The 113,370-nt window shown below is 59.8% G+C and carries 101 protein-coding genes, 2 tRNA genes, 3 rRNA genes and 1 pseudogene (2 of these 107 only partly in view); 39 read left to right on the forward strand and 68 right to left on the reverse strand.

What is annotated here, in order from left to right:
* The 8 genes from ACTG19_RS11650 to yqhD form a co-directional block, all read right to left on the reverse strand.
* Positions 1-345, reverse strand: partial view of a CoA-disulfide reductase gene (locus tag ACTG19_RS11650; protein ID WP_439989096.1) — the start only. Its footprint begins 984 nt before the window's first position; only the first 345 of its 1,329 coding nucleotides appear in the window; its start codon is at positions 343-345; the stop codon falls past the left edge of the window.
* 97 nt (positions 346-442) lie between these two features.
* Complete coding sequence (locus tag ACTG19_RS11655) at positions 443-1,843, reverse strand: L-cystine transporter (RefSeq protein WP_088870353.1); 1,401 nt, start codon at positions 1,841-1,843, stop codon at positions 443-445.
* Between the two features lie 133 nt (positions 1,844-1,976).
* A complete protein-coding gene (locus tag ACTG19_RS11660; RefSeq protein ID WP_040070060.1) occupies positions 1,977-3,278 on the reverse strand; it encodes an L-cysteine desulfidase family protein in 1,302 nt (433 codons plus the stop codon).
* Between the two features lie 21 nt (positions 3,279-3,299).
* The gene (locus ACTG19_RS11665) at positions 3,300-3,968 is read right to left on the reverse strand and encodes a helix-turn-helix transcriptional regulator (protein WP_042082913.1); all 669 of its coding nucleotides are present in this window, start codon (positions 3,966-3,968) and stop codon (positions 3,300-3,302) included.
* A 147-nt stretch (positions 3,969-4,115) separates the two neighbouring features.
* Positions 4,116-4,895 carry a substrate-binding periplasmic protein gene (locus tag ACTG19_RS11670; protein ID WP_201990920.1) on the reverse strand — a complete coding sequence of 260 codons (780 nt, stop codon included), beginning with the start codon at positions 4,893-4,895 and terminating at the stop codon, positions 4,116-4,118.
* A 98-nt stretch (positions 4,896-4,993) separates the two neighbouring features.
* Complete coding sequence (gene pntB, locus ACTG19_RS11675; RefSeq protein WP_005339759.1) at positions 4,994-6,478, reverse strand: Re/Si-specific NAD(P)(+) transhydrogenase subunit beta; 1,485 nt, start codon at positions 6,476-6,478, stop codon at positions 4,994-4,996.
* 11 nt (positions 6,479-6,489) lie between these two features.
* Positions 6,490-8,016 carry a Re/Si-specific NAD(P)(+) transhydrogenase subunit alpha gene (gene pntA / locus ACTG19_RS11680; RefSeq protein WP_040070064.1) on the reverse strand — a complete coding sequence of 509 codons (1,527 nt, stop codon included), beginning with the start codon at positions 8,014-8,016 and terminating at the stop codon, positions 6,490-6,492.
* 507 nt (positions 8,017-8,523) lie between these two features.
* Positions 8,524-9,687: an alcohol dehydrogenase gene (yqhD, locus tag ACTG19_RS11685; RefSeq protein ID WP_005356302.1), complete on the reverse strand. Its 1,164-nt coding sequence runs from the start codon at positions 9,685-9,687 to the stop codon at positions 8,524-8,526.
* Positions 9,688-9,844: 157 nt separating this feature from the next.
* Between yqhD and ACTG19_RS11690 the strand changes: the two genes are divergently transcribed.
* Both ACTG19_RS11690 and ACTG19_RS11695 read left to right on the forward strand, forming a co-directional pair.
* A complete protein-coding gene (locus tag ACTG19_RS11690; RefSeq protein ID WP_429186398.1) occupies positions 9,845-10,747 on the forward strand; it encodes an AraC family transcriptional regulator in 903 nt (300 codons plus the stop codon).
* Positions 10,748-10,764: 17 nt separating this feature from the next.
* A complete protein-coding gene (locus ACTG19_RS11695) occupies positions 10,765-11,277 on the forward strand; it encodes a lipocalin family protein (protein WP_429186399.1) in 513 nt (170 codons plus the stop codon).
* A gap of 66 nt (positions 11,278-11,343) precedes the next feature.
* On the opposite strand, the gene ACTG19_RS11700 is transcribed toward ACTG19_RS11695, so the two are convergent.
* Together ACTG19_RS11700 and ACTG19_RS11705 are read right to left on the reverse strand one after the other, a co-directional pair.
* Positions 11,344-13,236: a methyl-accepting chemotaxis protein gene (locus ACTG19_RS11700; protein WP_201990917.1), complete on the reverse strand. Its 1,893-nt coding sequence runs from the start codon at positions 13,234-13,236 to the stop codon at positions 11,344-11,346.
* Between the two features lie 207 nt (positions 13,237-13,443).
* A complete protein-coding gene (locus ACTG19_RS11705; protein ID WP_201990916.1) occupies positions 13,444-13,941 on the reverse strand; it encodes a lactoylglutathione lyase family protein in 498 nt (165 codons plus the stop codon).
* A gap of 100 nt (positions 13,942-14,041) precedes the next feature.
* On the opposite strand from ACTG19_RS11705, the gene ACTG19_RS11710 reads away from it, so the two are divergent.
* Positions 14,042-14,914 (forward strand): LysR family transcriptional regulator, encoded by an 873-nt coding sequence (locus tag ACTG19_RS11710; RefSeq protein WP_201990915.1) that lies wholly within the window; start codon positions 14,042-14,044, stop codon positions 14,912-14,914.
* A gap of 143 nt (positions 14,915-15,057) precedes the next feature.
* Here the strand turns inward: ACTG19_RS11710 and ACTG19_RS11715 are convergent.
* Positions 15,058-15,134: transfer RNA gene (locus ACTG19_RS11715), tRNA-Trp, on the reverse strand.
* A gap of 201 nt (positions 15,135-15,335) precedes the next feature.
* Between ACTG19_RS11715 and ACTG19_RS11720 the strand changes: the two genes are divergently transcribed.
* The 5 genes from ACTG19_RS11720 (at position 15,336) to ACTG19_RS11740 (ending at position 18,245) form a co-directional block, all read left to right on the forward strand.
* Complete coding sequence (locus ACTG19_RS11720) at positions 15,336-15,878, forward strand: hypothetical protein (protein WP_439989097.1); 543 nt, start codon at positions 15,336-15,338, stop codon at positions 15,876-15,878.
* 99 nt (positions 15,879-15,977) lie between these two features.
* Positions 15,978-16,172 (forward strand): hypothetical protein, encoded by a 195-nt coding sequence (locus ACTG19_RS11725; protein ID WP_013724188.1) that lies wholly within the window; start codon positions 15,978-15,980, stop codon positions 16,170-16,172.
* Entirely contained in the window at positions 16,153-17,073 is a 921-nt protein-coding gene (gene pyrB, locus ACTG19_RS11730; protein WP_005339735.1) for an aspartate carbamoyltransferase, read from the forward strand. The genes ACTG19_RS11725 and pyrB overlap by 20 nt, the downstream gene beginning before the upstream one ends.
* Positions 17,074-17,088: 15 nt before the next feature.
* The gene (gene pyrI / locus ACTG19_RS11735; RefSeq protein WP_005339730.1) at positions 17,089-17,553 is read left to right on the forward strand and encodes an aspartate carbamoyltransferase regulatory subunit; all 465 of its coding nucleotides are present in this window, start codon (positions 17,089-17,091) and stop codon (positions 17,551-17,553) included.
* Positions 17,554-17,753: 200 nt separating this feature from the next.
* On the forward strand, positions 17,754-18,245 hold the full coding sequence (locus ACTG19_RS11740) for an arginine repressor (RefSeq protein WP_005339728.1): 492 nt from the start codon (positions 17,754-17,756) through the stop codon (positions 18,243-18,245).
* Between the two features lie 133 nt (positions 18,246-18,378).
* Here the strand turns inward: ACTG19_RS11740 and ACTG19_RS11745 are convergent, their stop codons facing one another.
* The 4 genes from ACTG19_RS11745 to arcA form a co-directional block, all read right to left on the reverse strand.
* Positions 18,379-19,785 carry a YfcC family protein gene (locus ACTG19_RS11745; RefSeq protein ID WP_005339725.1) on the reverse strand — a complete coding sequence of 469 codons (1,407 nt, stop codon included), beginning with the start codon at positions 19,783-19,785 and terminating at the stop codon, positions 18,379-18,381.
* Positions 19,786-19,908: 123 nt separating this feature from the next.
* Positions 19,909-20,913, reverse strand: a complete 1,005-nt coding sequence (argF, locus tag ACTG19_RS11750) for an ornithine carbamoyltransferase (RefSeq protein ID WP_005339721.1) — start codon at positions 20,911-20,913, stop codon at positions 19,909-19,911.
* 79 nt (positions 20,914-20,992) lie between these two features.
* A complete protein-coding gene (gene arcC / locus ACTG19_RS11755; protein ID WP_005339719.1) occupies positions 20,993-21,919 on the reverse strand; it encodes a carbamate kinase in 927 nt (308 codons plus the stop codon).
* Between the two features lie 62 nt (positions 21,920-21,981).
* Positions 21,982-23,202, reverse strand: coding sequence for an arginine deiminase (gene arcA / locus ACTG19_RS11760; protein ID WP_005339718.1), 1,221 nt, complete (start codon positions 23,200-23,202; stop codon positions 21,982-21,984).
* A 747-nt stretch (positions 23,203-23,949) separates the two neighbouring features.
* Between arcA and ACTG19_RS11765 the strand changes: the two genes are divergently transcribed.
* The 3 genes from ACTG19_RS11765 to ACTG19_RS11775 all read left to right on the forward strand — a co-directional run bounded on the left by ACTG19_RS11765 (position 23,950) and on the right by ACTG19_RS11775 (position 25,241).
* Positions 23,950-24,126: a hypothetical protein gene (locus tag ACTG19_RS11765; protein ID WP_005339717.1), complete on the forward strand. Its 177-nt coding sequence runs from the start codon at positions 23,950-23,952 to the stop codon at positions 24,124-24,126.
* A 97-nt stretch (positions 24,127-24,223) separates the two neighbouring features.
* On the forward strand, positions 24,224-24,871 hold the full coding sequence (locus tag ACTG19_RS11770; protein WP_005339716.1) for an AAA family ATPase: 648 nt from the start codon (positions 24,224-24,226) through the stop codon (positions 24,869-24,871).
* 1 nt (position 24,872) lies between these two features.
* Complete coding sequence (locus tag ACTG19_RS11775) at positions 24,873-25,241, forward strand: hypothetical protein (protein ID WP_005339715.1); 369 nt, start codon at positions 24,873-24,875, stop codon at positions 25,239-25,241.
* Positions 25,242-25,978: 737 nt separating this feature from the next.
* Here the strand turns inward: ACTG19_RS11775 and hemN are convergent.
* The 4 genes from hemN to ACTG19_RS11795 all read right to left on the reverse strand — a co-directional run bounded on the left by hemN (position 25,979) and on the right by ACTG19_RS11795 (position 29,879).
* Positions 25,979-27,352 (reverse strand): oxygen-independent coproporphyrinogen III oxidase, encoded by a 1,374-nt coding sequence (gene hemN / locus ACTG19_RS11780; protein ID WP_113740325.1) that lies wholly within the window; start codon positions 27,350-27,352, stop codon positions 25,979-25,981.
* A 31-nt stretch (positions 27,353-27,383) separates the two neighbouring features.
* Positions 27,384-27,824, reverse strand: coding sequence for a DUF2489 domain-containing protein (locus ACTG19_RS11785; protein WP_005339712.1), 441 nt, complete (start codon positions 27,822-27,824; stop codon positions 27,384-27,386).
* A gap of 11 nt (positions 27,825-27,835) precedes the next feature.
* The gene (gene yihI / locus ACTG19_RS11790; protein ID WP_101530323.1) at positions 27,836-28,423 is read right to left on the reverse strand and encodes a Der GTPase-activating protein YihI; all 588 of its coding nucleotides are present in this window, start codon (positions 28,421-28,423) and stop codon (positions 27,836-27,838) included.
* Between the two features lie 838 nt (positions 28,424-29,261).
* On the reverse strand, positions 29,262-29,879 hold the full coding sequence (locus ACTG19_RS11795; RefSeq protein WP_005339710.1) for a c-type cytochrome: 618 nt from the start codon (positions 29,877-29,879) through the stop codon (positions 29,262-29,264).
* A 142-nt stretch (positions 29,880-30,021) separates the two neighbouring features.
* Here ACTG19_RS11795 and yihA point away from each other — a divergent pair, with 142 nt between their 5' ends.
* Complete coding sequence (gene yihA / locus ACTG19_RS11800) at positions 30,022-30,678, forward strand: ribosome biogenesis GTP-binding protein YihA/YsxC (RefSeq protein ID WP_042657324.1); 657 nt, start codon at positions 30,022-30,024, stop codon at positions 30,676-30,678.
* A gap of 776 nt (positions 30,679-31,454) precedes the next feature.
* Here yihA and ACTG19_RS11805 read toward each other — a convergent pair.
* The 9 genes from ACTG19_RS11805 to ACTG19_RS11845 all read right to left on the reverse strand — a co-directional run bounded on the left by ACTG19_RS11805 (position 31,455) and on the right by ACTG19_RS11845 (position 38,219).
* Positions 31,455-31,715, reverse strand: a complete 261-nt coding sequence (locus ACTG19_RS11805; RefSeq protein WP_019445781.1) for a DUF1488 domain-containing protein — start codon at positions 31,713-31,715, stop codon at positions 31,455-31,457.
* Positions 31,712-32,533: a shikimate dehydrogenase gene (gene aroE / locus ACTG19_RS11810; RefSeq protein ID WP_113740323.1), complete on the reverse strand. Its 822-nt coding sequence runs from the start codon at positions 32,531-32,533 to the stop codon at positions 31,712-31,714. The genes ACTG19_RS11805 and aroE overlap by 4 nt, the downstream gene beginning before the upstream one ends.
* 103 nt (positions 32,534-32,636) lie before the next feature.
* Positions 32,637-33,545, reverse strand: a complete 909-nt coding sequence (gene hemF / locus ACTG19_RS11815; protein ID WP_113740322.1) for an oxygen-dependent coproporphyrinogen oxidase — start codon at positions 33,543-33,545, stop codon at positions 32,637-32,639.
* Positions 33,546-33,657: 112 nt separating this feature from the next.
* A complete protein-coding gene (locus ACTG19_RS11820; RefSeq protein ID WP_113740321.1) occupies positions 33,658-34,218 on the reverse strand; it encodes an L-threonylcarbamoyladenylate synthase in 561 nt (186 codons plus the stop codon).
* 135 nt (positions 34,219-34,353) lie between these two features.
* Positions 34,354-34,857, reverse strand: a complete 504-nt coding sequence (gene purE / locus ACTG19_RS11825; RefSeq protein WP_113740320.1) for a 5-(carboxyamino)imidazole ribonucleotide mutase — start codon at positions 34,855-34,857, stop codon at positions 34,354-34,356.
* A gap of 74 nt (positions 34,858-34,931) precedes the next feature.
* Positions 34,932-35,489, reverse strand: a complete 558-nt coding sequence (locus ACTG19_RS11830) for a DNA topoisomerase family protein (protein ID WP_005339702.1) — start codon at positions 35,487-35,489, stop codon at positions 34,932-34,934.
* 55 nt (positions 35,490-35,544) lie between these two features.
* Entirely contained in the window at positions 35,545-36,018 is a 474-nt protein-coding gene (locus ACTG19_RS11835; RefSeq protein ID WP_005339699.1) for a DUF494 family protein, read from the reverse strand.
* Entirely contained in the window at positions 36,011-37,126 is a 1,116-nt protein-coding gene (gene dprA / locus ACTG19_RS11840) for a DNA-processing protein DprA (protein ID WP_113740319.1), read from the reverse strand. Before dprA ends, ACTG19_RS11835 begins: the two co-directional genes overlap by 8 nt.
* A 1-nt stretch (position 37,127) precedes the next feature.
* Positions 37,128-38,219 (reverse strand): LysM peptidoglycan-binding domain-containing protein, encoded by a 1,092-nt coding sequence (locus ACTG19_RS11845; RefSeq protein WP_113740318.1) that lies wholly within the window; start codon positions 38,217-38,219, stop codon positions 37,128-37,130.
* A 108-nt stretch (positions 38,220-38,327) separates the two neighbouring features.
* On the opposite strand from ACTG19_RS11845, the gene def reads away from it, so the two are divergent.
* The 5 genes from def to ACTG19_RS11870 all read left to right on the forward strand — a co-directional run bounded on the left by def (position 38,328) and on the right by ACTG19_RS11870 (position 44,145).
* Positions 38,328-38,840, forward strand: coding sequence for a peptide deformylase (gene def / locus ACTG19_RS11850; protein ID WP_005357510.1), 513 nt, complete (start codon positions 38,328-38,330; stop codon positions 38,838-38,840).
* 12 nt (positions 38,841-38,852) lie between these two features.
* Positions 38,853-39,797 carry a methionyl-tRNA formyltransferase gene (gene fmt / locus ACTG19_RS11855; RefSeq protein WP_108588251.1) on the forward strand — a complete coding sequence of 315 codons (945 nt, stop codon included), beginning with the start codon at positions 38,853-38,855 and terminating at the stop codon, positions 39,795-39,797.
* A 60-nt stretch (positions 39,798-39,857) separates the two neighbouring features.
* Positions 39,858-41,150 carry a 16S rRNA (cytosine(967)-C(5))-methyltransferase RsmB gene (gene rsmB / locus ACTG19_RS11860; RefSeq protein ID WP_005356215.1) on the forward strand — a complete coding sequence of 431 codons (1,293 nt, stop codon included), beginning with the start codon at positions 39,858-39,860 and terminating at the stop codon, positions 41,148-41,150.
* Positions 41,151-41,229: 79 nt separating this feature from the next.
* The gene (trkA, locus tag ACTG19_RS11865; RefSeq protein ID WP_005339689.1) at positions 41,230-42,606 is read left to right on the forward strand and encodes a Trk system potassium transporter TrkA; all 1,377 of its coding nucleotides are present in this window, start codon (positions 41,230-41,232) and stop codon (positions 42,604-42,606) included.
* A gap of 96 nt (positions 42,607-42,702) precedes the next feature.
* Positions 42,703-44,145 carry a TrkH family potassium uptake protein gene (locus ACTG19_RS11870; RefSeq protein WP_005341967.1) on the forward strand — a complete coding sequence of 481 codons (1,443 nt, stop codon included), beginning with the start codon at positions 42,703-42,705 and terminating at the stop codon, positions 44,143-44,145.
* Positions 44,146-44,386: 241 nt separating this feature from the next.
* On the opposite strand, the gene typA is transcribed toward ACTG19_RS11870, so the two are convergent.
* The gene (gene typA / locus ACTG19_RS11875; protein WP_005339679.1) at positions 44,387-46,198 is read right to left on the reverse strand and encodes a translational GTPase TypA; all 1,812 of its coding nucleotides are present in this window, start codon (positions 46,196-46,198) and stop codon (positions 44,387-44,389) included.
* 351 nt (positions 46,199-46,549) lie between these two features.
* Here typA and glnA point away from each other — a divergent pair, with 351 nt between their 5' ends.
* From glnA to add, 5 genes and pseudogenes are all read left to right on the forward strand, one after another.
* A complete protein-coding gene (gene glnA, locus ACTG19_RS11880) occupies positions 46,550-47,959 on the forward strand; it encodes a glutamate--ammonia ligase (RefSeq protein ID WP_005339672.1) in 1,410 nt (469 codons plus the stop codon).
* Positions 47,960-48,074: 115 nt separating this feature from the next.
* Positions 48,075-48,653, forward strand: a complete 579-nt coding sequence (locus tag ACTG19_RS11885; RefSeq protein ID WP_113740317.1) for a DUF4124 domain-containing protein — start codon at positions 48,075-48,077, stop codon at positions 48,651-48,653.
* Positions 48,654-48,739: 86 nt separating this feature from the next.
* A complete protein-coding gene (gene glnL / locus ACTG19_RS11890; protein WP_005356202.1) occupies positions 48,740-49,795 on the forward strand; it encodes a nitrogen regulation protein NR(II) in 1,056 nt (351 codons plus the stop codon).
* Positions 49,796-49,804: 9 nt separating this feature from the next.
* Positions 49,805-51,222: pseudogene (glnG, locus tag ACTG19_RS11895) on the forward strand (nitrogen regulation protein NR(I)).
* Positions 51,223-51,363: 141 nt separating this feature from the next.
* Positions 51,364-52,365, forward strand: a complete 1,002-nt coding sequence (gene add / locus ACTG19_RS11900; RefSeq protein WP_439989098.1) for an adenosine deaminase — start codon at positions 51,364-51,366, stop codon at positions 52,363-52,365.
* 150 nt (positions 52,366-52,515) lie between these two features.
* Here the strand turns inward: add and rmuC are convergent, their stop codons facing one another.
* Both rmuC and ACTG19_RS11910 read right to left on the reverse strand, forming a co-directional pair.
* Complete coding sequence (rmuC, locus tag ACTG19_RS11905) at positions 52,516-53,856, reverse strand: DNA recombination protein RmuC (RefSeq protein ID WP_439989099.1); 1,341 nt, start codon at positions 53,854-53,856, stop codon at positions 52,516-52,518.
* A complete protein-coding gene (locus ACTG19_RS11910; RefSeq protein ID WP_021231493.1) occupies positions 53,853-54,068 on the reverse strand; it encodes a hypothetical protein in 216 nt (71 codons plus the stop codon). Before ACTG19_RS11910 ends, rmuC begins: the two co-directional genes overlap by 4 nt.
* 140 nt (positions 54,069-54,208) lie before the next feature.
* On the opposite strand from ACTG19_RS11910, the gene ACTG19_RS11915 reads away from it, so the two are divergent.
* Positions 54,209-54,730: a ferredoxin-type protein NapF gene (locus ACTG19_RS11915; protein ID WP_005339657.1), complete on the forward strand. Its 522-nt coding sequence runs from the start codon at positions 54,209-54,211 to the stop codon at positions 54,728-54,730.
* Positions 54,731-54,802: 72 nt separating this feature from the next.
* Here ACTG19_RS11915 and ACTG19_RS11920 read toward each other — a convergent pair whose 3' ends face one another.
* From ACTG19_RS11920 to ACTG19_RS11945, 6 genes are all read right to left on the reverse strand, one after another.
* The gene (locus ACTG19_RS11920) at positions 54,803-55,255 is read right to left on the reverse strand and encodes an Rrf2 family transcriptional regulator (RefSeq protein ID WP_005339654.1); all 453 of its coding nucleotides are present in this window, start codon (positions 55,253-55,255) and stop codon (positions 54,803-54,805) included.
* Positions 55,256-55,600: 345 nt separating this feature from the next.
* On the reverse strand, positions 55,601-56,440 hold the full coding sequence (locus ACTG19_RS11925) for a PfkB family carbohydrate kinase (protein ID WP_100647089.1): 840 nt from the start codon (positions 56,438-56,440) through the stop codon (positions 55,601-55,603).
* A 106-nt stretch (positions 56,441-56,546) separates the two neighbouring features.
* The gene (locus tag ACTG19_RS11930; protein ID WP_270905543.1) at positions 56,547-57,518 is read right to left on the reverse strand and encodes a LysR substrate-binding domain-containing protein; all 972 of its coding nucleotides are present in this window, start codon (positions 57,516-57,518) and stop codon (positions 56,547-56,549) included.
* A 184-nt stretch (positions 57,519-57,702) separates the two neighbouring features.
* Entirely contained in the window at positions 57,703-58,431 is a 729-nt protein-coding gene (locus tag ACTG19_RS11935) for a glutamine amidotransferase-related protein (RefSeq protein ID WP_113740313.1), read from the reverse strand.
* Between the two features lie 83 nt (positions 58,432-58,514).
* Positions 58,515-60,011, reverse strand: coding sequence for a CoA-acylating methylmalonate-semialdehyde dehydrogenase (locus tag ACTG19_RS11940; protein WP_113740312.1), 1,497 nt, complete (start codon positions 60,009-60,011; stop codon positions 58,515-58,517).
* 81 nt (positions 60,012-60,092) lie between these two features.
* Complete coding sequence (locus ACTG19_RS11945; RefSeq protein ID WP_075111936.1) at positions 60,093-61,424, reverse strand: aspartate aminotransferase family protein; 1,332 nt, start codon at positions 61,422-61,424, stop codon at positions 60,093-60,095.
* 186 nt (positions 61,425-61,610) lie between these two features.
* Between ACTG19_RS11945 and ACTG19_RS11950 the strand changes: the two genes are divergently transcribed.
* From ACTG19_RS11950 to ACTG19_RS11975, 6 genes are all read left to right on the forward strand, one after another.
* On the forward strand, positions 61,611-62,153 hold the full coding sequence (locus ACTG19_RS11950) for a cupin domain-containing protein (RefSeq protein ID WP_005339643.1): 543 nt from the start codon (positions 61,611-61,613) through the stop codon (positions 62,151-62,153).
* Between the two features lie 124 nt (positions 62,154-62,277).
* The gene (locus tag ACTG19_RS11955) at positions 62,278-63,774 is read left to right on the forward strand and encodes an aldehyde dehydrogenase (RefSeq protein WP_069555595.1); all 1,497 of its coding nucleotides are present in this window, start codon (positions 62,278-62,280) and stop codon (positions 63,772-63,774) included.
* Between the two features lie 126 nt (positions 63,775-63,900).
* Positions 63,901-64,071 (forward strand): hypothetical protein, encoded by a 171-nt coding sequence (locus ACTG19_RS11960; protein ID WP_005341999.1) that lies wholly within the window; start codon positions 63,901-63,903, stop codon positions 64,069-64,071.
* 125 nt (positions 64,072-64,196) lie between these two features.
* Positions 64,197-65,093, forward strand: a complete 897-nt coding sequence (gene rarD / locus ACTG19_RS11965; protein WP_021231498.1) for an EamA family transporter RarD — start codon at positions 64,197-64,199, stop codon at positions 65,091-65,093.
* Between the two features lie 178 nt (positions 65,094-65,271).
* Positions 65,272-66,891: a methyl-accepting chemotaxis protein gene (locus ACTG19_RS11970; RefSeq protein ID WP_113740310.1), complete on the forward strand. Its 1,620-nt coding sequence runs from the start codon at positions 65,272-65,274 to the stop codon at positions 66,889-66,891.
* 122 nt (positions 66,892-67,013) lie between these two features.
* The gene (locus ACTG19_RS11975) at positions 67,014-68,123 is read left to right on the forward strand and encodes a YeeE/YedE thiosulfate transporter family protein (protein WP_174218736.1); all 1,110 of its coding nucleotides are present in this window, start codon (positions 67,014-67,016) and stop codon (positions 68,121-68,123) included.
* Between the two features lie 79 nt (positions 68,124-68,202).
* On the opposite strand, the gene ompA is transcribed toward ACTG19_RS11975, so the two are convergent.
* Both ompA and ACTG19_RS11985 read right to left on the reverse strand, forming a co-directional pair.
* Entirely contained in the window at positions 68,203-69,342 is a 1,140-nt protein-coding gene (gene ompA, locus ACTG19_RS11980) for a porin OmpA (RefSeq protein ID WP_201990902.1), read from the reverse strand.
* A gap of 125 nt (positions 69,343-69,467) precedes the next feature.
* Entirely contained in the window at positions 69,468-70,034 is a 567-nt protein-coding gene (locus ACTG19_RS11985; RefSeq protein WP_113740350.1) for a TetR/AcrR family transcriptional regulator, read from the reverse strand.
* A gap of 76 nt (positions 70,035-70,110) precedes the next feature.
* Here ACTG19_RS11985 and ACTG19_RS11990 point away from each other — a divergent pair, with 76 nt between their 5' ends.
* Entirely contained in the window at positions 70,111-70,563 is a 453-nt protein-coding gene (locus ACTG19_RS11990) for an HPP family protein (RefSeq protein ID WP_113740349.1), read from the forward strand.
* Between the two features lie 43 nt (positions 70,564-70,606).
* Here ACTG19_RS11990 and ilvA read toward each other — a convergent pair whose 3' ends face one another.
* The 5 genes from ilvA to ilvG form a co-directional block, all read right to left on the reverse strand.
* Positions 70,607-72,127, reverse strand: coding sequence for a threonine ammonia-lyase, biosynthetic (gene ilvA, locus ACTG19_RS11995; protein WP_113740308.1), 1,521 nt, complete (start codon positions 72,125-72,127; stop codon positions 70,607-70,609).
* 3 nt (positions 72,128-72,130) lie between these two features.
* A complete protein-coding gene (gene ilvD, locus ACTG19_RS12000; RefSeq protein WP_439989102.1) occupies positions 72,131-73,972 on the reverse strand; it encodes a dihydroxy-acid dehydratase in 1,842 nt (613 codons plus the stop codon).
* Positions 73,973-74,116: 144 nt separating this feature from the next.
* Complete coding sequence (locus ACTG19_RS12005; RefSeq protein ID WP_439989103.1) at positions 74,117-75,061, reverse strand: branched-chain amino acid transaminase; 945 nt, start codon at positions 75,059-75,061, stop codon at positions 74,117-74,119.
* 12 nt (positions 75,062-75,073) lie between these two features.
* Entirely contained in the window at positions 75,074-75,352 is a 279-nt protein-coding gene (ilvM, locus tag ACTG19_RS12010) for an acetolactate synthase 2 small subunit (RefSeq protein ID WP_005339613.1), read from the reverse strand.
* Positions 75,349-76,995: an acetolactate synthase 2 catalytic subunit gene (ilvG, locus tag ACTG19_RS12015; RefSeq protein ID WP_439989105.1), complete on the reverse strand. Its 1,647-nt coding sequence runs from the start codon at positions 76,993-76,995 to the stop codon at positions 75,349-75,351. Before ilvG ends, ilvM begins: the two co-directional genes overlap by 4 nt.
* 384 nt (positions 76,996-77,379) lie before the next feature.
* Here ilvG and ACTG19_RS12020 point away from each other — a divergent pair, with 384 nt between their 5' ends.
* The 3 genes from ACTG19_RS12020 to ACTG19_RS12030 all read left to right on the forward strand — a co-directional run bounded on the left by ACTG19_RS12020 (position 77,380) and on the right by ACTG19_RS12030 (position 80,893).
* On the forward strand, positions 77,380-78,894 hold the full coding sequence (locus ACTG19_RS12020; protein ID WP_257686840.1) for a YifB family Mg chelatase-like AAA ATPase: 1,515 nt from the start codon (positions 77,380-77,382) through the stop codon (positions 78,892-78,894).
* Between the two features lie 127 nt (positions 78,895-79,021).
* Positions 79,022-79,921: an acyltransferase gene (locus ACTG19_RS12025; RefSeq protein ID WP_236353788.1), complete on the forward strand. Its 900-nt coding sequence runs from the start codon at positions 79,022-79,024 to the stop codon at positions 79,919-79,921.
* A 6-nt stretch (positions 79,922-79,927) separates the two neighbouring features.
* A complete protein-coding gene (locus ACTG19_RS12030; protein ID WP_236353781.1) occupies positions 79,928-80,893 on the forward strand; it encodes an acyltransferase in 966 nt (321 codons plus the stop codon).
* On the opposite strand, the gene ACTG19_RS12035 is transcribed toward ACTG19_RS12030, so the two are convergent.
* Positions 80,818-81,324, reverse strand: a complete 507-nt coding sequence (locus ACTG19_RS12035; RefSeq protein WP_123174001.1) for a DUF523 domain-containing protein — start codon at positions 81,322-81,324, stop codon at positions 80,818-80,820. The genes ACTG19_RS12030 and ACTG19_RS12035 overlap by 76 nt on opposite strands.
* Positions 81,321-81,971 (reverse strand): NUDIX hydrolase, encoded by a 651-nt coding sequence (locus tag ACTG19_RS12040; protein WP_005339607.1) that lies wholly within the window; start codon positions 81,969-81,971, stop codon positions 81,321-81,323. Before ACTG19_RS12040 ends, ACTG19_RS12035 begins: the two co-directional genes overlap by 4 nt.
* A gap of 74 nt (positions 81,972-82,045) precedes the next feature.
* Between ACTG19_RS12040 and ACTG19_RS12045 the strand changes: the two genes are divergently transcribed.
* Entirely contained in the window at positions 82,046-82,681 is a 636-nt protein-coding gene (locus tag ACTG19_RS12045) for a nicotinamidase (protein ID WP_005357452.1), read from the forward strand.
* Between the two features lie 101 nt (positions 82,682-82,782).
* On the forward strand, positions 82,783-83,961 hold the full coding sequence (gene pncB / locus ACTG19_RS12050; protein WP_005342020.1) for a nicotinate phosphoribosyltransferase: 1,179 nt from the start codon (positions 82,783-82,785) through the stop codon (positions 83,959-83,961).
* A 72-nt stretch (positions 83,962-84,033) separates the two neighbouring features.
* On the opposite strand, the gene ACTG19_RS12055 is transcribed toward pncB, so the two are convergent.
* From ACTG19_RS12055 to rph, 9 genes are all read right to left on the reverse strand, one after another.
* Positions 84,034-84,642: a thiol:disulfide interchange protein DsbA/DsbL gene (locus tag ACTG19_RS12055; protein ID WP_005356138.1), complete on the reverse strand. Its 609-nt coding sequence runs from the start codon at positions 84,640-84,642 to the stop codon at positions 84,034-84,036.
* A gap of 137 nt (positions 84,643-84,779) precedes the next feature.
* The gene (locus ACTG19_RS12060; RefSeq protein ID WP_439989107.1) at positions 84,780-85,769 is read right to left on the reverse strand and encodes a serine/threonine protein kinase; all 990 of its coding nucleotides are present in this window, start codon (positions 85,767-85,769) and stop codon (positions 84,780-84,782) included.
* A 103-nt stretch (positions 85,770-85,872) separates the two neighbouring features.
* Positions 85,873-87,324 (reverse strand): cytochrome c oxidase accessory protein CcoG, encoded by a 1,452-nt coding sequence (ccoG, locus tag ACTG19_RS12065; protein WP_005357450.1) that lies wholly within the window; start codon positions 87,322-87,324, stop codon positions 85,873-85,875.
* 155 nt (positions 87,325-87,479) lie between these two features.
* A complete protein-coding gene (locus ACTG19_RS12070) occupies positions 87,480-87,743 on the reverse strand; it encodes a YihD family protein (RefSeq protein ID WP_005339598.1) in 264 nt (87 codons plus the stop codon).
* Between the two features lie 30 nt (positions 87,744-87,773).
* The gene (locus tag ACTG19_RS12075; RefSeq protein ID WP_005339596.1) at positions 87,774-88,928 is read right to left on the reverse strand and encodes a GGDEF domain-containing protein; all 1,155 of its coding nucleotides are present in this window, start codon (positions 88,926-88,928) and stop codon (positions 87,774-87,776) included.
* Between the two features lie 127 nt (positions 88,929-89,055).
* The gene (gene cueR, locus ACTG19_RS12080; protein WP_106844324.1) at positions 89,056-89,445 is read right to left on the reverse strand and encodes a Cu(I)-responsive transcriptional regulator; all 390 of its coding nucleotides are present in this window, start codon (positions 89,443-89,445) and stop codon (positions 89,056-89,058) included.
* Positions 89,446-91,875, reverse strand: coding sequence for a heavy metal translocating P-type ATPase (locus tag ACTG19_RS12085; RefSeq protein ID WP_439989108.1), 2,430 nt, complete (start codon positions 91,873-91,875; stop codon positions 89,446-89,448).
* A gap of 178 nt (positions 91,876-92,053) precedes the next feature.
* Positions 92,054-92,719, reverse strand: a complete 666-nt coding sequence (gene pyrE, locus ACTG19_RS12090) for an orotate phosphoribosyltransferase (protein ID WP_088870390.1) — start codon at positions 92,717-92,719, stop codon at positions 92,054-92,056.
* Between the two features lie 75 nt (positions 92,720-92,794).
* Positions 92,795-93,511 carry a ribonuclease PH gene (gene rph / locus ACTG19_RS12095; RefSeq protein ID WP_005339589.1) on the reverse strand — a complete coding sequence of 239 codons (717 nt, stop codon included), beginning with the start codon at positions 93,509-93,511 and terminating at the stop codon, positions 92,795-92,797.
* Positions 93,512-93,658: 147 nt separating this feature from the next.
* Here rph and ACTG19_RS12100 point away from each other — a divergent pair, with 147 nt between their 5' ends.
* On the forward strand, positions 93,659-94,522 hold the full coding sequence (locus ACTG19_RS12100; RefSeq protein ID WP_042055361.1) for a YicC/YloC family endoribonuclease: 864 nt from the start codon (positions 93,659-93,661) through the stop codon (positions 94,520-94,522).
* A 120-nt stretch (positions 94,523-94,642) separates the two neighbouring features.
* Here ACTG19_RS12100 and ACTG19_RS12105 read toward each other — a convergent pair whose 3' ends face one another.
* Complete coding sequence (locus ACTG19_RS12105) at positions 94,643-95,548, reverse strand: LysR substrate-binding domain-containing protein (RefSeq protein WP_042055364.1); 906 nt, start codon at positions 95,546-95,548, stop codon at positions 94,643-94,645.
* A gap of 120 nt (positions 95,549-95,668) precedes the next feature.
* Here ACTG19_RS12105 and ACTG19_RS12110 point away from each other — a divergent pair, with 120 nt between their 5' ends.
* Both ACTG19_RS12110 and fghA read left to right on the forward strand, forming a co-directional pair.
* A complete protein-coding gene (locus tag ACTG19_RS12110) occupies positions 95,669-96,796 on the forward strand; it encodes an S-(hydroxymethyl)glutathione dehydrogenase/class III alcohol dehydrogenase (RefSeq protein ID WP_439989109.1) in 1,128 nt (375 codons plus the stop codon).
* Positions 96,797-96,844: 48 nt separating this feature from the next.
* Positions 96,845-97,681: an S-formylglutathione hydrolase gene (fghA, locus tag ACTG19_RS12115; protein ID WP_439989110.1), complete on the forward strand. Its 837-nt coding sequence runs from the start codon at positions 96,845-96,847 to the stop codon at positions 97,679-97,681.
* 50 nt (positions 97,682-97,731) lie between these two features.
* On the opposite strand, the gene ACTG19_RS12120 is transcribed toward fghA, so the two are convergent.
* Positions 97,732-98,454: a head GIN domain-containing protein gene (locus tag ACTG19_RS12120; protein WP_439989111.1), complete on the reverse strand. Its 723-nt coding sequence runs from the start codon at positions 98,452-98,454 to the stop codon at positions 97,732-97,734.
* A gap of 363 nt (positions 98,455-98,817) precedes the next feature.
* Here ACTG19_RS12120 and ovoA point away from each other — a divergent pair, with 363 nt between their 5' ends.
* Positions 98,818-100,968: a 5-histidylcysteine sulfoxide synthase gene (gene ovoA / locus ACTG19_RS12125; RefSeq protein ID WP_113740296.1), complete on the forward strand. Its 2,151-nt coding sequence runs from the start codon at positions 98,818-98,820 to the stop codon at positions 100,966-100,968.
* 79 nt (positions 100,969-101,047) lie between these two features.
* Here the strand turns inward: ovoA and ACTG19_RS12130 are convergent, their stop codons facing one another.
* The 11 genes from ACTG19_RS12130 to ACTG19_RS12180 form a co-directional block, all read right to left on the reverse strand.
* Complete coding sequence (locus ACTG19_RS12130) at positions 101,048-101,998, reverse strand: bile acid:sodium symporter family protein (protein ID WP_058056266.1); 951 nt, start codon at positions 101,996-101,998, stop codon at positions 101,048-101,050.
* Positions 101,999-102,290: 292 nt separating this feature from the next.
* Positions 102,291-103,736, reverse strand: a complete 1,446-nt coding sequence (locus ACTG19_RS12135) for an amino acid permease (protein ID WP_439989112.1) — start codon at positions 103,734-103,736, stop codon at positions 102,291-102,293.
* A 166-nt stretch (positions 103,737-103,902) separates the two neighbouring features.
* Positions 103,903-104,241 carry a tRNA-binding protein gene (locus tag ACTG19_RS12140; RefSeq protein WP_005342042.1) on the reverse strand — a complete coding sequence of 113 codons (339 nt, stop codon included), beginning with the start codon at positions 104,239-104,241 and terminating at the stop codon, positions 103,903-103,905.
* Between the two features lie 76 nt (positions 104,242-104,317).
* Positions 104,318-105,763: an amino acid permease gene (locus ACTG19_RS12145; protein ID WP_113740294.1), complete on the reverse strand. Its 1,446-nt coding sequence runs from the start codon at positions 105,761-105,763 to the stop codon at positions 104,318-104,320.
* 102 nt (positions 105,764-105,865) lie between these two features.
* Complete coding sequence (locus tag ACTG19_RS12150; protein WP_113740293.1) at positions 105,866-106,321, reverse strand: beta-galactosidase subunit beta; 456 nt, start codon at positions 106,319-106,321, stop codon at positions 105,866-105,868.
* The gene (gene ebgA, locus ACTG19_RS12155) at positions 106,318-109,392 is read right to left on the reverse strand and encodes a beta-galactosidase subunit alpha (RefSeq protein WP_113740292.1); all 3,075 of its coding nucleotides are present in this window, start codon (positions 109,390-109,392) and stop codon (positions 106,318-106,320) included. The genes ACTG19_RS12150 and ebgA overlap by 4 nt, the downstream gene beginning before the upstream one ends.
* 321 nt (positions 109,393-109,713) lie before the next feature.
* Positions 109,714-110,679, reverse strand: a complete 966-nt coding sequence (ebgR, locus tag ACTG19_RS12160) for a transcriptional regulator EbgR (protein ID WP_113740291.1) — start codon at positions 110,677-110,679, stop codon at positions 109,714-109,716.
* A gap of 165 nt (positions 110,680-110,844) precedes the next feature.
* Positions 110,845-110,959: ribosomal RNA gene (rrf, locus tag ACTG19_RS12165) — 5S ribosomal RNA — on the reverse strand.
* 27 nt (positions 110,960-110,986) lie between these two features.
* Positions 110,987-111,062: transfer RNA gene (locus tag ACTG19_RS12170), tRNA-Thr, on the reverse strand.
* 46 nt (positions 111,063-111,108) lie between these two features.
* Positions 111,109-111,223 (reverse strand): 5S ribosomal RNA (rrf, locus tag ACTG19_RS12175).
* A gap of 125 nt (positions 111,224-111,348) precedes the next feature.
* Positions 111,349-113,370, reverse strand: a 23S ribosomal RNA gene (locus tag ACTG19_RS12180) (it continues 868 nt past the right edge of the window).

The raw sequence follows: 113,370 nt of genomic DNA on the forward strand, positions 1-113,370 counted from the left end.
CATCACTTCGCGGGCACCGGTGGCAATCATCAGCCGATCGTAGCGATCGGTGAAGGTGTCGCCGTTGTGCTCCACCTGCAGGGTCTGGGCAGTTGCGTCAACGCTCAGCACCCGATGGCCAATCTTGACCTCGATCCCCTTGGCGGAGAACTGCTCGGGGGTGAACTCGGCCATGTAGCCGGGCTCCTGAAACTCGTCGCCGACGAAATAAGGCAGGCCGCAGGCACCGAAAGAGATCACTTCGGAGGCCTCATACACCACGATTTCGGCATCTTTGGCCAGACGGCGTGCCTTGGCGGCCGCGCTCATACCGGCGGCTTCGCCACCGATGATCAGAATTCTCATTGTTTTTCCTCTCAATGGCGCAGGGAGGGCATGCCCTCCCTGCGGTCTATGACGGGAAAGGGTCGCCCCTTTCCACAGGCAGATCAACCGACGCAAATCAGACGGTGGACTCTTCGCCGTCCAGACTCACTTCGTGATCGCTGTTGAACACATGCATGTCGGTCTCGCCCATCAGGCGGCTGGTGACCGTCCCTGCGGTGATGGAGCCGGAGACATTGAGGGCAGTGCGGCCCATGTCGATCAGCGGCTCGATGGAGATGAGCAGACCGGCCAGCGCCACCGGGAAATCCAGCGCGGAGAGCACGATCAGCGCGGCAAAGGTAGCACCGCCGCCAATCCCGGCCACCCCGAAGGAGCTGACGGTAATGATGGCGATCAGAGTCATGATGAAGCCCGGCTCCATCGGGTTAACCCCGACGGTCGGGGCAATCATCACTGCCAGCATGGCCGGATAGATACCGGCACAGCCGTTCTGGCCGATGGTGGAACCGAAGGAGGCGGCGAAGTTGGCGATCCCCTCCGGAATACCCAGCGACTTGGTCTGGGTCTGCACGTTCATCGGGATGGAGCCCGCACTGGTGCGCGAGGTGAAGGCAAACGCCAGCACCGGAGTGATCTTCTTGAGGAAGCGCAGCGGGTTGATGCCGACCATGCTCACCAGCAACAGGTGCACGACAAACATGATCGCAATGGCGCCGTAAGAGGCCATCACAAAGCTGAGCAGGTTAAGAATATCCGCATAGTTGGAGCCGGAGACCACCTTGGTCATCAGCGCCAGTACGCCGAACGGGGTCAGGCGCAGCACCAGGGTCACCATTCGCATCACGATGGCATGAGCCACAGCCACGAAGTGGCTGAAGCTGGCGAAGATCTCCGGCTTCTTGCGGGCGATGCCGGTAGCGGAGAGGCCAATGAAGATGGAGAAGATCACCACGGCGATGGTGGAGGTCTTGCGCGCCCCGGTCATGTCGAGGAAGGGGTTGGCGGGAATGAACTCCAGCATCATCTTGGCGAAAGACATGCTCTCGACGCTGCCGAGGGTGGTCTGCAGCGCGGCACCACGGGCGCTTTCGGCGGCACCGGAGGTGAGCCCTTCAGCGGTCAGGCCAAACAGGTTGGACATCAGGATGCCCGCCCCGGCGGCGATGGCGGTGGTGAAGATCAGCACGCCGATGGTCATGGCGCTGATCTTGCCCAGCGCGGTGCCACCATTGAGCTTCAAGATAGCGCTGATGATGGAGACCATGATGAGCGGGATGATGATCATCTGCAGCAGCTTCACATAGCCGCTCCCCACGATATCCAGATAGTCGATGGTCTGAACAATGACGGGCGAGCCTGCACCGTAAAGCAGTTGCAAAGCGGCGCCGAACAGAATACCGAGCCCCAGACCGGCAAATACCCGGCGGGTGAAGCTCACATGTTTTTCCTGTAACCGGTAGAGAAAGAACAGCAAGATGGCGGCGATGGCCAGATTGCCGATAACGCTAAATGTCATGGTATGACTCCCCAAAAAGTGGGCTTGGGCCCGAGAAACAAGAGCAAGCGCCATGCTTGCCCTGGCAACCGTGTCAGACGGTCTGCGCCGTCGTGACAAGAACAAGGGGGTCTATCGCCCCCTTGTCACAGATTCACTGCTTCTGCTGTTTCGCTCGCATGATGTTGATGATTTCGATGTCTGTATCCAGCATCCCCTCTTTGGAGAGGCGGCCCAGATTGGCGATGGTCTGGTCCACATCGTCGGAGACGATCCCCTCGCTCTGGGGCACATGCAGGTTGTTGATAGCCATCAGCGAAGACTTAACCGCCGCCGAGGTGGAAGTGGAGACCTTCATGGAGCAGGCGCTGCCCGCGCCGTCGCAGATGATGCCGGAGACATCGCCAATCATGTTGTTGATGCAGTGGCTGATCTGCTGATACTGGCCGCCCAGCAGCCAGGTGATGGCGGCACCGGCCCCCATGGCGGCGGTACTGGCGGCGCAGAGGGCCGACAACTTGTTCTGATAGGTCTTGATGTAGATGGCCACCAGATGGCTCATCACCAGTGCCCGGGTCAGCTGCTCGTCGCTCGCCTTGAGGAAGCGGGCAGCCGCGACCACCGGCATGGTGGCGGCAATGCCCTGATTGCCGGAGCCGGAGTTGGACATGGCGGGCAGCATGGCGCCATCCATCCGCGCATCGGAGGCAGCAGAGGAGAGGCGCATCGCCAGGGTCATCAGGTCATCGGAGAGCAGCTTGCGCTCCACCTGTTCGGTGAGGATCTTGCCGATCTTCAAGCCGTAACCCTGCAACCCTTCGTCCGCCAGCGCCTGATTCATGGTGGCGGCTTCGCGGATAAAGTCGATCTCCGCCAGCGGCACTTCCAATGCAAAATCGACGATCTCCCGCAGGGTCATGGCCGGTTTGGCGGATTTGGCTGGCTGGATCTGCACGCCGGGGGCGCTGTTCTGCTCCATCAGCACCTCGCCATCCTTCTCCATCAGGATGATGCGGGTGTGGTCGGTGCAGATCACCACCCGGGCACTATGGCCCTCCACTTCGGCCAGCACCTCGGCGTAGAGCACGTCCGGCACATCCTTAACATCCACCTTGATCACCGGCAGCAACGTCTTGGCCGCTTCCACCTGTTCTGGTGTGAGGGTCTTGAGCACCTCCAGCCCGGCATCGGGATTACCCCCTGTTATGCCGACCGCAGCGGCCACCGGCAGGCCGATCATGCCGGTGCCCGGTACTCCGACCCCCATGCCGTTCTTGAACAGATTGCCACTGACCCAGACGCTGATGCGGGTCGGGGTCTCCCCCAGCAGCTTGCGGCAGTTGGCCGCCGCCAGCGCCACCGACATCGGCTCGGTACAGCCCAGGGCCGGCACCACTTCACGCTTGAGCAGGGTAATAAAGTCGGTCCATTGTGCTTTCATCGCAGTGTTTCTCATGTTCAGGGTGCCCGCAGGCAGTTATTGCTTGTTCAGATCCGCTTTGTGATTACGGATATGCAGATAAACAGTATGACGGGAGATGCCGAGCATCCGGGCAACCAGCTGAGCCGCCTCCTTGATCTCGAAGATCCCCATGTCGAAGAGCCGGGTCACTATCTCCTTGTTGCGCACCGTGCAGGAGAGCGAATCGTCCCGATCCACCTTCTCAATCACCTGAGTCACCAGATCGTCCACCGAGCTGGCAAAAGTCTCGTTATTGAGCGGAGCCGGTGCCGCTGGCAGCGCAAAAGTATCGAGCAGGCAGCCAAGGGAGGTATCCAGACTGAAGTTCACGCAGAGCATGCCGATGGGCTTGCCCTGCCGGTTGCTGATAGTGATGGAGGAGGACTTCATCAGCGTCCCGTCGCGGGTACGGCTGAAGTAGCTGCTCCACTGGCTGCCCGCCTCCCCCTGCAAGCGGTTGAGGGCAAAGTCGGTGACCGGCGCCCCCTCCCGACGACCGGTGACATGGCCGTTGGCAATCTTGATAACCGATGCATCCAGCGTATCGAACGCATGCAACACCACCTCGCACCCTGCGCCAAACAGCGCGGCCAGCGCCTCGACCGCGGGCTCGAAACTGGCGATCAGATGACGTTCTTCATCCGTTAACGAATTGATCTGGTCAGTGGTGGCTGCTGTGGACATATATGAGTAACTTTGAGTAAACCGCAGTTGATTCTACTATCAACAAGATCAACTAATGTTGAGCAGCATCCCCTTTTTGTTCGCCATTATGCCCACCTTTTAACAAAGTGCGACAAATTGTGAAGCGGCGCACAGCAGGGCGGCAACTCAGAGGTGATAGCGGGCCAGCAGCTGCTTGTAGGCGGGAGTCTGTTTGAACGCCTTGAGGGCAGAGGAGAAACGGATAGCCAGCTGGTCGTGGCCGGGCTTGTGGGTAAACGCGAGGAAGTTGCGGTTGTCGTCGGTCAGCAGGCGCGAGCCGTGGCTCACCTGATCCTGCAACCCCTGGGTATGCAGCAGATAACGACCGACCCGCTCGTTGAGCACCACCCCGTCCAACCGACCGGCCATCATCAGATGCAGCTGTTTGATGGCATTCCCCTCCCCCGTCATCGGCATCCGGATAACGCCGGGATCGGTCAGAAAATCGGGGCTGTAGGCATAATCTTCCTGAATACCTATCCGCAGACCCTTGAGGTCGGAGAGCTGCCTGAAATCCACCGGACGAGCCGATGGATAGAAGAGCACTTCGCCGCTGTAAGAGAGCGGCTCTTCGGAATAGTGGAGCCAATGCTGGCGGGAAGGTTCAAAGAAGACATCAAGCACCGCATCCCCCTGCCTGAGACGGGCCTGCTGCAGAACCCGCTTCCAGGGCAGCACCCTGATTTCGGTGCGATAACCCATCTGGCGCAACACGGTACAGGCCAGATCGAGATCGGCGCCAGCCAGCTCGCCATTGTCACCACGCATCACATAAGGGGGCCACAGCTCGGTCAGCAGCGTCAGGGTCGGCGGCTCGTCTGTCGCCACAGCCGAACCAGCACCAAACAGGAAGGCCAGCAGCCAGCCGTACAACCCGATCCTTCGCCAACCCTGACACCACATCATGGAGATCCCTCATGGTCCGTATGGATTGAGGATATACAAGGGATGAGCAATAAAAAAGGAGGCCGAAGCCTCCTTGATATTCACTCTCTGAATGGCACTTACAGCGCTTTCAGGATTGCCTCGACGCTGGCCTTGGCATCGCCAAACAGCATCTGGGTATTTTCCTTGAAGAACAGCGGGTTCTGGACGCCGGCGTAGCCAGTGTTCATGGAGCGCTTGAAACCGATGACGTTCTGCGCTTTCCACACTTCCAGCACCGGCATACCGGCGATCGGGCTGCCCGGATCTTCCATCGCAGCCGGGTTAACGGTGTCGTTGGCACCAATCACCAGCACGGTGTCGGTATCGGCGAAGTCGTCGTTGATCTCGTCCATTTCCAGAACGATGTCATACGGGACTTTCGCTTCCGCCAGCAGCACGTTCATGTGGCCAGGCAGACGACCGGCAACCGGGTGGATACCGAAGCGCACCTTGACGCCGCGGTCACGCAGCTTCTGGGTGATTTCAGCCACCGGATACTGGGCCTGCGCCACCGCCATACCGTAGCCCGGGGTGATGATGACGGAGCTGGAGTTCTTCAGCAGGTCAGCCACTTCCTCGGCGCTGGTTTCGCGGTATTCGCCCATCTCCTGATCAGCCGTGGAGGCCACGCCATCGGAGCCGAAGCCACCGGCGATCACGGAGATGAAGGAGCGGTTCATCGCCTTACACATGATGTAAGAGAGGATGGCACCAGAGGAACCTACCAGAGCACCGGTGACGATCAGCAGGTCGTTGGAGAGCATGAAGCCCGCCGCCGCTGCCGCCCAACCAGAGTAGGAGTTCAGCATGGAGACCACCACCGGCATGTCTGCGCCACCGATGGAGGCAACCAGATGCCAGCCGAAGGCGAAGGCGATCAGGGTCATCACCAGCAGGGCGAAGGTAGAGCCGCCCGCGTTGACGAAGTAGACCATCAGCGCCAGCGAGGCGACCACGGCCAGCAGGTTCAGCTTGTGGCGGTGTGGCAGCATCAGCGGCTTGGAGGAGATCAGACCGCGCAGTTTGCCGAAGGCAACCACGGAACCGGTAAAGGTTACGGCACCGATGAAGACGCCGAGGAAGATCTCGACCAGGTGGATGTTCAGCATGGCGCCGGTCAGGTGCTCGACCTGAGCAACGCTGTTGGCCTGCTCGAACGCCGCACGGGCGGCTGCCAGGGTGGCATCCAGATTGGAACCGACGGAGACGACGACCTCAGCAGGTGCGGAGGGGTGCAGATCGATGAAGCTGTTGAAGCCCACCAGCACTGCCGCCATACCCACGAAGCTGTGCAGCACGGCCACCAGCTCGGGCATCTCGGTCATTTCGACCTTGAGTGCCAGACGCACGCCGATGGCACCGCCGATCACCATGGCCAGAATGATCCAGTGAACGCCACTGGTCTCCGGGTTGAATACGGTGGCGAGCAGGGCGATAGCCATACCCGCGATACCGAACAGGTTGCCATGCTTGGCCGTTTCTTGCTTCGACAGTCCCGCGAGACTGAGGATGAAGAGCACGGCGGCAACGATATAGGATGCTGTTACCAGTCCTTGAGACACGTTAAACCCCCTTAATCCTTACGGAACATCTTCAGCATGCGCTGAGTGACGGTGAAGCCGCCGAAGATGTTGATACTGGCAATCAGCACGGCGATGAACGCCAGCGCGGTGACCAGGGTCGACCCTTGCCCGATCTGCAGCAGGGCACCGACCACGATAATGCCGGAGATGGCATTGGTGACCGACATCAGCGGCGTGTGCAGGGCGTGAGAGACGTTCCACACCACGTAGTAACCGACCACACAGGCCAGGATGAATACGGTGAAGTGGGAGAGGAAGGCTGCCGGGGCAACGGAGGCGATCCAGCCGAAGGCGGCGATGCCGAGGGCACCGAACACGAACTTCTTGTTGGAGGGCTTGGCCTCTTCCTTCTTGGCGGCCGGTTTGGCGGCGGCCGGTTTCTGCGGGGCAGCAGAGACAGAGATGGCGGGCGGCGGGAAGGTCACTTCACCGGCCTGGATCACCGTCATGTTGCGCTGAACCACATCTTCGAAGTCGATGGCAACGTTGCCGTCCTTCTCCTTGCACATCAGCTTCATCAGGTTGACCAGGTTGGTACCGTAGAGCTGGGAGGATTGGGCAGGCAGACGACCCGGCAGATCGGTGTAACCAATCACCTTGACGCCGTTGGCGGTGACATGCAGCTCACCCGGCACCGTGTATTCACAGTTGCCGCCAGCCTGAGCGGCCATGTCCACGATGACGGAGCCCGGCTTCATGCTGTCGACCATCTCTTTGGTGATCAGCTTGGGAGCCGGCTTGCCCGGGATCAGGGCGGTGGTGATGATGATGTCAACCTCTTTGGCCTGCTGGGCGAACAGCTCCATCTCGGCCTTGATGAACTCATCGGACATGACTTTGGCGTAACCATCGCTGGATGCGCCGTCTTCGCCACCGAAGTCCAGCTTGAGGAATTCCCCACCCATGGATTCGATCTGCTCGGCCACTTCCAGACGGGTGTCGAAGGCACGCACGATGGCACCGAGGGAACCGGCCGTACCGATGGCAGCCAGACCGGCTACGCCGGCACCGATCACCAGTACCTTGGCAGGCGGCACTTTACCGGCAGCAGTGATTTGGCCGGTGAAAAAGCGACCGAACTGGTGCGCAGCTTCAACAACGGCACGATAGCCACCGATGTTGGCCATGGAGGAGAGGGCATCGAGGGACTGGGCACGGGAGATCCGCGGCACCATATCCATCGCCATCACATTGATGTTGCGCTCGGACAGCTTCTTGACCAGCTCAGGGTTCTGGGCAGGCCAGATGAAGCTCACCAGAGTGGCGCCATCTTTAATTTGTGCGATCTCGGCATCGGTCGGCGCATTGACCTTGAAGATAAGGTCGGCTTGCCAGACATTCGGCACCACGCTGGCACCGGCAGCCTCGAAGGCGGCATCATCGAAGCTGGCCGACAGGCCTGCGCCGGTCTCGATGGCGACCTCGAAGCCGAGCTTTTTCAGCTGCTCGACGGTAGCCGGGGTCGCTGCGACCCGGGTCTCACCGGCGAGACTCTCTCTCGGTATTCCAATCTGCATGACTATTCCCTGATGGTTAATAAACAATCGCTGCCCAGTGTCTCACTTCTGACGAAACAAGACATGACCAAAGTGCAGGTCCAGGGCTCTTTGTTATGAAAATCAGTAGGCTTTACCTCAACCTCCTGTCATGGTCAGGCCCCCGCTTTTCAGGCGCGAAGGTGATTAGTATCAAATTTTGGAGTTTTATTACAACCGCAGTCCCGACGGCACTCGTACAGAATTCAGCCCATCCCTGGCTACGATTAAAAAAAACAAACCAAATTAGAGGCTTATACCAGTAAAAACGGCTGAAAAAAGTGATCCAACCAGTCAAAAAAAATGTTTTACCGGCCCTCTATCTTAGCGTTTTTTGTTCTTACGAAATCCGCTTTCGTCTCACTTCTCGCAGCGAAACGCCGAAAAGTAACATTTTCCCAACAAAAGCGGGGCCGCTCAGCCGCCAGATAGCGGGAGAGGGCCCCGGCAATTCAATCGTTTCGCCCGTTTGGCACCGATTGGCGGCCCTTACCAGGCCGCTTCATAAATATGCTGGCTCTGCACCAGATCGATATCGCTGTGCTCGCCCAGACGGGTCATGCCGTGCTCACCCAGCTTGCCGATCAGGGTGTCGATACCCAGATCTTTCAGACCGTAGTCGCGCAGTCGGGTCTTGACCCCCATCCGCTCGAAGAAGTCTCGGGTCGCGGCGATGGCATCATCGATGCGCTCCGCTTCGCTGCCGCTGTTCAGACCCCACACCCGCTCTGCGTATTGCAGCAGCTTGGCATGCTTCTGTTTGCGCTTGGCCTGCAGCAGGGCGGGCAGCACCACCGCCAGAGTCTGGGCGTGGTCGAGGCCGTGCAGGGCAGTCAGCTCGTGACCCAGCATGTGGGTGGCCCAGTCCTGTGGTACACCGGCACCGATCAGGCCGTTCAACGCCATGGTGGCGCTCCACATGATGTTGGCGCGTACCTCGTAGTTGTGCGGCTCGGCCAGCGCCTTGGGGCCCTCTTCGATCAAGGTCAGCAGCAAGCCTTCAGCGAAGCGATCCTGCACCTTGGCATTGACCGGATAGGTGAGGTACTGCTCCACGATGTGGACGAAAGCATCCACTACCCCGTTCGCCACCTGACGCTCGGGCAGGGTGTAGGTGAGCACCGGATCGAGCACGGCGAAGCGCGGCATCACGAACGGCGAGAAGAAGTGCACCTTGTCGCCACTGCTGCGACGGGTGATGACGGCGCCCATGTTCATTTCGGAACCGGTCGCCGGCAGGGTCAGCACGGAACCGAGCGGGATGGCGGAGCGCACTTCGCTGCCGACAGTCTCAAGAATGTGCCAGGGATCCTTGGCCAGATCGTAGTGCGCGGCAGCGGCGATAAACTTGGTGCCATCGAGCACGGAACCACCGCCAACGGCGAGCAGGAAGTCGACCCGCTCGGCACGGGCCAGCTCCACGGCCCCCATCAGGGTCTCGTAGGCCGGGTTCGGCTCGATGCCGCCAAATTCAAACAGGGTCATGCCAGCCAGCTCGTTGCGGATCTGCTCCAGCAGGCCGCTGCGTACCACGCTGCCGCCACCGTAGGTGATCATGACGCGGGCATCGCTCGGAAGCTGCTCGCGCAGCTGGGCGATCTGCCCTTGGCCGAACAGGATTTTGGTCGGGGTATGGAGAGTAAAGTTGTTCATCGACATTGCCTTCTTCTGATAGTCAGGGCGGCTAGGCCGCGAAATCGTGATTGCATTTTTCTCCAGAACCAACCTACCATCAAGACAACATCCTGCTTGATTCTTGCCTATTTCTACAAAGCAGCGAAAACCGGAACTGTCGAATCAAAGAGCGCCCATGCAAAACCGTTACAGCGACCTCGCCGCCAGATTGACCCGCCACGTCACCTCACCCGGCATCACCCCATCACCGGTGAAACAGGTCAACCTCATCTATACCACCGAGCACCATGGCCGCACCCCGGTGCTCTACCAACCGCGGATGATCGTTATCCTGCAGGGGCACAAGGTGGGTTATCTGGCGGATCAGGTGTTTCGCTACGACCCCAACCACTATCTGCTGATGACCCTGCCGCTGCCCTGCGAGTGCGAGTGCTTCGCCTCCCCCGAGCAGCCGCTTATCGGGTTTACCATCGAGATCGATCTGGTCATCCTGCAAGAGCTGCTGCTGGAGCTGGGCGATGCCCTGCCCGCCCCCGCGCCGCAAAAGAGCGGCGTCCACTCGGTTCCCCTGTCGGAAACCATGTTTTGCGCCGCTGAGCGACTGATCGAGCTGATGGACAACCCGCTGCACGCCAGGGTGTTGGGACCGCAGACGGTGCGGGAGATGCTGTTTCACGCCCTCACCGAGGGGGGCGGCCCGGCGCTGCAGGCGCTCGCCAATCGCCACAACCATGTGGGCCAGATCGCCCGGGTGCTGCGTATGATAGAGTCCCGTTATGCCGATAACCTCACCATGGAGGAGCTGGCGCGGGAGGTGAACATGAGCGTCTCCGCCTTTCACCACCACTTCAAGGCGGTCACTGCCACCTCGCCGCTGCAGTACATCAAGTCGTTTCGCCTGCACAAGGCGCGGATGATGATGCTGCACGATGGCATCAAGGCGGGCACCGCGGCGGCCAGAGTCGGTTACGAGAGCAACTCCCAGTTCAGTCGGGAGTACAAGCGCTTCTTCGGCAGCACGCCGACGGATCAGGCCTCCCGCTTCCGGGATGGCCAGCTGCGCATCATCGAGGGATAACAAGAGAGGGATTACTTATGCGTTCACTGCTTTGCCTTTTCACCGCTTTACTGCTGACGGCCTGTACCGGGATTGCCGATGGCATCCGCCCCGTTACCGGCTTCCAGCTCGATCGTTATCTCGGTACCTGGTACGAAATCGCCCGCCTCGACCACAGCTTCGAGCGGGGGCTGGAGCAGGTGAGCGCCACCTACAGCCTGCGGGACGATGGCGGCGTCAAGGTGCTCAACCGCGGCAAGCAGAGCGATGGCAGCTGGCGCGAAGCCGAGGGCAAGGCCTACTTCATCGGCAACCCGGACGAGGCGCGGCTCAAGGTGAGTTTCTTCGGCCCCTTCTACGGCGGCTACAACGTCATCGACCTCGACCCCGATTACCAGCTCTCGCTGGTGACCAGCTACAACCACGACTACCTCTGGATCCTCTCCCGCTCACCCAACCCGCCCAAGGCGAAGGTGGATGCGCTGGTCGCCAAAGCGAAGTCGCTGGGCTTTGCCACCGACCAGCTGATTTGGGTCAAGCAGAACCCTTAAGCCAGTCGTGAAATAACAAAGGGCAGCCCGCGGGCTGCCCTTTCTGTTGCTGGCGTGGCGGGATGATCAGAGCCGGAAGCGACCGATCTCCTGCTCCAGCCGCTCGGTCAGCGACTTGAGCTCGGCCGCCTGCGCCGCCTCGTTGCCCGCCTGCTCGGCCAGCTCTTGCGAGACGTGGCGGATATTCTCGGTATTGCGGCTGATCTCGCCGGTCACCGAGGTCTGCTCCTCGGCCGCCGCCGCGATCTGGGTCGCCATGTCGCTGATGGAGCCGATCGCCTCGTTGATCCGGGCAAGGCTCTGGTTGGCCGCTTCCGCATCCTCGACGCTGGTACCCGCCAGCTGACGGCTGGTCTCCATGCCACCCACGGCACGACGTGTGGTCTGCTGCAGGGTCTCGATCATCTGCTGGATCTCGTCGGTGGAGTCGTGGGTACGACGTGACAGCACCCGCACCTCGTCCGCGACTACCGCGAAGCCTCGTCCCTGCTCACCGGCCCGCGCCGCCTCGATGGCCGCGTTGAGCGCCAGCAGATTGGTCTGCTCGGCGATGCCGCTGATGGTCGCCAGAATGCCGCTGATCTTCTGGGCATGGCTGTCGAGCTCGTTGATGATCTGGCTGGCATCGGCCACTTCGTCCGCCAGACCGGTAATGCTGCGCTGACTCTGGCCAACCTGGGATTGACCGGCGACCGCCAGCGCAACCGCATCGGTGGCGGTAGTGGCGGCAAACTCGGCGTTGCCGGCGATCTCCTGGGTAGCGGAAGCCATCTCGGTCACCGCGGTCGCCACCATCACGATCTCGTCCTGCTGCTGGCGTACCCGCTGACTGCGGGCCTGCGCCCCGGCCGCCTGGGCACGGGACTGTGCCGCCAGCTCGACGGTCACATCCCGCAACCGGCTGACGATGCCGTGCAGCCGCGCCACGAACTGGTTGAAGTTCTGGGCCAGCTGACCCACCTCATCCTTGCTGTGAGTGTTGATGTGAACGGTGAGATCCCCCTCGCCGTGGGCAATGTCGTGCAGGGCGTGCGCGACCCGACCGAGATCGGCGAACAGGTATTTGAAGGTGGCGGTGAGCAGGGCGCTGAATACCAGCATCAGCACCACGGTCAGCCCCACCAGCTCCCACAGCAGGCTGCTGAGCGGCGCCTCCAGCACATCGCGATACATCACCATGGCCAGCAACCAGTCGGTGCCCGGTACCGGTTGTACCGCCAGCAACACATCCCGCCCGTCGAGGGTGGCGGCGTGCAGCTCGCTGTTTTCACGGCCCCACTGCTGGAAGGTGGCGGCAGAGAGTCCCGGCGCCAGCTCGGCGATGGGCTTGAGCGCCAAATCCTTCTGCGGATGGCCGACGATGAGGCCGCTGCTGTCGAGCAGCATGGCATAGCCTTCACCCTGCACCTTCATCGCCAGTACTTCGTCGATCAGCTTGTCGAGCGCCAGGTTGGCCCCCACGGCACCGACCAGCTCGCCCTGATGGCGTACCGGCTCGGAGAGGGTGACCACCAGCTTCTGCATGGTGACGCTGACATAGGGGGCGGTGACGATCAGCTGCCCCGCCTTCACCGCATCCTGATACCAGGGGCGCTCGCGCGGGTCATAGTTGCCGGTGTTGAGGGAGGGATCCTGCCGGGTCATCACCCCCTGCGCGGAGCCAAAATAGGTGAGCCCGAAGCCGCCGGAGGTATAGGCCTGCTTCAGGTGCGGCACCAGCTCGGCTTGGGGGTTATCGCTGATCAGGTTGACCAGCGCATGGACGGTGTTCTTGCGATCCGTCATCCATTCGCCGATGGCGACCGAGTAGGCGTGGCCATAGTTGACCGCCTCGCTCTGGATGGCGCTCATGGTGCGGGATTTTAGGGTGTGAAAGGCAACGATGCCGAGCAGTGATGCCATCAGCAGCACTACGCCAAGACTGGTGGCCAGCAGCTTGTCGCGCAGAGAGAGGGTCATGACGACGAATCCTTGTTGTTGTGTCAGGCAGGGAAAACCCTGATGTATCAAAGGCTATCGGCCGCAATATGAACAGACTTTAGTGAATCTGTATATTTTCCCATCTATCAACAACAGAACGCGCTATTCGTGTGAACCAGATCGCTATTCCATGCTACTGACTCTTGTAACAACAAAGCAGCAGGCCGCCCGAAGGCGGCCTGTCACTTACCCCTGATATGCACCGGCGGAGTAGGTCAGCTCATAGCTGTGGCTGTAAATCTCGACGATATTGCCGAATGGATCTTCCATGTAGACCATGCGGTAGGGCTTCTCGCCCGGGTAGTACTCGCGCACCGGCATCCGCTGCTTGCCGCCCGCCGCGACGATGCGCGCCGCCAGCCCCTCGACATCCGGATCCTGCACGCTGAAGTGGAATACCCCGGTCTTCCAGAATTCGAAGTTGTTCTCACGGCGCTCGCTGTTGGGAAACTCGAACAGCTCGATGCCGATCTTGTCGCCGGTAGAGAGGTGGGCGATGCGAAAACAACCCCAGCCCGGGCCGAACACGTCGTTGCACATCACGCCGATGGCAGAGTCATCCTCGCTGATGGTGGTGGCCGGCATGATGAGATACCAGCCCATCACCTTGGTATAGAACTCGACCGCTTTGTCGAGGTCAGTCACCGTGATGCCGATGTGGGAGAAGTTGCGCGGGTAAGTCATACGTCACCTTGAAATTGTGTGTGGGAAACAGGTGACATGATAGGAAGGGGCGACATAATGAAAAATAAGGTCAAACTAATGGAAGGCATAAATTAAATTTATGGTTAATCCACTCTGGCTCCACACCCTGGTGGTGGTGCATGAAACCGGCAGCTTTACCCGTGCCGCCGAGCGGCTGGATCTCACCCAGGCCGCCGTCAGTCAGCATATCTCGCGTCTCGAGGCCGAATTTGGCCCCCTGCTGCTGCGCAAGCCTCGTCAGCTGGAGCTCACTCCGCGCGGGCTGGTGCTGCTCGACTTCGCCCGCCAACAGGCGCAGGCCGCCGAACAGCTGCGGGCGCGCCTCTCGGACGATGACCCTCAGCGCGGCGCCATCACCCTGTCCACCCCGGGCAGCATCGGTCTGCTGCTCTATCCCCTGCTGCTCGACCAGCAACAGGAGCACCCCGGACTCACCATCCAGCACCGTTTCGCCCCCACCCCCGACATAGTGCAGGCGGTACTGGCGGGGCGTAGCGATCTGGGACTGGTGGATCAACCGCCGGAGCACCCCAGCATCGCCGCCGAGCCCTTCGCCCGCGAACCCCTCTGTCTGGTGGTACCCAACGACGGCGAGGAGCAGAGCTGGCAGCACCTCTGTCAGCTCGGCTTTATCGACCACCCGGATGGCCGCAGCATGGCACAACGCCTGTTGGGACGACGCTACCCCGGCCAGCGCGTTGACGAGATCCCGCTGCGCGGCTTTACCAACCAGATCGGCCTGATCCTGGAGCCGGTCGCCCGCGGCCTCGGCTTTACCGTGCTGCCCCGCTTCGCCGTCACCGCCTTTGCCCAGCAGGAGAAGATCCGGGTGCTCCAGAGCCGGATCGAGGTGATCGACACGCTCTGGCTGATCTACCGCGCCGAGTGGCCGCTCCCCGCCCGCCACCAGCGGCTGGTCGCCGTCCTGAAACAGCGGGTTGCTGCACATTGAACGCTCTTGCGGCAGACATCGAGATCAATATGGCCACAGTCACCGGGGCTAGCGGCTAGAAGGAGAAGAAAAAGGAGAGAGGGATAAATTGGCGAACGCCGGAAATGCGAAAGGCCAGCTCAATGAGCTGGCCTTTCTGAAAATGGCAGGGGCGGCAGGACTCGAACCCGCAACCATCGGTTTTGGAGACCGCTGTTCTACCAATTGGAACTACGCCCCTGCAACAAACGAGGCGTAGTATACAAAGCGGGTTTCAAAGGTAAAGGCTTTTTTCACACTTTTAATGCAATTGCACAAATCCCGAACAAGTCGCGCCGATTTGTGCAGCAACGAGGGGTAACTTGCTGTATTTCCAGACTCAGCGGGGTAGGAATGGGGCATAAATGGGGGTAGGGTGAAAGCAGGTACCGGGAGGCTGCTTATGCTCAATTACCGACTGCTACAACAACTTGCGCCCCTCAACTTCAGGGATGAACGCAAGACAGAGTCCCTGCCCGCCTATCTTGAACGGGTCGCGCCGCTGGTACCCTTTATTCCTGAAAATGTGCTCTCCCAGTGGATTTACCGTCATTGGCGCGGTTTTGAGTCCAACTGGAGCTTTATCGATCTCGCCAACCATCAGTTCACCTGTGAAAGCTGGCCCACCGCGCAACTGGTGGATCAGGTGGACTCCCGCCATATGGAGGTGATCGAGCGCTGGGGCGAGATGCTGCGCAGCAACCGGTATGTCCGCCGCTCCTGGCTCGGCGAGAAGATGCTGAACGACGGCACCTGGCCCGAACCTGTCATCGTACTGGCGCCGGAGGAGGGAGCCAGCTACCCGAACGGGCAACCGTTACCGCAACCCTACTGCCTGCTGGAAGGGCACCACAGACTCGGTTATTTGCGCGCCATGGTCCGCGATGGGGAATCGCTGCAAGAGACGCACAGAGTGTGGATTTGTCGTCATGTTTCCGCCACTTAAACGTTTTTCATGCTGAAATTGGCATCAGAAATAAAATTTTGACAATTAAAAAAGCGGCCCTATAATCTGTCCGGTTTTGAAAAAGGTCGGGACGAAACGATGCAGTTTTTGATTCAGAAAACAGCCTTGCAGACGGGTGGTGCGCACCAGAGCGGCCCCGTTGTTTCCGGTTCCCACCCCAACGATCCCCAGTTATTTTTAAAAAAAGCCCCTGTTTCAGGGGCTTTTTTTTGTGCCCGAAAAACCTCCAATGATGTCAAAGGGAATGCAGACGATGACCAATCCACTCTATAAGAAACATGTCATCTCCATTTCGGACCTGACCCGGTCAGAAATGGAACTGGTAGTCTCAACCGCACAACGGTTGAAGGCTGAACCTGACACCAGCCTGTTGAAAGACAAGCTGGTTGCCAGCTGCTTCTTCGAAGCCTCCACCCGCACCCGCCTCTCGTTCGAGACCGCGGTACAGCGCCTTGGCGGCAACATCATCGGCTTCGCCGACGGTGGCAACACCAGCGCCAAGAAGGGCGAGACGCTGGCTGACTCCATCAAGATCATCGGCTCCTACTCGGATGCGGTGGTGATGCGCCACCCGAAAGAGGGTGCGGCCCGTCTGGCCTCCGAGTTCTCCCGCGTGCCGGTCATCAACGGCGGCGACGGCTCCAACCAGCATCCGAGCCAGACCTTGCTCGACCTGTTCACCATCCACGAGACCCAGGGTCGTCTGGACAACCTCAACGTCGCCTTCGTCGGTGACCTGAAATATGGCCGCACCGTGCACTCGCTGGCCCAGGCCCTCAGCCTGTTCAACTGCCGCTTCTTCTTCATCTCCCCGGAAGCGCTGGCGATGCCGGACTACATCTGCGAAGAGCTGGAAGAGAAGGGTATCCAGTTCAGCGTCCACCAGACCATGGAAGAGGTGATGCCGGAGCTGGACATCCTCTACATGACCCGCGTCCAGAAAGAGCGCTTCGACGAGACCGAATACAAGCACATGGCCGCCAAGTTCATTCTGGAGCTGGCGACCCTGGAAGGGGCCAAGCCCACCATGAAGATCCTGCATCCCCTGCCCCGCGTCGACGAGATCGATGTGGCGGTCGACAAGACTCCCCACGCTTGCTACTTCCAGCAGGCGGAGAACGGGGTCTATGCACGCCAGGCGCTGCTGGCACTGGTACTGAACGAAACTGTCTGAGCTTAGGGGAATATCATGTCTGACAAGAACCAACTGCAAGTCGAAGCCATCCGTCACGGCTCCGTCATCGATCACATCCCCGCTGGCCAGGGCATCAAGATCCTCAAGCTTTTCCAGCTGGTCGAAACCCAGGAGCGGATCACCGTCGGCTTCAACCTGAAATCCGGCGCGCTGGGCAAGAAGGATCTCATCAAGATTGAGAACACCCGCCTGACCGAGCAACAAGCCAACCAGCTGGCGCTGTTCGCCCCGAAAGCGACCGTCAACATCATCGAAGACTTCAATGTGGTGAAGAAGCACCAGCTGGAGCTGCCGGAGTTCATCGCCGGGGTGTTCCACTGCCCCAACTCCAACTGCATCTCCCACAACGAGCCGGTAGACAGCTACTTCCGGGTGCGCGAAGTGAAAGGCGTGGTGCGGATGAAGTGCAAATATTGCGAGAAGTCCTTCACTCAGGACATCGTCAGCGAGCGTTACTGATATCTGATTGGGCCCCGCGGGGCCCATTTTTGAACCCTGTCACATCACCAAATTTCCAGTCAGCTATAATTTGCCATCGCAAGATGGTAATGCCCGCTCATTCCCTGCATATAGATGGATTATCAGTGTTTTTGCCTGATAACTGACTGCTATGGCAGATATCGCGCGTTTACCTCCGATCATCATCAAAGGAATTCGCCGTGGTCAAAACCCTCAGTCGTCCCGTTGCTCAAGAGCCCGACCTGGCCCAGCTGGATGCCTGTCGCCAGATCATCGGTCAGCACTGCTACAGCACCCAGGAAGAGATCCGCCGCGAGCTGTCGGAGCGCGGCTTTGCCGACATCAGCCAGTCCACCATCTCCCGCCTGTTGCGCCGCCTCGGCGTTGCCAAGGCGCAGAATGCCAACGGCAAGAAGGTCTACACCCTGGTCGATGAGCAGCTGGAACCCGCCGGCAGTACCCGCTCGATCCACGACATGGTGCGCGAAGTGGTACACAACCAGCAGATGGTGCTGATCCACACCACTCCGGGGGCCGCCACTGTGGTGGCTCGCCTGCTGGATCGCAACGCCAATCCCGAGATCATGGGCGCCGTCGCAGGCAATGACGTGGTGCTGGTCGCGCCGCGCCATATCAGCCGCACCCGACAGGCCCATGCCGCCGTGGTGCGCACGCTGGCGCAGGCCCGCTAAGCCATTTCCCCTAAATACATCGAGGCGACCCGCGGGTCGCCTTTTTGTTGCTTGCTATTTTGTGTCCATCACTTCTTGCGCCCATAAAAAAACGGGAGCCCGCAGGCTCCCGTTTCATCTTGCTTGTTATCCCTCAGGAGAGCACGGCGCCCAGGCTCAGGCAGACCACGATCAGCACGGTCAGGATACCGAGCAGCGGAGCCACCCATTTCAGCCAGCGCACATAAGGCACCTTGGCGATGGCCAGACCACCCATGACCACGGCGGAGGTCGGGGTCACCAGGTTCACCAGACCAGAGGCAGACTGATAAGCAGTCACCACCAGATCGCGGCCCACGTTGGCGAAGTCGGCCAGCGGCGCCATGATCGGCATGGTCAGTACGGCCAGACCGGAGGAGGACGGCACCAGGAAGGAGAGCACCACTTCCAGCACGAACATCACGTTGATAAAGACGATGGTGGAGAGGCCGGTCACGATCCCTTCTGCACTGTGCAAAATGGTGTGAGTGATCATGCCGTTATCCATCACTACCACGATACCGCGGGCGATACCGATGATCAGCGCCACCCCCAGCAGGTCGCGAGCACCGTCGATAAAGTTGGAGGTCAACTCCTCCTCGCTCATGCGGGAGATAAGACCAACGATGATGGCGGCAGCCAGGAACACGCCGGAGATCTGCGCCATCCACCAGCCCAGCACGGCCACACCGTAGATCATCACGGCGAAGGCGGCGACGAAGATACCCAGCACGATTTTACGGGTCAGGGTGAACTCCAGCATCTGGTCGCTCTTGTTGCCAAGGAAGTGGGCACGGTTCTCTTCCCACTTGTCAGCCACCAGGGATTTGCTCGGATCGCTGCGCACCATCTTGGCGTAACGCATGACGTAGGCAACACAGAGCAGCCAACCGGCGACCAGCATGGCAACGCGCAGCCAGATACCATCGGTGAAGGAGATACCGGCGGCGTTGGCGGCAATCACTGTCGCAAACGGGTTGATGGTGGAACCGAGAGTACCGATACCGGCGCCCAGCAATACGGTTGCCGCTGCCACCACAGGGTCGAAGCGGGCGGCCATCATCACCGGCACCAGCAGGGTGTAGAAAGGCAGCGACTCTTCGGCCATGCCGTAGATGGTGCCGCCTGCGGCGAACAGCGCCATCAGGATCGGGATCATCCACTCTTCACGGCCACGCAGACGGTCGGTCACACGTTCGATACCGGCATCGATGGCACCTGTCTTGGTCACAATGCCAAGAAAACCACCGATGATCAGGATAAAGAGGGAGACGTCGATGGCGCCTGCCTCATAGGTGTCGTGGTTGTAGAGGCCATCGATAGGTGCCAGCAGCACGTCGACGATCCCCTGGGGATTCCCCTCCACCAGTTTGTAGGTACCCGCCACCGGCACTTCTTTGCCGAGGGCTTCGTTCATGGTCATCTCGTATTTGCCGGCCGGCACTATCCAGCTCAGGGCGGCCACCAGGGCGATCAGCACAAACAGTATCGTGTAGGCTGACGGGAACTTGAATTTGGTCATGGTCCAGCTTCCTTCTGTGGGTGTGGTATCCATGCAGGCTGCGGGTTGTAGGGTTAGAGGTATTATGCCGCTGTCACATGGTCGAAAAGCCGGGGGTCGCCCCCCGGCACCACTACTGCGACCTTAGTCGCCCAGCGTAGCAACCATCACTGCCTTGATGGTGTGCATCCGGTTTTCGGCCTCGTCGAACACGATGCTGTGCTCGGATTCGAACACGTCCTCGGTCACTTCCAGGCCTTTCATGCCATATTTGTCAGCCACTTCCTTGCCCATGGTGGTCTCGTCGTTGTGGAACGCCGGCAGGCAGTGCATGAACTTCACATCCGGGTTCTTGGTGGCGTTGATGACATCCATGTTGACCTGATACGGAGTCATCAGTTTGACGCGCTGATCCCAGGCTTCTTTCGCTTCACCCATGGATACCCAGACGTCGGTGTAGAGGAAGTCAGCACCCAGCACACCCTCTTTCACATCTTCGGTCAGGGTGATGCGTGCGCCGGTCTCTTCGGCGATCAGGCGGCACTTGGCAACCAGCTCCTCTTCCGGCCAGAAGGCTTTCGGCGCGACCAGACGGATATCCATACCCATTTTGGCGGCGCCGACCATCAGGGAGTTACCCATGTTGTTGCGGGCATCACCCAGGTAGGCGAACTTGATTTGATCCAGACGCTTGCCCTTGCCGTGCTCCAGCATGGTCATGAAGTCGGCCAGGATCTGGGTCGGGTGGAATTCGTTGGTCAGGCCGTTCCAGACCGGGACACCGGCGTAGGCGCCCAGCTCTTCCACGATCTCCTGGCCGTAGCCGCGGTATTCGATACCGTCATACATGCGGCCCAGTACACGGGCGGTGTCCTTCATGGACTCCTTGTGACCGATTTGGGAACCGCTTGGGCCAAGGTAGGAGACTTGCGCGCCCTGGTCGAAGGCCGCCACTTCAAACGCACAGCGGGTGCGGGTGGAGGTCTTCTCGAAAATCAGGGCGATGTTCTTGCCGACCAGATGCTTGCGCTCGTAGCCACCGTATTTGGCTTTCTTCAGGTCGATGGCCAGGTCGATCATGTATTGGATTTCGCGCGGGGTGAAGTCCAGCAGTTTCAGGAAGTTACGGTTACGCAGATTAAAAGCCATGATGAGTTCTCTCTATATATGTTTCAGACCAGTTCGGGCAGTAGTGTTGACTACGCATTCTCAGTACAGATATCGGTAATTACGCATGTACGGTGCGGGTGGCGACGATATTGGTGCCGGCTTCACCCTTGAGGATGGCGAGGCCATCTTCCAGCGAGCCGATGCCGACCATGCCGCCGGTCGCTTTGACAAATTCACAGGAGGCTTCGACTTTCGGTCCCATGGAACCTGCATCGAACTTGACCCCGGCCAGCTCGTCCGGGCTGGTGACTCGCAGCGGACGCTGGGTCGGTTTGCCCCAATCGAGATAGACGGCATCGGCGTCGGTCAGGATCAGCAGGGCGTCGGCCTTGATCTGCTTGGCCAGATAAGCGGCAGACATGTCCTTGTCGATGACAGCTTCGATACCGGTCAGGCTCTGACCATCCCAGGTCACCGGGATACCGCCACCACCGGTACAGATGATGAGGTGGCCCTGGGCAATCAGGGTTTCGATGGCGTCGCCTTCAACGATGCGCTGGGGCAGCGGGGATGGCACTACACGGCGGAAGAACTTGCCGTCAGCCTTGACCACCCAATGCTTCTCTTCTGCCAGAGTGCGGGCTTCAGCCTCTTCGTAGACGGGGCCGATAAATTTGGTCGGATTGGCAAACGCCGGATCCTTGGGATCAACCTGCACCTGAGTCAGCAGCGCGGTGACATTGCGGCTCGGCATCAGGTTTTTCAGCTCCTGGATCAGCATGTAGCCGATCATGCCCTGGGACTCGGCACCCAGCACATCCAGCGGATAGGGGGATACCTTGGTATAGGCGCTGTTTTGCAGGGCCAGCAGGCCGACTTGCGGGCCGTTACCATGCACCAGTACCACGTTGTACTCCTGAGCGATCAGGGCGATGGTCTTGGCGGCAGTTGCAATGTTCTTGCGCTGGATATCCGCTTCCAGTGGCTCACCACGACGGAGCAGTGCATTGCCACCCAGAGCGACGACGACAGTTGGTTTTTTCATAGTGGTTAATCTCGAGTTTGGTTCTGTGTGGCGCCAGCTTCTGCCGGCGCCACGCCGTCTCATCAGATGCTGTCGCGTTCCATCGGGCAGCTCATGCAGCGGGCGCCGCCGCGGCCACGGCCCAGTTCATCACCCGGGATGGAGAGAACTGTGATACCGGCTTTGTCATACTTCTCGTTGGTGTAGGTATTGCGCTCGTAACCCACCACCACGCCGGGACGTACGGTCAGTACGTTGTTGGCGTCGTTCCACTGCTCGCGTTCGGCTTCGAAGCTGTCACCGCCAGTGGTGATGATCTTGAGCTGATCGACGCCCAGTGCTTTCTCGATAGCGGTGACGAAGTAACCCTCTTCCTTGATGTTCATGCCAGTGGCGCCGCCCGGAGTCAGGCTCCAGCACTGCACATCCTTGCGGATCACTTCCGGATAGACGGAGAAGGTGTCGATATCCATGTGGGTCATGACGGTATCCAGGTGCATGCAGCTGCGGTGTTTCGGCAACTCCATGGCGATGACCTGCTTGGCCTGACCATGTTTGAACAGGCTGCGAGCCAGGTGCTCGACACCTTGCGGGGTGGTGCGCTCGGACATACCGATCAGCACGGCGCCGCGGCCGATCACCAGTACGTCGCCACCCTCGATGGTGGAGTTGTCGTAGTCACGCTCCTCGTCACCGAAGTACTTGATGAAGTCCTGACCGGCAAACATCGGGTGCCAGCGATAGATGGCCTTCACATGGTTGGTTTCGCGGCGACGAGCCGGCTTGGCCATCGGGTTGATGGAAACGCCACCGTAAACCCAGCAGGAGGTGTCACGAGTGAAGAGGTGGTTGGGCAGCGGCTCGATGATGAAATCGGTCGGAGCGTGCATGCCCACTACCATGTTGACACCGCTGTAGGGCATCTCGGAGTAAGTCAGGCCGCCGGAGAGAATGCGGGCCAGTTCGCGGTGCGGCATGTCAGCCAGGAAGCAGCGCACATCGTTGGCAAAAGAAGAGCCGAGGCGGTAGTCGGAGACCTGATGTTGCAACAGCCAAGTTTTGGCTTCCGGCACATCAAGTGTTTCAGCCAGCAGATTGGTCAGCAGGAAAACTTCGACATTCTGATCGCGCAGTACCTGAGCGAATTTGTCGTGCTCCTGACCGGCGCGTTCAACAGACAGGACGTCATCGAACAGCAGATCCTGGCAGTTGGAAGGAGTCAGACGCTTCAGACTGAGGTTGGGGCGGTGCAACATGACACGGCGCAATTGGCCAACTTCAGAACCTACATAAAATTTGCTCATGATTATATTCCGTCTAGCAGTGGTCCCTGCGAGTGATTGAATAGATTCCTTCTATTCATGCTCGTGGCTAAGGCGGGATATTCTTTATGTAGGGTAATCGGCTTATGTTCTATCCTGCCCTTGCCTTTCGAGACCGAGGTTAGCCCTGCGAATCACGACAAACTTAGACATTGATCACATTCACTCAGAACTGAATATATTCACCGTCCAATCTATGACCCCGGTAGCAAATTGCGCATTTTCCACACAAAGCTCACCGAATAACCATGCAAAACCACCCCGCTATATTTCAGGTTGATTCATTTTTTATTCATGCCAGTTCACTGGGATGATTAAATGCAAATAACAAAAACCGTTAAAGATCATTACAATAAGCAAGATTACAAATATAATTTGAATATTACTCCCTAGGTATTGAATACATCGCCGTGACGGGAGGAATGCGGGAGAAATAAATACTCACATCGACCATATTCACTGCATAAATCTTTTCTTGTTCCAGATCATGGCATTGATGCCAACCCCATCAGGCCAGGCCTCATCAGTCACCACCTCTTTGTGCGGTTCAACTTAATATGCACAAAGTCCGCATCAAGGTGGGCAGCCATCCTCGTCGGTCACCACAACGCCTTTTGATACTTTTTTCATTAATTGAATTTATTCGTCTCACCTTGCACTGGCGCCAACCTCAACTTAACTCAGAAAGTGATCCAGATCACACAGGAATGGCACTACCAAGGAGTTGTTATGAAGATGAAACCCATGCTGTTGCTCGCGACTTTGCTGCTCTCTGCGCTCCCCACCCTCAGCCAGGCTGAAGGAGCCCCTGCCATGCCCATGGTGGTATGCCATGTCGACAAGGCCCCCCAGATGCTGGTGCCTGACTATGTCTGCCGCTGGCAGGGAGGCAGCGTTCATTACTAGTCGAAACAACGAGAGGAGCATCACTCCTCTCGCCTTGTGATGAGACTGGCCCCTCCTATACTGAAATCAGCGGTTTTCTCATGGATAGGGGAACGTCATGATCTTGTTGGTCGGTGGAGAGAAGGGGGGGAGTGGCAAGAGCTGCCTGGCACAAAATCTGGCGGTCTACCTCAGATCCCAATTTCAGGGGGAGGTGTTACTGGTCGACTGCGACCCGCAGCGCACCACCTCTGACTGGATTCAGGAGCGCAACGACAACCCGGAGCTACCACAAATCAACTGCGTACAGCTCTATGGCAATATTCGCAACGACCTGCTCAGCCTGAAAAACCGCTACGACTACGTCATCGTCGATTGCGGCGGGCAAGACAACCGGGCGCTGCGCTCTACCATGGCTGTCGCCACCCACGCCCTGATCCCCTTGCGCCCGAAACGTCGCGACCTCAAGACCCTGCCCCACATGGAAGATCTCATCACCACCTGTAAGATGGTCAACCCGACCCTCAATGCAGCCGTAGTGCTGACCCAGTGCCCCGCCCTGCCCAATCAGGTAAAACGCATTCTGGAGGCGAAAGAGGTTTGCTCCTCGTTCGGTGTCGACGTCCTGAACGCCATCACCTATGGCCGCAACGTCTATGACGACAGCGAAGAGAAGGGACTGTCGGTGATGGAGATCGAGCCGGATGGCAAATCCGCCGAAGAGATCCGGGCCATCGCCAAAGAGTTCCTGCAAGTGGGGGTGTGAGATGGGTCTGGCCGATCTGAAGAAAAAGCACCAGCTGCATCACCAGAAGAAGTTCACCGTCGACGAATTTATCGAAGATGCGGAGTTCTACGCCAAGGGCAAACCCAAGGTGGTCAGCCTTGAACTGGGACTGCATCGTGACGAAGCCCTGTCGGCGCTGGCCTTTATCGAGAGTGGTGAGCACCTGAAGCCCAGCTACAAAAAAGCCACCTTCTCCATGAGCACGGTGGCCATCGACGAGCTGGGTAACCTGACCCAGCAAGACGGCATGAACAAGTCCCTGTTGCTGCGCCTTTTTACCCACTACTTCTCTTCGCTCACCCCGGAAGAGCGCCAGACCATCTATGAGCGGCTCAACCAGCGCTCATAATTTCTCCATTCAACCGCTCTTTGTGTGCCTCACCAACTCACCCTGAATGACCATCATCAGACTGCAACATCTGTTTCTGAAGCAACCAAAACGCCATGTAAGAGATCTGCCATCCCAGGTGTAAGCCAACAGCCGAAAAGATCCCCGAGATAATCGGAAGATAAGATCTTAAAACATGAAGATGAACAGCTTAACTAGCTGTTTATAAATGAATAAATCGAAACTAACCACTTTCGAAATAGCTAATGACAAAAACGTTTTCCAATCTGGCGTTGTAGCCGGTTAGAAAATCCTTATAGTTACTCATGCACGGACGCAATGAAGTCGGTCAGGAAGATTGGCTGCCAGGGTTGGGCAAATGGACTCACCACAGGATGTGGTAAAGGACACCTCCCAGGACGGAGAAAGTGCGACGGGACAGGATGACTCGTCAGGCCAAGATGGCTAAAGGACACCCCAAAGGATTGGGAAGGGGAAACCTAAAGGAAGAGGTAAACAGTCAGGGATTGCAGGGAGCAACTTCGTTCAAGGATCTGAGCGATACGACTACCGGGGGCGACGCAAGTCGCCCCCATCTTTTTATCTGCGTTTCACCACGACCATTGCTTGATTCCCAATTGCTTTCCTCAGCGCAGAGACTTCTTACCAGAACCTTCGCGACCCGCTGCATAAGCAAAAATACATATGAAAGGGCGCCACGATGGCGCCCTTCTCTGTTTTCTAATCGGCAAACAAGCTTATATCACGCGAGAGAACTGCTGCTGACGCGCCTTGTTGCGCAAGTACACGTCGAAACACATGCAGATATTGCGGATCAGCAGCTGCCCCGTGGAGGAGACCTCCAGACCATCCTCCGTCATACGCACCAATCCATCGTTGATGAAGGTCTGCAGCAGCTTGAGATCGTCGGCAAAATACTCTCTGAAATTGAGCCCGTGCGCCTGCTCGACAGCGGCAAAGTTCAGACGGAAATCACAGATAAGCCGCTTGATCACCTCACGGCGGATCAGGTCATCCTGATTGAGCGAGCAGCCTTTCCATTGGGCATGACCCAGCTCTGCAACCTGTGCGTAATAAGTCTTGAGCTCTTTCTGGTTCTGGGAGTAGGCATCACCGATCATGCTGATGGAGGAGACCCCCAGCCCCAGCAGATCGCAATCACCTTGAGTGGTATAGCCCTGGAAGTTGCGGTGCAGCTTGCCCTCGCGCTGCGCGACCGCCAGTTCGTCATCGGGTTTGGCAAAATGGTCCATGCCGATGAACTGGTAACCCTGACCGGTGAGGAAGGCGATGGTGTCCTGCAGCATGGCCAGTTTCTCCTGCGGCGCAGGCATGTCGTCTTCTTTCAGCTTGCGCTGGGCGGCAAAGCGACTCGGCAGATGGGCATAGTTGAAGATGGAGAGGCGCGCCGGAGCCGTTTTGAGCACCTCTTCCAGCGTATGATGGAAGCTGGCACGATCCTGATGCGGCAGGCCATAGATAAGGTCGAGGTTGGTCGAGCGGAAGCCTAGTTCACGGGCCCGTTCCAACATGGCTTTAATAAAGTCGTTGTCCTGCTCGCGGTTGACCGCAACCTGCACATCCTTGTTGAAGTCCTGCACCCCGAGGCTGATGCGGTTGAAGCCGACGTCTCGCAGCACATCCAGCATGGTAATGGCAATCTCGCGCGGATCGACCTCGATGCTGAACTCCCCCTCTTCGGCGAAATGGAAGTGCTCACGCAGCATGGCCATCAGACGGCGCGTTTGCGCTTCATCCAGATAGGTGGGTGTACCGCCACCCCAGTGCAGCTGGGTAACCAGACGATGCTTGAAGAGCGGGGCTTGCGCCTTGATCTCCTGCTCCAGGTAGTCGAGGTACTCGTCAGCCTTGTGCTGATGACGGGTAATGACCTTGTTGCAGCCGCAGTAGTAGCAGAGCTTGTGACAGAAAGGGATGTGCACGTAGAGCGACAGATTGCGCTCGGGATACTGGCCGGCAGCGCGGACAAAATCCGGATAGCCGAAGCTCTCGTTGAACTCCAGCGCAGTGGGATAAGAGGTGTATCGCGGGCCACTGTAGTTATATTTTTCGATCAGGGCCTGATCCCACACAATCTGTTCTGCTTGCACGCTCGCTTCCTCTCTTGTTGTTATTGTTGGCTCACCGACCTAACTGAAAATCCTTCAGCTGGGCCACATCCTTGAGGATCTGAGCCTCCAGCTCGGCCTCGTAGCCGCTGCGTTCGAGATCCATCTTCATCACTTCATTGCGCTTGAGGGCGCGTCTGGCCTCATGAGTCGGCATATCTTTCACCTTCTCATACAGCCCGTACAGACCCGGGAACTCGGCAACGAACGCCCGCCCCCCCTTGATCTGCAACGCATCCAGCAGATTGGTCAGCCGAATGGCGCCTTCGGAGTAATCGCACTGCCCCTCCTGCACCGCATGAGCAATGACCCGCACGCTCTCCAGAATTCGTTCATTGCGAGCGGTAATCGCCTGCCACTGCATCGCTTGCTGTCGTCTCAGCCTGGCCAGCAGCATGCCTGCATAGATGGCCAATCCTGACAAAATCAGGCCGCCCAACAGGGCGGCCAGCATCCATCCACTCATCACTTTTTCTTCGGCTCAGGCTTGGGTTCCGGCTTGAAATCGACCTGGTTGAAACGGTCCCACAACTCCTCTTCGGAGGCCGGTTTCTGCTCGTCGAACTCGGCGTCATCGCCATCATCAAACGGCAGATCATCATCTTCATCATCGTCGTTGTCGATGATGCCCAGCTCATCCATCAGCTCCTGATAACGGTCGACACGCTGATCAACCCAGGCCTGCTCGGCCGCTTCCAGGGTTTCACCGGCATCAAGACGATCCAGCAGATCATTCAAGCGGTCATCGTTTTCGATGGAAGCCAGCTCCTGCTCGGGCGTCATCACCAACTTCTTCTCTTTCACCGCCTTGGGTGCTGCCGGCTTCTTCTGTTTGTCATCCACCACCAGAACTACCGGCTTGCGGGAACCGATACGCGGATCTTTGGACTGGCTGTTGCCAGACTTGTTCTTCGGCTGTTCAACTTGCTGACGAGAACCAGCCTTCAGGCCCTTGCGCTTGGCAGCCCGTTTACGCTCACGGCCTTCCTGAGCACTGACATCAGATTCTTTGCGCTTGCCAGTAGGCTTGCGAGTGGGTTGTTTGGCAGACATGAATGGCTAACTCCGAAAAAAAAACTGGTTTGACCCGTACCCGGGATGATCTCACCCGGTGGGATACGATGCGAGGAACAGTAAGGCTGGAACAAGAGCAGGATCCCGCACCAATCAGGCCCAATCAGGCCACTGAACACCGCAGGATCGGTATCCTCTGGGCATGTTGCTGGTATTTTGACACAGAATGGCTAATCGGGTTAATGACCCAAAAGAAAAAAGGCAGCCGAAGCTGCCTTGATATGTTCATGCGTGCGCCATCCTGAATGGCAAAACAATCTGTTTCGTCCTCTCCGTGACAACTTGTCGCCGCATCATATCGTTGTGTGGTCATCCTGACCTTATATTGGTCGTTCCTGAATGTGCGTGTGCCTGTTTGACCCGTCTCGACCGCATCCTGCCATCGTGCCGGGGAGTCTGCATCCCGCAACCCCATCCCGCTCCGGAGATGGTCACCATCCTGATCCTTCAATCCTTTGCCAGCTCATCCGAGCCCATGGCATCCCGCCACGCCAGCCATCCTCTGCTCACAACACCCTGTCGTGAAACCGCCACCCAATCCGTGGATGAATCCATTAAGCCTACTGTACCAACTCTATAAAGCGGCTCAATCCACTCAAAACATTCTCAACATGTCGAAAAATATCAATACTTATATAATCTGTTGATAAATAATGATTATTTAATATTTTATGCAATTTTATGAGCCTTGGCCTGCCTTGAGAATGGGAGATCTCTTACAGAACGGGGGGATTAAACCGAGAATTATCTGAAAGCCATAAAAACAACGGGGAGCCCAGGCTCCCCGTTTCAACTTAAATCGACCGTATCGACTATATCAGTGCAGACCCGCCACATATTTGGAGAGGGCTTCGATATCCTGATCAGTCAGTTTCTTGGCAACGTCCCGCATCATGCCATTCGGATCGTTGTCACGCGTCCCGGCACGGAATGCGGTGAGCTGAGCCTTGATATAGGCAGGATGCTGGCCGGACAGGTTTGGATACTTCGCCTGTTCGACACCCGAGCCACGGGGACCATGGCAAGCCGTACAAGCTGCCAGACCGCGACTCATGTCACCACCCATATAGAGTGCCTTGCCCGCTTCGACCACGTCGTCAGGGACAGCGATAGGGGTAACCTTCAGGCTGGAGAAATAAGCCGCCAGGTCATCCATGTCCTGTTCCGACAAAGGTAACGCCATCGGCCCCATCACTGGCGCAACCCGGCCAATTTGACCAGAAGCGGCAGCCTTCAGTTCAACTAACTGCTTTTTGATATATGATGCGTGCTGACCAGCAATTTTGGGGTACATATCAACCAGGCTGTTTCCGTCCGGTCCATGACAAGCCGCACAAACGGCAGCCTTGGTCTGTCCCGCAGCGGCATCGCCCTTGGCTTGTGCCATCCCCGTTACGCCAACCATCAGAGCAAGAGTAATGACTAGGTTCTTCATGGCGTTCCAACTTTTCGTTATTAGGCTTCCAGATCCCATGCCGCTGAAGGCATGTTAAAATAAACGCGTTTAAGCGACGCTATTTTACACCATTTTACAAAAAAGTAACTCTATAACCCTCTATCTCCATGGGGAATTTACGTTGGATACACAAACTCTGAATTTCAATAAGGTGCATTTTGTGACCAGCGCACCCGACATCCGTCACCTGCCAAATGATGGGGGTGTCGAGATCGCGTTTGCCGGCCGTTCCAACGCCGGTAAGTCATCTGCATTGAACACCTTAACCAAACACAAGAACCTGGCGCGCACCAGTAAGACACCCGGTCGTACCCAGCTGATCAACCTGTTTGAGCTGGAACCGGGCAAGCGTCTGGTCGACTTGCCGGGTTATGGTTATGCGCAAGTTCCGCTGGAAATGAAGCTCAAGTGGCAAAAGTCACTGGCAGAGTATCTGCAGCGCCGTGAGTCATTGAAAGGTCTGGTGATCCTGATGGACATCCGCCACCCGCTCAAAGATACCGACATGAACATGCTGGAGTGGAGCTCGCACCGTCAGTTGCCCGTCATGCTGCTGCTGACCAAGGCTGACAAATTGAGCCCCGGCCCGCGCAACAACCAGGTGATCAAGGTGCGCCAGGCTGTTGCCAACCTCGGTTCCCAGATCCAGGTTGAAGCGTTCTCCTCCCTCACCAACATCGGTGTGGAGAAGCTGGCGCAAACCCTGACCGAATGGTACGTCAGTGGTGACGATACCGACCTGCTGGACGCTGATGAACAACAACCTGTCGAGGAGTAATCCACTCCTCGCTCTCCTTGCAATTGGCGGAGAACTCCTCCGCTGATTGAAAGGGTTTCAGATTGCCGCTTTCACCTGCCTCACGACAAACACCCCGCATTCGCCTCCCCAGTTATATCCATTACCGCTTACAGTTCATATAGATAGGCAGTTAATTCACGAGAGAAATTAACCTCTAAAGACGTTGAGAGCGTTTTCAAATTCGTTCTTTCAAAACGAACCAGAATTACAAAAAGAGACAAAGATGAAATTTAATTACAAGGCCTAACCGAAAGGGATAAAAATGAGGCCGGACGACAGTGATGCCATCCAGCCTGAAATAATAAGTTCAAAAAATTGGGAAGAAGCTGAATCTTGAGTACCAGACGACAGGTATTCCTCAAGAAGCAGCCTCATTCTATCAAATGCATCGCCAATTTAAAGCATTTACTCTAAATGATGTGCATAAAAAAACACCCCGACGAGAACCTCATCGGGGCAGCTATTCAGCCACATTCAATTACGTGAAATAAAAGGTCTGAAAGATAGAACATCTTACCTCTGTACCCTACGCAGACAACTGTACAGCAAAGCAGCAGAAAGTGAAAGTAATTTATGTAATTTAGTTTCACAACTTACAGATTAAGAAAAAATCTTTTATCTTCATACAGATAAAAAAATCCCCAGTACGAATACCGGGGAGTTATAAAGGTGACTAGCTAGCACTTCCTCAACTATCTAGTTAGTCAGCGTCATTTCAAAGTAGTTCCGCTACAAAACAAAAAAACTTTGAAAAATCAGAGATAGATAGCGCCATCTTCAGCAAACTCTTGTTCTTCAATGAGTTTTTCAGCCATGTCTTCAATATCAAAACGTACACTTTCGAAGGCTCTGACGATGTCATCCTCTCTCGTCAGCGCCAGACCTGTCATTCTCTCCAGTCGCCGCTGACTGATGTAACAATCTATCAGCGCCCCCATCTGCTGGGCAGGAAAACGCACCCGCTGTTCGTCAGCCTGCCACTCCATCAGATCGGGAAACAGAATACCCTGGTTCATATCACCCCCAAGTTACGCTTCAACTCTCTCAATACCTGTTTAGTCCCGGGACGAATTCCGCGCCACACGGTAAACGCTTCGGCGGCCTGTTCCACCAGCATGCCGAGTCCATCCATGGTTTGACGGGCCCCATGCTGTTTGGCCCAACTGATAAACGCCGTATCCGAGGCGCCATACATCATGTCGTAGATGGCAATATCAGTGTGGATCAGGGCAGGGGCCAACGGCGGTAGCTCTCCTTGCAGGCTGGCAGAAGTCGAATTGATGACGAGATCGAACGGCCCTGCCAGCTGCTCATAGGTCTGGGCGGTCACGGGCCCCAGATCGTGGAATTCAGCAGCCAGCTGCTGCGCTTTTGTGTGGGTGCGGTTGGTGACCACCAGTTCGCTCGGCAACTCAGCCAGCAGCGGCGCCAATGCACCACGAGCCGCGCCACCGGCACCCAGCAGCAGGATCCGGCTATCCGCCAGCATCACACCATGGGACTTGAGATCGGCGACCAATCCAGCGCCATCGGTATTATCCCCCAGCAACACGCCATCATCGGTCAGCTTGATGGTATTGACCGCGCCCGCCCGCTTGGCCCTCGGGCTCAAGCAATCGACCAGAGTGAATGCTTGCTCCTTAAAGGGAACGGTGACATTGCATCCCTTGCCCCCTTGGTCAAAGAAGGTGCGCAGGGCGTGGGCAAACTCGTCGACGGCGGGTTCAGCCAGCCCATACTCCAGCTCTTGCTGGGTTTGTCTGGCAAACAGGGTGTGAATGAAGGGGGACTTGCTGTGGCGCACCGGGTGGCCAAAAACCAGATAACGATCCATCAAAGAGTTCCATCAGAGGGCAATATTCCGATTTAACGGGTTTTCGCACTCGGGAACAAGCCGAATATCGGTCACTAAAAAGGGGCCATCATGGCCCCTCGGGTCACAGCCATTCTCGCGGCGTGAGATAGTCGGTGTAAAGCAAGGCTTCAGGAGTGCCTGCCTCCGGCTGCCAGTCATACTCCCAACGGGCCAGCGGTGGCATCGACATCAGGATCGACTCGGTACGTCCGCCGGTCTGCAGCCCGAACAGGGTGCCACGGTCATACACCAGATTGAACTCCACATAACGGCCGCGACGATAGAGCTGGAACTCCCGCTCCCGCTCGCCATAGGGTAGAACCTTGCGTCGTTCAATGATCGGCAGGTAAGCATCAAGATATCCCCGACCTACCGCCTGCATAAAGGCAAAGCAGTCTGCAAAAGGCCAGCGATTCAGATCGTCGAAGAAGAGACCGCCCACCCCCCGCGTCTCGTTGCGGTGCTTGAGAAAGAAGTAGCGATCGCACCAGGATTTGAACTCGGGGTAGATCTCATCACCGAACGGCTGGCAGAGATCACGGGAGACCTGATGCCAGTGCTGCACATCCTCGGCAAACGGGTAGAAGGGCGTCAAATCGAAGCCACCGCCAAACCACCAAATGGGCTCTTCACCTTCCTTCTCGGCGATGAAGAAACGGACGTTGGCGTGGCTGGTCGGCACATAGGGGTTGTACGGATGGATCACCAGCGACACGCCCATCGCCTCGAACTTGCGACCGGCCAACTCTGGCCGATGGGCTGTAGCAGAGGCAGGCATGGCATCGCCATACACATGGGAGAAGTTGACGCCCCCCTGCTCGATCACCGCACCGTGGCGCAGCACACGGGTGCGACCACCGCCACCGCCTTCACGGCTCCAGGCATCTTCCACAAAGTGTCCACTGCCATCGGCCTGCTCCAGACCACGGCAGATCTCGTCCTGCAACTGCAACAGGAAGGCCTTGACCTGGGCCACATCCGGTTTGCTCATCTTGTCTCCAGTCAGGCAGGATCGTGAACGCCCTGTCCATTTTTATAGTTAAATCAATCCGATGAGCTCACCGCTCAGCGGATTGATGGCAAATCATGACGTATCCGCCTGCTCAGGAGGGGCGAATAATGGCGCCGGTTCTGGCGTCCTTGATCTCGGAGGGGTTGGCTTGACCACCCACTTCACCGGGCAGGATATAAGCTAACTTGCTTGCCAGCCGCTCACCAATATCGGCCACCCGACGGGCAGGCTCCTCACCGGTCAGGTTGGCGCTGGTAGAGACCAGCGGCTTGCCAAAGGCACGGCACAACGCCTGCACCTGAGGATGAGCCGTCACGCGTACCGCGATGGTCTCGAACTGCCCGGTCAGCCAGGCCGGCGTCGTTGCACGGGCAGGCATGATCCAGGTAAAGGGGCCGGGCCAGCTGACTTCAACCCGAGCAAGTTGTTCATCGCTAAGCTGGCTCAGATCGATGTAATCCTGCAATTGCGCCAAATCGGCAGCAATCAGGATCAACCCCTTCTCTACCGGACGCTGCTTGATGGCCAGCAGCCGCTGCACCGCCACTTCGGAGTCGGGATCACATCCCAGACCAAACACTGCCTCGGTCGCATAAGCAATCACCCCTTCCTGCTGGAGGGCGGCAACAGCCTGTTCAAATTCATTTGGCATAGGAAAAATGCGGCAGCTTGGCTGCCGCCTCGTCACTTAGTAGCAAGTTGAATCCATACGGCGGCGACCACAACAAAGTGACGTTTTGCTGTAGCACAGGAAAAATACGACACATCCGGATCGCCACCCGTTCACTTACTTGAGTTGAGCCTGCAGGGCGGCATCCTTGGCCATCACCTCTTCGGCATTCTTCTGGCGTTCGGCCCGAACCTTGGCCGCCAGTTCATCATCGGCTACTGCCAGCATCTGGGCTGCCAGATAACCTGCGTTCTTGGCACCGGCTTTGCCGATCGCCACGGTCGCCACCGGTACACCACCCGGCATCTGCACGGTGGAGAGCAGCGCATCCAGCCCCTTGAGCGGGCCACCATCGATGGGTACCCCGATCACGGGACGAGTCGTGATGCCGGCTACGGCACCCGCCAGATGGGCCGCCAGACCGGCAGCACAGATAAAGACCTTGCAGCCACGGGCCTCGGCATCGGTCACATACTGATGGGTCACAGCCGGCGTGCGGTGCGCGGAGGTGACTTTAACTTCCACTGCGATATCAAATGACTTGAGCACCTCGAGGGTGGTTTGCATCACGGGGAAATCAGAATCAGAGCCCATCAATACGGCAACAAAGGGTTTATTCATGGTGGGAATTTCCTTACTCCAAGTGGGGGGTTGAAGTTCACCGAAAACGTTTCAATCCGGTTGCGGCGGCGGGATTATACCTGCTCACTTTGGTGGCCGCATTTCTTTTGCGGACAGACCCAACGCAGAGTTCCCCTCACTTTTTTTTCCACCATGATGCCCCAACCACACGCGGGGCAAGGCATGGGGATCGGTTTGTCGTTCACCACATATTTGCAATGGGGATAGCCATCACAGGAGTAAAACTGCTTGCCGTAGCGGGAGGTACGGCTCACCAGATGACCCTTGCCGCACTCGGGGCAGAGGATCTGGGTATCATCGCTCTCCTGCAGGGATTCGATGTGCTGACAGGCCGGATACTGGGTACAACCGACAAACAGACCGTAACGCCCCTTCTTGATCGCCAGCGGCTCTCCGCAATCGGGACAGGCAGAGCCTTCGAGCACCTTTTCGATGTCGCGGCCGGATGGCGTCAGGGAGCGAATGTAATCACAGGCAGGATAGGCAGAACAGCCGAGAAAGGGGCCATGTTTGCCCTGGCGGATCACCAGCTCGGCCCCGCACTGCGGGCACGGCTCGCGCTCGAAGGCATGTTCGTGGGCTGAAAAGAGGTGATGATCGATTTTTGACATGGGTCGCGCCTTGAAATCCAGATGGCCTGAATTCTACCAGCGCGGCACCGGACTGTCAGTGAATGACGCCGTCTGACTCATCAAACACCAGCTCTTCCATCTGCTGGTAGGCATTTTCACTGCCCGGTACGTTGAACAGCACCATCATGACGACCCACTTCAGGTCATCCAGCTCGATATCCGGCTTGTCCAGCTCGAGCAGGCGCTCGATACAGATCTCGCGGGTTTCGGCATTCAACACCTGGGCCTGTTCCAGAAAGAGCAGGAAGCCGCGGCACTCGGTGCTGAGGCGTGCCAGCTCTTGCGGAGCATAGATACGCATCGAGCCTTGCGCGCTGGCGGTAACATAGACCTCCCGCTCGCTATCGTGCAGATTGGCCAGCCGCTCCAGCCAGTCGAGCGCCTTGTCGATCTCTTCTTTATCGAAACCGGCCCGGCTCAACTCGTCGGTGAGCTCATCCTGCTCGACCATCACATCTGCATCGCTGTGGATGTAGGTCTCGAAAAGGTACATCAATACATCAAACATGATTCGCCCTCCTCGCTCTGACGTATCCACCGGCTACCGCCATCACTGCACCGGCCAGCTCCAACTCTACCAACCTGCCCAATACCACTTCGACAGGAAGCTGGGCCCGCTCGGCAACGGTATCCACGCTCGTGGTCTCATAATCTACGTTATCCAACAAATCGGCATAAGGCAATTCGCTATTATGCGGTTGCTCAGATGGTATGACCGACGAATGTGGCCGTGCGACCCACTCTGGCAGCTCTTCCACTATATCGGCCGCACTCAGCACAAGTTTGGCCCCCTGCTGAATTAATCTGTTACACCCTATCGCCTGGGCGTTTTGCGGGGCACCGGGTACCGCAAACACTTCGCGCCCCTGTTCAAGCGCATAGCGGGCTGTGATCAGCGAACCGCTCTGCTCGGTCGCCTCCACCACCAGAGTTCCCAGCGACAGACCACTGATAATACGGTTGCGACGAGGAAAATGTTCAGCCAGCGGCCCTTTATCCGGCGCCAGCTCGGAGATAAGCAAACCACCACTCTCCAGAATCTGGCCTGCCAGCCCCTGATGGCGTTTGGGGTAGAGGCAATCCAGCCCAGAACCCAACACGGCAAGGGTGATACCGCCACAAGCCAGCGCTTGCTGATGGCAAACACCATCGATACCGAGCGCAAGGCCCGAGGTGATGGCTAACCCGTATCCAACCAGCTCGCTACAGAGGCGGGAGGCATTATCTTTGCCTGCATAGGTAGGGTGGCGTGTCCCCACCATTGCCAGCTGGGGTAACGACAGCGCAGCAAGATCGCCACGACAGTAGAGCAACAGGGGGGCCGCGGGAATCTCCCGCAACAAGGGTGGATAAATCGGGTGATCTTGCGGAATAAGGAGATTGTCAGGCAAAGCGGCCCAAGCCAGGCTCTGCTCAACTACTGGCGAGGGCCAGCGCAGTTGTTTGATCTGCTCTGACGACAACCCCATACCATGCAGTTGCGCTTCATCGCTCTGAAACAGGGCCTCAATACTTCCCCCAGCCCGTTCCAACAGACGTGCAGCGGTCACCGGACCGATACCGGTGACCGCATCGAGAGTTAGCCAGAGCGCCAGACGCGCGTCGGGGTAGTTCACGTCAGAAGTGAGTGACCTGATAGCCCGCACTCACCATGTCGTTACTCTGCATGATGAGACCGTAACTCAGCTTGTCATACACCTTGAACAACATGACACGGGCAATCGCTTCAGAGGGCAGTGGTGCCTTCTTGTTGCTGCTGTAAAACACCCGGTTAAAAACCGACGAGAGCTCCTTGTACTGCACATCGCCATTCTTGGTGACCAGAGCAGCACCGGGCCGTCTGACATCCAGTACATCCCCGGCGACCAGTTGATCGCGGCCACCCCGGTTGATCAGCACCACATCAAACTTGCCACCGCCCCGTGTCTTGTTCGGCAAATCGATGATATAGCCCGGCGTGATGGCAGGTGCCGCTTTCGGTGTGAAGACGGCGGGCATGTTCTCCTGAGCGGGCAGCGGCATCACCTTGTCGCCCTGCAGCACCTCCCGCTGGTTGTGAGTGAGGGTAACTTCAGTCCGATCACCATCAAGACGTGCCACGGCCCGCACCACACCGGCAAAGATCGCCTCCTGGCCCAGCAGCTCACCGGTTTCGCGATCCTTGTAGACCACTCCGGGGTGATAAATGCCATAAACCTGCCCCGGCGTCAGGGAGCCCTGCACATAGAGGGTGTCCCCCTCCAGCATGCCGATATGTTTCTGATCCGACCCCAGCAGATAGGGCAAGGTTTTCTGCTGCTGGTTGTCTGCCAGAATATGGTCAGTTTGCAGGAAGGGGCCGATCTCGCTGATAGGCAGGGTCGGAATGGGGTTGGCTTTGTTCTCGTAACGGGTTTTCGGGCCGAGACGGATGACTTGCTTGCCCCCCTGCATCGCCTTGCCGAGTCGGGGTTCACCATTGACCCAGCTCAGATGCAGCACATCACCGGGGTAGATCCAGTGAGGATTGGCAATCTGCGGATTGATGTTCCAGAGACGGGGCCAGAGCCAAGGTTCGGAGAGATACTTGCCGGAGATATCCCACAGGGTGTCGCCTTTTTGCACTACATAGCTTTCGGGGTAACCCGCTTTCAGCCTCAGCTGATCGGCCAGTGCTGCCTGACTCACGGTCACCAGCAGGCAGGCGAGGATGGTTTGCTTCAGATACATAACACTCCCTGTTACTTCTGTACGCAAAGTGTTGCTGTTTTTTGTCGGCGTAAATGACTAGAATTACGCCAATATTGACTGCATTTATACGAAACTAAAGAAAAAACTATGGCCATTCTAGATGTATTGCGTTTTCCCGATGAGCGCCTGCGCACCGTTGCAGCCCCTGTCGAGACCTTTACACCCGAGTTACAACAGATTGTAGATGATATGTTCGAAACCATGTACGCGGAGGAAGGCATTGGCCTGGCCGCGACTCAGGTCGACATTCACCAGCGCATCATAGTGATCGATGTCTCTGAAAACCGTGAAGATCCTCTGGTATTGATCAATCCGGAGGTCATCGAGCAGTGCGGCAGCACCGGCATTGAAGAGGGTTGCCTCTCCGTGCCCGGCAGCCGTGCTCTGGTGCCTCGCGCCGAACAGATCAAAATCCGCGCCCTGGATCGCAACGGCAAGCCGTTCGAGCTGGAAGCCGATGATCTGCTCGCCATCTGCATCCAGCATGAGATGGATCATCTGGTCGGCAAGCTGTTTGTGGATTACTTGTCCCCGCTCAAGCGCCAGCGCATTCGCCAGAAGCTGGAAAAGATGGCCCGTGAAGATCGCAAAGTCCTCTGAGGATCTGCCCCATTGAATAAGCTGAAACTGATTTTTGCCGGTACTCCCGACTTCGCCGCCCGTCACCTGGCGGCGTTGTTGTCTTCCGACCACGAGGTCGTTGCCGTTTATACCCAGCCTGACAAGCCTGCTGGCCGTGGTCAGAAGCTCACCGCCAGCCCGGTCAAAGAGCTGGCACTGGCCCACAACCTGCCGGTTTACCAACCGGCCTCTCTGCGCAAGGAAGAGGCGCAAGCCGAGCTTGCTGCACTGGGTGCCGACCTGATGGTAGTGGTGGCCTATGGTCTGATCCTGCCCAAGGTGGTACTCGATACCCCGCGGCTGGGCTGCATCAACGTCCATGGCTCCCTGCTGCCCCGCTGGCGCGGTGCCGCACCGATCCAGCGCTCTATCTGGGCGGGCGATGCCGAAACCGGCGTCACCATCATGCAGATGGATGTGGGACTGGATACCGGCGCCATGATCCGCAAGGTAAGCTGCCCCATCGCCGCCGACGAGACTTCCGCCAGCCTCTATGACAAATTGGCCGAGCTGGGCCCGCAGGCTCTGGTCGACACCATCAATGCCATGGCCGCCGGTGAAACCGCTGCCGAGGCACAAGATGATGCGCTGGCCAACTACGCCGAAAAGCTCTCCAAGGAAGAGGCCCGCATCGACTGGTCGATGGAGGCTGTTGCCATCGAACGCTGCATCCGCTCGTTCAACCCCTGGCCCATCAGCTGGTTTGAAGTGGCTGACCAGACCGTCAAGGTATGGCAAGCCGCCGTCATTGACAGTGACCACGACCAACCCGCCGGCACCCTGCTCAAGGCCGACAAGCAGGGGATCGATATTGCGACCGGCAAAGGGGTACTGCGCCTGCTGACCCTGCAACCGCCCGGCAAGAAGGCCATGTCCGTTTCGGATCTGCTCAACTCTCGCCGCGACTGGTTTGAACCCGGCACGCAATTGAATTGAACTGGATTGAATTGACACAAGCGGGGCCCAGGCCCCGACTTGCGCATCTAAGGTAACTCTATGAAAACACGTGCACAGGCCGCTCTCGTTATTCAACAGGTGCTGGATCAGGGTCAATCCCTCTCCGCTGTTCTGCCTGCTGCCCAGGAGAAGGTTGCACCTCGCGATCGCGCTCTCCTGCAAGAACTCTGCTACGGCACCCTGCGCTGGCTACCCCGCCTCGATGCGGCAGTCAACGAGATGATGGACAAACCGCTCAAGAACAAGAGCCGCATTTTCCACTACCTCATCCTGGTCGGTCTCTATCAGCTCATCTACACCCGCATTCCGGCTCACGCCGCGGTGGCCGAGACCGTCAACGCCGTCAAACTGCTCAAGGGCACCTCCCTGCGTGGCCTCATCAACGGCGTGCTGCGCAACTTCCAGCGCAGCGCCGAAGTCATTCTGCTGCGTATCGACCGCGTTCCCAGCATTCGCCTCGGTCATCCGGAGTGGCTCACCAAGCGTCTGCGTCAGGCTTATCACGATGAGTGGGAATTCATTATGGAGGCGAACAACCAGCGTCCCCCCATGTGGATCCGCAACAACAGCCAGCGCCAGAGCCGCGATGCCATGCTGGCTCGCATGGCCGAAGCCGGCATCAATGCGGTGGCCGGTGAGGAGGGCGAGGATTGCATCCTGCTGGAGCGTCCCTGCGATGTGACCAAGCTGCCCGGCTTCGAGGTCGGTGACTGCTCGGTACAGGATGGTGCAGCACAACAGGCTGCCGCCCTGCTCGACCCGCAACCGGGTGAATGGGTGCTGGATGCCTGCGCCGCCCCCGGCGGCAAGACCGCCCACCTGCTGGAGCGTCAGCCCAAGCTGGCTGGCGTGGTTGCCGTCGATGCCGACGAGAACCGCCTCAAGCGGGTGCAGGAGAACCTGGATCGCATCGGCCTGACCGCCAAGGTGATCCACGGCGATGCGGCGGCACCGGAACAGTGGTGGCCGGAGGGTCAGTTCGACCGCATCCTGCTGGATGCTCCCTGCTCCGCCACCGGTGTCATCCGCCGCCACCCAGACATCAAGTGGTTGCGCCGTGATCAGGACATCCGCGAGCTGGCCGAGCTGCAGCGCCGTATTCTGAACGCCCTCTGGGGCAAGCTGAAAAGCGGCGGCACCCTGCTCTACGCCACCTGCTCCGTCCTGCCGGAAGAGAACCGCGAACAGATCCGCGCCTTCCTTGCCGCGACCAAAGATGCCAAATTGGTACCGCTGCACGAACAGGACACCCCGGACTGCCCGGGTCGCCAGTTCCTGCCGGGTGAAGCCGAGATGGATGGCTTCTACTACGCCAAGCTGGTCAAGCTGTGACGCTGACATGCTTCTTCCGGGGCAATCGCCATGCAGGTGAAATGCCCCTTTACTGCCTCAACGTGAGTAGACGTTCCCTATGAAAATCATCATTTTGGGAGCCGGCCAGGTCGGCGGCACTCTGGCCGAGAACCTGGCCGGAGAGAACAACGACATCACCATCGTCGATACCGACAGCGAGCGCCTGCGCGAACTGCAGGACAAGTTTGACCTGCGGGTGGTCAACGGGCATGGCGCTCACCCCAAGGTGCTGCGCGAAGCGGGGGCTCAGGATGCCGACATGCTGGTCGCCGTCACCAACAGTGACGAGACCAACATGATCGCCTGTCAGGTGGCCTACTCCCTGTTCAACACCCCGAATAAGGTGGCACGGATCCGCTCGCCAGCCTATCTGACCGAACGGGATCGCCTGTTTCTGCCGGAATCGGTGCCGGTGGATCACCTGATCGCGCCGGAGCAGTTGGTGACCGACTATGTGCGTCGCCTGATCGAATATCCGGGCGCCCTGCAAGTGGTTGATTTTGCAGGTGGCCGCGTCGGTCTGGTAGCGGTCAAGGCCTACTACGGTGGCCCGCTGGTGGGTAACGCCCTCTCCACCCTGCGCGAGCACATGCCCAACATCGAGACCCGGGTAGCGGCCATCTTCCGTCAGGGCCGCCCGATCCGTCCGCAAGGCACCACCATCATCGAAGCGGATGACGAGGTCTTCTTCGTCGCCGCCGCGGGCCATATCCGTGCCGTGATGTCTGAGCTGCAGCGCCTAGAGAGCCCCTACCGCCGCATCATGATCGTCGGTGGTGGCAACATCGGCGCTGGTCTCGCCCGCCAGCTGGAGAAGCGCTACAGCGTCAAGCTCATCGAGCGCAATCAGAAGCGGGCGGAGCAGCTCTCCGAACTGCTGGAGAACACCATCGTCTTCTGTGGCGATGCGGCGGATCAGGAGCTGCTGGCCGAGGAGCACATCGACCAGATCGACGTATTCATCGCCGTGACTAACGAGGATGAGGCCAACATCATGTCGGCGCTGCTCGCCAAGAAGATGGGCGCCAAGAAGACCATGGTGCTGATCCAGCGCGGCGCCTACGTCGATCTGGTGCAGGGTGGCTCCATCGATATCGCCATCTCGCCCCAGCAGGCCACCATCTCGGCCCTGCTGACCCATGTGCGCCGGGCCGATATCGCCAACGTCTACAGCCTGCGTCGCGGCGCGGCCGAGGCGATCGAGGCGATTGCCCACGGTGACGAGAACACCTCCAAGGTGGTCGGCAAGACGGTAGGCGAGCTCAAGCTGCCGCCGGGCACCACCATAGGTGCCGTAGTGCGCGGAGATGAGGTGCTGATAGCCCACGATCGCACCAAGATCCAGCAGGATGACCACGTGGTCATGTTCCTGGTGGACAAGAAGTACATCCCGGAAGTGGAGCGGCTATTCCAGCCAAGCCCCTTCTTCCTGTAACGTCTTCATGCGCACAGGCTGTCAAACCAGACCCGGCTCAGCTCCCCCAAGGGGATGGTCCGGGTCTTTTGTTAATCAACGACCAGGTTATCGAACATGATCAAGCTGCGTCCCATTATCTTCACCCTCGGGCTGGTGCTCTCCAAGCTGGCGCTCTTCATGTGGCTGCCCACCTTGCTGGCACTACTCACCGGGTCAGAGGGATTTGTCGAGTTTCTCAAGTCCGTGCTGATCACCCACGGCGCCGCCCTGCTCTGCCTCCACTATGGTCGCAAGGCGGAGTTTCATCTGGGGGTGCGGGAGATGTTCCTGCTCACCACCTCGGTCTGGGTGGTGGCCTGCGCCTTCGGCGCCCTGCCTTTTGTTTTCATCACCCACATCAACTTCACCGACGCCTACTTCGAGACCATGTCGGGGGTGACCACCACGGGCTCCACCGTGCTCTCCGGCCTCGACAACATGGCCCACAGCATCCTGTTGTGGCGTTCCATCCTGCAGTGGCTGGGCGGGGTCGGCTTTATCGTGATGGCGGTAGCCGTGCTGCCCTACCTCAACGTCGGCGGCATGAAGCTGTTCCAGACCGAGAGCTCTGACTGGTCAGACAAAAGCGCCCCGCGTGCCAAAACGGTGGCCAACAACATCGTCGTGGTCTATCTGGTGCTCTCCATGCTCTGCTTCATGGCCTACTGGGCCAGCGGCATGAACATGTTCGAGGCGATCAACCACGCCATGACCACTCTCAGTACCGGCGGCTACTCCACCTCCGATCAATCCATGTCCCACTTCTCCAACTCGGCACACTGGATTGGCACCCTGTTCATGTTCCTCGGCGGCCTGCCCTTCCTGCTCTATGTGCAGAGCCTCAACCACAGGGACAACAGCCTGTTCAAGGATGCCCAGGTGCGCGGCTTCTTCTGGCTGGTGGTCTGGGTCACCGTCATCATGACCTTCTATCTGTGGGAGAGAGACCTGTTCGGCTTCTGGGATGCCCTGCGCATCAGCTGCTTCAACATCGTCTCGGTGCTCACCACCACCGGCTACGGCCTTGGTGACTTCGGCACCTGGGGGCCGCTCGCCAGCATCGTCTTCATCGTGCTGCTGGCTCTTGGGGCCTGCTCAGGCTCCACTGCGGGCGGCCTCAAGATCTTCCGGGTACAGGTGGCGTTTGCCCTGTTCAGAAAGCAGATGCGCCAGCTGATGCACCCCTCTGCCGTATTCCCCCAGAAGTACAACGGCCGGACGGTCAATGACGCCATCATCCGCTCGATGATCTCATTCGTGCTGGCCTACTTCGCCATCATTCTGGTGATAGCCGCACTGTTGGGCGCCATCGGGCTTGACCCCCTGACGGCTATCTCCAGCTCCATCACCGCTGTCGCCAACGTCGGCCCGGGCATGGGCCCGGTGGTCGGCCCCAGCACCAACTTTGCCAGCCTGCCGGAATCGGCCAAATGGCTTTTGTCATTCGGCATGCTGCTGGGACGACTGGAGATCCTGACGGTCGCCGTGCTCTTCTTCCCCTCCTTCTGGCGCCAGTAACCCCTTACTGCAAGCCAGCAAAAAGCCGCAGCGTTCATCCGCTGCGGCTTTTTTATCTCATCCACCCCCACGACCTTCGCTCAACGCTCATCAGCCCCATTACCGGATGGCCTGAACGAGCTCATCAGGATGGCCAGAGCGGATCACAAGCATAAAAAAACGGACCCAAACCAGAGGTTTGGGTCCGTTTATCAGTGAACCGTCAGCGGCCGCGAGGGCTGCCGAGACTCAGCACATGGCATTAACCACGGCCAGAGCGCTTACGATCCAGCTCGGTCAGCAATTTCTTGCGGATACGGATGTTCTTCGGAGTCACTTCTACCAGTTCGTCGTTATCGATGAACTCGAGAGCCTGTTCCAGAGTCATGCGGATCGGCGGAGTCAGCACTTGAGCTTCGTCGGTACCGGAGGCACGCATGTTGGTCAGCTGTTTGCCTTTCAGGCAGTTAACAGTCAGGTCGTTGGAACGGGAGTGGATACCGATCACCTGGCCTTCGTACACTTCGGTCGCGTGACCGATGAACAGACGACCACGGTCTTGCAGACCGAACAGGGCGTAAGTCAGTGCTTTACCGGTAGCGTTGGAGATCAGCACGCCATTCTGACGCTCGCCGATGCTGCCACCCTTGTGCGGACCGTAGTGGTCGAAGGTGTGGTACAGCAGACCGGTACCGGAGGTCATGGTCATGAACTCGGTCTGGAAACCGATCAGGCCACGGCTCGGGATCATGAAGTCCAGACGGACACGACCCTTGCCATCCGGGGTCATGTTGGTCATTTCGCCTTTACGCAGACCAAGTTGCTCCATCACGGAACCCTGGTGCGCTTCTTCAACGTCCACAGTTACGGTTTCGAACGGCTCTTGCAGAACGCCATCAACGGTACGCAGGATTACTTCCGGACGGGACACCGCCAGTTCGTAACCTTCGCGACGCATGTTTTCGATCAGGATGGAGAGGTGCAGTTCACCACGACCGGATACACGGAACTTGTCCGGATCATCGGTCTCTTCCACGCGCAGGGCCACGTTGTGGACCAGCTCCTGGTTCAGACGCTCCAGAATGTTACGGGAGGTCACGAACTTGCCCTCTTTACCGGCGAACGGTGAGGTGTTGACCTGGAAGGTCATGTTCACGGTCGGCTCGTCAACGGAGAGCGGCGGCAGGGCTTCAACGGCACCGTTGTCACAGATGGTGTCGGAGATTTTCAGCTCGCCCAGACCGGTGATAGCGATGATGTCACCCGCTTGCGCGTCGGTAACTTCAGTACGGGACAGACCCAGGTAACCCAGCACCTGACCGACTTTACCGTTACGGGTCTTGCCGTCGGCACCAACGATGGTGACTTGCTGGTTGGTCTTGACGCGACCACGAGTGATACGGCCGATACCGATAACGCCCACGTAGGAGTTGTAGTCCAGCTGGGAGATCTGCATCTGGAAACCACCTTCGGCATCAGCCTTCGGCGCTTCAACGTTGTCAACGATGGCCTGGAACAGCGGCTCCATGTTCTCGGACTCGACGTCCTGATCCATGGTGGCCCAACCGTTCAGTGCAGAGGCGTAAACAACTTTGAAATCCAGCTGTTCGTCAGTCGCGCCCAGGTTGTCGAACAGGTCGAATACCTGATCCATTACCCAGTCAGGACGAGCACCCGGACGGTCAACCTTGTTGATGACCACGATCGGCTTCAGACCCTGAGCGAACGCTTTCTGGGTCACGAAACGGGTTTGCGGCATCGGGCCGTCTACGGCGTCAACCAGCAGCAGCACGGAGTCAACCATGGACAGTACGCGCTCTACTTCACCACCGAAGTCGGCGTGACCCGGGGTATCAACGATGTTGATGCGGTAGTCATTCCAGCGGATCGCAGTGTTCTTGGCGAGAATGGTGATGCCACGTTCCCGTTCCAGATCATTGGAGTCCATGATCCGTTCCTGGCCTTCCGTGGAGCGGTCCAGGGTGCCGGACTGCTGCAGCAGCTTATCAACCAGAGTCGTTTTGCCGTGGTCAACGTGCGCAATAATCGCAATATTGCGTAAATTCTCTAACATTCTCGCCTCAATCACCGGGTAAAATTGGGCGCTAATTGTACTCTTGCCTTTGTGATCTGCCTAGCAGAATTGCAGTACATTCGCGCATAACAACAGATCTGGATCATAGACCTCTCTGACAAACCCTGCTTAGATGGGCAGTGACCGTATTTCGCGCACCATTACAGTGCACCAAAACGATCCACCATCGCACTAAATTGATGCAACGCGAGTCGAGATCGCCTGATTTTGGGGAGCCTCTTCAGCGAGATTGCCCTGAAATCAAGCTGTCACAAACTTGGCACGATACTGGCTTATGTGAATACGACGACGCATTCACCCAGAGAGTTTTAACACCGGAGGTTACTTAGCATGTCAGCCCAGAACGTTTTGGCCCTGATCCAGGAACACGAAGTCAAGTTTGTTGATCTGCGCTTTACCGACACCAAGGGTAAAGAGCAGCATGTATCCATCCCTGCTCACCAGGTTGATGAAGATTTCTTCGAAGACGGCAAGATGTTCGATGGTTCCTCCATCGGCGGCTGGAAGGGCATCAACGAATCCGACATGGTACTGATGCCGGACGCAGCCTCCGCCAAGCTGGACCCGTTCACCGAAGAGACCACCCTGAACATCGTTTGTGACGTGCTGGAGCCTGCCACCATGCAGGGCTACGACCGCGATCCGCGCTCCATCGCCAAGCGTGCAGAAGATTTCCTGAAGTCCAGCGGCATTGCTGACACCGTGCTGTTCGGGCCGGAGCCGGAATTCTTCATGTTCGACAACATTACTTTCTCCAACACCATGGGCCACAGCTTCGTGAAAATCGAATCTGAAGAAGCCGCATGGAACTCCGGCACTGCCTATGAGCATGGCAACAAGGGTCACCGTCCGTTCGTGAAAGGCGGTTACTTCCCGGTTGCACCGGTCGACTCCTCCCAGGATATCCGCGCCGCCATGTGTCTGGTGCTGGAAGAGATGGGCCAGGTCGTTGAAGCTCACCACCACGAAGTGGCTACTGCCGGTCAGAACGAAATCGCTACCCGCTTCAACACTCTTACGCTGAAAGCTGACGAAGTGCAGGTACTGAAGTACGTGATCCACAACGTGGCCCACGCCTACAACAAGACCGTGACCTTCATGCCGAAACCCATGTTCGGTGACAACGGCTCCGGCATGCACTGCCACCAGTCTCTGGCCAAGAACGGCGTCAACCTGTTCGCTGGTGACCTGTACGGCGGTCTGTCCGAGATGGCTCTGCACTACATCGGCGGTATCATCAAGCACGCCAAGGCCATCAACGCCTTCGCCAACCCGACCACCAACTCTTACAAGCGTCTGGTTCCGGGTTATGAAGCACCGGTCATGCTGGCCTACTCTGCCCGCAACCGCTCTGCCTCCATCCGTATCCCGGTGGTACCGAGCCCGAAAGCCCGTCGTATCGAAGTGCGCTTCCCGGATCCGGCTGCCAACCCGTACCTGGCCTTCGCAGCCCAGCTGATGGCCGGTCTGGACGGTATCATCAACAAGATCCATCCGGGCGATGCCATGGACAAGAACTTGTACGACCTGCCGCCGGAAGAAGCCGCAGAAGTGCCGACCGTTGCCGGTTCTCTGGACGAAGCCCTGGCCGCTCTGGATGCTGACCGCGAGTTCCTGACCCGTGGCGGCGTGTTCAGCGATGACTTCATCAACTCCTATCTGGAACTGAAACAGCAGGATGTTGACCGTGTGCGCATGACCCCGCACCCGCTGGAGTTCGAACTGTACTACTCCGTCTAAGTCTCAGCAGACTGGCCGTTTAAATCTTGTCAGCTTGCTTAATCGTGACAAAACCCGCCATCTGGCGGGTTTTTTCTCTGATAGGATTAAGCAAAATACCGTCAAGGAGAGATGGATGAACAACAAGCATGGCATAGGGGTGCTCAGCCTCCTGTTGCTGACCTCGTTCGCTGCGGACGCGGCCAAGGTCTACTCCTGGGTCGATGGCAATGGCATCACCCACTACTCGGATGCGCCACCACCCGGCAAAAATGCCAAAGAGGTCGATCTGCGGGTCGCCCCGCTGCTGGGCAGCAGCGCGCCCAGATCGGTGCAGGTGGATAACTTCAACAGCCTGACCGGCGCCGATGCCAAGAAAGAGAAAGAGGCGGCCAAGCTGACCATCGAACTGCTCTCCCCGGAACAGGGCAGCACCCTGCGCGACAACACAGGCAACATCGTCTTTCAGGGCACCATCAGCCCCAAACCTCCGACCCAGTATGATGTGCGCCTGACCCTGGATGGCAAAGCCGCCCCCATCGTCAGCAACAGCCTCTCTGTCCGCGTCGAAAACATCGATCGCGGCGCCCACGAGGCTCAGCTCGAGCTGCTCGCCAAAGACGGTACGATCCTTGCTAAATCCAGTGCAGTCACCTTTTACCTGCATAGAGCGAGCGTGACGCCGGCTCCCAAACCCACCCCCAAAGCCGACTAGGGGTGATATAGCGCACCGATGCGGGTAAACTCTATGCACCATATCGGTGCATAACAGGTGTGTAGCACCGTTTTAGGGAGAAACCTGTGCCAACCCGCTCGGACAACGCCAAAACACTCTTGGATAATTTGCTGACCGCCGTGATCCTGATGGATGAGCGGCTCTGCATCCAATTCGTCAACCCGGCGGCTGAACAGCTGCTCTCCCTCAGTGAACGCAGGCTGATCGGCATCGAACTGCCCCATCTGCTGGAACATATCTCCCTCGATTTGCAGCGGCTCAAGCAGTGCCTCGTGTCAGGGCAAGGCTTTACCGATAGCGAAGTGACTCTGGTGGTAGAGGGAGAACCGCGACTGGTGGAGCTGAGCGCAACCCCGATGGCCGACCACGAACAACGTCTGCTGGTGGTGGAGCTGCGCAAGATCGACCAGCAGAAGAAGATCAGTCAGGAGCAGCAGCAACATGCCCAACAGCTGGCGGCCAAGGAGCTGGTGCGCGGGCTGGCCCACGAAATCAAGAATCCCCTCGGCGGCCTGCGCGGCGCGGCCCAGCTGCTGCAAAAAGAGCTGCCGGATCCGGCGCTGCGCGAGTATACCGGCATCATCATCGAACAGGCCGATCGGCTGCGGGTACTGGTCGATCGGCTGCTCGGCCCCCAGCGCCCCGGCCGTCACCAGATGCACAATGTCCATTCGGTGCTGGAGCAGGTACGCCGACTAGTGGAGCTCGAACTCCCTCCCTCTGTTCGCATCGAGCGGGATTACGACCCCAGCATCCCCGAATTCGAGATGGAGCCGGATCAGCTACAGCAGGCGTTTCTCAACATAGTGCGCAATGCCGCCGAAGCACTGGGCGATCAGACCGGGCTTATCCGCATCAAGACCCGCACCGCGTTCCAGATCACCATCCACGGCCAGCGTTACCGGCTGGCAGCGGAGATCAAGATCATCGACAACGGCCCCGGTATTCCGGACGCCATTCGCGACACCCTGTTCTACCCGATGATCACCGGCAAGGAGGGGGGCACCGGGCTCGGCCTCTCCATCGCCCAGAACCTGATCGACCAGCACAAGGGGCGAATTGACTGCATCAGCTGGCCGGGTCACACCGAATTCACCATTTTTCTACCGCTTCGCAAGTAAGGGAACCCCATGACCGCCAAAGTGTGGATCGTCGATGACGACAGTTCTATCCGCTGGGTGCTGGAGCGCACTCTCGGCAGCGAAGGCTTCAACTGCGAGAGCTTTGCCGATGGCGAAGCCCTGCTGCACGCCCTTGAGCTGCGCTCGCCCGATGTGATCCTCTCCGATATCCGGATGCCGGGCATCGATGGTTTGAGCCTGCTGGAGCAGATCCACCGCCGTCAGGCCGATCTGCCCATCATCATCATGACCGCCCACTCGGATCTCGACAGCGCGGTCAACGCCTACCAGCGCGGCGCCTTCGAGTACCTGCCCAAACCATTCGACATAGACGAAGCGGTGACCCTGGTGCGCCGCGCCGAGAATCACCTCAAGGAGCAGCGCACCAAACGCAAGTCTCGCCAGCAAGAGGCCGCCGCCACTCCCGAGATCATCGGTGAGGCGCCGGCGATGCAGGAGGTGTTCCGTGCCATCGGCCGCCTGTCGCGCTCCAGCATCTCGGTGCTGATCAACGGCCAAAGCGGTACCGGCAAGGAGCTGGTCGCCCATGCGCTGCACAAGCACAGCCCGCGCGCCCACAAGAACTTCATCGCCCTCAACATGGCTGCCATTCCGAAAGACCTTATCGAATCCGAGCTGTTCGGTCACGAGAAGGGGGCCTTTACCGGCGCCAACAACATCCGCCACGGCCGCTTTGAGCAGGCCGACGGCGGCACCCTGTTTCTCGACGAGATCGGCGACATGCCGCTGGATGTGCAGACCCGGCTGCTGCGGGTATTGGCCGACGGCCAGTTCTACCGGGTCGGAGGCCACCAGCCGGTGCAGGTGGATGTGCGGATCATCGCGGCCACCCACCAGAATCTGGAGAAGCGGGTCGCCGATGGCGAGTTTCGCGAGGATCTGTTCCACCGCCTCAACGTCATCCGCATCCACATCCCCGCTCTCAAGGAGCGCCGTGAGGACATCCCACAGCTGGCCCGACACTTCCTGCTGCGCGCCGCCAAAGAGCTGAACGTCGAGGCCAAGAGCCTACACCCGGATACCCAGGCCTATATCAGCCGCCTGCCCTGGCCGGGCAACGTGCGCCAGCTGGAGAACGTCTGCCGCTGGCTCACCGTGATGGCCTCGGGGCAAGAAGTGCTAGTCGGCGACCTGCCTGCCGAGCTGCTCACCCCCATCACCCACAACGCCGAACCGGGCAACCGGCCATGCCTGGTTGCTGGCAGCAGCAGTTGCAGGAGTGGGTGGCCAGCAAGTTGGCGCTGGGAGAGACAGACATCCTGGCCGATGCCATGCCCCAGTTCGAGCGGATCATGCTGGAGACGGCACTGGAACACACCCACGGCCACAAGCAGGAGGCCGCCCGCCTGCTTGGCTGGGGTCGCAACACCCTCACCCGCAAGCTGAAGGAACTCGATCTCTCCTGAGTCCCGGGGAAAAACGATTCCCATCACGCCCTGACAAATCACCGCCTGCCAGAACCCCGTTTAACCATAAACGGGGTATCTTTTTTGAAAGCCCCGCCTAGAATGGCAGGCTTTCAAACCTGACTCGACGAGGGCGCCCCCATGATTGACAGATCTCTCCCCCTGACCGACCTGCACCGCCATCTGGACGGCAACATCCGCCCGCAAACCATCCTCGAGCTGGGTCGCCAACACAACATTCAGTTGCCCGCATTCGAGCTGGAAGCGCTGCGTCCCCACGTACAGATCGTCGAGAACGAGCCGAGTCTGGTTGCCTTCCTGAAGAAACTGGACTGGGGTGTGGCCGTGCTGGCAGACTACGACGCCTGCCGCCGGGTCGCCTACGAGAACGTGGAAGATCTGCTGCGCGCCGGTATCGACTATGCCGAACTGCGTTTCAGTCCGGCCTATATGGCGATGGCCCACAAGCTGCACCCGCAGGGTGTGGTGGAAGCCATCATCGACGGCGTGGCCGCGGGCAGCCGCGATTTCGGTATCAAGACCAACCTGATCGGCATCATGAGCCGCACCTTCGGCACCGAGCAGTGCAATCAGGAGCTGGCCGCCTGTCTGGCCCACCGCGACAAGCTGGTCGCCATCGATCTGGCCGGTGACGAACTGGGCTTCCCGGGCGAACTCTTTGTCGACCACTTCCGCAAGGTGCGCGATGCGGGCATGCGCGTCACCGTACACGCCGGTGAAGCCGCTGGCCCCGAGAGCATGTGGCAAGCCATTCGCGAGCTGGGCGCCGAGCGTATCGGCCACGGCGTCAAAGCGATTCAGGATCCGGCCCTGATGGCCTATCTGGCCGAGCACCGCATCGGCATCGAATCCTGCCTCACCTCCAACATCCAGACCACTACGGTAGCGAGCCTGACCGAGCACCCGATCCGCCAGTTCCTGGCCGCCGGTGTGCTGGCCTGCCTCAACACCGATGACCCGGCGGTGGAAGGGATCGACTTGCCGCACGAATATGAGGTGGCCGCTCCGGCCGCTGGCATGACCGCCAGCGAAATCCGCACCGCCCAGCAGAACGGCATGACCCTGGCCTTCCTGAGCGATAGCGAGAAAGCCGAACTGAGCGCCCGCGCAGCCAGCCGCTGATCCACACCGGCACTGCAAATAAAAACGGCCCACTTCGGTGGGCCGTTTGCTTTGCGGATTTCAGATGATGGGTAAGCACTGGGCAAGCAGGCAGATAGCAAAAGGCCCAAACCGGGTTTGGGCCTTGGCTGATGACGGTGCAGGTAAAAACTACTCCTGCTCCTTGTCACGCTCCAGTGCCCGCTCCACCAGCGGCTCTGGCAGGCTCTTGGTCACCTCCACCCCCAGCTCGCGGAAACGCTCGACCTGGGCAATCAGGTTGCCACGGCCGTTGACCAGCCGTCCCATTGCCTTGTCGTAGCTCTCCTGCGCCTTGTGCAGGCTGCCGCCCATCTGCTGCATCTCCTCGACAAACAGCCGCAGCTTTTCGTAGAGGCGACCGGCCCGTTCGGCAATCTGGCGGGCATTCTGGTTCTGCCGCTCATAGCGCCACAGGTTCTCGATGGTGCGCAGCGCCACCATCAGGTTGGTGGGGCTCACCAGCAGGATGTTGTTGTCGAGACCGTCACGCACCAGCGAGGGATCGGCTTCCATGGCAGTGAGGAAGGCGGGTTCCACCGCCACGAACATCAGCACATAGTCGAGGGTGCGCACCCCGGGCAACTGCTGGTAATCCTTGCGGCCCAGCTCGCGGATATGGTTGCGCACCGAGGCGACGTGCTCCTTGAGCGCCACCGCCTTCTCCAGCTCGTCATCGGCGTTGTACCAGCGTTCGTAGGCGGTCAGCGACACCTTGGCGTCGATGATGATGTCCTTCTCCTGCGGCAGGTGGACAATCACGTCGGGCTGGTAGCGCTTGCCCTTCTCCACCTCGATATTGACCTGGGTGTGGTACTCGTGGCCCTCGCGCAGACCGCACTCGCTGAGGATCCGTGCCAGTACCACTTCCCCCCAGTTGCCCTGCTGCTTGCTGTCACCCTTGAGGGCGCGGGTCAGCGCCGCCGCCTCCTCGGTCATGCGGGCATTGAGCTCGGCGAGGCGCTCCAGTTCGAACTTGAGACTGTGGCGCTGGGCCGTCTCCTGGGCGTGAGTCTCCCCTACCTGACGGCGAAAGCCCTCGAGCTGCTCCTTGAGCGGTGTGAGCAACAGATCGAGGCTGTTCTGGTTCAATTCGCGGAAGTTGCCGGAGTTTTGCTCAAAGATCCGGTTGGCGAGGTTCTCGAACTGCTGGCTGAGGCGCTGCTCCGCCTCCTGTTGCAGTTGCAGCTTCTCGGCGGCGGCCAGCCGTTCGCTGCGCAGGGTCGCTTCCGCATCCTTGAGGCGGGCGGTGAGCTTGATCAGCAGGGTCTGCTGCTGATCCAGCTTCTGCTGGCCCTGCATCCGCTCATCCTGCAACTCGTCGAAGCGATCCTGCAGCGCTTGATGCCGATCCTGCGCCAGCATCAGCTCCTGAGCCTGCGCCGTGGCGGCCCGCCGCCCGATCAGCCAGCCCAGTCCGAGGGCCAGCACGGCGGCAGGCAGCAAGATCCCCCAGAGCCCGGGGTCAATCATTTGCGGCTCCGCTGACGCAGGAAGAGTTCGAGATAGCGGTTAACCAGAATCCAGATCACCACGTAGATGAGGTAGGCGGCCAGCACCACCCACTTGTGGGTGTTGACGCCGGTATCGAGCTCGGCGAACTCGATATCCTTGATGCGGCAGTAGGCCCACATCAGCAGGGGAAAGACATAGAGCAGGGACGCACGCCAGAGAAATAGCCACATATGTTTTCATTCAACCACGTAAAAAGACCCGCCTAGCTTACACAAGGGCAACTGCGCTTGCGATCCTGACGGCCGCTATTCTCTGGCCTGCTTCCCGAAACTTCGATAAAATTAACCCCTAATAGGTATCAGGGGCGAGCATGACTCACTATTTCCTCCGTTGGCTGACACAAGGTTGGCAAGCTTCCCGCAAGCCCGCCGTGGTTTGCCATGAAGCGCGCCCGCCATGGGCCATCGAGGAGTCCCAGTACCTCTCCCTCTGCACCCGCTGTGGCGAGTGTTTCAAGGCCTGCCCGCGCGGTCTGCTCAAACCGGCCACCCAGGAGGAGTACGAGGGGAGTCCCATCGCCGGTACGCCAGTGCTCGATCTCGCCTGCGGCCAGTGCAGCTACTGCGGCAGCTGCGCCAGAGCCTGTCCCACCGGCGCACTCGACCTGCAGCTGGGTCGTCAGGTGCAGACCCGGGTACAGATTGAAGAGAGTTGTCAGGCACGGCAGGGCTTCTACTGCCTGCTCTGTGAAGATGCCTGCCCGCAACAGGCGATCAAGGCCACCGCCGACGGCATCAACGTCAATATGGATGCCTGCAATGGCTGCGGTGCCTGTGGCCTCGCCTGCCTGCACGGCGCCATCACCCTGATCCGCCAGCCAGGCAGTCGTTAAAAACCACCTGCGTACAAAAGCAAAAGGGGCCATCAGGCCCCTTTCACATCTTGTTCGATATTCCACGCCCCGTCAGGCCATGGTCACAATAGTCTCTTGCTCGATACCCAGCAGGTGGCAGAGACGATTGGGATCGCGCACCGCATCAGCCAGAGTGTACTCACCCAGCACTTCGAGGAAGGCGTTCATGGCGCGGCGCAGAATGCCCTGAATGCGGCAACCACCGGAGAGACGGCAGTTCTCGCGCTTGCAATCGACCGGACAGAGCACATGCTCCATGTCCATCACCACATCCCGCAGGTTAATGGAGACCGCTGAGCGACCGAGGCGGATGCCACCGTGCTTGCCGCGTACCGTCTCGATATACCCCTTGATGCCAAGCTGGTGCACAATTTTGACCACGTGGTTGCGAGAGATGCCGAAGGTATCGGCCACTTCGGTAATGGTCGATAGACGATCCCCCGGCTGAACCGCCAGGAAGGTCAGGGTACGCAGGGCGTAGTCGGTAAATCGTGTCAGTTGCATGGTCGCACTTGCCTCTTACTACAAGCCAGGAATCAGGACGACAACGTTGAGCTAAGAGGCAGGAGACAACCGGTTTGCCTCTGTTTGCCCATTGGTTCGCCAGAGGAGGGCCTGTCTCTTAATCTGAGTTGCGGATTGACAGGTTAAGAGCAGCACAACCGGGTGTCGATGAAGATGCACATAAATCGACACTTTCTTTGATTGATCGCAAACTTGCCGGGTTAGCACGGCGTTTACCCGCTTTATGGCGGGTAAATCTCCCGAATCATCCCCCTCACCAAGCCCCTTCGACCAGCAGCCATATGGCCTGCGAACCGCCCCTCAATCGACCAGTAGAGAGGTGGTTCAGTGGGGCTGTTTCAGCCAGTTTTTCAGCGCGACCGATGGGATGGAGCTCTCGGAGGCGACGGCAAACGCGCCCCAGTCCACCGCGCACTGCAACGCATCCTTGATGGCCATGCCCCGCGCCAATCCGTGTATCAATCCGCCGGCAAAAGCATCCCCTGCCCCCGTGGTATCGACCACAGATACTGGCCGGGCGGCGACCCGGATCTGCTCATCGCCGTGGATGGCCACGGCGCCCGCCTTGCCTTCGGTCAACACCAGCCATTCGAGCTGCTCCCCCGCCAGCTGGCGGGCATGTTGCCAGGGGTCGCTCACCTCGCCGAGATCGGAGCGGGAGGCTACCAGCACATGGCAGGGACGGCGCGCTTGGCCGCCCTTGGGATACTGGGCTACCACGAAGCTCTTGCCGAGCATCTGGCGCATGTAACTGATGATGGCGGTACCGGGATAGTTCACATAGAGGCAATCCACCCCATCCAGAGGCAGATCGCCGGGCAGGTCGGGACGCCGCGGGCGGCGCAGTATGGTGCGCTCGCCAGTGGAGTCCACCAGGATCAGCAGCTCGCCGGTCTCACCGCCAAAGCGCTCCACATGGCTGCAATCCAGCCCGTAACCGGCCGCCTGCTCCAGCAGCCAGTCGCCGGTCTCGTCCAGCCCGATACGGGAGGCGATGGTCACCTCGTGACCCGCCCATACCAGCCCGATGCCGGTATTGGCGGCGCCACCGCCGAGCCTGCGCCCCTGATCCACATATTGCAGCCGGGCCCCCGCCACCAGCGGTTCGGAGAGGGAGAGCACATGATCACAGTTGAGATTGGCAAGCAGCAGAATGCGGGACATAGAGACCTCGGACGATGGAGATAGCCCAAAAGAGACAGGCTGAACCCCGAGTAGAGCCCAGCCTGACAGAAGAGACAACCGGCAGCGATCGGGAATCCGATCGGGATCAATAGATGGGCAGCTCCACCCCGGCCAGCAGCTCGTCGATGCGCGCCTGACTCGGCTGCTGCATCACGCTCTGGATCACCTCTTTGGTGAGGTGGGGCGAGAAGGAGCTGATGAAGTCATACATGTAGTTCTGCAGCAGGATGCTCTTGCTGAAACAGATCTGCGCCGGGCAGGGCTTGAACAGGTGCTCCAGATTGATGGAGACCAGCCCGGGGCTGTCGGTGTCGTTGGCCACCAGCGAGGAGATGATGCCGATGCCAAAGCCCAGCTCCACGTAGCGCTTGATCACTCCGGCATCCATTACCGTCATGTAGTAACTCGGGGTCAGCCCCGCCGCCTGAAACACCTCGTCCTGCACCTGACGGCCAGTGGCGCCACTCTCGTAGCTGAGGATCGGGTAGTGGCAGAGCTGCTCCAGGGTCGGCTTCTTCACCTTGGCCAGTGGGTGATCCTGCGGCACCACCAGCGAGAGGGTCCAGAGGTAGGCGGGCAGCGCGATCAGCTCCTTGTCGAAGCCAATCTCGTGGGCAACGATGGAGAAATCGGAGTAACCCTTGCTGATCTGCTCCTTGCTCGCCGACATCACCGGATGGAGGTGGAACGAGATTTTGGGGTACTTCTTGGTGAAGTAGGTAACCGATTTGGGCAGCAGATAGCGGGCGATGGTGTGGGTGGTGTGAATGTTGAGGGTGCCCACGGTCGGATCCAGATACTCACGGGAGATCGCCTTTATCTTGCTCTCGATGTTGAGCATCGCCTCGGCACACTTGATGATCTCCTCGCCCACCGGGGTGATGCGGTGCAGATGCTTGCCACGGCGCTCGAAGATCCGCACTCCCAGCTCGCTCTCCAGCAGGCCGATCTGCTTGCTGACCCCGGGCTGGCTGGTATAGAGCGCATCGGACGCCACCGAGACGTTGAGGTTGTGGTCCCGGATCGCGATCAAGTACTTCAATTGCTGTAGTTTCAAGGCTTCACACTCTCACACTGGTTTGGCTCAGACAGGTTTGGCTCAGGCCGGGACGGCAATCAAGCCAGACAAACAGGCCGCCACATGGGCGGCCAGTGTACCATCCGATCCCGACATCTCAGCGCTTGATCCTTCATTTTGCTACAAAATCTAGCATCCGAAGGGGGTCGCTGACAAACCGGGCTCAGGCCGCGCCGGCCCGCAGCGGCAGGATCCCCAAAAACTGCAGCAACCACTGCATCATGGTGGTCGAATCCACCTCCCCCTCCAGCGAGGAGAGGCTGCTCTGGTAACGCTCGTCGGGCAGCAGGCCACGGCGCCGTTCGATCAGCGCCCGGTTGTACTCCACCGAGAACTCGGGGTGCCCCTGAATGGCCACTATGTTGTCCCCCTGCAGGAACATGAAGTTGGGACAAAAATCGTTGCCCGCCAGCCGGGTTGCTCCGGGGGGGAGCAACGCCACCTGATCCTGATGGCTCGCCAGAATGCGGATCTGATCCCTCGCCGGCGCCATCCAGGGGGCATCTTCCAGCATGGGGTGAACCGATACCCCCAGCCCCCACCCCTTGGTGGATTTAACCACCTCGCCCCCCAGCGCCTGGGCGATCACCTGATGGCCGAAACAGATCCCGGCCAGCTTGACGTCGGCATCATGGGCATGGCGGATCCAGCCGCGCAGTGCCTGGATCCAGGGGATATCGCTATAGGCATCGTGGCGCGAACCTGTGATGAGCCAGGCATCGCACTCATGCAGATCCTCCGGCAACTCGCCATCGATGGCTGACCAGACCCGAAACTCCAGCTCGGGTGCCAGCGGCTGAAACCCCCTGATAAACATCTCGGAGTAGACGGGGCCAAAACGATCCGCCAGATCGGTGTCCAGCCGGTCACAATCGAGAATTCCCAATCGCATCTGTTGTTCCTTTACAGAGTTCGCCCCCGCCAATCATCGACCGGCGGGGGCAAGAGGTTAGGCCATGAGCACGTGCCAGCACGTCACTTCATGGTCGGCATGGAGAACTCGGCACCACTGCGCAGGCTCTGGGGCCAGCGCGCCGTCACCGTCTTCATCCGGGTATAGAAGCGAACCCCGTCCGGCCCGTGCATGTTGAGCGGCCCGAAGATGGAGCGCTTCCAGCCGCCAAAGCTGTGAAACGCCATCGGCACCGGAATGGGAACGTTCACCCCTACCATACCGACCTGCACCCGCGCCGTGAAGTCCCGCGCGGTGTCGCCGTCGCAGGTAAAGATGGCGGTGCCATTGCCGTACTCATGTTCATTGATGAGTCGCAGCGCCGTCTCGTAGTCCGGCACCCGCACGATGGAAAGCACAGGGCCGAAGATCTCCTCGCGGTAGATGCGCATCTCGGGGGTCACCTCGTCAAACAGGCAGCCCCCGATAAAGTAACCCTCGTCGTGGCTCAGCGTGCGACCATCGACCCGCAGCGCGGCCCCTTCGGCCACCCCCTGATCCACGTAGCCGCGCACCTTGGCCAGATGCTCCTTGCTGATGAGCGGCCCCATCTCGTTCTCCGGGCTCTGGCCCAACCCCGGGCCCACCCGCAGTTTTTCCACCAGCGGCGTCAGCTTGGCTACCAGCGCATCGGCGGTCTCGTCACCCACCACCACCGCCACCGAAATGGCCATGCAGCGCTCGCCCGCGGCCCCATAAGCAGCCCCCATCAGGGCGGAGACCGCCTGATCGAGATCCGCATCCGGCATCACCACCATGTGGTTCTTGGCGCCGCCCAGCGCCTGTACCCGTTTGCCGTGGGCCGAGGCGGTGGCATAGATGTACTGGGCGATTGGGGTGGAACCGACAAACGAGACAGCACCCACTCGCGGGTCGGTCAGCAGCACATCCACCACCTCCTTGTCACCGTTCACCACGTTGAGCACGCCGTCCGGCAGGCCGGCCTCCTTCAGCAGCTCGGCCATCCGCAACGAGAGGGAGGGATCCTTCTCGGAGGGTTTGAGAATAAAGGTATTGCCGCAGGCGATGGCGACCGGGAACATCCAGAGCGGCACCATGGCCGGGAAGTTGAACGGGGTGATACCGGCGCAAACCCCCACCGGCTGCATCATGGAGTAGCTGTCCACACCGCGACCGACGTTGAGGGAGTGATCCCCCTTGAGCAGATGGGGAATGCCGCAGGCAAACTCCACCACCTCCAGCCCGCGGGTCAACTCACCCTGCGCATCGGAGAAGACCTTGCCGTGTTCGCGACTGATGAGCTGGGCAAGCTCGTCCCTGTGCTGCTCCATCAACTCCTTGAAGCGGAAAAAGACCCGGGCCCGCACCAGCGGCGGAGTTTGCGACCAGTCGGCAAAGGCGCGCTCGGCAATGGCGATCGCCTCCTGACACTCGGCGGCGCTGGACAGCCCGACGCTCCCCTGCTGCTTGCCGCAGGCGGGATTGAAGATGGCCCCCTGGCGCTCGCTGCGACTCTCCTGCGGCTGGCCGTTGATGAAGTTGCTGACCCTGTATGTCATGTATCCTCCGTGATAACTGATGCGGTAAATGCGCTGAGCAAATCAACGCAAGGCCCCGCCAGTGCGGGGCCATCAAATGGGTTAAGGTTGTGCCTGCAGGGCATCCTGCAGCAGGGTGAAGAGATCGTCGATCTGGCTGCGCTCGATGATGAGGGGCGGCGACAGGGCGATGATATCGCCGGTCACCCGGATCAATACCCCCTTCTCGAAGCAGCGCACGAACACCTCGTAGGCGCGCTTGCCCGGCGCATCCGGCATGGACTCCAGCTCGATACCCGCCACCAGCCCGTAGTTGCGCACATCCTTCACATGCTTGCAGCCCTTCAGCGAATGGGCAGCCTCCTCCCAGTAGCCCGCCAGATCGGCGGCGCGGCTGAGCAGGTTCTCGTTGCGATAGATCTCGAGGGTCGCGAGCCCCGCAGCCGCAGCCACCGGATGACCAGAATAGGTGTAGCCGTGGAACAGCTCGATAGCCCCCTTTCCTGCCGCCATCATGTCGTCATAAATGTGCTTCTGCACCAGCACCGCCCCCATGGGGATGGCGCCGTTGGTGAGCCCCTTGGCGCAGGTGATCATGTCGGGAATGACATCGAACTCCTGCGCGGCAAAGGGAGAGCCAAGGCGACCGAAACCGGTGATCACCTCGTCAAAAATCAGCAGGATGCCGTGCTTGGTGCAGATCTCCCGCAGCCGCTTGAGGTAGCCTTTGGGGGGCATCAGCACGCCAGTACTGCCAGCGATGGGCTCGACGATCACCGCCGCAATATTGCTGGCATCGTGCAGAAAGACGATCTTCTCCAGCTCGTCGGCCAGCGCCACATCCTCCTCGGGCAGCCCTTTGGTGAAGGCGTTCTTGGCGATGTTGAGGGTATGGGGCAAATGATCCACCCCGGTCAGCAGGGAGCCGAACCACTTGCGGTTACCGGGAATGCCTCCCACCGAGATGCCGCCAAAGCCGACCCCGTGATAGCCACGCTCGCGACCAATCAGCCGGGTGCGGGTGCCCTGACCGCGAGCCCGCTGCCAGGCCAGCGCGATTTTGAGCGCGGTATCGACCGACTCGGAACCGGAGTTGGTGTAGAAAACGTGGCCAAACCCCTTGGGAGCGATCTCTACCAGCTTGTTGGCCAGCTCGAACGGCAGGGGGTGGCCCATCTGGAATGTGGGGGCAAAATCGAGGTGGGAAATCTGCTGGGAGACCGCCTCGGCAATCTCGCGCCGACCATGGCCCGCGTTGCAACACCAGAGTCCGGCTGTGCCATCCAGTATCTTGCGGCCATCCTCTGAGTGATAATACATCCCCTCTGCCGACTTCAGGATACGCGGCGCCGCCTTGAACTGCTGGTTGGCGGTGAACGGCATCCAGAAGGCGGACATGTCGGAGGGCGTATTGATGTCGCTGATCGGTTTCATGGTCACCTCATCCTTAAGGTGTTTAGCAACTGTCGGCCAATGCCTATTAAATTAAACACCTGAATCCATAAAAAAGGGCCCGTTATCGCCCTGTCTGGTGCCACCCCTAGCTAGAAGCATCAGCAGGGTGGTATAAGATATTTAACACAATTTTAATAATAGTAAACAGCCAAGGAGTGTCTATAGATGGATATCGGTCACCGCCTCAAGGCGGTTCGCACCAAGGCAGCCCTCTCCCAGCGCGAGCTGGCCAAGCGCTCCGGTGTGACCAACGGATTTATCTCCCAGATCGAGAAAAATCAGGTGAGCCCCTCTGTCGCCTCCCTGCGCAAGGTGCTGGAAGGGATCCCCATGTCGCTGGCCAGCTTCTTCACCGAAGAGACTGAAATGGGCACCGAAGTGATCTTCCGCGCCGCCGATATGCCGGATCTCGGCACGCATCCCATCAGCTACCGGCTGGTCGGGCACAGCCGAGCCAACCGCGCCATCGGCATGTTGCAGGAGGTGCTGCCACCTGGCGCCGACACCGGCGACGACATGCTGAGCCACGAGGGTGAAGAGTGCGGCATCGTCATCAAGGGCGAAGTTGAAGTGACCGTGGGCGAGCAGATCTACCTGCTGGGCGCCGGGGATGGCTACTACTTCGACAGCCGCACCCCCCACCGTTTTCGCAATAGTGGCGAACAGGAGTGCGTGCTGATTTCGGCCAACACCCCCGCCAGTTTCTGACATTCAGACACGCATCGGCAGGGGAGCAATGTTTAATGAATTGTTACAAGATGGATTTACAAGCGGCAAGATGTTTAGCATATTGACACGCGGAATCTGACTTTTGCCGGTTCAAGGAGTGAACATGAGTGACCTGACCCTGGCCCAGTGGCAACACAAGGCCTCCCATCTGACCCTGCCCTCGCAAGCCTTTATCAACGGCAGCTATCGGGATGCTGTCAATGGCGCCACCTTCGATTGCATCAACCCGGCCAACGGCAAGCTGCTGACCAAGGTAGCAGCCTGCGATGCCGCCGATGCCGAACTGGCGGTACAGGCTGCCCGTGACGCCTTCAACGACAAGCGCTGGAGCGGCCTGCCGCCGAAACAGCGCAAACAGATCATGCAGCGCTTCGCCGAACTGATGCGTCTCAACAAGGTGGAGCTGGCGCTGCTGGAGTCGCTGGATATGGGCAAACCCATCGGCGATGCCATGGGCTATGACGCCCCCGCCGCCGCCAACTGCATCGCCTGGAACGCCGAAGCGATCGACAAGATCTACGATCAGGTCGCCCCGGTGGAGGAGTCAGCACTGGCGCTGGTGACCCGCGAAGCGCTCGGGGTGGTTGCCGCCATCGTTCCATGGAACTTCCCGCTGGTGATGGCCTGCTGGAAGCTGGGCCCGGCGCTCGCTACCGGCAACTCGGTCATTCTCAAGCCTTCCGAGAAATCCCCCCTGACCGCCCTGCGTATCGCAGGTCTGGCCAAGGAGGCGGGTATTCCGGACGGCGTGTTCAACGTGCTGCCGGGCTTTGGCCACACCGTGGGCGAGGCGCTGGCCATGCATATGGATGTGGATTGCATCACTTTCACCGGCTCCACCAAGATCGGTAAACATCTGGTGGAGTGCTCCGGCAAGTCCAACCTCAAGCGCGCCTTTATGGAGTGCGGCGGCAAGAGCCCCAACATCATACTGGCCGACGCACCGGATCTGGACGCTGCGGCCAAGAGCGCCGCTGGCGCTATCTTCTACAACCAGGGCGAGGTGTGCACCGCCGCCTCTCGGCTGCTGGTGCAAAACAGCATCAAGCCGCAATTTATGGAGCGACTGCTGGCCCATGCCCGCGAGTGGATCTCGGCCAACCCGCTCGATCCCGCTACCCGCATTGGCGCCATGGTGGATCACATCCAGATGGAACAGGTGCTGCGCTATATCGAGATTGGCAAGCAGGAGGGGGCCAAGCTGCTGCTGGGCGGCAACCGCACCAACATGGAGAGTGGCGGCTTCTATATCGAACCCACCATCTTCGACGACGTGACTCCGCAGATGCGCATCTTCCGCGAGGAGATCTTCGGCCCTGTGCTGGCTGTGACCGGCTTCGATACGCTGGAAGAGGCCATTGCGCTGGGCAACGACACCGACTACGGCCTGGCCGCGGCGATCTGGACGGCGGATCTCAACAAGGCGGTGAAAGGTTCCCGCGCCCTGCGCGCCGGTACTGTGTTCGTCAACAACTGGGACGGTGGCGACATGACCATGCCGTTTGGCGGCTTCAAACAGTCCGGCAACGGTCGCGACAAGTCACTTCATGCGCTGGAGAAGTACACCGAGCTGAAAAGCACCTGGATTCAGCTGGAATAACACGACAAAGCAGCAGTATCGGATCAAAAAGGGGGAGAAATCCCCCTTTTGCATTTTTGGCCTTCCATCACCGGGCTCAATCCTTATAATGATAAAAAAGCCAACATGTTAAATATAAAGACAAAAATGCTATTTTTTCTGGGAAGCGTACTTTTTCTGGTGATCGGTTTGCCCCTGCTGTTCTTCGTGCTGGGGCACGGCGAGGCCTACGTGACCTGGGGCCCCTGGATCTCCGCCATCGCCCTGATGTTGTGGTTGTTGATGGACGTCGACAAGATCCGCCGCGGTAAAGGCTAACCGGCCAGCCACACTCCTCCTATCCCTCAAACTTCGTTTATTCGCTTCTTTCCCCGCAAAAGGATCGCTACACTGATTTTTTGCGATGTTTTCCCGCATCCAACGCTTCAGTAAAGGTCATCCGCATGCCGCAACAGATCCAGCGTCAGGGCGTCATCTACGCCCTGTGCGCCTATACCCTTTGGGGCATAGCCCCCATCTATTTCAAGACCATCTCTGCCGTCCCGGCCGCCGAAATCCTGACCCACCGGATGATCTGGTCCTGCGTGCTGCTGATGGTACTGACCCTGGCAGGGCGCCAGTGGCACAAGGTGCAGGCGGTGCTGCGCCAGCCAAAAGTGTTGCTCACCCTTGCGTTTACCTCGGTTACCGTCGGCGGCAACTGGCTGCTGTTCATCTGGGCCATCAACAACGGCCATATGCTGGATGCCAGCCTCGGCTACTACATCAACCCGCTGTTCAACGTACTGTTGGGAATGGTGTTTCTGAGCGAGAAGCTGCGCCGCCTGCAGTGGTGGGCGGTGGCGCTGGCCTTTGCCGGCGTGGCCATCCAGCTTATCGCCTTTGGCTCCTTGCCCTGGATTGCGCTGGTGCTGGCATCGAGTTTTGCCATCTATGGACTGGTGCGCAAAAAACTGGCCCTCGATGCCCTCACCGGTCTGCTGATCGAAACCATGATCATGCTGCCGCCAGCGGCCATCTATCTATGGGGCTTTGCCGACAGCCCCACCAGCCATCTCACCCAAAACGACTGGCACCTCAACCTGCTGCTGATCGCCGCAGGCGCCGTCACCACGGCCCCCCTGCTTTGCTTCACCGCCGCCGCGACCCGGCTCAAGCTCTCCACCCTGGGCTTCTTCCAGTACATAGGCCCCAGCCTGATGTTTATCCTCGCAGTCACCCTCTATGGGGAAGCGCTGGCGATGGACAAGCTGCTCACCTTCGCCTGCATCTGGAGCGCACTGGTGCTGTTCAGTCTCGATGGGTTACGAAGCGGCAAAGCCGCGCCAAACCGGACCTGACCCCTCCCCGCCCCCCGACCCCGGCTCACCAGCCGGGGCTCTTTTTCGTGCCACCAGCGGCCTCCAGACTGCGACTTCCCCTTCTCCAGAGCCGACTCGCCATCAACAGACCACACACGAGTCTCACTATCCCGCCAGAGAGCTATGCTATCCATGAACAGAGCCAAATGGAGGCAATATGCTCAAGCACATTCACGACAGATCCCTGCTTTTTGGTCAGGTTCTGGGGATCATGGTCATTATCACGCTGATCTCCATCAGCTTTTTCGGGCTTTATTCGGTCCGGAGCGCAGCCGATCAGATGGGACAGGGGAAGGATGTGGTAGCCGATATTCTGCCGCCGCCTCTCTACCTCATCGAATCCCAGTTGCAGGTCTACACCCTGCTCCATGCCAAACCGGAGGAGCGGGAGGCTCTACTGCAAACCCTCGCCCGACTGCAGCAAGAGTTCGAGAGCCGTAACCGCTTCTGGCAAGAGAGCAGCCTGAACGAGCCCCTCAGGGAGCTGCTGCAGGGGGAGCAAAAAGTGCAGGGGAAACTGTTCTGGCAGTTGCTCAACGACAAGTTTGTCCCCGCCATCAAGGCGGGGGATCTGGCGCAGGCGGGCGCGCTTGCAGCACGCCTGCACACCCTCTATAACGCCCACCGGATAGGGGTGGACGCCACCGTCATCCACGGCAACGAGTATGCCGCCGAGCAGATGGCCCATCTCGCCAACACAACCCGACTCTGCTACGGACTGCTGTTGTGCGCCGCACTGCTGGGGGCCGGACTCATCTTCTGGCTGGGACGCCCCACCCAACAGCGGCTGCTGGCCGCAGGCAAAGCCACCGCCGCCATCGCCGAAGGGGAGTTGAACCGCCCCATGCCGGAGCCGGGCCTTGATGCCATCGGCGAGCTGATCCGCCAGATCGGGGCCATGCGTGACCAGCTGGCAACCCTGGTGGAGTCCCTGCAACGCAGCGCCAGTACGCTGGATGATCGCGCCACCAGCCTGACCGCCATGGCACAACGGCACACCGATGACAGTCAGGCTCAGGTCGGGGCGGCCCACCATATCGAACAGGCCATCGAACAGCTCACCCACTCCATTGAACAGGCGGGTAGCCAGCTGCATCAGGTAGGGGAGCAAACCCTGCAGTCAGCAGAGCGGGCACAAGAGGCGACGATTGCCATCCACACAGTGGAACAGGTGATCGGGGAACAAGTCACGGGAGTGAAGCAGGTCTCCCATACCATTTCGGATCTGGCAGGCCTCTCGCAGCAGATTGCCGGGCTGGCGGGCGCCATTCACGATATTGCGGAGCAGACCAATCTGCTGGCGCTGAACGCTGCCATTGAAGCGGCGCGGGCAGGTGAACAGGGACGCGGTTTTGCCGTGGTAGCTGATGAAGTGCGCTCGCTAGCGACCCGCACCGGCAGCGCCACCACCGAGATCAACACCATCATCGGCAAGATCCAGGATGTCAGTCTGCGCGCCGCCAGCGAGATGGATACCGAGCTGGCCCGGGTCGAACAGGCGGTCACTCACACGATGACAGCGCGCCAGAGCGTCGCCCGGATCGCGCAGAGCTGCGAGGAGATCAACCAGCGCATCGCTCAGGTCGATCAGTTGATGAGCGATGAGACCCGGCTGGTGCAGGGGATCCACCATCAGGTCGGCGAGATGTCGCGGTTGGCGGCCAAGGCCAACCAGAGCGCCAGTCAGGCCGCCGAAGAGGCGACCATGGTCGCCCAGCACGCCCGCATTCTGACCAGGCAGACTCATCACTTCCATCTCGACACCACCCGCCATTGATCCCCGGCGCTGACGGGAGTCAGCGCCCCCCTTTTTCTCTGCATTGGTTAAATGGGTAGCATTAGACTCCATGAGGGAATAGGATCCGCCCCTCTGAAAACCAACTGCAAGGATCAACTGACATGACTCGAAAATGGTCGCTCCCCATCGTGGTAATCGCGGGGGGAGCGTTACTCTGGCTTGGCAACACCTTTGGTATGAAATGGGCTCTGATGGCCCTGATCGGATTCGGCTTCGGCTTCACCCTCTCCTTCAGCCGCTTCGGCATCGTATTCGGTTGGCGCGAAATGCTGACCAAACGCAACAGCTACTACGTACGGGTTCACCTGCTCACCATCGCCATCGAGATTCTGCTGTTCACCACCTTCCTCTCCTTTAGCCACGCCCTGTTTGGCGATGCCATGGTGGGTAACGTGATGGCTATCGGCATTCCTTTCATCGTCGGAGCCTTCCTGTTCGGCATCGGCATGCAGCTGGCTGGCGTCTGCGCCACCGGCACTCTTTACTGCTGCGGCGAGGGACAACCCCGCTTCTGGCTGGTGCTGATCTGCTACGGCATCGGCACCCTTATCAGCAACCAGTTCCGCCCCGAACTGGAGGCTACCTTCTCCAGCCATGTGGTATTGGCCCGGGATCTGACCGGCAATCTCTGGAGCGGCATGCTGCTCAATCTGGCGCTGGTCGCTGCGCTGTTCCTGCTGTTTCGCAACAGCGAACTCAAGCGCACCGGCGAGCTCAAGCCCCTCTTCAGCAGCGGCAACCTGTTCTGGCGCGATGGCCGCTTCACCGTGCTGACCGGCGGCATCATCATCGCCCTGCTCAACTCGTCCGTGGTCGCTCTGCACGGCTCGGCCTGGACCATCACCGGCGCCGTCTATGACATGGCGCTGCGCGGCGCCTCCCTGTTCGGCCTGTTCGAGGGCAACCCCAAGCTGGCCCAGCCGCTCTTCATCAATCCCATGGTCGGCATGTTCTGGCTCGGCATACTGGGGGCCATGCTGGCGCGCTGTTTGAGTGGTGGCGGCAACTTCGCCCCGATGCGGCTCGGCAACAGCCTGGCCTCCATCATCGGCGGCCTGCTGATGGGGATGGGCGCCATGTACAGCGCCTGCAACCTCGGCGGCTTCTTCGACGGCACCGCCTCCGGCAGCCTGCACGGCTGGGTCTGGATGCTGATGGCCCTCGCGGGCAGCCTCATCGGCATTCGCCTGCGCCCGCTGTTCGGGCTCTGAGGCACGACATCGTAAACACCCCATAAGAAACGGGAGGCCAAGCCTCCCGTTTTTACATTTATTGCTCCCGTCGCTCTGCTTATTGGACAGGCTGGGAGACCCCTTCCAGATGAATTTCCACCCGGCGATCCGGTGCCAGACAGGCGATCAGCTCTTGCTTGGAGCGGCTGGCACAGCTGTTGCCAGTGACTGGATTGGACTTGCCACGCCCCTCGACCCGTACCTTGTCGGCATACAAGCCTTTGGATACCAGATAGCTGGCCACGCTCTGGGCACGCTTCTCGGAGAGGGCCAGGTTGTAGTTGTCGGAACCGATGCGGTCGGTATAACCGATGACAGTTGCGACGCCATCTTTCGGATTGGCCGCCACAATCTGGCTGAACAGGGCATCAAGCGCCTGATTGGCAGCCGGCTTCAGGGTCGCCTTGTTGAACTCGAACAGCACATCGGAACTCAGACTGAAGGTCTTGGGCTCAACCACGGCTACAGGTGCCGGTTCAGCGGCCGGAGCGGGCGCCGGTGCAGCGACCTCGCCACCTTGCTGACCGAAGCGATAGAGCATACCAACAGAGAGCAGACCATTATCCATTTCTATACCGGAACGATCTGCCGATGTGCTGCCCAACGGGGTGGTGTATTGGTATTCAAGACGAGCAGCCCAATCTTTATCGATGGCATATTCAACACCAAGTGCGCCAACAAACGCGGCGCCATGGTATTTGTGTCCATTATTGTCAAATGAAGCATCGTTGGCTGGGGTAGCGGAATCTTTATACCAACCGGAATAAGAGCTCTCCGTCCAGGCATACGCGCCGCCCAAGCGACCATAGACATCCAATACAGATGTAGCAGGGAAACTAATCTTCATGGTGGCTTGTATCATTTGCGCTTTAGCTTCACCGTGCAACCCGGCAGACAGGGTTCCCAAGGACGCAGTTTTATCAAGCTGATACTTACCAAGCCAGTCATAACCCAACTCAAAACCCAAGTTCTGATTAAGCTGATAGCCGACAAAACCACCCAAACCGAGATCACTTTGTTTATCACTGGGTGATACAAAATCGACTACATCCTTAACTTGTTGGTTGTAATCAACACCATAGTAATTGGACCAACCGGCCTTGCCACCGACGTACCAGGTATTGTCCTGAGCGGCGGCCTGTACGGCTCCGGCCGCCAGCAAGCCACTGACCAATACGGCAAGCATGGATTTATTCATATTTTCGCCTCTGCAATAAGTCGTTATGGGCGCCTGAGTGCGCACTTTCCCTGTGTGAAGCCGTCAGGCGGCCTCTCCGCTATTCAGGGTATCCCATCCGAACGCAGCCTCAAATGACCAGCAGCTCAGGAGTGTGAAGCGGCCTGCATTATCGCGGTATCGTCGGTCAAAATGGTCTTTGCCAGCATTCTGGCCTGCTCCAGCGCCAGTGGCTGCTGATAACTGTGAGCCATCACGATCGCCCCCTCCAGCAACAGACAAAGCTCGGTGGCCTGTGCCAGAGAACAGTTGAGCTGGTTTATCACCCAGCCCAGCAACGCCTGCTTGTGGGCCATCACCAGCTTGCGCACCGGATGGCGCGGGTCGGCAAACTCGGCGCTGGCGTTGATAAAGTTGCATCCATAGAAATCAGAGCGGCCAAACCACTCTGCAAAGCCGTCAAACAGCTCCTGCAGGCGAGCTTCACGTCCGCTCACACCGGCCAGCCGCTGGTCAAGCAAGGCGAAGAACTCCCGGTCACGAGCGAGCAATACCTCCTCAATCAAGGCATCCTTGGTCGGGAAGTGGCGATAGAGGGTGCGCTTGGTACTCCCCGCCTCGGCCCAGATGCGATCTATGCCGGTGGCATGAAAGCCATGACGGTTGAACAGACGGCAGGCCGTCGCCACCAGTTGTTGACGCTTCTCGCTCATCATTTGCCTCTTGAAGTATACCGAACTGTCTACCTAATGTGCCTAATCAGTTATGGCAAACCAAGAGGAAAACATGATGACGACATGGTATGGCCCACTATGGGCTGGCGTGGGCGCCGCACTCACCATCGGCATATTGGGATGGCTCAATCTGAGCTGGTACGTCGCGCTGGTCATGGCTCCTTTCGGGGCCAGCTGTGTGTTGCTGTTTTCCCTCCCCGATAGCCCGCTGGCGCGCCCCAAAAACGTGCTGGGTGGTCACCTGCTGACGGCCTGCGTCGGACTGGTGATCGGAATGCTTCCGCTCCCCGCAGAAGTGCAGATGGCTCTGGCAACCGGGCTGGCCATCGCCCTGATGCAGGGACTGAATGTCATCCACCCTCCAGCTGGCGCCAATCCCTTGCTGATCCTGATGACAGGACAAGAGCCAGCCTTCCTGTGGCAAACGGTACTACCCGGCACCCTGCTGCTGATGGCGCTGGCTTATGGATTTCAATGGCTCAGACAGAAGTGGCCAATTACAGCCTAAAAACAGAGGGAGGCCAACGCCTCCCTCTCTCCTCATCGCAGCATCAACTAGCCAGAAACAGCCGGTAGGCGGGGTCGTCGCTCACCTCTTTCCAGCCGTAGCCAATCTCGTGCAGGTAGTCGTGGAAGGCGGCCACGTCCTCGTCCGGCAGCTCGAACGCACAGAGCACCCGGCCGTAGTCGGCGCCGTGGTTGCGGTAGTGGAACAGGCTGATGTTCCAGCGACAGCCGAGGGTCTCCAGAAAGCGCATCAGGGCGCCCGGCTGCTCCGGAAACTTGAAGCTATAGAGCCGTTCACCGAGGGGCCGGGCCGGGCGGCCGCCAATCATGTAGCGCACGTGATTCTTGGCCAGCTCGCTCTCGGTCATGTTGACCACCGGATAGCCGTTGCCACCGAGCTGATCGATGATCTGGCCCAGCTCCTCGTCACCACCGGTGAGGCGCACCGAGACGAACAGCGACGCCTGCTCGGCATCGGCGTAGCGGTAGTTGAACTCGGTCACCATGCGCGGGCCAAGCTGACGACAAAAGTCGAGGAAGGCCCCCTTGCGCTCGGGGATGGTCACCGCCAGCATGCCCTCGCGCTTCTCGCCGATCTCGCAGCGCTCCGACACATAGCGCAGGCTGTGGAAGTTGACGTTGGCGCCGGAGAGAATGGCCGCCATCCGCCCCCCTTTGACTTGCTCCCGCTCGCTGTAGGCCTTGAGGCCCGCCAGCGACAGGGCCCCCGACGGCTCGGCGATGGCACGGCAGTCGTCGAAGATGTCTTTCAGCGCGGCGCAAATCTGGTCGTTGGAGACGGTCACCACCTCGTCCAGATACTGGTTGCAGAGGCGGAAGGTCTCCTCACCGATCCGCTTGACCGCTACACCGTCCGCAAACAGCGAGACCCGCTCCAGATTGACCGGCTCGCCCGCTGCCAGTGCGGCCTTGAGGCAGGCGGAGCCCTCCGCCTCCACCCCGATCACCTTCACATCCGGCAGCAGCTGCTTGATATAGACCGCCACCCCGGCGGCCAACCCGCCGCCGCCCACCGGCACAAAGACGTGGGTGAGATGGGTATCCTGCTCCAGCAGCTCCTTGCCGATGGTGCCCTGCCCGGCGATCACCTCGACGTCGTCAAACGGCGGGATCAGGGTGTATCCCTCCAGCTCGGAGAGGCGGCGACTCTCGCCATAAGCCTCGTCGAAGCTGTTGCCGAACAGCATGACGTTGCCGCCCTGACGGCGCACCGCGTCGATCTTGATGTCCGGCGTGGTCTTGGGCATCACGATGATCGCCTTGATGCCGAGTTTGGCGGCCGACAGAGCGACCCCCTGGGCGTGGTTGCCGGCAGAGGCAGCGATGACGCCGCGCGCCTTCTGATCCTCGGTGAGGGTAGCGATCTTGTGGTAGGCGCCGCGCAGCTTGAAGGAGTGGACCGGTTGCAGATCCTCCCGCTTCAGGCTGACGTGATTGCCGAGCCGCTCGGAGAGTTTCTTCAGGGTTTGCAAAGGGGTGACCCGCGCCGCCTCATAGACGGGTGAGAGCAGCACCTTGCGTAAATAATCAGCCGCAGAGACCATGATTTATTCCCCCAACAGGGTGCGATCACGCACCGCGCCCTTGTCGGCACTGGTGGCGAACATGGCGTAGGCGCGCAGGGCAAAGGAGACCTGACGCTGACGATCGAGCGGCTTCCAGCCCCGAGCCTCTACGGCGACGCGGCGGGCAGCCAGCACGCTGTCAGCCACTTCCAGCACCATGCTGCGGGCCGGGATGTTGATGCTGATGATGTCGCCATCCTCCACCAGACCTATGGTGCCGCCGGAAGCAGCCTCCGGCGAGACGTGGCCGATGGAGAGACCCGAAGTACCGCCGGAGAAGCGGCCATCAGTGATCAGGGCACACGCCTTGCCGAGTCCCATGGATTTCAGATAGGTGGTGGGGTAGAGCATCTCCTGCATGCCCGGGCCCCCTTTCGGCCCTTCGTAGCGGATCACCACTACCTCGCCCGCTTTCACGGTACCGTCGAGGATGCCGCTCACCGCGCTCTCCTGACTCTCGAACACCCGTGCCGAGCCACGGAAGGTGAGGTTCTCCTCATCCACCCCGGCAGTCTTGACGATGGCGCCGTTGACCGCGAGGTTGCCGGAAAGCACGGCGAGGCCGCCCTCTTGGCTGTAGGCGTTATCCAGCGAACGGATGCAGCCTTCGGCGCGGTCCAGATCCAGCTCCGGCCAGCGGCAATCCTGACTGAACGCCTTGGTGGTGCGGATGCCGGCCGGGCCAGCGCGGTAGAAGTCCACCACCTCCTGACTCGGCTGGCGGCTGACGTCATATTCATCGAGCTGTTCGACGAGGGAGCAACCCAGCACGGTACGGGTATCCCCATGCACCAGACCCGCTTTTTCCAGCTGGCCCAGAATGGCGACCACGCCACCGGCACGGTGCACATCTTCCATATGGTATTTCTGGGTGGAGGGCGCCACCTTGCAGAGCTGCGGCACCTTGCGCGACATGCGGTCGATATCGGCCATGGTGAAGTCGACGCCCGCCTCCTGCGCCGCCGCCAGCAGGTGCAGCACGGTATTGGTGGAGCCGCCCATGGCGATATCGAGCGCCATGGCATTCTCAAACGCCGCCTTGGTGGCGATATTGCGCGGCAGTGCCGAGGCATCGTCCTGCTCATACCAGCGCTTGGCCAGAGTCACGATGCGCTGGCCCGCCAGCTTGAACAGCTGCTCGCGATCGCTGTGGGTTGCCAGCATGGAGCCGTTGCCCGGCTGGGAGAGGCCTAACGCCTCGGTCAGGCAGTTCATGGAGTTGGCGGTAAACATGCCGGAACAGGAGCCGCAGGTGGGGCAGGCACTGCGCTCCACCTGTTCGCTCTGGGCGTCCGACACCTTGGGGTCGGCACCCTGGATCATGGCGTCCACCAGATCCAGCTTGATGATCTGGTCGGAGAGCTTGGTCTTGCCCGCTTCCATCGGGCCGCCGGAGACAAAAATGACCGGGATATTGATACGCAGGGCGGCCATCAGCATCCCCGGGGTGATCTTGTCGCAGTTGGAGATACAGACCATGGCGTCGGCACAGTGGGCGTTGACCATATACTCCACCGAGTCGGCGATCAGCTCGCGCGATGGCAGGGAGTAGAGCATGCCGCCGTGTCCCATGGCGATGCCGTCATCCACGGCGATGGTGTTGAACTCCTTGGCAACGCCCCCCGCGGCTTCGATCTCGCGCGCCACCAGCTGGCCCAGATCCTTGAGGTGGACGTGGCCCGGCACGAACTGAGTGAAGGAGTTGACCACGGCGATGATAGGTTTGCCGAAATCCTGATCGGTCATTCCGGTGGCACGCCACAGGGCGCGGGCCCCGGCCATGTTACGTCCGTGGGTGGTGGTGGCGGATCTCAACTTCGGCATTGTCTCTACTCCCTGAATGCCCATATGGGCTCGATGCGTTATGCGGTGATGATACGAGTGGATCGGAATCGATCCTGGTGAAGACTCCTCTGGGCAGCCCTCACCGGAATCGACTCGGGGAGGCATGACGCCTCCCCTCTCTTATCAGTCATTGACGGGCGTCAGCCAGCCCCACTTGTCCTCGGTCTGGCCGTTGAACAGGCCAAAGAAGGCGTTTTGCAGCTGCTCAGTCACCGGACCACGGCTGCCAGCGCCCACCTTCATCCGATCGACGGAGCGCACCGGGGTCACTTCGGCGGCGGTGCCGGTCATGAAGATCTCGTCCGCCACATAGAGCGCCTCACGGGGCAGTGCCTGCTCGCGCACCTCGTAACCCAAGTCACGCGCGAGCGTCATGATGGTGTCGCGGGTGATGCCGGGCAGGATGGCGGCGGTAGCGGGCGGTGTGAACAGCACGCCATTCTTCACCAGGAACAGGTTCTCCCCCGCCCCTTCGCTCAGATAGCCGTTCACATCCAGCGCCAGCCCCTCGGCAAAGCCGTTGCGCTTGGCCTCGCGGCTAATCAGCTGGGAAGAGAGGTAGTTACCGCCCGCCTTGGCGCCGGTGGGGATGGTGTTGGGAGCGAGCCGATTCCAGGAGGTGACGCAGACATCCACCCCGTTTTTCAGTCCCTCTTCGCCCAGATAGGCGCCCCACGGCAGGGCGGCCACCATCAGGTCGGCCTTGGCATCCAGCGGCGGATGCAGCCCCAGCCCCACGTTGCCGACAAAGGCCAGCGGACGCAGGTAGCCGCTCTTCAGGCCGTTCTCGCGCACCACGGTGCGGCAGGCTTCATTCACTTCGGCCTCGCTGTAGGGGACGTCCATCCAGTAGATCTTGGCGGAGTCGAACAGGCGGCGGGTGTGCTCCTGCAGACGGAAGATGCAGGTGCCCTTGGGGGTATCGTAGGCGCGCACCCCCTCGAACACCGAGGAGCCGTAGTGCAGGGCGTGGCTCATCACGTGCACCTGGGCATCCTGCCAGGGCACCAGTGTGCCGTTGAACCAGATGTATTGCGGGTGAGAGGCGGATTGGGAAGACTGTGACATTAGCTTTGCTCCTTAAGCTCTGATCCGGGGTTGCTGTTCCAGTGCATCGACCCGGGAAACGTCCACCAGCTTCACCAGCTGGCTCCACAACTGCTGGATGGGACGCACCGACTCGACAGTAACCGTGATCCGCAGCTGTTGGCAATCCTGCTCCATATTAAGGGCGCAGAGAGCGAAGCCGCGGTGGCGCACCACCCGCAGCACCCGCTCCATCACTTCGGGTCTGGGCTGGGCATGGATATGCAGGGTGTGCTGTGCAAATGCTGGCTGGGCAAGGGTGTGCGGGTTCATGGGCGTTGCTCCATCATCTGGTGGTTGGCGACTCCCGGCGGAACCAGGGGCCAGACGTTTTCTTCCTCTGAAATAGCCACATGCAGCAGGTAGGCACTCTCGCTTGCCAGCAGGCGATCGAGGGCGCCGGCTATCTGCTCCTTGCATGTGATGGTCTCACCCGGAATGCCGAAAGCGGCAGCCAGGGCGACGAAATCGGGGTTGTCGGAGAGGATGGTCTCGCTGTAGCGGCCGTCGAAGAACAGCTCCTGCCACTGGCGCACCATGCCGAGGCGCTGGTTATCCAGCAGCACCATCTTCACCTTGAGCTGGGCGCGGCGGATGGTGCCAAGCTCCTGCACGTTCATCATGAAAGAGCCATCACCGCTCACCAGCACCACTTCATCCTCCGGGCGCGACATCTTGGCGCCGATGGCGGCGGGCAGACCGAACCCCATGGTGCCGAGACCGGCGCTGGAGAGGTGGTTGCGCGGGCTGGTGAAACGCATGTGCTGGGCCACCCACATCTGGTGCTGACCCACGTCGCAGGCGACCACGCTGGTATCAGGCAGCCTGGCGGAGAGCTGTTTGAGCAGGGCCGGGGCATAGATGGCCTGACCCGGATGGTCGTAGCGAAACGCATATTCGCGGGCCATGGCGGCGCAGTGCTCACGCCAGGGGGCGATGTCGAGAGTCATGGCGAGGCGTGGCAACACCTGCTTGAGATCCGTGGTGATACCCACCTCGGCGGCACGGCGCTTGCCGAACTCGGCGGCATCCACATCGAGATGGATCACCTTGGCCTCGGGAGCAAACTCCTCCAGCTTGCCGGTCACCCGATCATCGAAACGAGCCCCTACCACCAGCAGCAGATCGCACTGCTGCACCGCGTAGTTGGCCGCCTTGGTGCCGTGCATGCCGAGCATGCCCAGATAAACAGGGCTGTCGGGGTCGAGCGCACCAATTCCCTTGAGGGTGGTGACCGCTGGCATGCCGGTGACGGCAGCAAAGTCACGCAACTGCTGCTCGGCATTGGCCATGCCTACCCCGCCACCGACGTAAAGCACCGGACGCTCGGCGGCAGCCAGCAGGGTGCGGGCCGCGGCCAGCTCCGTGGGGTTGAGCACCTCCGGCTCTTCCACTGCAAACAGCGGGCTCTGGGCAGGCACCGCGGCCAGTTGCACATCCTTGGGGAGATCGATCAGCACAGGGCCGGGGCGACCTTCGGTGGCGATGGCGAAAGCTTCTGCCAGCACGCGCCCCAGATCGGCGGCATCGGTCACCATGAAGGAGTGCTTGGTACAGGAGAGGGACATGCCGAGCACATCGACCTCCTGAAACGCATCGGTGCCGATGGCGGAACAGGGCACCTGACCGCTGATGGCCACCAGCGGCACCGAATCGAGCAGCGCCTCCGCCAGACCGGTCACCAGATTGGTGGCGCCGGGGCCGGAGGTGGCGATGCAGACGCCCACCTGACCAGAGGCGCGGGCATAACCAACCGCAGCCATGGCGGCGCCCTGCTCGTGGCGGCAGAGCTGATGGGCCAGACCACCGTCATACAGAGCATCGTAGACCGGCATGATGGCCCCGCCCGGGTAACCAAACACCTGGGTCACACCCTGTTTCTTGAGAGCCTGTACCAAAAACTGCGCGCCGTTCATGTGGAAAATCCTGTCCTTTGGTCGAAAAAAAACCCCCGAGCTGTGAGGCTCGGGGGTCGCTTGTTTCGTTCTGTCCGGTGGTGGGTCTATCCCTTGTTCCGTGCAGCTAAACGAGCCCCGAGCGGTGAGATAATAATCACCACTAGGACCACAATAATGCTGACGAAACGGGAGGCCATGTTCATAGTTACAACCGGAAATCCTGTGAAATTGGGGCGATTTTCACCGCGAATGGCTATTAGAACTAGCACGGTGATTTTTATTGGGCAAGGCTTTTTTCTGTGACAACCCACTGATTTTGGCTATTCCCCAGCCGGAACTTTGGAATAAAAAACCAACAACAAGCAGTTAGTCAGAACATATATCAACTCAAGGACGGGATTTATGTCATTAGCTGTGGTTTATAGCCGTGCCAGCCTCGGGATCGCGGCCCCGCAAGTTACAGTGGAAGTTCACCTCTCCAACGGCCTGCCCGCCTTCAACATGGTCGGCCTACCGGAAACCTCGGTGAAAGAGTCGCGAGATCGGGTGCGCAGCGCCCTGCTCAACGGCAATTTCGAGTTCCCGAGCAAACACATCACGGTCAATCTGGCCCCCGCTGATCTACCCAAGGAGGGGGGCCGTTTCGATCTGGCCATCGCCATTGGGATTCTCGCTGCTTCCAAACAAATACCTGCAAAATACCTGCTCGATCACGAATTTTTAGGGGAATTGGCCCTGACCGGCGAGATCCGCCCTGTGCTCGGGGTGCTGCCCGCCGTGCTCGCCTGCCGGGATGCGGGGCGCACCCTGCTGGTACCGCGGGAGAACGGCCCGGAAGCTTCTCTCATTCAGGATGCCGAGGTGCGTACCGCCCACCAACTGCTGGCCGTCACCGCCTGGCTGGCCGGCCAGTACGAGCTGCCACTGCCGGCTCAACAAAGCGCGGAGAGCCTGCCCGATGTACCGGATCTGCAGGATGTGATCGGCCAGTCACAGGCCAAGCGGGCGCTGGAGATCGCCGCCGCCGGCAGCCACAACCTGCTGTTCATCGGCCCGCCCGGCACCGGCAAGAGCATGCTGGCCAGCCGTCTGCCCGGCATTCTGCCACCGCTGAGCGAGCAGGAGGCGCAGCAGACCGCCGCCATCCACTCCATCGGCGGCCTCACCCCGCGCGCCGGTCACTGGCACCACAGACCCTATCGCACGCCCCACCACAGTGCCTCGGCGGTGGCGCTGGTGGGCGGTGGCAGCCACCCGCGGCCCGGCGAAATTTCGCTGGCCCACAACGGGGTGCTGTTTCTCGACGAGCTGCCCGAGTTCGAGCGCAAGGTGCTCGACTCCCTGCGCGAGCCGCTGGAGACGGGCCACATCACCATCAGCCGGGCCGCCCGTCAGGTGGATTTCCCCGCTCGCTTCCAGCTGGTGGGCGCCATGAACCCCAGCCCCTGCGGCCACTATGGTGACGGCCAGACCCGCTCCAGCCCGGATCAGATCTTGCGCTACCTCGGCAAGCTCTCCGGCCCCTTTCTCGACCGCTTCGACCTGACGGTGGAGGTGCCGCTGCTGCCCAAGGGGAGCCTGACCGGCAAGGCGGAGCGGGGGGAGTCGAGCCAGCAGATCCGTGATCGGGTGCTGGCGGCACGGGAGCGGATGCTGAGCCGCAACGGCAAGCTCAACAACCTGCTTGATAGCCGCGAGATAGAGGATATTTGCCGACTATCACCGCAAGATGCCGAATTTTTGGAGAATGCCATCCAGAAGCTGGGGCTCAGTATCCGGGCCTGGCACCGCATTTTGCGGGTGTCACGCACCATCGCCGATCTGGCGGGGCAATCCGCCATCGGCAAGGAGCATCTTATCGAGGCGCTCGGTTATCGCGCCATGGACCGGCTGCTGTCGCGACTGCGCAGCAGCTGACAGGAGGGAAAAGGGTGAGTCCAACCCCGTAACGGCTCTGAATGGTCTCACGGGCAATCGGCTGATATTATGGCCACAGATCTGACCACTTGATGGCCCTTTATCGACAGCAAGACGGACCCGACTCATGCCCAAAAAGCTGACAGAGCGACTGCGCGGCAGCCTCTCCACCCTGCTCTATTTTTTCAACACCCTCTTCTGGTTTGTCCCCATCTTCTCGCTGGGTCTGCTCAAGCTCCTGCTCCCCCTCAAGGGGTGGCGCACCCTCTGCAACTGGCTGCTGGATGGCTGTGCCAGCTGCTGGATCGGTTTCAACAATCTGATCCAGAAAACCATCATCAAAACCCCTTTCGAGGTGGTCGGAGTGGACAAAGGGCGCCGGAATGAGTGGTATATGGTGATTGCCAACCATCAATCCTGGGTCGACATACTGGTACTGCAGCGGGTTTTTAACCAAAAAATCCCCTTCCTGAAGTTTTTCCTCAAGAAAGAGCTGATTTGGGTACCTTTTCTCGGTCTGGCATGGTGGGCGCTCGACTTCCCCTTCATGCGGCGATATTCCAGAAAATTTCTGGAAAAACATCCCCATCTGAAGGGAAAAGACATTGAAACGACCCGTAAGGCCTGCGCCAGGTTCCGCCACATTCCGGTGAGTGTGATGAACTTCGTCGAAGGCACCCGCTTCACCGGCAGCAAGCATCAGAAGCAGGGCTCGCCCTATCGTCATCTGCTGCTCCCGAAAGCGGGGGGCATCGCCTTTACTCTGGCCGCTATGGGTGATCAGTTGCATCAACTGGTGGATGTCACCATCGCCTATCCGGACGGCATCCCCAGCTACTGGGACTTCATGTGTGGCCGGGTCGGGCAAATCAAGGTTCAGGTCCGCTATTTGCCGATCGACCGCAAGCTGGTGGGGGATTACTTCAATGACCCCGAGTTCCAACAAGAGTTTCAACAGTGGTTGAACGGGATCTGGCACGAAAAGGACCAGACCCTGAGCCAACTGCTGGCAACCAAGGCGCAGTAAACATTCATGCTATCCCTGCTTCCCGGCCCGCTGGTGCTGATCATCAGCGCCGGCCTGACCATCCTTTTCACCGCCTTGTGCGCCAGCCTGATCCTGCTGGTGTCGCTGGCCAAACTGCTGCTGCCGATCCCGGTCTTTAGCCGCGCCTGCAGCCGCCTCAACAACCGCTTCATGCGCCTGTGGCTGGCCTGCAATGCGCTGGTGATCCGCCTCACCACCCGCATCGACTGGCAGGTGGAGGACAGCACCAGGCTGCGCAAGGATGGCTGGTATCTCATCATCAGCAACCATATGAGCTGGACCGATATCGTGGTGCTCGGCCACCTGTTCCGCGATAGGCTGCCGGTGCCCAAGTTCTTCATGAAGCACGAGCTCATCTACATCCCGCTGCTGGGGCTCGCCTGCTGGGGGCTCGATATGCCCTTTATGCGCCGCTACTCACGGGAGTTTTTGCTGAAGAACCCGCACCTGCGCGGCAAGGATATCGAGACCACCCGCAACGCCTGCGAGAAGTTTCGCCATATCCCCACTACCGTCATCAACTTCGTGGAAGGGACCCGCTTCACCGAGCAGAAACGGGACGCAGCACGCTCCCGCTACCGTCATCTGATGCCGCCCAAGGCGGCGGGGCTGGCCTTTACACTGGCGGCCATGGGCGAACAGTTCGACAGCCTGATCAACGTCACCATCCGCTATCCGGACAACGCCGAGACCCCGTTCAAGGACTTCCTGATGGGACGGGTAAAACGCATTCAGGTGCGGATTGAGGAGCTGCCGGTGAATGAGCAGCTGATAGGAGATTACTTCAACGACAAGCAGTTCAAGCGCGGTTTTCAGGAGTGGCTAAACCAGCGCTGGCAGGAGAAGGACGAGGTGCTGGAGGGGTGGCAGAGCGGTCAGGCGCCGCTGCCGGTTGCCGCCAAATCCGGGGAGGAATCCAAAGAGAGTGCCGAGGCCAACTCGACCAACTGATCTTCGGAAAAAACGGCAATACCGTGGCGGCGTAGCAGGGTGGTAGTCTTGCCCTCGCCCGCCACAGAAACCCCTTCAAAGCGGCCGTTATAGATACGGCCGCTGCCACATGAGGGGCTCCCCTCTTTCAGCAGGGCGAAGCGAATGCCCTGCGTCTGACAGATTTCCAGTGCCAGCTCGGCGCCGCAATCAAACTCGGCAGTCACATCCAGTCCGCTCGCCGTCACTACGCGCTCGCCCTGCCGCTCGGCAGGAGGGCGCGGGGTCGGCAAACCGCCCGCCACTTCGGGGCAGAAGGCCAGCACCCGCCCCTCAGCACCCAGCGCACTCAGCCAGTCGCTGACGATCCCCTTGCTCTGACCGTCGTAACGCACCGGCTGACCCAGCAAGCAGGCACTCACCAGCACCTTGTGCACGCCGGTCTCACTCATGCTTCCGCTCCATGCATCACCTGATCGAACATCACGCAGCAGGGACTCTCCAGCCGATAGAGAATGGCGGGGCGCTGTTTGCCGGTACGCTTGCGACCGGTATCCACCAGAATGTCGGCGCGATGGATCCGCTTGCGAAATGCCGCCGTATTCATGGGTGTTTGCAGGATGATTTCGAAGGCGCGCTGCACCTCGGATAGGGTGAACTCGGGCCCCAGCAGTTGCAGCGGCAGGGTGCTGTAGCGGCTCTTGATCCGCAGCCGCTCCAGCCCCTTGGCGATAAGCTGGACATGGTCGAAGGCGAGGCTCAGCCCCGGCAGGTTGGCGAGCGGATGCCAGCAGCCGTGGATCGCCTCCACTTCCGGATCCACTAGGCAGAGATAGACCAGGGTCGTGGACCAGCCGCGGGGATCCCGCTCCAGGTTGCCGAGGGTGCAGACCTGCTCGCTGTAGCAGTGACCGAGCCCCCACTCCGCCAGCAGGCGGCGCTGGGCGGCATCCAGATCCCGATCCCGGGTCTCGTCGATGCGCAGCGCCGGCAGTTGCCAGCAGTGGGCAAAGGGGGGGCGATCGCGGGTCTCAAGCAGCAGCTCGAGCCGCTCCTCATGCAACCGCAGCACCACCATATCCAGACTCATTCTCAGCATGCCGATCGCCCTGCTCGCCTTCCATTAATGTTTGGTAGATAATATCACACGAATAGTATGTGCAGGAGCCAATCATGGGAACCGTCGCCAGCCTGGATATTGATGCGCAGAAGGGCTTTACCCCCCTCTGCCCGAACGAACTGCCCGTTGCGGGCGGTGATGATATTGTGGCTGCGCTCAACGCTCAGGCCACCCTCGCCACGCTGCGGATCGGCAGCAAGGACTCTCACCCCGCCAATGCCGACTGGGCCGTTTCTGACCCCGCCGGCATGCTGCTGCCGCTGGATCTGCCCAACGCCGACCTCACCTGGCCGGTGCACTGCGTACCGGGCAGCAAGGGCTTCGAGCTGCTCGACGGCCTGCCCGCTCCCATCGACTATGACTTCTTCGTCTGGAAGGGGGTCGAACCGGATCTCCATCCCTACGGCACCTGCTTCCACGACCTGGCCGAACGGCGCAGCACCGGACTCATCGAATTCCTGCAAGCCCGCAAGGTCGATACCGTACTGGTCGGCGGCCTCGCCACCGACTACTGTGTCAAAACCAGCGTGCTGCAACTGCGCCGCGCCGGTTTCCGGGTGATCGTCCATCTCGATGCCTGCCGTGGCATCGCGCCCGCGACGGTTGCCAGCGCCCACACCCAGATGATTGAGGCTGGCGCCGAACTGGCCCAGACCCTGATCGATGTACAACGCCTGCTGGACGCCTGATATGCCACCGATTCTTACCAGCCTGCTCGACACCGATGCCTGCACGTTACATATGCGGCAGGGGAGCACCATCGTGCTCACCAGTCTGCGAGGAGCCTGATATGCCTCCAATCCTCACCAGCCTGCTCGACACCGACGCCTACAAGCTGCATATGCAGCAGGCGGTGTTCCATCGCTATCCGGATGCCGAGGTGGTAGCCGAGTTTCACAGCCGCAATGAAGAGGATCTGCTGCCCATGATGGGGCAGATCGAGGAGCAACTGCGCCTCGCCGGATCCCTGCGACTGACCAGGCCAGAGCTCGATTTTCTGGCCGAGCGTCCCTTCTTCACCCCTGACTACCTCGACCACCTGCGCCGCAAGCCGCTCGACGCCTCGCTGCTCAAGGTGTTCGAGCAGGATGGCCGCATCAATGTGCGGGTCGAGGGCCCCTGGCAGGATGTGATCCTGTGGGAGATCCCGGTGCTCGCCATCATCAGCGAGATGCGCAACCGCTTCCGCTATCCCCAGTTCGGCGTCAGCCATGCGCTGGAGCGGCTCGATCAGAAGATCGACAAGCTGGAGAAGGAGCTGAGCAGCGACGAGATGAGCGAGTTTAACCTCATCGACTTCGGCACCCGCCGCCGCTTCTCTCACGCGGTACAGGATGCGGTAGTGGGCCGCCTCAAGGAGCGGCTGCCGGCGTTTCGCGGCACCAGCAACTACATGCTGGCCCAGAAGTACAAGCTGCCCGCTGTCGGCACCCAGGCCCATGAGTGGTTCCAGGCACACCAGCAGCTCGGCTTCCCACTGGAGCACAGCCAGCGCGCCGCCCTCACCAGCTGGCTGGACGAGTTCACCGACCATCTCGGCATCGCCCTGACCGACTGCATCACCATGGATGCCTTCCTGCGGGACTTCGACTTCGAGCTGGCCAGCAGCTATCAGGGCTTGCGTCACGACTCCGGCGATCCCGTGGTGTGGGGCGAGAAGGCGATCAGCCACTATCAGCGCCTCGGCATCGACCCCACCGACAAGACCCTGGTCTTCTCCGACGGGCTCAACCTCGACAAGGCGGTGCAGCTGTTCCGTCACTTCCGTGGCCGCATCAACACCAGTTTCGGCATCGGCACCAAGCTCACCTGCGATCTGCCCGGTGTCAGCCCGATGAACATCGTCTTCAAGCTGATCGAGTGCAATGGCGGCCCGGTTGCCAAGATCTCCGACAGCCCGGGCAAGACCCTCTGTCGGGATGCGGAGTTTATCCGCAACCTCAAGCAGGCGTTCCACGTCGGGGTCTGATCTTCGAGATCGCCAGAAAACAAAAAGCCCGCCGGTTCGCACCGGCGGGCTTTTTTATCGACTCAAGGGGTATCAGTCTTTCTTGGCCAGCAGGAACTGCACCAGCTTGTTGAACTGCTCTTGAGAGGTGATGGATTCAATCTTCACCATGTACTTGCCGTTCACCAGGAAGGCCGGTACACCGCGAATGTTGTAGCTCTCGGTGTTGCGATCGAACTGGGAGACCATGCCGGAGACGGCGAAGCTGTCGACGGCACCGTCGAACTCTTCAGCCGGTACGCCGTTGTCCACGAAGATCTTCTTCACATCGTCACGGCTCATCGGCGGCTGACGCTGGGTGTGGATCTTGTTGAAGATGGCCGGAGTCAGCTTGGCTTCGGCATTGAGCAGGCTGGCAACGGCGTAGGCACGCTGCATCTCGGGGCCCATCTCGCGGCCGAGGAAAGCAACCGGGTTCTTCTTGAGGGGCACACCCTCTGGCAACCCGGCCTTCAACTGTTCAACGATCGGTTCGAAGGTAGCGCAGTGCGGGCAGTAGTAGGAGAAAAACTCCATCACTTCCGGCTGGGCACTGCCAGTCTGTTTGACCACATCGTAGTTGACGCCTTCCTTGAACTCGGGGGCGGCGTGAACCATGGGGATCATCAGCATGGCAGCAAGGAAAAATAGAACTTTTTTCATGATGTTTCCTGTTAAGGGATCACTGTGAGGCACGCCCGGCGAACCGAAGCAGTGCCAAGCCTATTGTTTCGCCATGCTGACGTCAATGGTCAGGGCCGGAGATCGAGTCCCCCTTGCCGCGCAAGATCCCTTCTATTTCACCAGTTTGGCATCAGGCTCAGCGGTGGCGCCTTGAGTGCCTCCAGCTGATCGTGCAGGGTCGCTATCTGTTGACGCCAGTAGTGATCGGTATTGAACCAGGGGAAGTGACGGGGGAAGGCGGGATCTTCCCAGCGCCGCGCCAGCCACGCCATGTAGTGAACGATGCGCATCGCCCGCAGCGGCTCGATCAGCGCCAGCTCCCGCGAGTCGAACTCCATAAACTCCTCGTAGCCCGCCAGCAGGGTATCGAGCTGGATCTGCTGCTCGTGGCGCTCGCCGCTGAGCATCATCCAGAGATCCTGAATCGCGGGGCCGGTGCGGCAATCATCGAGGTCGACAAACATGGGACCGTCACGCCAGAGGATGTTGCCCGGGTGGCAGTCGCCATGCAGGGAGATCTGCGCCACATCCAGGGTCATGGCGTCGCTGACATGCTTGATCAGTTCGTCGAGCACCCCGAAGAATTGCTTCGCCAGCCCGCTCGGCAGCCACTCGCCAGACGCCAGCAGCTGACGCGGTTCATGCAGCATGCTCTCCACATCGAGCCGCACCCGATGATGAAACGGCTTGCTGGCGCCGATCTGATGAATGCGACCGAGGAAACGCCCCGCCCACTCAAGCTGGTCGAGATTATCCACCTCGAACTGGCGGCCACCGACGCTCTGCCAGATGGCAAAGGGGTAGCCCTCGTGCTCCAGCAGGGTCTCGCCCGCGAAGGCGAGCGGTGCGGCGACCGGGATCTCAGCCTCCGCGAGACGGGTGGCAAACTCGTGCTCCTCGAGGATCTGGGCCCGGCTCCAGCGGCCGGGACGGTAGAACTTCACCACATAGCGGCGACGATCCTCATCCTGAAACTGGTAGACCCGGTTTTCGTAGCTGTTGAGCTCGATAAGGCCGGAGTCGAGCCGCAGGCCACTGAGATCGAGCGCATCCATGATGAGGTCGGGATTGAGGTCGGAATAGTTGAAACGCATGTCATCCACCATAAGAAAGGGGCGCCGTTGCGCCCCATTCTATCACTACTGACCGGCATTGCCGTGCTCGCTGGTGACCGGACTGGTGTCACGCCCGGCCCGCAGTCACGCGCAGTTACAAGCGGCTGATAAACTTGCTGCCCTGGCGCAGGTTGCCCTTGCTGTCATCGGGCGCTGCCCCCTCCCGTTTCAGCACGAACTGGATATCCAGCGCCGGCCGTTTCAGGTTGTAGGGATCGACCGCCAGACTGACCGGCAGGGTGTAGATCTCGCCCGCCTTCAGGGTCACTTCACGGGGGCCGAACCACTGATACTCGGGCAAGCCCTCCACATCCAGCTGGTAGGTCTGGGACTGCAGGGTCTTGTTGAGGATCTTGAGGGTGTAGGTGTTCTCAATCAGCCCCTCGCTGTTTTCGCGGAACAGCTGGTTGCGATCCCGCAGGATATCGAGCCCCATCGGCATGATGGACATGGCGTTGTAGACAAAGACCCCCAGCATCACCGCCATCACCAGCCCGTAACCAATCAACTTGGGCCGAGCCACATGGGTGGAGTCGTTGGCCAGCTTGTGCTCGGTGGTGTAACTGATGAGCCCTTTCGGGTAGCCCATCCGCTCCATGGTCTGGTCGCAGGCATCGACGCAGGCACCGCAGTTGATGCACTCATACTGCAGGCCATCGCGGATATCGATACCGGTCGGGCAAACCTGCACGCAGAGATCGCAGTCGATACAGTCACCCAATCCCATCGCCTTGGGATCCGCCTTGCGGGAGCGGGCGCCACGGGTCTCGCCACGCTTGGTGTCATAGCCGACGATGAAGGTGTCCTTGTCGAACATGGCGGACTGGAAGCGGGCATAGGGGCACATGTGGATACACATGATGGCACGCATCCAGCCCGCGTTGCCGTAGGTGATGATGGTGAAGAAGATCACCCAGAACAGCACCCATCCGCTGGCCTGCAGAGTGAAGAGGTCCGGCACCAGTTCAGTTACATCCTGGAAGTAGGCGACGAAGGTCAGGCCGGTTACCAGCGAGATCGCCAGCCAGGCCAGATGCTTGGCTCCCTTGCGGGCCAGCTTCTCGCCGCTCCAGGGCGCCTCGTCCAGCTTGCGCCGTTTGTTGGCGGGCCCTTCCAGCTTCTCTTCAAACCAGATGAACATGAAGGTCCAGACCGTCTGCGGGCAGAGATAGCCACACCAGACCCGACCGAGGAAGGTGGTAATAAAGAAGAGTCCGAAGGCGGCGATCATGAAGAGCCAGGCGAGCAGGGTCAGATCCTGCGGCCAGATGGTGGCGCCAAAGATATGGAACTGCTGATGACCGAGGTCGAACAGCACCGCCTGTCGCCCGTCGTAACGCAGCCAGGGCAACAGCACGAACAGCGCCACAAAGAACCAGCCCATGGCCTTGCGCATCCGCTGCCAATACCCTTTCTGGGCCCGCACATAGATGCGGTTGCCCGGGTTGAATCTGTCGTCGCTGGCTTTGAACGTATTGGGGTTGAAGGTCCCGGTTACGCCCTTGTCGGTGACGTCCTTGATATCGATTTTATCGTGGTCGGCCATTGCAAGACATCGCTCCCTTATTTGTTATGGAGCGGATTATATCTTAAACAGCATGCTAATTGTGTGGATTAGATGTATCTAATATTGGGGTTGGATCGCAATTTTCGGCAACAAAAAAGCGCATCACCCCGAGGTGATGCGCTTCCGATAAAGATTCACTTGATTCCGCGGGCCTTGAGCAGTGCCTCTTTGAAATCGGGCACATGATCCTTGGCCAGACCGGGGATCATCGCCTGCTTATCGGATTCCCGCATCTTGAGGTGATAGATCAGCATGTCGTCGGTCAGCTCGGACAGAGGCCCTTCGAATCCCGCTTCTTGGGCCAGTTTGGCAACAAACTGCACCAGGCTGAGATCCTGTTCCTTGATCCAGGCAGGCTGCAACAACTCCAGCAGCTCTTCGATACGATGACATTGCATAGACAACCTCTTTAATCTGTCACGTTAAATTCAGGCAACCTTACCCATCAAGGCTACTTCGATTCGATCCCGCCCATTATGCTTGGCCTGATAGAGTGCCGCATCCGCTTTTTGGATCAAATCGGCGATTTTCATGCTGTTGTCCGGTATCAGTGTCGCAACACCAAAACTACATGTGACCCGACCGGAGACCAGTGACTTCTGGTGCGGGATGGCCAGCTCCTTGAGCGCCTGCCGGACATTGTCCGCCACCTGCAATGCCCCCTGCATGCCGGTGCAGGGCAGCAGCAAGGCAAACTCTTCGCCCCCGTAACGGGCCGCCAGATCGTCCTCGCGCCGCTCCACCTCGGCCAGCAAGCCCGCCACCTGTTGCAGGCAGTCATCCCCCAGCTGATGGCCGTAGAGATCGTTGAACTGCTTGAAGTAATCCACATCCACCAGCACCAGCGACAACGGCGCTCGGGCGCGGTGACAGCGCCGCCAGGCCCGCTCCAGAGAGTCGTCGAGATGGGCGCGGTTGGCGATGCCGGTCAGGCCGTCGAGGCGGGAGGTGAGACGCAAATGCTCGGAGACAGCCTTCAGCTCGGCCACCAGTTCGGCGTTGGAGAAACGGTGGTGGAGCGAGGCGATCTGATCCCGCCGCATCCGGCGCAACAGGGTCGGCAGAAAGACAAACAGATAGCCCGCCAGCATGCAGGAGACAATCCGCTCCTGCTCGTTGCCATTGCCCAGCTCGAACAGCATCGCCATGCCCAGCGGCAGGGCGGAACCATAGAGGGTACGGCGGCTGCCAAACAGCATGATGGCGCTGCCGGTAAGAATGAGGCTGGAGAGCATCATCATGGCGGCCCGGTAGGTATCGGGCAGCTTGTCCATGTAGAGCAGCACCCCGAGAGCCCAGATGATGGAGGTGATGGTGGCTCCGATAAAGAGCTCCCGCTCCAGCACCGGCAACGGCGTCTGGTGCAGGCGGGCTCGGCGCCAGCGCAGGTGCCAGCCCCGACCCAGCAGCCACAGGAAAGTGCCTGCCAGCCAACCGAGCGCTTCGATGGCGGGTAGATAGTCGTGAAACAGTAGACTCCAGCCAAATGCCAACACGCCCAAACAGGGGAGACTGAACGATGCATGGGTATAGAGCTGGGCCATGATGGCCTGCTTAACCTGGCGTGTCACACTCTGGGTCAACTGAGTACTCCTGTACAAGAGCCGAGCAGTCTACCATTACCCCCTGACCCGCAACAATAAAGCGCCGCTTATTAAGAAGTTAATCAATCAACAACGATTTCTTCTGCGCTGGCAGGTGAGCCCTTGCTCACCCCTTCTCCAATTCGTCGAGGATCGGGCACTCGGGATTTTCATCCCCGTGACAGCAGCAGACCAACCCCTCCAGCGAGCTGAGCATCGCCTGCAGCCCGGCGATGCGAGCGCGCAGATCGACGATCTTCTCCTGCGCCAGCTTCTTCACCTGGGCGCTGGTTCTGTGCTCGTCACGGTAGAGCGCCAGCAGCTCCTGACACTCCTCCAGATTGAAGCCGGTCTCCCGCGCCCGCTTGACGAAACGCAGCTCGCGCAGCGCCCCCTCGGTGTAACTGCGATAGCCGTTGTCACTGCGTACCGGGGCTGTGATGAGGCCAATGCTCTCGTAATAACGGATGGTCTTGGCAGTCAGCCCAGTGGCCTTGGCAACCTTGCTGATATTCATTTATGCCTCCTTACTGATCGGGTTGGATGCTGGCCCGTGCGCCGCCCTGGGCTGCCAGCGTTTCAATAACAGGGAATTGCTCAAAACGGTAATGCTGCTCAGGGCCATGGCAGCCCCCGCCAGCTCGGGGCTCAGGTAGCCCAGCGCCGCCAGCGGAATGCCGATGATGTTGAACACGAAGGCCCAGAACAGATTCTGCTGTATGGTGCGCCAGGTGGCCGCCGAGATATCGATGGCATCGGCCACCAGCCGCGGATCAGAGCGCATAAGGGTGATGGAAGCGGTCTCCATCGCCACGTCGGAGCCGGAGCCCATGGCGATACCGACATCCGCCGCCGCCAGCGCCGGGGCGTCGTTCACCCCGTCCCCCACCATGGCCACCAGCCCGCGAGTTTGCCCCCGCAGCGCCTCCACTTTCTCCACCTTGCCCGCTGGCAGCACGGAGTCGAAGGCCCCGTCCAGCCCCAGCTTGGCGGCAATATGGGTCACCGGCGCCGGTGCATCGCCGCTCACCAGCCAGCTGGCGATGCCGCGCTGGCGCAGGGTGGCGATGGCTTCCGGGCTCTCGGGGCGCAGGGTATCGGCCAAAGCAGCGATACCAACCACAGCACCGTCGATGGCAACCCAAACCCGGGTCGCCCCATCGGCGGCTTGTTCATCCTGTTTCGGCTGATCAATGCCGAGCTGGGCCAGCAGGGAACCATTGCCGATGGCGACCCTGTGGCCCGCCACCTGACCGACAATACCGGCCCCAACCCGCACCTCCACTGCCTCCGGCTGGGGCAACGCCACTTCTGTGCCGACGGCCTCCCGCATCGCCAGTGCCAGCGGGTGTTCGCTCGCCTGCTGCAGGGCGGCGGCCAGATGCAACTGCTCGTCATTGCCGCTCCAGCTGGCCAGCACCGGCTTGCCCTGAGTCAGGGTGCCGGTCTTGTCGAAGATCAGCGCCTTGATGGCGTGGGCCTTCTGCAAGGTATCTACATCCTTGATCAGGATGCCGTGGCGCGCCGCCACCCCGGTACCGGTGACGATGGCCGCAGGCGTTGCCAGCCCCAGCGCGCAGGGACAGGCGATCACCAGTACTGCCACCGCTGCCAGCAGTGCCTGACCGAAGTCGTTGCTGATGGCGTACCACACCAGCAGGGTAAAGAGGGCGATGGCCATCACCACAGGTACGAAGATGGCGGAGACCTTGTCCACCAGCTGTTGCAGCGGCGCCTTGCCCATCTGGGCACTCTCCACCAATGCGATGACCTTGCTGAGGCTGGAATCCTCCCCCACGGTAGTGGCTTCGATCTCCAGCACGCCGGAGCGGTTGATGGCGCCGCCCAGCACCTTGTCGCCCTCGCCGCGCGGCACCGGCAGGCTCTCGCCGGTGAGGATCGACTCGTCCAGCTCGCTGGCGCCACTCACGATTCTGCCATCCACCGGTACCCGCTCACCCACCAGCACCCGCAGCCGATCGCCGCGTAGCACCTCATCGATGGCGACGCTCTGCCAGCTCTCGCCACGCCAGACGGTGGCGGTTTCCGGCCGCAGCGCCATCAGTTCGCGAATAGCGGACTGGGTGCTGCGTCTGGCCCGAGCTTCCAGCAACTTGCCGAGGGAGATCAGGGTGATGATGATGGCGCTCGCCTCGAAATAGAGCTTGCCGCTGGCGGCCATCCCCAGCGTCAACAACAGATAGAGACTGTAGAAGTAAGCAGCGCTGGTGCCGGTGGCAACCAGCACATCCATATTGGCTGCGCGGTTCTTGATGGCGAGCCAGGCGCCGCGATAGAAGCGGGCACCGATCCAGAACTGCACCGGGGTGGCGAGCAGCAACTCGAGCCAGGCGGGCAGATGCCAGGGGAACAGTCCGGCCATGGCCAGCATCCCCGCCAGCAGCGGCAACGTCAGCAAAGCCGAGACGATGACCCGGGTTTGCGCCTGACGGGCAGTGGCGGCCTCCTGCGCTTCCCGCTCCAGCAACTGCTGGCGGCGGCCGCTGGCCGAGCCTTGTGCCAACTGGGCGCCAAAGCCGAGCGCCTCGATCTGCTCGCGCAAAGCGGCGGGCGTCTGCATCCCGGGCACCAGCACGATCCGGGCCTGTTCGATGGAGAAGTTGACCTCGGCTGAGATAACGCCGGGCAGCGCGACCAGCATCTTGTTCAGTCGAGCCGAACAACCGGCACAAGTCATACCGGTAATTTGAAACAAAAAGGTCTCGCTACCGTAGTCATAACCCTGACTTTTGATGCTGTCGAGCACCGCCGGCAGGCGGTCAGGGCTGGCCAGCTCGATGGCTGCCTGCTCCAGCGCGAAGTTGACGGTGGCCGATACCCCTTCAAGCTTGTTGAGGGCGGTCGTGATGCGGCCTGCGCAGTTGGCGCAGCTCATGCCGCTGAGCGGCAACTGCAGATGAATGGGTGATTGAAGATGAGTGGTCATGTTGTTCCTCCCCGGAACCCGTCGGCACCACAAAACGCCGACTGGCAAACCCTAACCTTTACTGTAAGGGCAAGCTCAAGCCACATGATCCACTTTTTGCAGATGAAAAAACGGCGCCCGTTTGCTGCCAGAGAGCAAAAAGGCGCCGCATTCAGCTATTGCGCGGTGTGAGCGGAACTCAGATACCGTACTGGGCGCGGTAAGCCTTCATGGCCGCCAGTTGCGCCGCCAGCTCCGGCTGCTCGGCCTGCTTCTCTTCCAGCTTTTCTTCCAAATAAGCGATCAGGTCGCTCATCTGGATGATGGCGATGATGTGGGCGCCGTAGTCACGCTCCACTTCCTGAATGGCGGAGAGCTCGCCCTTGCCCTTCTCCTGACGATCCAGCGCGATCAGCACGCCCGCCAGCGAGGCGCCGTTGGCCTGGATCAAATCCATGGATTCGCGGATGGCGGTACCGGCAGTGATGACGTCATCCACCAGCATGATGCGTCCCTTAAGCGGGCTGCCCACCAGATTGCCGCCCTCGCCGTGATCCTTGGCCTCCTTGCGGTTGAAGCACCAGGGCACATCCACATCGTGCTGCTCCACCAGCTGTACCGCGGTAGCGGAGGCGATGGGGATCCCCTTGTAGGCCGGGCCAAACAGCACGTCAAACTCGATACCGGCATCCATCAAGGCAGCGGCATAGAAGCGGCCGAGGCGGGCCAGATCGCGGCCGCTGTTGAACAGACCGGCGTTGAAGAAGTAGGGGCTTTTACGACCGGATTTCAGGGTAAATTCACCGAATTTGAGGACCTGTTTCTCCAGGGCGAACTCGATAAATTGACGCTGGTAGGCTTTCATTCTGGCTCCTTGCTTGGCTTGTCGTTGTCTTGTGTGGGGGTATAAAAAAACGCGGTCAATGCCGCGTTTTTAAAATCAGGAGAGCGACTGCTTCTGCAGCGCAATGATGTCGGCGATGCCGCCCTTGGCGAGCGCCAGCATCTCCAGCAGCTCCTCATGGGTGAAGGGCTCGGCCTCCGCGGTGCCTTGCACCTCGATGATGCGACCATCTTCGGTCATCACCACGTTCATGTCGGTCTCGGCGGCGGAGTCTTCGATGTACTCCAGATCGCAGATGGCTTCACCCTGATACATGCCGACGGAGACGGCGGCGATCATCTGCTTGAGCGGGCTCTGCTTGATCATGCCCTTCTCGACCATCCAGTTCAGCGCATCCACCAGCGCCACGCAGGCACCGGTAATGGAAGCGGTGCGGGTGCCGCCATCGGCTTGCAGCACGTCACAGTCAACTGTGATGGAGTGCTCGCCCAGCGCAGTCAGGTCTACCGCCGCGCGCAGGGAGCGGGCGATCAGACGGGAGATCTCCAGAGTGCGGCCACTCTGCTTGCCGGAGGCCGCTTCGCGGTTCATCCGGGAGTGGGTGGAGCGCGGCAGCATGCCGTATTCGGCAGTTACCCAGCCCTGATTCTTCCCTTTCAGGAAGCGCGGCACGCTGGTGTCAACGCTGGCGGTGCAGAGCACGCGAGTGTTACCGAACTCCACCAGCACTGAGCCTTCTGCATGTTTGGTGAAATTGCGGGTAATGGTAACTGGGCGAAGTTGCGCGGCACTGCGATCGCTTGGACGTGACATGGAACGGACCTCTGGGCTGGCTCAAATTGGCGGGGGATTATAAGTGATCCCGCCCCAAATATCAGCCGCTAAAACCAACACTTCGGCTGACGCCCTGCCCCCAGCTGGGTATAATCCCGCCACACTTCATCAAGCCCGGAACAATCAATGATTCACAGCATGACCGCCTACGCCCGCAAGGAATTCAAGGGCGACTGGGGCACAGCCGTTTGGGAAATTCGTTCGGTAAACCAGCGCTATCTGGAAACCTACATTCGCCTGCCGGAGCAACTGCGCAGCCTGGAGCCGGTACTGCGTGAGCGTTTCCGCGCCAAGCTGCAGCGCGGCAAGGTGGAGTGCAACCTGCGTTTTGAAGCCGCTCAGGCCGCTGCCAGCCAACTCCATATCAATGAAGAGCTGGCCAAGCTGATCATCGACAGCGCCAACTGGGTAATGAAAGAAGCAGGCCAGGGCCAGCTCAACCCGGTCGACGTACTGCGTTGGCCGGGCGTCATGGCTGCCGCCGAACAGGACATGGACGCGGTTGCCACCGAGCTGCTCGGCGGGTTTGACCAGACCATGGAAGATTTCCTCGCCTCCCGCGCCAGCGAAGGGGCCAACCTCAAGGCGCTGATCGAACAGCGTCTGGCCGGTATTCAGGTGGAAGTGAAGAAGGTGCGCGTCCACCTGCCGCAGATCATCGAGTGGCAGCGCCAGAAGCTCACCGACCGTCTGGCCGAAGCCAAGGTGGAGCTGGATCCGGCCCGCATCGAGCAGGAGATCGTGCTGCTGGCCCAGAAGATCGACGTGGCCGAAGAGCTGGATCGTCTGGAGATGCACATCAGCGAAACCAACAAGATCATGAAGAAGGGTGGCGCCTGCGGTCGTCGTCTCGACTTTATGATGCAGGAGTTCAACCGCGAGTCGAACACCTTGGGCTCCAAGTCCATCAATGCCGAAGTGACCCAGTCCGCCGTCGAGCTGAAAGTCCTCATCGAGCAGATGCGCGAGCAGATCCAGAATATCGAGTAATGGGTCACTGACCATCCGGTTGCTACCTGCAAAAGAGCCCTTGATTCCTCAAGGGCTCTTTTATTTTCAGGCCATCGCACCTGTCGCCCGCCGCCGGTGAGTCAACGGCAGGGGAGCACCCTAGCCTATCGGCATCACCAGCGCCGGTTGGTGAGGGTCGCTCAGCCGCTCGGCCAGATAATCCACCAGCAGCCGCACCTTGGGGGAGAGGTGGCGATTGTGGGGATAGAGGGCCCAAATCCCCTCGGCCGGGGCCCGCAGTTCAGGCAGCAACTCGATCAGCTCGCCTCGGGCCAAATGGTCGCTCACGTAGTAGTCCGGCAGCTGGATAATGCCGATCCCCTTGAGCGCCGCGTCCAGCAGGGCGTGACCGCTGTTGCACTGCAGCAAGCCGCGCACCCGCACGCTGTGGGGGCGGCCATCCAGGGTGAAGTGCCACTCGTCGCTGTTGCCCACCAGACAGGTGTGGCGGGTCAGCTCGGAGAGGCTGTTGGGCATGCCGTGGCGGGCGGTGTAAGCCGGTGAGGCGCAGACATAGGGCACCCGCTGCGCCAGCTTGCGCGCCACCAGCGTCGAATCCTTGAGGTGGCCGAGCCGCAGCGCCAGATCGTAGCCCTCGTGCACCAGATCCAGCAGCTGGTTGGTGAGGTTGAGGGTCACCTCCAGCTGGGGGAAACGCACCATAAAGTCGTTCACCAGCGGGGCTATGCGGCTCTCGCCGTAGGAGACGGGGGCCGTGATGCGCAGGGTGCCTTGCGGCACCGCCTGATGGCGCCCCACCGCCAGCTCCGCCTCGTAGAGGTTGTCCAGCAGCTGACGACAGTGGCGATAGTAGATCTCGCCAAGCTCGGTGAGCCGCACCTGACGGGTGGTGCGCAGCAGCAGCTTGGCCTGCAGCCGATCCTCCAGCTGCGCCACCTGACGGCTCACTTGCGCCACCGATACTCCCAGCTTGCGTGCCGCCGGAGTAAAGCCCCCCTGCTCCGCCACGCTGACAAATTCACAGATCCCTTCCCAGCCGAACATTATTACCTGTGTGTAAAAGTGATTTGAGATTTGCCCTCATTATCACCAAATCGGCGGGAAACTACACTGAATGCCCGAACTCATCTCTGTTCACCCTGCTCAACAAGAAGGATGTCATTCATGGCACAGGTTCAAAGTATCAAGTGTAAAGCCGCCATCGCCTGGGGCCCGGGCCAGCCCCTCTCCATCGAAGAAGTAGAAGTCATGCCGCCGCAAGCGGGCGAGGTGCGGGTGCGCATCGTCGCCACCGGCGTCTGCCACACCGATGCCTTCACCCTCTCCGGTGAGGATCCGGAAGGGGTCTTCCCCTGCATTCTCGGCCACGAGGGGGGCGGCATCGTCGAATCGGTCGGCGAAGGGGTCACCAGCGTCAAGGTGGGCGATCACGTGATCCCGCTCTACACCCCCGAGTGCGGCGAGTGCAAGTTCTGCAAATCCGGCAAGACCAACCTCTGCCAGAAGATCCGCGCCACTCAGGGCAAGGGGCTGATGCCGGACGGCACCACCCGCTTCTCGAAAGATGGCCAGCCCATCTATCACTACATGGGCACCTCCACCTTCAGCGAATACACGGTACTGCCGGAGATCTCCATCGCCAAGGTGGACCCGGCCGCCCCGCTGGAAGAGGTCTGCCTGCTCGGCTGCGGCGTCACCACCGGCATCGGCGCCGTGATGAACACCGCCAAGGTGAAGGAAGGTGAGAGCATCGCCATCTTCGGGCTGGGTGGCATCGGCCTCTCCGCAGTGATCGGTGCCCGTCTGGCCAAGGCCGGTCGCATCATCGCCATCGATATCAACGAGAGCAAGTTCGAGCTGGCCCGCAAGCTGGGCGCCACCGACTGCATCAACCCGAACGATTACGACAAACCGATTCAGGAGGTGATCGTTGAGCTGACCGATGGCGGCGTCGACTTCTCCTTCGAATGCATCGGCAACGTCAAGGTGATGCGTGCAGCGCTGGAGTGCTGCCACAAGGGTTGGGGCGAGTCGGTCATTATCGGCGTCGCCGGAGCGGGTCAGGAGATCAGCACCCGTCCGTTCCAGCTGGTGACCGGTCGGGTCTGGCGCGGCAGCGCCTTCGGCGGGGTACGCGGTCGCAGCGAACTGCCGAGCTATGTGCAGCGCTACATGCAGGGTGAGTTCCGCCTCGATGACTTCATCACCCACACCATGGCGCTGGAGCAGATCAACGAGGCGTTCGATCTGATGCACCAAGGCAAAAGCATCCGCACCGTCATCCACTACTGAGCATGATCACCCCGCCCGCCATCGTGGGCGGGGTGCAGGAGTCCTTCGATGAATCTGGAGATTATCAGCAGCAACAAGAGCTTCGGCGGCTGGCACAAGCGCTATCGCCACCACGCCAGCGTGCTCGGCTGCGAGATGAATTTTGCCATCTATCTGCCGCCCCAGGCCCTCACCGGCCAGAAGGTGCCGGTGCTCTACTGGCTCAGTGGCCTCACCTGCACCGATGAGAACTTCATGCAGAAGGCGGGTGCCCAGCGTATCGCCGCCGAGCTTGGCATCGCCCTGGTGGCGCCGGACACCAGCCCCCGTGGCGACGGCGTAGCGGACGATCCCGGTTATGACCTCGGCATGGGGGCAGGCTTTTATGTCAACGCCAGCCAGATCCCCTGGCAGGCGCACTACCAGATGTATGACTACGTCACCCGCGAACTGCCTGACTTGATAGAGACCCACTTCCCGGTCTCGACCCGACGCGCCATCAGTGGCCACTCCATGGGCGGTCACGGTGCGCTGATCGCCGCGTTGCGGGAGCCGGGTCGCTACCGCTCGGTCTCGGCGTTCAGCCCGATCTGCCACCCGAGCCGCTGCCCCTGGGGCCAGAAGGCGCTCGGCGCCTATCTCGGCAGCAATCCTCTATTGTGGCAGGAGTGGGATGCCTGCCAGCTGCTGCGCCACCAGCCGGTCACACCGCTGCCCACCCTGGTGGATGTGGGGCTGGATGATCCCTTCCTCGCCGAGCAGTTGCATATCGATGCGCTAGCCGAGGTGGCGGCCAGCAAGGGGTGGCCGCTGGAGCTCAACCGCCACGAGGGCTATGACCACAGCTACTACTTCGTGGCGAGCTTTATCGAGGCGCACCTGCGCTTTCACGCCAGCCACCTCTGATCAAAACAGGCCCGTTGCGGGCCTGTTTCAGTTGTGGTGATCGGTTGATATCAACTGCCCGCTCGGGTCACTCCGCCGGAGCCTGCGATCTGCTGCTCCACCTTGGGATCGCCCCAGTAGGCGATGTTGCCTGAGCCGGCGATGCCGACTTTCAGCGTCTCCTGCGCCCGTACCGCCACATCACCACTGCCGGCGATATTGACCTCTACCTCGTTGCCGCGCATCTCGCTCCCGAGCACATCGCCAGATCCGGCAATGTTCAGCTCGATGGCCTGTGCCGAACCGCTGCCCAGCTCCAGACTGCCGGTTCCAGCGATATTTCCTTCCAGCCGTTTCAGCTCCAGCTGACTGGCGACGATGTCACCGGTACCGGCCACTGACAGCACCAGCTCATCGCCCTTGAAGCCGCTCAGATTGCCGTTGCCGGTCCCGGCCAATGCCAGTTCGTTCAACACAGGCAAGGTGATGGTCAGCTCCAGCGGCTCGGTAGGATCGAGCCGGTAACCCTCCTTCACCTCGATCTCCAGCTTGTCGCCGCTCTCGGTCAGCACCAGATAGGGCAGCAGGTTCTCCTGCCCCTTGATCAGGATACCGCGCGGCTCCCCCGCAATCAGATGGAGGGTGGCAGGCACCCCCGCCAGCACCCGGGTCACCCCGTCACCAAGCGCCTGCTGGCGCTCGACCACAGCTCCCGTTCCGGTCACTCTGGTCTGATCCAGCCAGTGACAACCACTGAGCCCTGCCATCAACATGACCACCATCATCCATTTCATCACTACTCTCCTCCTTATGTGTTGGCCATCCAGGGCCAATTGGTTTTCATGCTTTGCAAAGCGTGAGCCAAAAATTAACTTAATGATTCAAAAGGAAATAACCATTAAACCCAGAACAAACCGAAGAATTAAGAGAGCCATTTAGACCATATTTTGGTGAAAATAACCATTCTCGAACGGATATGATTTTGGCTGATTGGCGGGTCGTCCTGCCGGTCGCTAAGCTGACAAGCCGTGGAAGTTTTTGATTGCCGTACCGGTCTGTTGAGCCAATAGTGGTACTTCGTGCGTACCAAGCTCTCCATTGCGGTAATGTCATTACCACTGTCTTGTCAGTCTTCACTGCCAACAAGGAGCCAGAGCGTGACCCAAGCAAGCCCTCTCTATTCCACTGCCACCGGTCTGCCGGAGCCGACTCGCACCCCGTTGCTGACCGGCAGCGATCACGAGCAGAAACGGCGCGAGCTGCTCGCCTACTTCTGCCAGACCTTCGATCTCTACGACTCACTGTTCGACTGTCTGGCCGATGAGCGGGCCTGGTTCAACAAGGCGATCCCGCTGCGCCATCCGCTCATCTTCTACTACGGCCACACCGCCGCCTTCTTCATCAACAAACTGCTGGCGGCGCGCCTGATCGACCAGCGGCTGGATGCCCGCATCGAGGCCATGGTTGCCATCGGGGTGGACGAGATGAGCTGGGACGATCTGGACGAGACCCACTACGACTGGCCCAAAGTCAGCGAGCTACGCAGCTATCGGGCCAAAGTCCGTTCGCTGGTGTGCGATTTTATTCGCCAGATGCCGCTCACCCTGCCCATCGACTGGCAGAGCCCGGCCTGGGTCATCCTGATGGGGATAGAGCACGAGCGCATCCACCTCGAGACCTCCAGCGTGCTGCTCCGCCAGTTGCCACTCGCCTGGGTGCGGCCGCAGCCTTATTGGCCCGCCTGTACCGAAGTCCGCCACCGCATTGATCAGGTACCCGCCAACAGTCTGCTGCCGGTGGCCGGCGGCAAGGTGCGCCTTGGCAAGCAGGACGCCACCTACGGCTGGGACAACGAATATGGCGAGCGCCATATCGAGCTGGCCCCGTTTCAGGCCAGCCGCATGCTGGTGAGCAATGCCGAGTACCTCGCCTTCGTCCAGGCGGGGGGCTACGGCCAGCAACAGTGGTGGGATGAAGAGGGGTGGAGCTGGTGCCAGTACGCCAAGGCGCAGATGCCCACCTTCTGGGTGGGTGACCCCGCCGAGCCCGAACAATTGCAGCTGCGGCTGATGACCGAGCAGGTCGCCATGCCCTGGGACTGGCCAGTCGAGGTGAATCAGCTGGAGGCGGCTGCCTTCTGTCGCTGGCAGGCAGCTCGCACCGGTCTGCCAATCCAGCTGCCGAGCGAGGCGGAGTGGCAGCTGCTGCGCGAACAGCTACCCGGCGATCAGCCGGACTGGACGGAAGCCCCCGGCAATATCAATCTGGCCCGTTTCGCCTCCTCCTGCCCGGTGGATGCCTGCCCGCAAGGGGAGTTCTTCGATCTGGTGGGCAATGTCTGGCAGTGGACCAGCACCGCCATCGACGGCTTCGACGGCTTTAAAATCCACCCGCTCTACGACGACTTCTCCACCCCCACCTTTGATGGCAAGCACACCCTGATCAAGGGGGGCAGCTGGATCAGCACGGGTAACGAAGCGCTCAAATCATCCCGTTACGCCTTCCGGCGTCACTTCTTCCAGCATGCGGGTTTCCGCTATCTGGTCTCCCGTTATCAGGAACCCGTTATCGTGAATCCCTATGAAACCGACACGCTGGTCGCTCAGTACCTCGACTTCCAGTACGGCCCGAGCCACTTCGGGGTAGCCAACTACGCCAAGACGCTTGCTGATCTTGCTGGCGAGCTGTGCAGCAACCACCAGCGGGCGCTGGATATCGGCTGCGCCACCGGTCGTGCCAGCTTCGAACTGGCTCGCCACTTCCAGCATGTGGACGGGGTGGACTACTCAGCCCGCTTCATCGACGTGGCGCTGGCCCTCGCCAGCCAGGACAGCTTCCGCTACGCCATTCCGCTGGAGGGTGAACTGGTGGAGTATTGCGAGGCACGCCTGTCGAGCCACGGGCTGGGGGCGAGTCAGGCTGAGCGCATCCACTTCAGTCAGGGGGATGCCTGCAACCTCAAGCCCAAATATGACCACTACGATCTGGTGCTCGCCTCCAACCTGATCGACCGGCTGCGGGAGCCCGCCCGCTTCCTGCGGGATATCGCTCCCCGGCTGCGCAGCGGTGGCCTGCTGGTGCTCACCAGCCCCTATACATGGCTGGCGGAATATACCCCGCCCGCCAACTGGCTCGGCGGCATTCGTGAAAACGGCGAGGCGCTCACCACCTATCAGGCGCTGCAACGGCTGCTGGCGGCGGAGTTCGAGGAGCACTGCCCGCCGCGGGATGTGCCTTTCGTCATCCGCGAGACCGCCCGCAAATACCAGCACACGGTGGCGCAGCTAACCGTCTGGCGCAAACGCTAATCCGCCGGTCGGCATGCAGATGAGAAGAGGGAGGCCAACGGGCCTCCCTCTTGTTATGACAGAAAAAACGTCGCGAGTATCAATGCCCCTGCTCGTGATAGCGGCGCGCCAGCACGGCGCAGACCATCAGCTGGATCTGGTGGAAGATCATCAGCGGCAGCACCATCACCCCGACGCTGGCGGCCGGGAACATGACGTTGGCCATCGGCACCCCGTTGGCGAGACTCTTCTTGGAGCCGCAGAAGACGATGGTGATCTCGTCCGCCTTGTCGAAACCGAGGCGACGGCTGATCCAGACGTTCCAGCAGAGCACCAGCGCCAGCAAGACGCAGCTCAGCAGCACAATACTGGCCAGATCGTACCAGCCTACTTGGTGCCAAATCCCCTGTACCACCGCCTCGCTGAAGGCCACATAGACCACCAGCAGGATGGAGCTCTGATCCAGCTTGCCGATGAGCGGCCGATGGCTGTCGACCCAGCGGCCAATGAGCGGGCGCGACAGGTGGCCCACCACGAACGGCAGCATCAGCTGCATCATGATGGACTGGATGGAGTGCCAGGTGTCGATCCCCTCCCCCTGTACGTGGATCATCATCCCCACCAGCACCGGCGAGAGGAAGATGCCGAGGATGCTGGAGGCCGAGGCGCTGCACACCGCCGCCGACACATTGCCCCCCGCCATCGAGGTAAAGGCGATGGCCGACTGCACGGTGGCAGGCAGAGCGCAGAGATAGAGGAAGCCGAGGTAGATAGCCGGGCTCAGCCAGCTCGGCACCAGCGGGGTGAGCAGCAGCCCGAGCAGCGGAAACAGCACGAAAGTGCTGAGCATCACCACCAGATGGAGCCGCCAGTGACCGAGGCCCGCCAGCAGGTTCTGGCGCGACAGCTTGGCGCCATGCATGAAGAACAGGAGCGCCACCGCCAGCTTGGTCAGCAGACCGAACCAGACGGCCACCTGCCCCTCGCAGGGAAAGAGGGAGGCCAGGGTGACCACCGCAATCAGCACAACAGTAAAGGGATCCAGACGCAAAAGGTCTCCATCAGAAGGGCATCCTGCAGCCATGGCGACAGTCAGGATTGGGGAGGACAAGAAACAGAGCGGGAGATGTCTGGCACCTCCCGCTAAAACGAACCTCCAGCTTACCCCGATAACGGAGAGGCGCAAAGTTGAGCGGCGAATAATTGTTCATCAATGCTTAACGCCGTCGCCATATTGCGCAGCAAAAGTTGACGATAAGCCAGCCCTGAAAGCTCCCAAACGGCTAAAAATGGATAAAAAACGGGCGACCCAAGCCGCCCGTCCCGCTTTTTCGCTCAGCCGATCAGCGCTGGCTGGCCAGCTTGCCGTTGCCCGTTTTCTTCTCATTGCCGGCAAGCTTGCTAGCCTGCCGCGTCTCGAAGCGGGAGATCCACCAGTAGGCCAGTGCCGAGAAGACAGCAGTCATAAAGACGTTGATGAAGAAGGCGCGCACCAGATCCACCCCGGCCGGGAAGGCGGAGGCGCTCATGCTCACCACGAAGATGGCGATCAGCACCGACACCACGCCCATCCCGAACTTGCGCGACCCCATGCGGAAGTCACGGGGGGTATCGTCATGTTTCCAGCGGAACACGAAGTAGGCCACCATGATGAAGATCGGCGGCAACATGGCGGTACCGGCGGTGAGGTTGATGGCGGTGTTCATCATCTGCTGTACCGACTCGGAGCCGAAGCCGTTGACCACCAGCATCGCGAACACGAAGACAAACTGCCACCAGGCGGCGCGCACCGGCACGCCGTGCTTGTTGAGCTGGGTGGTCTTCTCGCCGTAAACCCCCTGCGGGATCTCGGAGAAGTGGATCTTCACCGGCGCCGAGGTCCACATCATCATGGAGCCGAACATGGCGATGAACAGCACCACGCCGACGAAGCGGCCCACCAGCGCCTCGGAGAGCCCGAAATACTGCGCCATGCCGGTGAAGATCTCCACCATGCCGCCGGCATAGGTGAGGCTCTCGCGCGGTACGAACACGTTCACCAGCAGGGAACCGACCGCATACATGGCACCGATGACGATACCGGCGCTGATGATTACCTTGATAAAGGACTTCTGGCCCCCCTTCACGTCATTGAGGTAGGCCGCCGCCGTTTCGGCACCGCCTGCCGCCTGGAAGATCCAGCACATGATGCCCAGCGTCGCCCAGTTGACGGTGGGAGTCATTGCCTCCAGGGTGATGGGCTGGGCCGGCACATGATCGCCACTCAGGGCCATGAGGGCGCCCAGCACATAGATGGCGAACAGGGCAAATACCCCGTAGGCCACGATCTCGGCAATCTTGCCGAGCCAGCTCGCCCCCTTGGTGGAGATGTGGGTTGCCGCCGCAAACAGCACGATGGAGATGATCGAGGTGACCATGGGCGAGAAGCTGTACTCATAACCCAGCATGGCGTAGGAGGCGTAGGCGATGACGTTGGGCAGCAGGGAGACAAACCAGAACAGGTTCACGAACCAGTAGAGAAACGAGCCCAGATAGGCCATCCGGGTGCCGAGCGGTTTTTTAAGCCAGTCGTACATCCCCGACTCGGAGTTTTTGTTGGCCGAAACGAACTCGGCGATGATGAAGACGAACGGAATGAAGTAGACGATGGTCGCCAGCAGGAAGATGGGGGCGGAGCTGAGCCCCAGCTCGATGTTGTTGTTGACGATGTTGCGCACGTTGAACACGGCGGCAAAGGTCATCGACAACAAGGCAAACTTGCCTATGGTGCCGCGTACGGATTCAGACATGGTGTCCTCCAATGGACTCGCGCTCCCTGCGGGGAACGCTGTGACTCTGTGATGTGTTCGGCAAGGGTCTGTCGGCCCCGCCCTTTACTCTCTTGTTATGATCGGGCCACGAGGACGACCTCGTTGGTGAACCGGTACCGTCTCCCGCACCGGCTCGCAATACCATTCAGACGATCGGGGTGCCCGGCGCCATCGGCACCCGCGGTTGCAACAGCACGCTCTGGCTCTCGTCCGGGGTCTCGGCGCAGAGCAACATGCACTCGGATCGCTCGCCGCGCATCTTGGTGGGCTTGAGGTTGGTCAGTACCACCACCTCGCTGCCCATCAGCTCCTCTTCGCTGTAGTAGGGCACCAGACTGGTGACAGTCTGCAGCGGCCGCTCGCCACCCACATCGATCTGGACGATGTAGAGTTTGTCGGCACCGGGGTGACGCACCACCTCCAGCACCTTGCCCACCTTCATCTCGACCCGTTTGAATTCGGCAAACTCGATCGTCTCGCTCATGCTCTTTTCCTTTTCTGGTTCAACGGTTTGCGGGTGGCCAACGGCCACCCGGTTTGATTGAGAGTCAATGCAGTGGCTATGGTGTCTGCATGGCAACCTGCGCCGTCGGCTGGGCCTCTTTCGCGCGTGCTTCGGCGCTGAGGGAGGCTTCGTAGCGGTTGTACTTCCACCAGGCGAAGCCGAGGAAAATCACGATCCCGCCGACGTTGTAGAAGATGATGGTCATGATGTCGGCGCCGGTCGGGAAGGTGGAGGCGAGGAAGCCCACCGAGAAGATGGCGATCAGTACCGACACCACGGCGATGCCGGTGGTGCGCGAACCCATCCTGAAATCCCGCGGCAGGTGGTCGAGCTTCAGCCGCAGATTGAGGTAGGCCAGCATGATGAACAGCGGCGGCAGCATGGAGGCGGCGGCGGTCATGTTGATGACGGTGTTCATCAGATCCTGCGCTGTGTTGGAGCCCAGGGTCGGGATCACCATCAGCGGCAGCACGATGAGGTACTGGATCCAGGCAGCGCGGGCGGGTACGCCGTTCTCGTTCAGCTCGACGGTTTTCTTGCCGAAGATGCCGGCCGGGATCTCGGAGAAGAAGATTTTCACCGGGGTCGCGGTCCACATCAGCAGGGAGCCGAACATGGCGGTGAAGGAGACCAGCCCGACGAAGCGGTTCATCAGGATCTCCGGCAAGCCGAAGTAGGCCGCCAGCCCCTCGAACACCTGCACCGAGCCGCCGGTGTATTTCAGGGTGTCGCTGTGGACGAACACGTTGATCAAGAGCGATGCGATGGAGTAGAGCACCCCGATAAAGATCCCGGCGACGATGATCACCTTCACGAAGGATTTGGAGCCCCCTTTCACGTCATTGACGTAGACCGCCACTGACTCGGCGCCACCGGCTGCCATAAAGATCCAGGTAGTGATGCCGAGGAAGGCCCAGCTGAAATCGGGGACCATGGCCTCTACCGTGATGGGGTCAGCCGGCTGTACGCCGCCCACCAGTGCCGCACCCGCCAGCAGAATGTAGGAGAGGGTCAGCAGCAGCATCAGGGACGAGGTCACCGAGGTGATGGGGCCCAGCATCTTGGCACCGTTAGTGGAAACGTAAGTGGCAAAGGCAAACAGCACCATGCTCAACGCCGTGGTCGCCACCGGAGTGAGAATGTACTCGTAGCCGAGAAAGGCATAGGAGGCGTAGGCGATAACCCGCGGCAGCAGCGAGGTGAAGAAGAAGAGGTTCACGAACCAGTAGGTGTAGGCGGAGATAAAGGCCCAGCGCCCGCCGAGGGAGCTCTTCACCCAGGCATAGACGCCCGCTTCGGAGTTCTTATTCAGTGACACAAATTCCGCAATGATCAGGCAAAACGGAATGAAGTAAAAAATGGTGGCCAGAAAGAACATCGGGGCCGAGGCCAGACCGATCTCGATGTTGTTGTTGATGACGTTGTTGAAGCTGAATACCGCCGCGAAGGTGAGCGACAGCAGACCAAACTTGCCTATCGTATTGCGTTTGGAATCAGACATGGTGCATCTCCAGACCTGTAGTTATCTAGCGAAAGAGCGGGGCATGGGTTGTAGGGTGAGCCCCGCCCTTCCGGCTTTTATCAGTGCAGAACCGGCGGCTTGTTATTTGTTCTTGAAGTAGCCGCCTTCGACGGTGACCTTGATGATCACCTTGCGCACCGGCCCGTCGCCGACAAACCTGTAAGCCTCGTCGTTCTCGAAGATCACCACCTGCCCGTTGCCCACCTGCTGGCGCTCACGCACCTCACCGGCCAGCCACTCGCGGTCTGTGGTGTCGTCATAAGCCTGCTCGACCGCCAGCTCCGATTTGGGGGCCCACTCCACCGTCTCTGCTCCTTCCAGGTAGTAGTGAACGTCGAAGTAACGGCGCTGCCCCTCGAACAACGAGGCGGCCGGGCTGGCCCCCTCCTGCAAGCGATAGGTGAGGGAGTCACCGATGGAGTGGCAGATGCCGGGTTTGAGGTTTGGCAGGTTGTTGATGGCCTCCACGCAGCGGCCCCACTTCTTGCCCTCCCGGTAGATGTTTTTGAACAGAGTCAGGTTGTCCAGGGTGATCATGCGAGGTTCCTCCCGCCGTTGATGGTGAGATCGAGCCCGGCCAGCGCAGCCGGATTGAGGTTGCCGCGAGCGATGGGCAGCAGGGTCAGGCCGAAGCTGAACGGCTCGAAGCGCACCCGCCAGGAGTCCAGCACCTCGGAGCCCCAGGAGTTGGAGCCGAGCCCCAGTACCTTGTGATCCAGATTGAGGGTGAGATAACCGCTCGGTTCCAGCTCGTTGATGTGCTGCGCCGCGTGGATATGCTCCCAGCTGTAGGGCCAGACGCTCAGGTTGATGGGGGCATCGGGCCGCACGTAGAGACCGGCGCCGTGGCGGTTGGTCAATGTCGCCCAGCGCACCTGCTGGCGGTTGCCGTTGTCCTGCGGGAAGGGGTAGTGCTCCCACATCTCGCCGACTGTGCTCTGGAAGCTGTCGATCCAGTTGCTCTGGCGGCTGTCCTGATAGTTCTCGCCCGGCCCCATGCCGTAGTAGTGCACCCGGTCGAGATCCTGACGAATGCCCAGCTCGAAGCCGATCTTGGGGATGATGTCGTCATAACCGCCGTAGGGCTGACCGGAGAGTGCCACGTGCAGCTGACCGTTCGGGCTCAGGGTGTAGACGTAGCGGCAGCGCATGCCAAAGTCGAACACCGGCGGCGCAATCAGACTCTCGACCGTTACCTCGACCGCCTCGCCCAGCTGACGCCAGCTCAGAGTGCGGAAGTGCTCCTGCATGATCTGCAGGTGGTTGGGGTGCCACAGGCTCTCGTACTCCTGCTTGTGGTTGTCAATCATCGGCTTGAAGAAGGTGAGACGCGGCGAGCGCTCAATCAGCTCGATACCATCCTGCTGCCAGCTCACCAGCTTGCCGTCGAGGCGCGAGAAGCGCAGGGCGAAGCCGCTGCCACTTAGGGTTAGGTCAAGGCGCTCATCGGCGATATGCAACGGGGTGGCGTTGGGATTGGCAAAGGGCTGCAGCTGGCGAGTCGACTCTTTCAGCTGGAACTGGTACTGGCCCAGCTGGTGCTCCGCCGCGCTATAGCGGGTGGCACTGGCCTTGATGACCCGCAGCTGGACGAAGGTTTCCCTACCATCGAGGGATGGCAGTTCGAGTTGCAGCTCTGTGGTGGCACCGGGGGCAACCCCTTCCAGCCGGATTTGCTGGCTGGCCAGCAGTTCGCCCTCGGCCTTCACTTCGACCAGTAGACGGATATCGTCGAGAGTGGAGAACCAGTAGCGGTTTTCCACCGCCAGCTTGCCGCTGGCCAGATCCAGAGCGCGCACCTTGACCGGGCAGATCACCTGCTTGTATTCGCGCAGGCCAGGCCCCGGGGTCTGATCCGGATAGATGAGGCCATCCATGCAGAAGTTGTAGTTGTTGGGGTAGTCGCCGTAGTCGCCGCCGTACTTGTAGACGGCACGCCCCTGCTCGTCCTGATCCAGAATGCCGTGATCGCACCACTCCCAGATGTAGTGGCCCTGAATGTGGGGATGGCGGTCGAACACCTGCTGATATTCGCTGAGGCCACCCGGGCCGTTACCCATGGCGTGGGCGTATTCGCAGAGGATGCGCGGCTTCTCCATCGGGAACTCGCCGAAGCAGTTCATCTGGGAGACGCGCGAATACATGGTGCTCACCACATCCACCACCTCGGCATCGCGATCCTCTTCGTAGTGCACCAGCCGGGTCGGGTCGATCGCCTTGCAGCGCTGGTACATGGCTCTGATGTTGCAGCCGTAGCCGGACTCGTTGCCAAGCGACCAGATGATGATGGAGGGGTGGTTCTTCTGGGCGTGCACGTGGCGCTCGATGCGATCCACGAACACCGGCTCCCAGAAGGGGTCGTCGGTGATGCGGCTGAGATCGCCGACGTTGGCAAAACCGTGGGTCTCCACGTCGGTCTCCGCCATCACGAACAGACCGTACTGGTCGCACAGCTCGTAGAAACGCGGGTCGTTCGGGTAGTGGGCGGTGCGCACCGAGTTGAGGTTGTGCTGCTTCATCAGCACGATATCGCGTTCAACACGATCCATTCCGACCGCACGGCTCTTGAGATGGTCGTTGTCGTGGCGGTTCACCCCGTGCAGCTTGAGGTAGTGGCCGTTGACGTAGAAGAGGCCATCCTTGACCTTGATTTCACGCACCCCGACCCGCTGCGGGATCACTTCCAGCAGCTCGCCCTGACTGTTGTAGAGGGAGAGTTGCAACTGATAGAGGTAAGGATCTTCGGCGCTCCACAAATGGGGGTTGGCCAGATCCAGCGTGAAGCGGCAATCACACTTGCCGTCGATGGCGAGATGATCGAGGGAGCCACTGGCGATCTCGCGGCCTTGATCCAGCAGGGACCAGACCAGACGGTGATCACGGGCGGGCGCCCCCAGATTTTCCAGCTGGATATCGCAGCTCAGGGTGGCACTTTGATTGTCATCGGCCAGCGCGGTGCGGATAAAGAAGTCCTGCACATGGGTGGCCGATTTGCCCACCAGATAGACGTCGCGGAAGATCCCCGCCATCCACCACATGTCCTGATCTTCGATGTAAGTGGAGTCAGCCCACTGCATCACCCGCACTGACAGCAGGTTCTCGCCAATGTTGGCGTAGGCGCTGATATCGAACTCGGCGGTAAGGCGGCTCCCCTTGCTGAAGCCGACATAGTGGCCGTTCACATAGACCTCGAAGTAGGTCTCCACCCCGTCAAACTTGATGATCACCTGCTCGCCGCCCCAGGCCGGGCTCAGCGTGAAGCTGCGCTGATAGGCGCCGGTGGGGTTGTTGGTCGGCACGAAGGGCACGTCGATGGGGAAGGGAAAACCTTCGTCGGTGTACTGCAGCTGGCCATGTCCTTCCATCTGCCACATGTTGGGCACAGTGATCTGGCCCCACTCGCTCATGGGGCTGTGATAGAAGGCCTCCGGTACCTGCAGGGGGTGGTCGAAGTAGTGGAACTGCCACTGGCCGCCAAGGCTCAGAAAACGGCGGCTCAGCTCGCGCTGCATGGTGGCCGCCAGCGCGTGGTCGGCATAAGAGAAGAAGTAGGCACGCGGGGCCAGCCTGTTTTCACCAACGAATTGGACGTTTTCCCAGTTATTCACATGTCCTCCCGGAACAAGGCAACGTTAACTGGGTAAACTCTAGATAAACATTTACTAAATATAAGCTTTGGATTGGTAAAGTTTTAACCTGATCACAATGAACAGATGGTTTTGTGAGCGAGATCAGAAGCGGGAGATAAAGGAGGGCAAGATATGGATGAGTGGCATAGATGTTGATAGCCGTTGGCTGAACTGCAATAAAATCAACTATAAAACAATACGATATGACGTCACGGGATGATATGGGAAATAAGTTTACTTGGGAGAGGAGTCGCACCACCGCAAGATGGCACGACTAAAAAGCAGAGTATTTTACTAAAATCAGCGAGTGGTGCCACGCAGGGTCAACTTGCTCGGTACCAGTACCCGAAGGGGAATATCACGCTCGTCACGCAGCCGCTCAACCAGCAAATTGACCCCCTGGGAGCCCATCAACTCGGAGTGGATCCGCACCGTGGAGAGCGGCGGGAAGGTGAACTTGGCGGTCGGGATATCGTTGACGCTGATAAGCTCGATCTGCTGGGGAATCGCCAGTCCCTTCTCATGAATGGCACGCAGCACACCGATGGCGATGGAGTCGGAGGCGACAAACAGCGCCTTGGGCCAGTCACCCGCCAGCATCTCCTTCGCCAACTGGTAGCCGGAGGCACTGGAGAAGTCCCCACGATAGAGGTCGTTCTCCTGCACCACCCCCAGCCGCTGACCATAATCCCGGAAGGCCAGTTCGCGCAGATCCGGATTCTCATCCTGGCCACCGATATAACCGATGCGCTGGTGTCCCTGAGCGATAAAATAATCCACCACTTGCTGGCTGATCAGGGCGAGATCCACATCGACCGAGTCGAACTCTCCCTGTGAACGGCAGTCGACAAACACCAGCTGGCTGGAACAAGACCTTAGCTGGACGAGACGTTCGGCTGTGAGGGTACCGACCACCAGAATGCCATCCACGGCGCTCAGTTCGCGCCCTTCACCGCAGTTGTAGAGATGAGTCAGTTCGATATTGAGGCGGGCACTTTGGGTCTCGATGCCATAACGGATAGCGAGATAGTAAGGGTCGTTGACCTCGGTACTCTGGGGATAGGCATAGACCACCAGAAAGTGCAGCTTGCTCTTGTGTACCCCCTTGCGGGCGCTGCTGGTCTTGTACTCCAGCCGTTCGGCAATCTCGAAGATCCGCTGCTTGGTCTCTTCCTTGACGCTCAGGCTGGGATCCTCGTTCAGTACCCGGGATACCGTGGCGAGAGAAACCCCCGCTTCCTGTGCAATTTCCTTCAACGTAGCCATCAATACCTCGCTGGCAGCATCACGTGTTAATCGGCAACGGCTAAAGAGTAACGGGCAATCCCTTGATAGCCCAGCACTTTTACTAAAATGCCGGCGGCATGGCAGATTTTTGGAAGTCAGAAATGCAAAAAGGCCTCCCGAATGGGAGGCCTCTTCTAAATAGGTGCCTGACAGTGTCCTACTCTCGCATGGCGAATGCCACACTACCATCGGCGCTACCGCGTTTCACTTCTGAGTTCGGCATGGGATCAGGTGGTTCCACGGCGCTATGGCCGTCAGGCAAAAGCTTTTAAAACTAACTTGAAAATGGTGCTGATACCCAGAATCGAACTGGGGACCTCATCCTTACCAAGGATGCGCTCTACCGACTGAGCCATATCAGCACACTAACCGGTAAAGACCACGCTGGGCGTAATCTTGAAATTGGGTGCCTGGCAGTGTCCTACTCTCGCATGGCGAATGCCACACTACCATCGGCGCTACCGCGTTTCACTTCTGAGTTCGGCATGGGATCAGGTGGTTCCACGGCGCTATGGCCGCCAGGCAAATTCTTAATCCAGAAAGCTGACGTGAGTAACGAGGTTGCCTATTGGCTTGTCGCTATCACTGAATTAGTTAGTAGTTCGCTTGGTATTTGCTACAAGGCCCAGAACACTTCTTGGGTGTTGTATGGTTAAGCCTCACGGGTAATTAGTATGGGTTAGCTCAACACGTCGCCGCGCTTACACACCCCACCTATCAACGTTGTGGTCTCCAACGGCCCTTTAGGACCCTCAAGGGGTCAGGGATGACTCATCTCAGGGCTCGCTTCCCGCTTAGATGCTTTCAGCGGTTATCGATTCCGAACTTAGCTACCGGGCAGTGCCACTGGCGTGACAACCCGAACACCAGAGGTTCGTTCACTCCGGTCCTCTCGTACTAGGAGCAACTCCCTTCAATCATCCAACGCCCACGGCAGATAGGGACCGAACTGTCTCACGACGTTCTGAACCCAGCTCGCGTACCACTTTAAATGGCGAACAGCCATACCCTTGGGACCGACTTCAGCCCCAGGATGTGATGAGCCGACATCGAGGTGCCAAACACCGCCGTCGATATGAACTCTTGGGCGGTATCAGCCTGTTATCCCCGGAGTACCTTTTATCCGTTGAGCGATGGCCCTTCCATTCAGAACCACCGGATCACTATGACCTACTTTCGTACCTGCTCGACCTGTCCGTCTCGCAGTTAAGCTGGCTTATGCCATTGCACTAACCTCCTGATGTCCGACCAGGATTAGCCAACCTTCGTGCTCCTCCGTTACTCTTTGGGAGGAGACCGCCCCAGTCAAACTACCCACCAGGCACTGTCCGCGAGCCCGATTCAGGGCCCTGCGTTAGAACATCAAACATACAAGGGTGGTATTTCAAGGACGGCTCCAGCGCAACTGGCGTCACGCCTTCAAAGCCTCCCACCTATCCTACACATGTAGGTTCAATGTTCAGTGCCAAGCTGTAGTAAAGGTTCACGGGGTCTTTCCGTCTAGCCGCGGGTACACCGCATCTTCACGGCGAATTCGATTTCACTGAGTCTCGGGTGGAGACAGCATGGCCATGGTTACACCATTCGTGCAGGTCGGAACTTACCCGACAAGGAATTTCGCTACCTTAGGACCGTTATAGTTACGGCCGCCGTTTACCGGGGCTTCGATCAAGAGCTTCGCTTGCGCTAACCCCATCAATTAACCTTCCGGCACCGGGCAGGTGTCACACCCTATACGTCCACTTTCGTGTTTGCAGAGTGCTGTGTTTTTGATAAACAGTCCCAGCCATCTGGTCACTGCGACTCCCAACTGCTCCATCCGCAAGGGACTTCACTGTCAAGAGCGAACCTTCTCCCGAAGTTACGGTTCTATTTTGCCTAGTTCCTTCACCCGAGTTCTCTCAAGCGCCTTGGTATTCTCTACCCGACCACCTGTGTCGGTTTGGGGTACGATGACTTGTAATCTGAAGCTTAGAGGCTTTTCCTGGAAGCAGGGCATCAATGGCTTCCACACCGTAGTGTGTTCGTCTCGTGTCTCAGTGTTGTGTCTCCGGATTTGCCTAGAAACACCACCTACGCACTTTCACCAGGACAACCGTCGCCTGGCCCACCTAGCCTTCTCCGTCCCCCCATCGCAATTACAAGTCGTGCAGGAATATTAACCTGCTTCCCATCGACTACGCCTTTCGGCCTCGCCTTAGGGGTCGACTCACCCTGCCCCGATTAACGTTGGACAGGAACCCTTGGTCTTCCGGCGAGGAGGCTTTTCACCCCCTTTATCGTTACTTACGTCAGCATTCGCACTTCTGATATCTCCAGCATACCTCTCGATACACCTTCGCAGACTTACAGAACGCTCCCCTACCACTCACACATAAGTGTGAATCCGCGGCTTCGGTGCCTGGTTTGAGCCCCGTTACATCTTCCGCGCAGGCCGACTCGACTAGTGAGCTATTACGCTTTCTTTAAATGATGGCTGCTTCTAAGCCAACATCCTAGCTGTCTGAGCCTTCCCACATCGTTTCCCACTTAACCAGAACTTTGGGACCTTAGCCGGCGGTCTGGGTTGTTTCCCTCTTCACGACGGACGTTAGCACCCGCCGTGTGTCTCCCGGATATTACTTACTGGTATTCGGAGTTTGCATGGGGTTGGTAAGTCGGGATGACCCC

The sequence above is a fragment of the Aeromonas sp. 3P genome (assembly GCF_051919745.1).
GTDB lineage: Bacteria > Pseudomonadota > Gammaproteobacteria > Enterobacterales > Aeromonadaceae > Aeromonas > Aeromonas veronii.

Excerpts from the sequence above, each read along its gene's own strand:
- ACTG19_RS11655 (WP_088870353.1), bottom strand. The coding sequence starts at position 1,843 with ATGACATTTAGCGTTATCGGCAATCTGGCCATCGCCGCCATCTTGCTG.
- ACTG19_RS11660 (WP_040070060.1), bottom strand. The coding sequence starts at position 3,278 with ATGAGAAACACTGCGATGAAAGCACAATGGACCGACTTTATTACCCTG.
- ACTG19_RS11665 (WP_042082913.1), bottom strand. The coding sequence starts at position 3,968 with ATGTCCACAGCAGCCACCACTGACCAGATCAATTCGTTAACGGATGAA.
- ACTG19_RS11670 (WP_201990920.1), bottom strand. The coding sequence starts at position 4,895 with ATGATGTGGTGTCAGGGTTGGCGAAGGATCGGGTTGTACGGCTGGCTG.
- pntA (WP_040070064.1), bottom strand. The coding sequence starts at position 8,016 with ATGCAGATTGGAATACCGAGAGAGAGTCTCGCCGGTGAGACCCGGGTC.
- yqhD (WP_005356302.1), bottom strand. The coding sequence starts at position 9,687 with ATGAACAACTTTACTCTCCATACCCCGACCAAAATCCTGTTCGGCCAA.
- ACTG19_RS11690 (WP_429186398.1), top strand. The coding sequence starts at position 9,845 with ATGCAAAACCGTTACAGCGACCTCGCCGCCAGATTGACCCGCCACGTC.
- ACTG19_RS11695 (WP_429186399.1), top strand. The coding sequence starts at position 10,765 with ATGCGTTCACTGCTTTGCCTTTTCACCGCTTTACTGCTGACGGCCTGT.
- ACTG19_RS11700 (WP_201990917.1), bottom strand. The coding sequence starts at position 13,236 with ATGACCCTCTCTCTGCGCGACAAGCTGCTGGCCACCAGTCTTGGCGTA.
- ACTG19_RS11705 (WP_201990916.1), bottom strand. The coding sequence starts at position 13,941 with ATGACTTACCCGCGCAACTTCTCCCACATCGGCATCACGGTGACTGAC.
- ACTG19_RS11710 (WP_201990915.1), top strand. The coding sequence starts at position 14,042 with ATGGTTAATCCACTCTGGCTCCACACCCTGGTGGTGGTGCATGAAACC.
- ACTG19_RS11720 (WP_439989097.1), top strand. The coding sequence starts at position 15,336 with ATGCTCAATTACCGACTGCTACAACAACTTGCGCCCCTCAACTTCAGG.
- ACTG19_RS11725 (WP_013724188.1), top strand. The coding sequence starts at position 15,978 with ATGCAGTTTTTGATTCAGAAAACAGCCTTGCAGACGGGTGGTGCGCAC.
- pyrB (WP_005339735.1), top strand. The coding sequence starts at position 16,153 with ATGACCAATCCACTCTATAAGAAACATGTCATCTCCATTTCGGACCTG.
- pyrI (WP_005339730.1), top strand. The coding sequence starts at position 17,089 with ATGTCTGACAAGAACCAACTGCAAGTCGAAGCCATCCGTCACGGCTCC.
- ACTG19_RS11745 (WP_005339725.1), bottom strand. The coding sequence starts at position 19,785 with ATGACCAAATTCAAGTTCCCGTCAGCCTACACGATACTGTTTGTGCTG.
- argF (WP_005339721.1), bottom strand. The coding sequence starts at position 20,913 with ATGGCTTTTAATCTGCGTAACCGTAACTTCCTGAAACTGCTGGACTTC.
- arcC (WP_005339719.1), bottom strand. The coding sequence starts at position 21,919 with ATGAAAAAACCAACTGTCGTCGTCGCTCTGGGTGGCAATGCACTGCTC.
- arcA (WP_005339718.1), bottom strand. The coding sequence starts at position 23,202 with ATGAGCAAATTTTATGTAGGTTCTGAAGTTGGCCAATTGCGCCGTGTC.
- ACTG19_RS11765 (WP_005339717.1), top strand. The coding sequence starts at position 23,950 with ATGAAGATGAAACCCATGCTGTTGCTCGCGACTTTGCTGCTCTCTGCG.
- ACTG19_RS11770 (WP_005339716.1), top strand. The coding sequence starts at position 24,224 with ATGATCTTGTTGGTCGGTGGAGAGAAGGGGGGGAGTGGCAAGAGCTGC.
- ACTG19_RS11775 (WP_005339715.1), top strand. The coding sequence starts at position 24,873 with ATGGGTCTGGCCGATCTGAAGAAAAAGCACCAGCTGCATCACCAGAAG.
- ACTG19_RS11785 (WP_005339712.1), bottom strand. The coding sequence starts at position 27,824 with ATGCTGGCCGCCCTGTTGGGCGGCCTGATTTTGTCAGGATTGGCCATC.
- yihI (WP_101530323.1), bottom strand. The coding sequence starts at position 28,423 with ATGTCTGCCAAACAACCCACTCGCAAGCCTACTGGCAAGCGCAAAGAA.
- ACTG19_RS11795 (WP_005339710.1), bottom strand. The coding sequence starts at position 29,879 with ATGAAGAACCTAGTCATTACTCTTGCTCTGATGGTTGGCGTAACGGGG.
- ACTG19_RS11805 (WP_019445781.1), bottom strand. The coding sequence starts at position 31,715 with ATGAACCAGGGTATTCTGTTTCCCGATCTGATGGAGTGGCAGGCTGAC.
- aroE (WP_113740323.1), bottom strand. The coding sequence starts at position 32,533 with ATGGATCGTTATCTGGTTTTTGGCCACCCGGTGCGCCACAGCAAGTCC.
- hemF (WP_113740322.1), bottom strand. The coding sequence starts at position 33,545 with ATGAGCAAACCGGATGTGGCCCAGGTCAAGGCCTTCCTGTTGCAGTTG.
- ACTG19_RS11820 (WP_113740321.1), bottom strand. The coding sequence starts at position 34,218 with ATGCCAAATGAATTTGAACAGGCTGTTGCCGCCCTCCAGCAGGAAGGG.
- purE (WP_113740320.1), bottom strand. The coding sequence starts at position 34,857 with ATGAATAAACCCTTTGTTGCCGTATTGATGGGCTCTGATTCTGATTTC.
- ACTG19_RS11830 (WP_005339702.1), bottom strand. The coding sequence starts at position 35,489 with ATGTCAAAAATCGATCATCACCTCTTTTCAGCCCACGAACATGCCTTC.
- ACTG19_RS11835 (WP_005339699.1), bottom strand. The coding sequence starts at position 36,018 with ATGTTTGATGTATTGATGTACCTTTTCGAGACCTACATCCACAGCGAT.
- ACTG19_RS11845 (WP_113740318.1), bottom strand. The coding sequence starts at position 38,219 with ATGTATCTGAAGCAAACCATCCTCGCCTGCCTGCTGGTGACCGTGAGT.
- def (WP_005357510.1), top strand. The coding sequence starts at position 38,328 with ATGGCCATTCTAGATGTATTGCGTTTTCCCGATGAGCGCCTGCGCACC.
- rsmB (WP_005356215.1), top strand. The coding sequence starts at position 39,858 with ATGAAAACACGTGCACAGGCCGCTCTCGTTATTCAACAGGTGCTGGAT.
- trkA (WP_005339689.1), top strand. The coding sequence starts at position 41,230 with ATGAAAATCATCATTTTGGGAGCCGGCCAGGTCGGCGGCACTCTGGCC.
- ACTG19_RS11870 (WP_005341967.1), top strand. The coding sequence starts at position 42,703 with ATGATCAAGCTGCGTCCCATTATCTTCACCCTCGGGCTGGTGCTCTCC.
- typA (WP_005339679.1), bottom strand. The coding sequence starts at position 46,198 with ATGTTAGAGAATTTACGCAATATTGCGATTATTGCGCACGTTGACCAC.
- glnA (WP_005339672.1), top strand. The coding sequence starts at position 46,550 with ATGTCAGCCCAGAACGTTTTGGCCCTGATCCAGGAACACGAAGTCAAG.
- ACTG19_RS11885 (WP_113740317.1), top strand. The coding sequence starts at position 48,075 with ATGAACAACAAGCATGGCATAGGGGTGCTCAGCCTCCTGTTGCTGACC.
- add (WP_439989098.1), top strand. The coding sequence starts at position 51,364 with ATGATTGACAGATCTCTCCCCCTGACCGACCTGCACCGCCATCTGGAC.
- rmuC (WP_439989099.1), bottom strand. The coding sequence starts at position 53,856 with ATGATTGACCCCGGGCTCTGGGGGATCTTGCTGCCTGCCGCCGTGCTG.
- ACTG19_RS11910 (WP_021231493.1), bottom strand. The coding sequence starts at position 54,068 with ATGTGGCTATTTCTCTGGCGTGCGTCCCTGCTCTATGTCTTTCCCCTG.
- ACTG19_RS11915 (WP_005339657.1), top strand. The coding sequence starts at position 54,209 with ATGACTCACTATTTCCTCCGTTGGCTGACACAAGGTTGGCAAGCTTCC.
- ACTG19_RS11920 (WP_005339654.1), bottom strand. The coding sequence starts at position 55,255 with ATGCAACTGACACGATTTACCGACTACGCCCTGCGTACCCTGACCTTC.
- ACTG19_RS11925 (WP_100647089.1), bottom strand. The coding sequence starts at position 56,440 with ATGTCCCGCATTCTGCTGCTTGCCAATCTCAACTGTGATCATGTGCTC.
- ACTG19_RS11935 (WP_113740313.1), bottom strand. The coding sequence starts at position 58,431 with ATGCGATTGGGAATTCTCGATTGTGACCGGCTGGACACCGATCTGGCG.
- ACTG19_RS11940 (WP_113740312.1), bottom strand. The coding sequence starts at position 60,011 with ATGACATACAGGGTCAGCAACTTCATCAACGGCCAGCCGCAGGAGAGT.
- ACTG19_RS11945 (WP_075111936.1), bottom strand. The coding sequence starts at position 61,424 with ATGAAACCGATCAGCGACATCAATACGCCCTCCGACATGTCCGCCTTC.
- ACTG19_RS11950 (WP_005339643.1), top strand. The coding sequence starts at position 61,611 with ATGGATATCGGTCACCGCCTCAAGGCGGTTCGCACCAAGGCAGCCCTC.
- ACTG19_RS11955 (WP_069555595.1), top strand. The coding sequence starts at position 62,278 with ATGAGTGACCTGACCCTGGCCCAGTGGCAACACAAGGCCTCCCATCTG.
- ACTG19_RS11960 (WP_005341999.1), top strand. The coding sequence starts at position 63,901 with ATGCTATTTTTTCTGGGAAGCGTACTTTTTCTGGTGATCGGTTTGCCC.
- rarD (WP_021231498.1), top strand. The coding sequence starts at position 64,197 with ATGCCGCAACAGATCCAGCGTCAGGGCGTCATCTACGCCCTGTGCGCC.
- ACTG19_RS11970 (WP_113740310.1), top strand. The coding sequence starts at position 65,272 with ATGCTCAAGCACATTCACGACAGATCCCTGCTTTTTGGTCAGGTTCTG.
- ACTG19_RS11975 (WP_174218736.1), top strand. The coding sequence starts at position 67,014 with ATGACTCGAAAATGGTCGCTCCCCATCGTGGTAATCGCGGGGGGAGCG.
- ompA (WP_201990902.1), bottom strand. The coding sequence starts at position 69,342 with ATGAATAAATCCATGCTTGCCGTATTGGTCAGTGGCTTGCTGGCGGCC.
- ACTG19_RS11985 (WP_113740350.1), bottom strand. The coding sequence starts at position 70,034 with ATGAGCGAGAAGCGTCAACAACTGGTGGCGACGGCCTGCCGTCTGTTC.
- ACTG19_RS11990 (WP_113740349.1), top strand. The coding sequence starts at position 70,111 with ATGACGACATGGTATGGCCCACTATGGGCTGGCGTGGGCGCCGCACTC.
- ilvA (WP_113740308.1), bottom strand. The coding sequence starts at position 72,127 with ATGGTCTCTGCGGCTGATTATTTACGCAAGGTGCTGCTCTCACCCGTC.
- ilvD (WP_439989102.1), bottom strand. The coding sequence starts at position 73,972 with ATGCCGAAGTTGAGATCCGCCACCACCACCCACGGACGTAACATGGCC.
- ACTG19_RS12005 (WP_439989103.1), bottom strand. The coding sequence starts at position 75,061 with ATGTCACAGTCTTCCCAATCCGCCTCTCACCCGCAATACATCTGGTTC.
- ilvM (WP_005339613.1), bottom strand. The coding sequence starts at position 75,352 with ATGAACCCGCACACCCTTGCCCAGCCAGCATTTGCACAGCACACCCTG.
- ilvG (WP_439989105.1), bottom strand. The coding sequence starts at position 76,995 with ATGAACGGCGCGCAGTTTTTGGTACAGGCTCTCAAGAAACAGGGTGTG.
- ACTG19_RS12020 (WP_257686840.1), top strand. The coding sequence starts at position 77,380 with ATGTCATTAGCTGTGGTTTATAGCCGTGCCAGCCTCGGGATCGCGGCC.
- ACTG19_RS12025 (WP_236353788.1), top strand. The coding sequence starts at position 79,022 with ATGCCCAAAAAGCTGACAGAGCGACTGCGCGGCAGCCTCTCCACCCTG.
- ACTG19_RS12030 (WP_236353781.1), top strand. The coding sequence starts at position 79,928 with ATGCTATCCCTGCTTCCCGGCCCGCTGGTGCTGATCATCAGCGCCGGC.
- ACTG19_RS12035 (WP_123174001.1), bottom strand. The coding sequence starts at position 81,324 with ATGAGTGAGACCGGCGTGCACAAGGTGCTGGTGAGTGCCTGCTTGCTG.
- ACTG19_RS12040 (WP_005339607.1), bottom strand. The coding sequence starts at position 81,971 with ATGCTGAGAATGAGTCTGGATATGGTGGTGCTGCGGTTGCATGAGGAG.
- ACTG19_RS12045 (WP_005357452.1), top strand. The coding sequence starts at position 82,046 with ATGGGAACCGTCGCCAGCCTGGATATTGATGCGCAGAAGGGCTTTACC.
- pncB (WP_005342020.1), top strand. The coding sequence starts at position 82,783 with ATGCCTCCAATCCTCACCAGCCTGCTCGACACCGACGCCTACAAGCTG.
- ACTG19_RS12055 (WP_005356138.1), bottom strand. The coding sequence starts at position 84,642 with ATGAAAAAAGTTCTATTTTTCCTTGCTGCCATGCTGATGATCCCCATG.
- ACTG19_RS12060 (WP_439989107.1), bottom strand. The coding sequence starts at position 85,769 with ATGGTGGATGACATGCGTTTCAACTATTCCGACCTCAATCCCGACCTC.
- ccoG (WP_005357450.1), bottom strand. The coding sequence starts at position 87,324 with ATGGCCGACCACGATAAAATCGATATCAAGGACGTCACCGACAAGGGC.
- ACTG19_RS12070 (WP_005339598.1), bottom strand. The coding sequence starts at position 87,743 with ATGCAATGTCATCGTATCGAAGAGCTGCTGGAGTTGTTGCAGCCTGCC.
- cueR (WP_106844324.1), bottom strand. The coding sequence starts at position 89,445 with ATGAATATCAGCAAGGTTGCCAAGGCCACTGGGCTGACTGCCAAGACC.
- ACTG19_RS12085 (WP_439989108.1), bottom strand. The coding sequence starts at position 91,875 with ATGACCACTCATCTTCAATCACCCATTCATCTGCAGTTGCCGCTCAGC.
- pyrE (WP_088870390.1), bottom strand. The coding sequence starts at position 92,719 with ATGAAAGCCTACCAGCGTCAATTTATCGAGTTCGCCCTGGAGAAACAG.
- rph (WP_005339589.1), bottom strand. The coding sequence starts at position 93,511 with ATGTCACGTCCAAGCGATCGCAGTGCCGCGCAACTTCGCCCAGTTACC.
- ACTG19_RS12100 (WP_042055361.1), top strand. The coding sequence starts at position 93,659 with ATGATTCACAGCATGACCGCCTACGCCCGCAAGGAATTCAAGGGCGAC.
- ACTG19_RS12105 (WP_042055364.1), bottom strand. The coding sequence starts at position 95,548 with ATGTTCGGCTGGGAAGGGATCTGTGAATTTGTCAGCGTGGCGGAGCAG.
- ACTG19_RS12110 (WP_439989109.1), top strand. The coding sequence starts at position 95,669 with ATGGCACAGGTTCAAAGTATCAAGTGTAAAGCCGCCATCGCCTGGGGC.
- fghA (WP_439989110.1), top strand. The coding sequence starts at position 96,845 with ATGAATCTGGAGATTATCAGCAGCAACAAGAGCTTCGGCGGCTGGCAC.
- ACTG19_RS12120 (WP_439989111.1), bottom strand. The coding sequence starts at position 98,454 with ATGAAATGGATGATGGTGGTCATGTTGATGGCAGGGCTCAGTGGTTGT.
- ACTG19_RS12135 (WP_439989112.1), bottom strand. The coding sequence starts at position 103,736 with ATGTCTGAATCCGTACGCGGCACCATAGGCAAGTTTGCCTTGTTGTCG.
- ACTG19_RS12140 (WP_005342042.1), bottom strand. The coding sequence starts at position 104,241 with ATGAGCGAGACGATCGAGTTTGCCGAATTCAAACGGGTCGAGATGAAG.
- ACTG19_RS12145 (WP_113740294.1), bottom strand. The coding sequence starts at position 105,763 with ATGTCTGATTCCAAACGCAATACGATAGGCAAGTTTGGTCTGCTGTCG.
- ACTG19_RS12150 (WP_113740293.1), bottom strand. The coding sequence starts at position 106,321 with ATGATCACCCTGGACAACCTGACTCTGTTCAAAAACATCTACCGGGAG.
- ebgR (WP_113740291.1), bottom strand. The coding sequence starts at position 110,679 with ATGGCTACGTTGAAGGAAATTGCACAGGAAGCGGGGGTTTCTCTCGCC.